At 56.3% G+C, this 115,343-nt stretch carries 96 protein-coding genes and 1 other RNA gene (2 of these 97 cut by a window edge); 46 read left to right on the forward strand and 51 right to left on the reverse strand.

Annotated elements, in window-relative coordinates:
- From ACN0RV_RS03120 to ACN0RV_RS03175, 12 genes are all read right to left on the reverse strand, one after another.
- Positions 1 to 753: the beginning of a TonB-dependent receptor gene (locus ACN0RV_RS03120; RefSeq protein ID WP_417345487.1), read on the reverse strand. It extends 1,866 nt beyond the left edge of the window; 753 of the gene's 2,619 nt are visible here — the first part of the coding sequence; the start codon lies at positions 751 to 753; its stop codon lies off the left edge, out of view.
- A gap of 620 nt (positions 754 to 1,373) precedes the next feature.
- Complete coding sequence (locus ACN0RV_RS03125; protein WP_417345489.1) at positions 1,374 to 3,881, reverse strand: TonB-dependent receptor plug domain-containing protein; 2,508 nt, start codon at positions 3,879 to 3,881, stop codon at positions 1,374 to 1,376.
- A gap of 354 nt (positions 3,882 to 4,235) precedes the next feature.
- Positions 4,236 to 6,053, reverse strand: coding sequence for a DUF885 domain-containing protein (locus ACN0RV_RS03130; protein ID WP_417345491.1), 1,818 nt, complete (start codon positions 6,051 to 6,053; stop codon positions 4,236 to 4,238).
- A gap of 311 nt (positions 6,054 to 6,364) precedes the next feature.
- Positions 6,365 to 7,612, reverse strand: coding sequence for a tetratricopeptide repeat protein (locus tag ACN0RV_RS03135; protein ID WP_417345493.1), 1,248 nt, complete (start codon positions 7,610 to 7,612; stop codon positions 6,365 to 6,367).
- An 18-nt stretch (positions 7,613 to 7,630) separates the two neighbouring features.
- Positions 7,631 to 8,251 carry an energy transducer TonB gene (locus ACN0RV_RS03140; RefSeq protein ID WP_417345495.1) on the reverse strand — a complete coding sequence of 207 codons (621 nt, stop codon included), beginning with the start codon at positions 8,249 to 8,251 and terminating at the stop codon, positions 7,631 to 7,633.
- A 2-nt stretch (positions 8,252 to 8,253) separates the two neighbouring features.
- The gene (locus ACN0RV_RS03145; RefSeq protein WP_136853703.1) at positions 8,254 to 8,658 is read right to left on the reverse strand and encodes an ExbD/TolR family protein; all 405 of its coding nucleotides are present in this window, start codon (positions 8,656 to 8,658) and stop codon (positions 8,254 to 8,256) included.
- Between the two features lie 10 nt (positions 8,659 to 8,668).
- Positions 8,669 to 9,193, reverse strand: a complete 525-nt coding sequence (locus tag ACN0RV_RS03150) for a MotA/TolQ/ExbB proton channel family protein (RefSeq protein WP_028110302.1) — start codon at positions 9,191 to 9,193, stop codon at positions 8,669 to 8,671.
- A 2-nt stretch (positions 9,194 to 9,195) separates the two neighbouring features.
- Positions 9,196 to 10,557 (reverse strand): MotA/TolQ/ExbB proton channel family protein, encoded by a 1,362-nt coding sequence (locus tag ACN0RV_RS03155; RefSeq protein WP_417345498.1) that lies wholly within the window; start codon positions 10,555 to 10,557, stop codon positions 9,196 to 9,198.
- On the reverse strand, positions 10,557 to 11,333 hold the full coding sequence (locus ACN0RV_RS03160) for a DUF3450 domain-containing protein (protein ID WP_417345500.1): 777 nt from the start codon (positions 11,331 to 11,333) through the stop codon (positions 10,557 to 10,559). The genes ACN0RV_RS03155 and ACN0RV_RS03160 overlap by 1 nt, the downstream gene beginning before the upstream one ends.
- A gap of 698 nt (positions 11,334 to 12,031) precedes the next feature.
- Complete coding sequence (locus ACN0RV_RS03165) at positions 12,032 to 14,890, reverse strand: TonB-dependent receptor domain-containing protein (protein WP_417345502.1); 2,859 nt, start codon at positions 14,888 to 14,890, stop codon at positions 12,032 to 12,034.
- A gap of 454 nt (positions 14,891 to 15,344) precedes the next feature.
- The gene (locus ACN0RV_RS03170; protein ID WP_417345504.1) at positions 15,345 to 16,373 is read right to left on the reverse strand and encodes a porin; all 1,029 of its coding nucleotides are present in this window, start codon (positions 16,371 to 16,373) and stop codon (positions 15,345 to 15,347) included.
- Positions 16,374 to 16,602: 229 nt separating this feature from the next.
- Positions 16,603 to 18,930 (reverse strand): DNA polymerase II, encoded by a 2,328-nt coding sequence (locus tag ACN0RV_RS03175; RefSeq protein ID WP_417345505.1) that lies wholly within the window; start codon positions 18,928 to 18,930, stop codon positions 16,603 to 16,605.
- Between the two features lie 62 nt (positions 18,931 to 18,992).
- Here ACN0RV_RS03175 and dinG point away from each other — a divergent pair, with 62 nt between their 5' ends.
- The 7 genes from dinG (at position 18,993) to ACN0RV_RS03210 (ending at position 25,206) form a co-directional block, all read left to right on the forward strand.
- Complete coding sequence (dinG, locus tag ACN0RV_RS03180; RefSeq protein ID WP_417345507.1) at positions 18,993 to 21,080, forward strand: ATP-dependent DNA helicase DinG; 2,088 nt, start codon at positions 18,993 to 18,995, stop codon at positions 21,078 to 21,080.
- A gap of 1 nt (position 21,081) precedes the next feature.
- Positions 21,082 to 21,858, forward strand: coding sequence for a TSUP family transporter (locus ACN0RV_RS03185; protein WP_417345509.1), 777 nt, complete (start codon positions 21,082 to 21,084; stop codon positions 21,856 to 21,858).
- Positions 21,855 to 22,496 carry a primosomal replication protein gene (locus ACN0RV_RS03190; RefSeq protein ID WP_417345511.1) on the forward strand — a complete coding sequence of 214 codons (642 nt, stop codon included), beginning with the start codon at positions 21,855 to 21,857 and terminating at the stop codon, positions 22,494 to 22,496. Before ACN0RV_RS03185 ends, ACN0RV_RS03190 begins: the two co-directional genes overlap by 4 nt.
- A gap of 10 nt (positions 22,497 to 22,506) precedes the next feature.
- A complete protein-coding gene (locus tag ACN0RV_RS03195; RefSeq protein WP_417345513.1) occupies positions 22,507 to 23,223 on the forward strand; it encodes a DUF2057 family protein in 717 nt (238 codons plus the stop codon).
- Between the two features lie 103 nt (positions 23,224 to 23,326).
- Positions 23,327 to 24,229 (forward strand): histone deacetylase, encoded by a 903-nt coding sequence (locus ACN0RV_RS03200; RefSeq protein WP_417345844.1) that lies wholly within the window; start codon positions 23,327 to 23,329, stop codon positions 24,227 to 24,229.
- A 13-nt stretch (positions 24,230 to 24,242) separates the two neighbouring features.
- On the forward strand, positions 24,243 to 24,506 hold the full coding sequence (locus ACN0RV_RS03205; protein WP_417345515.1) for a late competence development ComFB family protein: 264 nt from the start codon (positions 24,243 to 24,245) through the stop codon (positions 24,504 to 24,506).
- Positions 24,481 to 25,206, forward strand: a complete 726-nt coding sequence (locus ACN0RV_RS03210) for a hypothetical protein (RefSeq protein ID WP_417345516.1) — start codon at positions 24,481 to 24,483, stop codon at positions 25,204 to 25,206. The genes ACN0RV_RS03205 and ACN0RV_RS03210 overlap by 26 nt, the downstream gene beginning before the upstream one ends.
- Before the next feature lie 35 nt (positions 25,207 to 25,241).
- On the opposite strand, the gene ACN0RV_RS03215 is transcribed toward ACN0RV_RS03210, so the two are convergent.
- Complete coding sequence (locus ACN0RV_RS03215; protein WP_417345518.1) at positions 25,242 to 31,286, reverse strand: LamG-like jellyroll fold domain-containing protein; 6,045 nt, start codon at positions 31,284 to 31,286, stop codon at positions 25,242 to 25,244.
- Between the two features lie 432 nt (positions 31,287 to 31,718).
- Here ACN0RV_RS03215 and ACN0RV_RS03220 point away from each other — a divergent pair, with 432 nt between their 5' ends.
- Entirely contained in the window at positions 31,719 to 32,081 is a 363-nt protein-coding gene (locus ACN0RV_RS03220; RefSeq protein ID WP_417345520.1) for a group I truncated hemoglobin, read from the forward strand.
- An 833-nt stretch (positions 32,082 to 32,914) separates the two neighbouring features.
- Here ACN0RV_RS03220 and acnA read toward each other — a convergent pair.
- From acnA to ACN0RV_RS03265, 9 genes are all read right to left on the reverse strand, one after another.
- Positions 32,915 to 35,662, reverse strand: a complete 2,748-nt coding sequence (gene acnA, locus ACN0RV_RS03225; protein ID WP_417345522.1) for an aconitate hydratase AcnA — start codon at positions 35,660 to 35,662, stop codon at positions 32,915 to 32,917.
- On the reverse strand, positions 35,649 to 37,070 hold the full coding sequence (gene nhaA / locus ACN0RV_RS03230; RefSeq protein ID WP_417345523.1) for a Na+/H+ antiporter NhaA: 1,422 nt from the start codon (positions 37,068 to 37,070) through the stop codon (positions 35,649 to 35,651). Before nhaA ends, acnA begins: the two co-directional genes overlap by 14 nt.
- Positions 37,071 to 37,413: 343 nt before the next feature.
- Positions 37,414 to 37,662 carry a DUF6538 domain-containing protein gene (locus ACN0RV_RS03235; RefSeq protein ID WP_417345525.1) on the reverse strand — a complete coding sequence of 83 codons (249 nt, stop codon included), beginning with the start codon at positions 37,660 to 37,662 and terminating at the stop codon, positions 37,414 to 37,416.
- A gap of 973 nt (positions 37,663 to 38,635) precedes the next feature.
- Complete coding sequence (locus ACN0RV_RS03240; protein WP_417345526.1) at positions 38,636 to 38,941, reverse strand: DUF5676 family membrane protein; 306 nt, start codon at positions 38,939 to 38,941, stop codon at positions 38,636 to 38,638.
- Positions 38,942 to 38,971: 30 nt separating this feature from the next.
- Positions 38,972 to 39,412 (reverse strand): hypothetical protein, encoded by a 441-nt coding sequence (locus tag ACN0RV_RS03245; protein WP_417345527.1) that lies wholly within the window; start codon positions 39,410 to 39,412, stop codon positions 38,972 to 38,974.
- 10 nt (positions 39,413 to 39,422) lie between these two features.
- Positions 39,423 to 40,073 (reverse strand): methyltransferase family protein, encoded by a 651-nt coding sequence (locus ACN0RV_RS03250; protein ID WP_417345529.1) that lies wholly within the window; start codon positions 40,071 to 40,073, stop codon positions 39,423 to 39,425.
- Positions 40,063 to 40,398: a DUF2933 domain-containing protein gene (locus tag ACN0RV_RS03255; RefSeq protein WP_417345530.1), complete on the reverse strand. Its 336-nt coding sequence runs from the start codon at positions 40,396 to 40,398 to the stop codon at positions 40,063 to 40,065. The genes ACN0RV_RS03250 and ACN0RV_RS03255 overlap by 11 nt, the downstream gene beginning before the upstream one ends.
- A gap of 102 nt (positions 40,399 to 40,500) precedes the next feature.
- The gene (locus ACN0RV_RS03260; RefSeq protein ID WP_417345532.1) at positions 40,501 to 40,857 is read right to left on the reverse strand and encodes a cupredoxin domain-containing protein; all 357 of its coding nucleotides are present in this window, start codon (positions 40,855 to 40,857) and stop codon (positions 40,501 to 40,503) included.
- A 15-nt stretch (positions 40,858 to 40,872) separates the two neighbouring features.
- Complete coding sequence (locus ACN0RV_RS03265) at positions 40,873 to 43,152, reverse strand: heavy metal translocating P-type ATPase (protein ID WP_417345846.1); 2,280 nt, start codon at positions 43,150 to 43,152, stop codon at positions 40,873 to 40,875.
- Positions 43,153 to 43,476: 324 nt separating this feature from the next.
- On the opposite strand from ACN0RV_RS03265, the gene cueR reads away from it, so the two are divergent.
- The 4 genes from cueR (at position 43,477) to ACN0RV_RS03285 (ending at position 48,326) form a co-directional block, all read left to right on the forward strand.
- Positions 43,477 to 43,887: a Cu(I)-responsive transcriptional regulator gene (gene cueR / locus ACN0RV_RS03270; RefSeq protein WP_417345533.1), complete on the forward strand. Its 411-nt coding sequence runs from the start codon at positions 43,477 to 43,479 to the stop codon at positions 43,885 to 43,887.
- Positions 43,888 to 44,067: 180 nt separating this feature from the next.
- Positions 44,068 to 45,063, forward strand: a complete 996-nt coding sequence (locus ACN0RV_RS03275; RefSeq protein WP_417345535.1) for a DUF4382 domain-containing protein — start codon at positions 44,068 to 44,070, stop codon at positions 45,061 to 45,063.
- A gap of 1,032 nt (positions 45,064 to 46,095) precedes the next feature.
- Complete coding sequence (locus ACN0RV_RS03280) at positions 46,096 to 46,704, forward strand: CueP family metal-binding protein (RefSeq protein ID WP_417345537.1); 609 nt, start codon at positions 46,096 to 46,098, stop codon at positions 46,702 to 46,704.
- Positions 46,705 to 47,318: 614 nt separating this feature from the next.
- The gene (locus tag ACN0RV_RS03285; protein ID WP_417345539.1) at positions 47,319 to 48,326 is read left to right on the forward strand and encodes a DUF4382 domain-containing protein; all 1,008 of its coding nucleotides are present in this window, start codon (positions 47,319 to 47,321) and stop codon (positions 48,324 to 48,326) included.
- Between the two features lie 304 nt (positions 48,327 to 48,630).
- Here ACN0RV_RS03285 and ACN0RV_RS03290 read toward each other — a convergent pair whose 3' ends face one another.
- The 5 genes from ACN0RV_RS03290 to ACN0RV_RS03310 all read right to left on the reverse strand — a co-directional run bounded on the left by ACN0RV_RS03290 (position 48,631) and on the right by ACN0RV_RS03310 (position 54,823).
- Positions 48,631 to 49,278: a class I SAM-dependent methyltransferase gene (locus ACN0RV_RS03290; RefSeq protein ID WP_417345540.1), complete on the reverse strand. Its 648-nt coding sequence runs from the start codon at positions 49,276 to 49,278 to the stop codon at positions 48,631 to 48,633.
- 532 nt (positions 49,279 to 49,810) lie between these two features.
- On the reverse strand, positions 49,811 to 50,437 hold the full coding sequence (gene cas6f, locus ACN0RV_RS03295; protein WP_417345542.1) for a type I-F CRISPR-associated endoribonuclease Cas6/Csy4: 627 nt from the start codon (positions 50,435 to 50,437) through the stop codon (positions 49,811 to 49,813).
- Positions 50,438 to 51,478: a type I-F CRISPR-associated protein Csy3 gene (csy3, locus tag ACN0RV_RS03300; protein ID WP_417345544.1), complete on the reverse strand. Its 1,041-nt coding sequence runs from the start codon at positions 51,476 to 51,478 to the stop codon at positions 50,438 to 50,440.
- Entirely contained in the window at positions 51,456 to 53,582 is a 2,127-nt protein-coding gene (locus tag ACN0RV_RS03305; RefSeq protein ID WP_417345546.1) for a type I-F CRISPR-associated protein Csy2, read from the reverse strand. Before ACN0RV_RS03305 ends, csy3 begins: the two co-directional genes overlap by 23 nt.
- A gap of 5 nt (positions 53,583 to 53,587) precedes the next feature.
- On the reverse strand, positions 53,588 to 54,823 hold the full coding sequence (locus ACN0RV_RS03310) for a TniQ family protein (protein ID WP_417345548.1): 1,236 nt from the start codon (positions 54,821 to 54,823) through the stop codon (positions 53,588 to 53,590).
- A gap of 373 nt (positions 54,824 to 55,196) precedes the next feature.
- On the opposite strand from ACN0RV_RS03310, the gene ACN0RV_RS03315 reads away from it, so the two are divergent.
- Together ACN0RV_RS03315 and ACN0RV_RS03320 are read left to right on the forward strand one after the other, a co-directional pair.
- On the forward strand, positions 55,197 to 55,715 hold the full coding sequence (locus ACN0RV_RS03315) for a hypothetical protein (protein ID WP_417345549.1): 519 nt from the start codon (positions 55,197 to 55,199) through the stop codon (positions 55,713 to 55,715).
- A 92-nt stretch (positions 55,716 to 55,807) separates the two neighbouring features.
- Positions 55,808 to 56,446, forward strand: coding sequence for a hypothetical protein (locus ACN0RV_RS03320; RefSeq protein ID WP_417345551.1), 639 nt, complete (start codon positions 55,808 to 55,810; stop codon positions 56,444 to 56,446).
- A gap of 285 nt (positions 56,447 to 56,731) precedes the next feature.
- Here the strand turns inward: ACN0RV_RS03320 and ACN0RV_RS03325 are convergent, their stop codons facing one another.
- A complete protein-coding gene (locus ACN0RV_RS03325) occupies positions 56,732 to 56,950 on the reverse strand; it encodes a hypothetical protein (RefSeq protein ID WP_417345553.1) in 219 nt (72 codons plus the stop codon).
- 790 nt (positions 56,951 to 57,740) lie between these two features.
- Between ACN0RV_RS03325 and ACN0RV_RS03330 the strand changes: the two genes are divergently transcribed.
- From ACN0RV_RS03330 to ACN0RV_RS03340, 3 genes are all read left to right on the forward strand, one after another.
- A complete protein-coding gene (locus tag ACN0RV_RS03330) occupies positions 57,741 to 58,133 on the forward strand; it encodes a hypothetical protein (RefSeq protein WP_417345555.1) in 393 nt (130 codons plus the stop codon).
- Between the two features lie 11 nt (positions 58,134 to 58,144).
- Positions 58,145 to 58,345 carry a hypothetical protein gene (locus ACN0RV_RS03335; RefSeq protein ID WP_417345556.1) on the forward strand — a complete coding sequence of 67 codons (201 nt, stop codon included), beginning with the start codon at positions 58,145 to 58,147 and terminating at the stop codon, positions 58,343 to 58,345.
- Positions 58,346 to 59,036: 691 nt separating this feature from the next.
- Positions 59,037 to 59,858 (forward strand): hypothetical protein, encoded by an 822-nt coding sequence (locus tag ACN0RV_RS03340; RefSeq protein ID WP_417345558.1) that lies wholly within the window; start codon positions 59,037 to 59,039, stop codon positions 59,856 to 59,858.
- 99 nt (positions 59,859 to 59,957) lie between these two features.
- Here ACN0RV_RS03340 and ACN0RV_RS03345 read toward each other — a convergent pair whose 3' ends face one another.
- From ACN0RV_RS03345 to ACN0RV_RS03375, 7 genes are all read right to left on the reverse strand, one after another.
- Entirely contained in the window at positions 59,958 to 60,992 is a 1,035-nt protein-coding gene (locus tag ACN0RV_RS03345; protein WP_417345559.1) for an IS481 family transposase, read from the reverse strand.
- 323 nt (positions 60,993 to 61,315) lie between these two features.
- Complete coding sequence (locus ACN0RV_RS03350) at positions 61,316 to 61,621, reverse strand: helix-turn-helix domain-containing protein (RefSeq protein ID WP_417345561.1); 306 nt, start codon at positions 61,619 to 61,621, stop codon at positions 61,316 to 61,318.
- Positions 61,622 to 61,705: 84 nt separating this feature from the next.
- Positions 61,706 to 62,743, reverse strand: coding sequence for a TniB family NTP-binding protein (locus ACN0RV_RS03355; protein ID WP_417345563.1), 1,038 nt, complete (start codon positions 62,741 to 62,743; stop codon positions 61,706 to 61,708).
- A complete protein-coding gene (locus ACN0RV_RS03360; RefSeq protein ID WP_417345565.1) occupies positions 62,743 to 64,641 on the reverse strand; it encodes a Mu transposase C-terminal domain-containing protein in 1,899 nt (632 codons plus the stop codon). Before ACN0RV_RS03360 ends, ACN0RV_RS03355 begins: the two co-directional genes overlap by 1 nt.
- Position 64,642: 1 nt before the next feature.
- The gene (locus ACN0RV_RS03365; RefSeq protein WP_417345567.1) at positions 64,643 to 65,260 is read right to left on the reverse strand and encodes a TnsA endonuclease N-terminal domain-containing protein; all 618 of its coding nucleotides are present in this window, start codon (positions 65,258 to 65,260) and stop codon (positions 64,643 to 64,645) included.
- A gap of 135 nt (positions 65,261 to 65,395) precedes the next feature.
- Positions 65,396 to 65,492, reverse strand: an RNA gene (gene ffs / locus ACN0RV_RS03370) — signal recognition particle sRNA small type.
- A 131-nt stretch (positions 65,493 to 65,623) separates the two neighbouring features.
- On the reverse strand, positions 65,624 to 66,958 hold the full coding sequence (locus ACN0RV_RS03375; protein ID WP_417345847.1) for an SLC13 family permease: 1,335 nt from the start codon (positions 66,956 to 66,958) through the stop codon (positions 65,624 to 65,626).
- A 497-nt stretch (positions 66,959 to 67,455) separates the two neighbouring features.
- Between ACN0RV_RS03375 and ACN0RV_RS03380 the strand changes: the two genes are divergently transcribed.
- The 3 genes from ACN0RV_RS03380 (at position 67,456) to ACN0RV_RS03390 (ending at position 69,649) form a co-directional block, all read left to right on the forward strand.
- Positions 67,456 to 67,740 carry a ComEA family DNA-binding protein gene (locus ACN0RV_RS03380; protein ID WP_417345569.1) on the forward strand — a complete coding sequence of 95 codons (285 nt, stop codon included), beginning with the start codon at positions 67,456 to 67,458 and terminating at the stop codon, positions 67,738 to 67,740.
- Between the two features lie 189 nt (positions 67,741 to 67,929).
- Positions 67,930 to 68,835, forward strand: a complete 906-nt coding sequence (gene galU / locus ACN0RV_RS03385; RefSeq protein ID WP_417345578.1) for a UTP--glucose-1-phosphate uridylyltransferase GalU — start codon at positions 67,930 to 67,932, stop codon at positions 68,833 to 68,835.
- A 124-nt stretch (positions 68,836 to 68,959) separates the two neighbouring features.
- Complete coding sequence (locus ACN0RV_RS03390) at positions 68,960 to 69,649, forward strand: hypothetical protein (RefSeq protein ID WP_417345585.1); 690 nt, start codon at positions 68,960 to 68,962, stop codon at positions 69,647 to 69,649.
- Here ACN0RV_RS03390 and ACN0RV_RS03395 read toward each other — a convergent pair.
- From ACN0RV_RS03395 to ACN0RV_RS03405, 3 genes are all read right to left on the reverse strand, one after another.
- Positions 69,567 to 70,301 (reverse strand): ElyC/SanA/YdcF family protein, encoded by a 735-nt coding sequence (locus ACN0RV_RS03395; RefSeq protein WP_417345587.1) that lies wholly within the window; start codon positions 70,299 to 70,301, stop codon positions 69,567 to 69,569. The two genes, ACN0RV_RS03390 and ACN0RV_RS03395, sit on opposite strands and share 83 nt — an antisense overlap.
- Entirely contained in the window at positions 70,301 to 71,197 is an 897-nt protein-coding gene (gene mak, locus ACN0RV_RS03400; protein ID WP_417345589.1) for a fructokinase, read from the reverse strand. Before mak ends, ACN0RV_RS03395 begins: the two co-directional genes overlap by 1 nt.
- A gap of 72 nt (positions 71,198 to 71,269) precedes the next feature.
- Positions 71,270 to 71,431 (reverse strand): hypothetical protein, encoded by a 162-nt coding sequence (locus tag ACN0RV_RS03405; RefSeq protein WP_417345591.1) that lies wholly within the window; start codon positions 71,429 to 71,431, stop codon positions 71,270 to 71,272.
- A gap of 375 nt (positions 71,432 to 71,806) precedes the next feature.
- On the opposite strand from ACN0RV_RS03405, the gene aroG reads away from it, so the two are divergent.
- Positions 71,807 to 72,865: a 3-deoxy-7-phosphoheptulonate synthase AroG gene (gene aroG, locus ACN0RV_RS03410; RefSeq protein ID WP_417345593.1), complete on the forward strand. Its 1,059-nt coding sequence runs from the start codon at positions 71,807 to 71,809 to the stop codon at positions 72,863 to 72,865.
- 639 nt (positions 72,866 to 73,504) lie between these two features.
- On the opposite strand, the gene ACN0RV_RS03415 is transcribed toward aroG, so the two are convergent.
- The 6 genes from ACN0RV_RS03415 to cysD all read right to left on the reverse strand — a co-directional run bounded on the left by ACN0RV_RS03415 (position 73,505) and on the right by cysD (position 79,811).
- A complete protein-coding gene (locus ACN0RV_RS03415; protein ID WP_417345594.1) occupies positions 73,505 to 74,053 on the reverse strand; it encodes a hypothetical protein in 549 nt (182 codons plus the stop codon).
- A 300-nt stretch (positions 74,054 to 74,353) separates the two neighbouring features.
- Positions 74,354 to 75,085, reverse strand: coding sequence for a 3'(2'),5'-bisphosphate nucleotidase CysQ (cysQ, locus tag ACN0RV_RS03420; RefSeq protein ID WP_417345849.1), 732 nt, complete (start codon positions 75,083 to 75,085; stop codon positions 74,354 to 74,356).
- A gap of 47 nt (positions 75,086 to 75,132) precedes the next feature.
- Positions 75,133 to 75,732: an adenylyl-sulfate kinase gene (cysC, locus tag ACN0RV_RS03425; protein WP_417345595.1), complete on the reverse strand. Its 600-nt coding sequence runs from the start codon at positions 75,730 to 75,732 to the stop codon at positions 75,133 to 75,135.
- 7 nt (positions 75,733 to 75,739) lie between these two features.
- A complete protein-coding gene (locus ACN0RV_RS03430) occupies positions 75,740 to 77,458 on the reverse strand; it encodes an SLC13 family permease (RefSeq protein ID WP_417345597.1) in 1,719 nt (572 codons plus the stop codon).
- Positions 77,458 to 78,888 carry a sulfate adenylyltransferase subunit CysN gene (gene cysN, locus ACN0RV_RS03435; RefSeq protein WP_417345599.1) on the reverse strand — a complete coding sequence of 477 codons (1,431 nt, stop codon included), beginning with the start codon at positions 78,886 to 78,888 and terminating at the stop codon, positions 77,458 to 77,460. Before cysN ends, ACN0RV_RS03430 begins: the two co-directional genes overlap by 1 nt.
- A gap of 17 nt (positions 78,889 to 78,905) precedes the next feature.
- Positions 78,906 to 79,811 carry a sulfate adenylyltransferase subunit CysD gene (gene cysD, locus ACN0RV_RS03440; RefSeq protein ID WP_417345601.1) on the reverse strand — a complete coding sequence of 302 codons (906 nt, stop codon included), beginning with the start codon at positions 79,809 to 79,811 and terminating at the stop codon, positions 78,906 to 78,908.
- A 421-nt stretch (positions 79,812 to 80,232) separates the two neighbouring features.
- On the opposite strand from cysD, the gene ACN0RV_RS03445 reads away from it, so the two are divergent.
- The gene (locus tag ACN0RV_RS03445) at positions 80,233 to 83,445 is read left to right on the forward strand and encodes an SNF2-related protein (protein WP_417345603.1); all 3,213 of its coding nucleotides are present in this window, start codon (positions 80,233 to 80,235) and stop codon (positions 83,443 to 83,445) included.
- Between the two features lie 50 nt (positions 83,446 to 83,495).
- Here ACN0RV_RS03445 and sohB read toward each other — a convergent pair whose 3' ends face one another.
- Together sohB and ACN0RV_RS03455 are read right to left on the reverse strand one after the other, a co-directional pair.
- Complete coding sequence (gene sohB / locus ACN0RV_RS03450) at positions 83,496 to 84,530, reverse strand: protease SohB (RefSeq protein ID WP_417345605.1); 1,035 nt, start codon at positions 84,528 to 84,530, stop codon at positions 83,496 to 83,498.
- Between the two features lie 95 nt (positions 84,531 to 84,625).
- Entirely contained in the window at positions 84,626 to 87,034 is a 2,409-nt protein-coding gene (locus ACN0RV_RS03455; RefSeq protein ID WP_417345606.1) for a VolA/Pla-1 family phospholipase, read from the reverse strand.
- A 321-nt stretch (positions 87,035 to 87,355) separates the two neighbouring features.
- Here ACN0RV_RS03455 and ACN0RV_RS03460 point away from each other — a divergent pair, with 321 nt between their 5' ends.
- Positions 87,356 to 88,102 (forward strand): YciK family oxidoreductase, encoded by a 747-nt coding sequence (locus ACN0RV_RS03460; protein ID WP_417345608.1) that lies wholly within the window; start codon positions 87,356 to 87,358, stop codon positions 88,100 to 88,102.
- 271 nt (positions 88,103 to 88,373) lie between these two features.
- Positions 88,374 to 90,953 carry an EAL domain-containing protein gene (locus ACN0RV_RS03465; protein ID WP_417345609.1) on the forward strand — a complete coding sequence of 860 codons (2,580 nt, stop codon included), beginning with the start codon at positions 88,374 to 88,376 and terminating at the stop codon, positions 90,951 to 90,953.
- A gap of 56 nt (positions 90,954 to 91,009) precedes the next feature.
- On the opposite strand, the gene rluB is transcribed toward ACN0RV_RS03465, so the two are convergent.
- The 5 genes from rluB to rnm are packed head-to-tail and all read right to left on the reverse strand — an operon-like array spanning position 91,010 to position 94,778.
- Positions 91,010 to 91,873: a 23S rRNA pseudouridine(2605) synthase RluB gene (gene rluB, locus ACN0RV_RS03470; protein WP_417345611.1), complete on the reverse strand. Its 864-nt coding sequence runs from the start codon at positions 91,871 to 91,873 to the stop codon at positions 91,010 to 91,012.
- A 12-nt stretch (positions 91,874 to 91,885) separates the two neighbouring features.
- Positions 91,886 to 92,464, reverse strand: coding sequence for an SMC-Scp complex subunit ScpB (gene scpB, locus ACN0RV_RS03475; RefSeq protein ID WP_417345612.1), 579 nt, complete (start codon positions 92,462 to 92,464; stop codon positions 91,886 to 91,888).
- Positions 92,461 to 93,264: a segregation and condensation protein A gene (locus tag ACN0RV_RS03480; protein ID WP_417345614.1), complete on the reverse strand. Its 804-nt coding sequence runs from the start codon at positions 93,262 to 93,264 to the stop codon at positions 92,461 to 92,463. Before ACN0RV_RS03480 ends, scpB begins: the two co-directional genes overlap by 4 nt.
- Before the next feature lie 47 nt (positions 93,265 to 93,311).
- A complete protein-coding gene (locus ACN0RV_RS03485; protein WP_286339896.1) occupies positions 93,312 to 93,932 on the reverse strand; it encodes an L-threonylcarbamoyladenylate synthase in 621 nt (206 codons plus the stop codon).
- 18 nt (positions 93,933 to 93,950) lie between these two features.
- Positions 93,951 to 94,778 carry an RNase RNM gene (gene rnm / locus ACN0RV_RS03490; protein WP_417345617.1) on the reverse strand — a complete coding sequence of 276 codons (828 nt, stop codon included), beginning with the start codon at positions 94,776 to 94,778 and terminating at the stop codon, positions 93,951 to 93,953.
- A 411-nt stretch (positions 94,779 to 95,189) separates the two neighbouring features.
- On the opposite strand from rnm, the gene ACN0RV_RS03495 reads away from it, so the two are divergent.
- The 22 genes from ACN0RV_RS03495 to ACN0RV_RS03600 all read left to right on the forward strand — a co-directional run.
- Complete coding sequence (locus ACN0RV_RS03495; protein ID WP_286339898.1) at positions 95,190 to 96,206, forward strand: bifunctional 3-deoxy-7-phosphoheptulonate synthase/chorismate mutase; 1,017 nt, start codon at positions 95,190 to 95,192, stop codon at positions 96,204 to 96,206.
- Positions 96,203 to 97,759, forward strand: coding sequence for an anthranilate synthase component 1 (locus ACN0RV_RS03500; protein WP_417345619.1), 1,557 nt, complete (start codon positions 96,203 to 96,205; stop codon positions 97,757 to 97,759). The genes ACN0RV_RS03495 and ACN0RV_RS03500 overlap by 4 nt, the downstream gene beginning before the upstream one ends.
- Positions 97,756 to 98,352, forward strand: a complete 597-nt coding sequence (locus ACN0RV_RS03505) for an aminodeoxychorismate/anthranilate synthase component II (protein ID WP_417345621.1) — start codon at positions 97,756 to 97,758, stop codon at positions 98,350 to 98,352. Before ACN0RV_RS03500 ends, ACN0RV_RS03505 begins: the two co-directional genes overlap by 4 nt.
- Positions 98,346 to 99,374 carry an anthranilate phosphoribosyltransferase gene (gene trpD, locus ACN0RV_RS03510; protein WP_417345623.1) on the forward strand — a complete coding sequence of 343 codons (1,029 nt, stop codon included), beginning with the start codon at positions 98,346 to 98,348 and terminating at the stop codon, positions 99,372 to 99,374. The genes ACN0RV_RS03505 and trpD overlap by 7 nt, the downstream gene beginning before the upstream one ends.
- Entirely contained in the window at positions 99,375 to 100,727 is a 1,353-nt protein-coding gene (gene trpCF, locus ACN0RV_RS03515) for a bifunctional indole-3-glycerol-phosphate synthase TrpC/phosphoribosylanthranilate isomerase TrpF (protein ID WP_417345625.1), read from the forward strand.
- Positions 100,728 to 100,736: 9 nt separating this feature from the next.
- Complete coding sequence (gene trpB / locus ACN0RV_RS03520) at positions 100,737 to 101,924, forward strand: tryptophan synthase subunit beta (protein WP_417345627.1); 1,188 nt, start codon at positions 100,737 to 100,739, stop codon at positions 101,922 to 101,924.
- Complete coding sequence (gene trpA, locus ACN0RV_RS03525; RefSeq protein WP_417345629.1) at positions 101,921 to 102,733, forward strand: tryptophan synthase subunit alpha; 813 nt, start codon at positions 101,921 to 101,923, stop codon at positions 102,731 to 102,733. Before trpB ends, trpA begins: the two co-directional genes overlap by 4 nt.
- Before the next feature lie 96 nt (positions 102,734 to 102,829).
- On the forward strand, positions 102,830 to 103,381 hold the full coding sequence (locus ACN0RV_RS03530) for a septation protein A (RefSeq protein ID WP_417345631.1): 552 nt from the start codon (positions 102,830 to 102,832) through the stop codon (positions 103,379 to 103,381).
- Positions 103,382 to 103,638: 257 nt separating this feature from the next.
- Positions 103,639 to 104,412, forward strand: coding sequence for a helix-turn-helix transcriptional regulator (locus ACN0RV_RS03535; RefSeq protein WP_417345633.1), 774 nt, complete (start codon positions 103,639 to 103,641; stop codon positions 104,410 to 104,412).
- The gene (locus ACN0RV_RS03540) at positions 104,412 to 105,749 is read left to right on the forward strand and encodes a L,D-transpeptidase family protein (RefSeq protein WP_417345635.1); all 1,338 of its coding nucleotides are present in this window, start codon (positions 104,412 to 104,414) and stop codon (positions 105,747 to 105,749) included. The genes ACN0RV_RS03535 and ACN0RV_RS03540 overlap by 1 nt, the downstream gene beginning before the upstream one ends.
- A 219-nt stretch (positions 105,750 to 105,968) precedes the next feature.
- On the forward strand, positions 105,969 to 106,163 hold the full coding sequence (locus ACN0RV_RS03545; protein ID WP_417345637.1) for a Flp family type IVb pilin: 195 nt from the start codon (positions 105,969 to 105,971) through the stop codon (positions 106,161 to 106,163).
- Between the two features lie 63 nt (positions 106,164 to 106,226).
- Positions 106,227 to 106,763, forward strand: a complete 537-nt coding sequence (locus ACN0RV_RS03550; protein WP_417345639.1) for an A24 family peptidase — start codon at positions 106,227 to 106,229, stop codon at positions 106,761 to 106,763.
- 120 nt (positions 106,764 to 106,883) lie between these two features.
- Positions 106,884 to 107,075 carry a Flp family type IVb pilin gene (locus tag ACN0RV_RS03555; RefSeq protein ID WP_417345641.1) on the forward strand — a complete coding sequence of 64 codons (192 nt, stop codon included), beginning with the start codon at positions 106,884 to 106,886 and terminating at the stop codon, positions 107,073 to 107,075.
- Positions 107,076 to 107,254: 179 nt separating this feature from the next.
- A complete protein-coding gene (locus ACN0RV_RS03560) occupies positions 107,255 to 108,565 on the forward strand; it encodes an AAA family ATPase (RefSeq protein WP_417345643.1) in 1,311 nt (436 codons plus the stop codon).
- Positions 108,566 to 108,597: 32 nt separating this feature from the next.
- Positions 108,598 to 109,425, forward strand: a complete 828-nt coding sequence (cpaB, locus tag ACN0RV_RS03565) for a Flp pilus assembly protein CpaB (protein ID WP_417345645.1) — start codon at positions 108,598 to 108,600, stop codon at positions 109,423 to 109,425.
- Between the two features lie 30 nt (positions 109,426 to 109,455).
- On the forward strand, positions 109,456 to 110,895 hold the full coding sequence (locus tag ACN0RV_RS03570; protein ID WP_417345646.1) for a type II and III secretion system protein family protein: 1,440 nt from the start codon (positions 109,456 to 109,458) through the stop codon (positions 110,893 to 110,895).
- Positions 110,896 to 110,905: 10 nt separating this feature from the next.
- Complete coding sequence (locus ACN0RV_RS03575) at positions 110,906 to 111,181, forward strand: hypothetical protein (protein WP_417345648.1); 276 nt, start codon at positions 110,906 to 110,908, stop codon at positions 111,179 to 111,181.
- Positions 111,182 to 111,212: 31 nt separating this feature from the next.
- Positions 111,213 to 112,556: a TadE/TadG family type IV pilus assembly protein gene (locus ACN0RV_RS03580; RefSeq protein ID WP_417345650.1), complete on the forward strand. Its 1,344-nt coding sequence runs from the start codon at positions 111,213 to 111,215 to the stop codon at positions 112,554 to 112,556.
- Positions 112,556 to 113,026 carry a TadE/TadG family type IV pilus assembly protein gene (locus ACN0RV_RS03585; protein WP_417345652.1) on the forward strand — a complete coding sequence of 157 codons (471 nt, stop codon included), beginning with the start codon at positions 112,556 to 112,558 and terminating at the stop codon, positions 113,024 to 113,026. Before ACN0RV_RS03580 ends, ACN0RV_RS03585 begins: the two co-directional genes overlap by 1 nt.
- Positions 113,023 to 113,508: a TadE/TadG family type IV pilus assembly protein gene (locus ACN0RV_RS03590; RefSeq protein WP_417345654.1), complete on the forward strand. Its 486-nt coding sequence runs from the start codon at positions 113,023 to 113,025 to the stop codon at positions 113,506 to 113,508. The genes ACN0RV_RS03585 and ACN0RV_RS03590 overlap by 4 nt, the downstream gene beginning before the upstream one ends.
- A 23-nt stretch (positions 113,509 to 113,531) precedes the next feature.
- Complete coding sequence (locus ACN0RV_RS03595) at positions 113,532 to 114,788, forward strand: AAA family ATPase (protein WP_417345655.1); 1,257 nt, start codon at positions 113,532 to 113,534, stop codon at positions 114,786 to 114,788.
- A gap of 3 nt (positions 114,789 to 114,791) precedes the next feature.
- A protein-coding gene (locus ACN0RV_RS03600; RefSeq protein WP_417345657.1) for a CpaF family protein crosses the window boundary here: on the forward strand, positions 114,792 to 115,343 show its beginning. The gene runs 774 nt beyond the window's last position; 552 of the gene's 1,326 nt are visible here — the first part of the coding sequence; the start codon lies at positions 114,792 to 114,794; the stop codon falls past the right edge of the window.

Raw genomic sequence — 115,343 nt, forward strand, 5'->3', positions numbered from 1 at the left:
ACGGGCGTATACAGATACACCGGTGGTGTCATCGTAGTTGGGAGCCAGAACATTGGTGGACTTGGAGAACCAGCGATCACGCTGATAGATGATCTCACGGTTTAGGTGCTCAATAGAAAAGGTCACGCTACCGTTATCACCGGCAACACCACCTACCACATGGGCTTTCCACTCATCACCACCAGGCTGAGATGGATTACTGCCAGTTGCAGAGATCTCCAGACCTTCGTAGCCTTTCTTGAGAATGATGTTCACCACACCAGCTACAGCGTCAGAACCGTATACCGCGGAAGCACCATCAGTCAGGATCTCAATACGTTCAACAGCGGCAGTGGGAATGGTGTTCAGGTTAACTGCGGTACCGCCCATGGTGGGGGAACCGGGCATACGCTTACCGTTCAGCAGAACCAGAGTACGGTCTGCACCTGCACCACGCAGGTTAATGTTGGACTGACTCTGCCAAGTGCTGCCTGAAGACTCGGAGAAAGAACCGAAAGTATTCAGGTTGCTCTGACGCAGAACGTCTGCAACTGACATCTCACCAGTCTTACCAAACTCTTCAGCACCAATAATGGTCACTGGGGAAGAGCCTTCCATGTCGGTCCGCTTAATGCGGGAACCAGTCACTTCAATGCGTTCTACATCGCCATTTTCCTCGGCAGCGTAAGCGCCAAATCCGCCAAATGCGGTGGCACCAGCAGCCAACAGCATTACACGGCGAACAGACTTCGCAACTGTGGTATGGGTTCTCATTATAATTCTCCCTAAAGTGACGCAAACTTTACTGTTTACGCCATTTTATTCATTTTTGTTGATAACGAGTTTGCTACTCGACACTAATGCTGCACTTGATTACAACATTGTGTCAACTGGTTAAATGTAAGGGTCGAGTTGCCATTGTTAATGCATTGTTGCCACATGCTGTGCGATTTAAAACCAAATTTTATCTAGGTCTCAAATCGCGGCGATATAACTGAATAGCCACACGTTAACCATGTAAATTCCGATAACATTTACCCTACATAATTCATCCATAAATTTTTCGTATAATGACTCTAATCGCAGCGAATACTTATTCATCAACGGTTTGAACTCCGTTTATTCGCAGCGGATCCATGTCACACATTTGGGCCGTATCGAGACCATTAACTTTTTCATGTGTGCCATTTACGACGACTTCGTCAAACGAGACGCTCGCAGTGATCTCACCCTAGGGGAGCACTGTCCGCTGAGGCGAACGACCCATTAGGGGCAAGTGCGCGATATGCAGCGCTCAAAATGGAAGCACCGACAGCGCGGGAGGGAAAGTTAAGCATGGAGAAAACAAAAAAGGCAGCCCGAAGGCTGCCTTGCGATCACTTTAGGGAGAGTGATTAAAAGCGGATGGATACACCACCAAAATAGGTGCGGCCAATGGTCTCATACACCTCAGGTACGGTACCGGCATCATTGCCATAGGGAACCATCGGCGGCTCTTCGTCGGTCAGGTTTCGCACCCCCAGAGTGGCACTCACCATTTCGTTGATGTAGTAGGTACCAGACAGGTTGTGGTAGGTGATGGAGTCGATCTTCTCACCGGTGTTGATCTCATCCATGGAGCCGATGTATCGGGCCGAGTAAAGCAACGCAAAATCATCATGACGCGCAGTCACAGTGAAGTTATTCTTCACCTCGGCATAGCCTCCGAACATGCCACCTATGGTGCCGGTGTAATCGATGCCATCCTGATCAAACTCCAGCAGATAGGTCAGGTCGTTGTTGATCAGCCACTCCAGCCCGGCCGCCTCGAAACGATAATGGGCGTTGAAGTCGATGCCACTGGTGTCCTGGTAACCCACGTTGGTCAGCGGGCTGGTCAGGTTCTCCAGGTTGCCGTCCGCAGTGATGTTGAAGGTTTCACAAGCGCCGGCATCACCGCCATAACAGGCATCCAGTCCCGCCTGTACATCCATACGGGCGATGGCGTTATCAATCTTGAAGGACCAGTAATCCACGGTAAAGGAGAGGCCATCCGCGAAGGCGGGAGAATAAACCAAACCAAAGGTAAAGGAGTCAGACTCCTCCGCCTGGAGGTCCTCATCAGAGGTGTAGTTCACCAGAATCTGAGCATCCTGGGCATTGCCCCAGGGATCAATCAGGTAATCGTAGGAGCCGGTGTTACCACCGTAGAGCTCGGTCACATTGGGCGCGCGGAAACCGGTGGCCACCACGGAGCGGAACATCAACTCATCCGTGGGCTCCCAGGTCAGTCCCACTTTCCAGGTCGTCGCGCCCCCGAAGGTGTTGTACTCATCGTAGCGCAGGGCAAACTCGGCACTCAGGGTATCGGTGAACGGAATCGCCACCTCCTGATAGATGGAGAAGACGTTGTAGTCTCCATCTGTGGGGTCCTGTTGCGCCGCGGTGCCCTCCCCGGCCACAATCACCGGATCCGGATTGTAGAAACCGCTCTCGTAACGATACTCGGCACCCAGGGCAAAGGAGACCATACCTGCGTCCACCTCGAACAGATCACCACTGATGACACCGGCCAGAATATGCTGGTCATTACCGCCATCGTTGGTCTCCAGGTAGGAGATGTCATTGATGAAGGAGTCGATGTCTTCGGAGTTGCCGGAGAACCAGGCATCCTGGTTGGCGTAGATGGACTCCTCCATTTTCACCGCATTGATGGAGTTATGTACCCAGGTATCCGCCCGGTTGCGACCATAGGTATAGGACAGGTCCCAGTCCATTCCCTGGTTGATGTCGGCGTAGCCGCTGAACCCGGCAGAGAGTCTCAGGGTGTCGGTCTCCTGCTCATAGATGCGAGGACCGGCTTCCACCATACGACGACGGTAGTTGATGCGACCGGTCTCATCGGCGGAGATGCCCGCAGCCAACATGTCATCGGTCAGGGTGATGCAGCGGCTCGGGTCCACGCCAGGCTCGCCACAGACGTCCAGCATCACGTCAGCGGGCTGAGGCGCCATCTGCTGCTTGGACTCACGGCGGGTGTAGAGCACATCTGCGGTGAAATTCAGATCGTCGTTCAACATCTGAGTGGTGTTGGCAAACAGGCTGTACTTGGTGCTGGGAGTTTGCAGATAGCTGTCATCGGTATAGTCGTAACCGAAGTCGCGCTCCTTCCAACCATCCTCGGTGGGCACATAGCCGCCCAGGGAGCCACCTGGCACAAAGGAGCTGGCCCCGGCAGGCACCCAGTCGCGATCCGCCTGCATCACTTCACCGCGATCGGTGTAGGAGAAGCCGACGGTGTAGTTGGCGTTGTCAGTGGAAACACCATAGAGGGCGGAGATCTCAATGTTCTCACCATCACCCTCCTCGGTCATATCGCCGTTGATATCCAGCTGGAAACCTTCGAAGTCGGTCTTGGTGATGATGTTCACCACCCCAGCGATGGCATCGGATCCATAGACTGCCGAGGCGCCGTCTTTCAGCACTTCGATGCGCTGAATCATCGCCACCGGGATGGTGTTGAGATCCACCGCGCTGTCGGCGCCAGAGCCGGAGTTCACCATGCGGCGACCGTTAAGCAGCACCAGAGTGCGGTTAGCCCCCATGCCGCGCAGGTCCACCTGGGCCACACCGTCGGCACCATTGTTGGTGGTCGAGCCTACCGCAGCACCCGCCATGGAGGGCTGGGACTGCAGCACCTGGTCAACAGAGGTGTAACCTTCGGCCTTGATGGTCGCAGAGTCAATCACGGTGACCGGAGAGGCGGTCTCCATGTCCTGGCGCTGAATGCGGGAACCGGTGACCTGAATGCGCTCCACATCCTCCAACTGCTCCTGGGCCACGGCAGTACCTGTAACCGGCAACATGGCGCCGGCGATTACCCCAAAATGTACGGTTCTGGCCAGATAGGTTGGCTTATTCATCCCTTTCTCCCTTCTTATGATTGTCGTTGTTATGGGCCCCTCTTCTGGGGTTTCCCTGCCAGGATAGTGATGAATCACCAAATTAAGGTCAACGAAAGGAATGTCATGCTGTGGTAACCCCTTTGTTAAGGGGAAATCTCATATTGTGAGGGGAATCACGAGCGACTGAATATTTAGCTGAGATTATCTTTGAAAATAAGTGAATATCACTTTGCTAAAGTACCAAAGCCAGTGACAAAAACATCAGCAGGGGGTTTACAGAGTTAACTGGCCAGATCGCACTAATGTGATCCGGATCACGCAGGCGCAAAAAAAGGGGGACAGCCTGTCCCCCTTTATCACACTGAAATTGGATTAACTTCTCGCGGTCTCAACCCAGCGGCGAATCTTCTGCTCCAGCACCGCCATGGGCAGAGAACCCGAGGTCAGAACCTGGTTGTGAAATGCCTTGAGATCAAAGTTGTCACCCAACTCCTTCTCGGCATAGGCGCGCAATTCCAGAATCTTCAACTGGCCCACCTTATAGGAGAGCGCCTGGCCAGGAATCGCCATGTAACGCTCTACCTCGGCGATGACATCAGTCTCCGCCAGAGGGCTGTTGTCCAGCATGTACTGAATCGCCTGCTCACGGCTCCAACCCTTGGCGTGCAGGCCGGTGTCCACCACCAGCCTCATGGCACGCAGCATCTCATCGGAGAGCTTGCCGAAATACTGGTAAGGATCACTGAACAGCCCCATCTCGATACCCAGGTACTCGGCATACAAAGCCCAGCCCTCTTCGAAGGCGGTGTAGCCGCCAAAGCGCTGGAACTCAGGAACTCCGTCCAACTCTTGCTTAATGGCAATCTGGAAGTGGTGGCCCGGTGCCGCTTCATGAAGGGACAGGGTGGTCATCCCCCATTTGGGCTGAGCCTTGAGATTGAAGGTGTTGATGTAGAACACCCCGGGACGGCTACCATCTGGAGACGGCGCTTCGTAGGAGGCACCGGCAGCAGAACGTTCACGGAATGGCTCTACGGGCTTGACGATGTAATCCGCCTTGGGTGACACATCGAAATAGCCGGGAAGCACCGCATCGATGCGACTCTTCAGCCCCATATAGCCATCCACCAGATCCTGCTTGCTGGCAAAGAAGAACTTGGGATCGCTGCCCAGGTGTTCGAAGAAGGCTGCCAGGTCCCCCTCAAAACCCACCTGTTGGCGAACCCTATCCATCTCACTGAGGATGCGCGCCACCTCCTGAAGACCCAGTTCATGGATCTGGTTTACCGGCATCTGGGTGGTGGTGTTCTCATTGGCGAGGAACTGATACCAGTCTTTTCCATTGGGTAGCCCCCACCAGCCATGGGATCCACGGGAAGCGGGCAGATAGGTCTGGGTCAGATAGCCATCAAGTTTGGTCAGCGCCGGCATCAGCACCGTCATAATGGCCTCTTGATAGCGAGCCTTGAGCTTGGCCTTCTGTTCCTCATTCAGATCCGCTGGCAGCTGAGCCAATGGCTGGGCGAAAATGCTGTCGGCGGGATTCTCCACCAACTGCGCCTGAACCTGGGGAATCATCCGCTCCACCAGGACCCGGGGCAGTACCACCTTGGATTCAATGCCCTGGTCCATACGCACTATGGCGCTGTCCACCCACTGGGCAAAGCCCTGCATTCGGCCAATGAAGTTATCGAAATCCTGCTCTGTCTCGAAGGGTTGGGCAGATTCGCCACTGCCCAGCTGAACCAAGGTAAACACCTTAGAGTAGAACTGGTTGAGTGGCAGCCAACGAGAGGGGTAGGTCTCGGCTTTCAACGCAGTCTGAACGTTGTAGCGGATCACTTCGAAGCCAATCTGGTTCTGTTCCGACAGCTGAGCGGTATCAATCTTGTTGAGATCGTCCAGCATCTTGCTGTTCATATCATGGCGAGCCTTGAGGTACTCCTCAGTCAGCTCATTACCAAACAAGTGGTTATACTGGCTTCGACCGGCAAAGGTGGCACTGATGGGGTTGAGGGCCAACTGATCCTCAAAGTACTGGCCAACCAGCGCCAGGTATTGCTGTTCCATGCTCTGCTGAGCCTGTACCTGTGCCGCTTCGGTGTTCTGCTCCTTGGGCGTCTGGGCCGGTCCACAGGCTGCGGTGCCCAGCACCAGCGCCAGAGCCACAGCAAGTTTTGCCACTCTCATTCAGTACTCCTTGTTATTTTATTTTAGGGATTGTTGACCTTTGGTGGTGTTCTTTGGCCGAGGAGGACGACAACCAATCAAGGCGTTCGATTGAAGGCATAGTGGCCCTACGTCAAAATCGAACAACACAGAGTGGTTGGCGTTATTCCGGCCCCGCAGGGCGCAACATGATCACCAGTCCATAGCTGTTAGATTGAGTTCAAAACGCCTTAGTTACACGATGGCTGAATGCCGGCGCAAATTAAATCAGCAAAGAATAACAAACCCTATAGAGACAGTATGAAAAAAGCCCCGCAAGCGGGGCTTTTCAATTAGATGCGGACTTTCTTCCGCGCTGCGGTGTCCTTGATGTAAGAGAGCCAGCTCTTGGCAGCTTTGGCCGTCTTCTTATCTTTGGTTGCCGCTTCACAGGCTGCATAGGCCTGCTTATATTTGCCGTCGTAGAAGTAGGCCTGAGCCAGAACCATCTGCAGCTGACCTTTGTTCGTCAGGCCATCGGCCTTCAGAGCATTCTTGCCAGCAGCCTGGGCCGCCTTGTACTCCTGGGCTTCCAGCAGCAGCGCTGCCTGCTTGGAGTAGTGCTTGGCTTTATTGCTCAGCTTGGCTGCTTCACCGTAATACTTGGCCGCCGTCTTCACCTCTTTAGCCTGGTGATAGGTGTTGGCCAGCATGGACAGGGAAGTTTCGTCCTTCTCTACAATGCCTTTATTCAGGTACATCTCCTGAATTTTGGCAGACTGGTACGGTACCTCATTCTGAGCATACAGCTGCGCCAGCATCTTGTAGTGAGAGGGCTTCTCCAGCAGGTCCTGACGGTAGGCTACGTCCATGGTGTAGAGGGCTTTCTTGTAGTCTTCGCTGAGCAGATACATCTGCGCCAGCTGGACCCACAATTTGCTCTCTTCAGGGAACAGCTCAACCATGGTTTCAACAACCTTGGCCGCCTTGGGGTACTGCTTGGACTCGTAGTAGGAGCCCATCTTCAGTACGTAGGCGTTCTTGTTGGGCTTGCTCTCCAGGGCGATAGCCTTGTCAGCCAGAGGGATCACCTTGTTGTACTGCTTCAGCTCATACTGAGCCTGGCCCATACGCAGGTAGACGTTTTTGTCTTCCTTACAGGTGAACGCCATCCACTTTTCGTAATCAGCCAGTGCCGGCTTGTACTGCTTCTCCTGCATGCGCAGGTCAGCCAGCAGTCGCATCGCCTGGGAGTGGTCGGTGCCACCCAGTACGTCCGCGTCTACGGCCAGTTGCAGATACTTCAGAGCTTCGGAGGTTTTACCCTCGATGCCGGCGTAGATGTTACCGATAAAGCGGTTAACGTAAGCCTTGTCGAAAGCCTGCTTGGGATTGATCTCAAGCATGACTCGCAGGGCTTCATCCATCTGATCGGTCGAGTAGAACTCGAACGCTCGCTGAACCTTCTTACCCACCCGCTCGGACATCACCTTAGTCTGGCGTTTGTCGATTGGGCACTTCTCTTCCGCGGCCTGGGCCTGGGGCAGGGCTGCTACGCCCAGAGCCGCCACAACCAGAGCAGGCAGCAATTTGCTTTTCATGCGCATGATACCTCCCCTTTAGCCTTGGTCTTTGTTGAGTTTGAAGTCCAGACGAACGGTGATGCCAGGCTGTTTAACCGGCTTGCCATCAACGATCTTGGGCTTGTACTTCCACTTACGCAGTGCGCGCTTCGCTTCTTTGTCAAACAGGCGCTTAGGCTCCGCTTCGATGACAGTGATGTCTTCCGGCTGACCCAGTTCGTTGATGGTGAACTTCATCACCACGTACCCTTCTTTGCCCTCACGGAGAGCCTTCATGGGCCACTTGGGTTCCATCCGAACAATGGGGGTCGCGTCACCGTCGCGCATCATTGCGCCGCCGACATCACCCATACCGGAGTTGACACCACCGATATCCACGCTGGGCACATTGATGGATACAGCGTCGGAAACCTCATTGGTTTCAGGCTGCAGATCAATAGGCTCTGGCGGCTTCTCTGGCGGCTTCGGCGGCTTGGGCTTAGGACGGTCACGATTCTGTGCCTTCGCGTCCTGGCGATCCATCACGATCTCAATCGGCGGAAGATCAACGCTGTTGGCGGCGCGCTTGGCGCCACCGTCGATCAAAAACGCCATGAAAGAGAACAGAGCGAAGGTCACCGCTGCGCCAAGTACTAGGGCTAACAGTGATCTCAGCATAATTACTCTTCCTTCGCTGCTACGGAGATGGTGTTGATACCGGCAGCTTTCACCTGGTCCATCACCTTAACTACGATGCCATGCTTGGCTTCTTTGTCCGCCTGGATCATCACAGAGGCTTCAGGGGATTCAGCCAGCATACGTTCAACGTTAGCACGTACACGCTGGATATCCACTTCACGCTTCTCCATGTATACGATGCCGGACTCGTTGATGGCGATAAAGATGTTAGCCGAAGGCTTCTTGCTCGCCTGTTGTGCCTTAGGACGGTTCACATCGATACCGGACTCCTTCACGAACGAGGTCGTTACGATAAAGAAGATCAGCATGATGAAAACGATGTCCAGCATCGGAGTCATATCGACTTCCGCACCCTCTGCTGGGGTTGCATGCTTTTTGCGTGCCATAATTCTCTCTCTAGTGGTGCGACAGACTATCCTGGAGTTTCTCAGCAGACACCTTCAGGGACGCATTCAGACGGGTGCTGAAAAATACGCCGGAGAGGGCTGCCACCATGCCGGACATGGTCGGGATAGTTGCCATTGAGATACCACCTGCCATCAGACGGGGGTTACCAGTACCCTGTACTGCCATCACTTCGAATACTGCAATCATACCGGTTACGGTACCCAGCAGGCCCAACATGGGGCAGATGGCGACCAGAGCGTTGATAACACCCATACGGGCAGTCAACTGTTCCTTGGCCTGGGAAAGCCATGCTTCACGGATGCGGTGGGCATGCCAGGAGGTTTTGTCCTCGCGGGCCAGCCAGTTCTCTACTACCTTCTTGCGCACCTTGGGGAACACAAAGCTCAGGTAGAAGTAACGCTCCAGCATCATGGCCCACATCAGGAACAGGGCACCTGCTACAAGCCAGAGAACGTCACCGCCGGTTGCCATGAAGTCCCTGACAGACTCCCAGAGCTCTATCAGGTAAAGCATAATCACTTGCTCCTTGTTTCAGCGTGAGCAGCCACGATTCCAGCACTTTGCTCTTCGAGCACGTCCACTACGGCGCGGGCACGGCCAGCAACCAGAGCGTGAACCAGAATCAGGGGCAGAGCAGCGATCAGACCCAATACAGTTGTTACCAGAGCCATGGAGATACCACCGGCCATGATCTTCGGATCACCAGTACCGAACAGGGTGATGTTCTCGAAGGTCTTAATCATACCGGTTACGGTACCCAGCAGACCCAGCATAGGTGCGATAGCGGCCAGTACCTTAATCAGAGGTACGCCACGCTCGATGCTTGGGGTTTCTTTCAGAATCGCTTCGTCGATCTTCAGTTCCAGAGTCTCAACGTCAACGTCTTTGTTCTCCTGGTACACCTTCAGGATGCGGCCCAGAGGGTTGTTGCCAGGGTTGTCAACGTTCTTAATCTGAGAGCGGATCTTGGCGGAAGCCGCGGTCAGGGTCATTACCTTCCACAGAGCAATCAGCAGACCGAAGCCCAGCAGGCCGGCGATGATGTAGCCTACGGTGCCACCCTGATGGAACTTCTCTTCCAGAGAAGCTTTCTGGGTGTATACCTGCAGCAGCGCGCCCTTGGAGGGGTCAACGAAGGTTGCGGTGGTTTCACCGGCGCCAGCACCCAGGAACTTCTTAACGGAAGCCACTTTGTAACCCTCAGGCTGCTTGGGCAGCTCCAGGATGGTGCCAGTTTCGGCGTTGTAGCTCAGGTACTCGCCGTTGGCCAGCAGAGTAAAGGGACCAACACGGGTTACGCTCTGGTCGGCTACGTTACCGTTGGAGTCGGTTACAGGAGCGGTGAACTTAACAACCTTGCCAGATTCGGTCATTTCGGTCTGCAGGGAGATCCACAGCTCTTCCAGTTCCTTGATGGTCGGCAGCTCTTTGGCTTGAGCCAGCTTGAACATCAGGTCTTCACGACCAGGGTACTGAGCGCTGATCAGAGACGCGTCGATCAGGCCGGCGGTGTCGTTGGACACCTGACGTACCACACCGAACATCTCACCCAGGTCACCTTTGGCGGTTTCCAGGTCTTTGTTCAGCTGGTTGATGGTCTGGTCGTTATCGGAGAAGCGACGAACCAGGTCTTCACCGCGCTGCTTTTCAGCAGCCAGGGTGGCCTTGGCCTTCTTCAGCAGAGCAGCCTTGTCGGCACGCTCTGCATTGAACTCAGCTTCACGCTTCTTGTTCAGTTTGGCTTCAGATTGACGCTCGGTCTTCACCTGGTTCAGCAGCTGATCCAGAGAAACGGCTTTAGGCGCCTCGGAGGCCAGGGCTGCACCGCTGAAAGACAGGGCAGCGGCTACCATGGCGGTAGAGATCAACTTTTTCATTACTCAGCTCCCTCCGCGGTCTGAACAGGCAGTTTCAACAGGTCTGGGGCGGCCTGCTTACGGGCCATCTTGATGGCGTTCGCCACACTGCGCATGTTGTCGTCAGGCAGGGCCTTCCAAGTGCGGGCGCTGTTGTCCCATACCCAACCGTTCTTCTGATCCAGAGACTGAGCCAGGAATACCACGCGGCCCAGGTGGAAGAAGTCTACGGTCAGTTCTTTGCCGTCGATGTTCAGCTTACCTTCGTAGGCAGCCATCTTGTTACCGTACTCGTTCTCGATCTGGTAGGCATCCAGAACCAGACGGTACTTCTCTGCGGTGGATACGTTGGAGTCACCCATCACCTCTTTCAGGCGGGCAACGCGGCTGCGACGCTCGTCGATGGAGAAAGGCACGTCCAGTTCGATGAACTGCTCCATGGTATCGATCATCTTGAAGGTCAGAGGGATGATGCCCTGCTTGGTCTTCTCGATGCCACCGATCTGCTCTTGCAGGGAAGCGATGTTGGCTTCCTGGTCTGCAACCAGACCTGCGTAGTAGTCGTTGTAGGACTTCAGGGTCTCATACTCGTCAACCACCAGACGGTAGTCGTACAGCATGTCTTGAGCCTGGTCATACAGCTTATTGATCTTCTTTTGAGACTTTACGGCGTCTTTCTGAATCTGTTCGTCGGCTTTCTGAATGCCGGCCAGATCAGCGGCGGACGCAACGCCGGTACCTGCCATTGCCACAGCAAAGGCAGTTGCTAGTGCGGTTCTTTTACTAATCACGGACATAGTTCCCAACCAGTCTTGTTGTGAGTTTGCGGCTCCGGCGACATTATTATGGTGTGTACACCTATGCATTTTGTCGGAGCCAGTCCTACATTATTGGTCTATTTGTTATATATCCCTTGCTCTCTTTCCCTTTGCGAAGGTGAGCGCCCCCGCATCTTTCCACAGTTTGCCAAGGTGTGTCAACCGTGTTACCAATTGCTTCAGAGGGCAAAGAATGGATAAATCCGGGCGACGGGGTAAATTTTATTCAAACAGTGCTTTTTTCTGTATTTTCTTCATGTTTATTCACAGTATCGACCAGTATCTAACTCCACGCACAGACCAAAGGCGAGCTCAAGATTGCCATATCTTATAACCCAATAGTCATTTCAACTGGAAACATCCCCTTAACACAGCATCAGTCACCCACAGATCGACTTGCGGAAAAACCACAAGCTTTGCAGCGGAAATTGGAAACCAGAGCTTCCACTGTCTATTCAAGATGATTTTTCGAAAGGGAATAACAAGGCGGGTAGAAGCGACTGATTATGCAAATGGGTTGGCGTCGATAAAGACTCAGAAACTGAAGATGTTTCACCCGGGGTTGCGGGGCATGTGATACTGACCGGCAAAGCGCTGTGACGGAAAGGATCGCCTTAACAACAGGCATAAAAAATGCCGGCAGCGACGCTGCCGGCATTGATATGGTGCAAACTGCTTTAGAAGCTCATGCTGGCACGAGCGTAGTAGTAGCGACCAATTACGTCATAAGTAGACACGTCGGTGTTGGCGCCGAAGGCGGAGAACACGAACGGAGGCTGCTTGTCGAAGACGTTGTCCACACCCAGGGTGAAGGTCAGGTTCTCGGTAGCTGCCCAGTTGGTTTGGAAGTCCCACACGGTGTTGGAGGGCACTTCGCGGTCAAACGCGTCAGTCCACCAGCCAGACTCGGTTTCGGTTACACCAGAGATGTAGCGACCGGTTACCGCAGTGTCGAAGTCAGAGATGCTCCACAGCATGGTCAGGTTGGTCTTCCACTCGGCAAACATGCCGTCGTGACCCTCTTCGAAACGGCCAGTGTGGTCGATGATCTCACCACCGGCAATCTCCTTCTCGTAGCTCAGCAGGTAGGTACCATCCAGAGCAACGCGGAAATCACCCCAGTCGCCGGTCTCGAAGCCGTAGCTGAACTCGAAGTCGATACCGTCGGTGTCGATACCACCTACGTTTACCTGGTAGTCGTACACAAACAGGATGTTACCGGGAACGGCAGAGTCGGAGCCGAAGCGCTCGATGGTGCCACAGTACTCACCACGCTCGTAACAACCATCCAGACGGGCTTGGGTGCCCACGGTGGAGATGGCATCGGTCAGCTCGATGTTCCAGTAATCGATGGTGGCAGAGAAGCCATCCAGCCACTCGGGGTTGTACACCAGGCCAATGGTCATGATCTCAGCCTCTTCAGGCTTCAACTCGGTACCGTCGGTCCAGTTGTCAGCACCACCAATCTTGGTGGGGATCTGCTCAACACCGCCGGAATCGTAGCCATCGGCAGGTACACCGGTAGAGATACAGTTGGCGTTAACCGGACCAGCCTCACAGGGGTCGGTTGCTTCCGGGAAGCTGGTGCTGGCACCGCCGAACAGTTCGGTGGTGTTAGGTGCACGGAAAGCCTCGGCGTAGCTGGCACGCAGCAGCAGGTCGGTGGTGGGGCGCCACTCAAGGCCCGCACTGCCGGAGGTGTTGTCACCGAAGGTAGAGTAGTCGGAGTAACGTACCGCCAGGGTCAGGTCCAGGCTCTCAACCAGAGGCGCGTCCTTGACCAGAGGCAGGTAGAATTCAGCAAAGAATTCATCCACGTTGTAGGAACCTTCGGTACCTACAGCAGAACCTGCGGTGGTGATGCCCTGCAGAATCAGAGAATCAGGGGTGTAGGAGCCGCTCTCTTTACGATATTCGTAACCGGCAGCGAAGCCCACGTAACCGGCTGGCAATTCGAATGCATCACCAGAGATGATGGCCTGAATGCCTTCCTGACGGTTCTGACCCAGTTCGGTGGTGTTGTAGTTACCACTGATGTACTGCAGCATATCGGCAGTGATCGCGGTGTCGGTACCTGGCTGACCGAAGATGTTCAGAGGTACACAGCCATCGATGATGCCGCCCTCTTCGTTCAGACACACCAGAGACTGGCCGTTAGGCGCATCGACAATGGGGTTGCCGCTACCATCTACGATCAACTGGCCGTTCTCATCCAACCAACCGGTGGGACCCACGGCTTCCGCTACGCGATCCAGGTTGAAGTAACCTTCACCACGCTCAACGGAGTCGTTCTTGCCATAGTTGTAGGAGACTTCCCACGCCCAGCCGTTCTCCAGTTCGCCTTCGAAGCCCACTACGGTACGGAAGGTTTTGTAGTCACGGGTATTGGCACGACCACCGGTCTCAACCATACGGCGACGCCAATCGTTGATCACGAAGGAGTTGCCATCGGGATCCTTTGGACCCTGAGTACGGTTGTAGTAGTTGTTTGGCGAGTAAGGCGCCGGAGAACCGAAGAACACCAGAGGTGCCAGTGGCTCGGGCGCCAGCAGACGCTCACCATTGGTTTCTACGTAAGACACTTCACTGAAGGCGCGAACTTCGCCCAGGAAGCCTAACTGACCCAGCTCGTAGCTGCCGAATACGTTGGCGTAGCGACGAGTGCTCGGAGTCTGAAGGTAGTTAACCGGGTTGTAGTTATAGGAGTCGGTGGAGCCGTCATAGGCACGCCAGTCACCAAACTCTGGACCGCGGGTGACGTTGTCACCATCATAGCCATCCATGTTACCCCATGGTGGCGCGGAGGAGCCGCCTGGCTGGGTGGTGCCATCTGGGTAGGCACGCAGCTCAAATTCAGAGAAGCCGCGGTCACCCATCAGAGCCTGGCCCTGATCGGCGTAACCCAGAGCAACCACAACGTTACCCTTGTCACTGGCTGCACCGAAGGTTACGTCGATGGACTTCTTGTCAGCATCACCTTCCCCGGACTCACCATACTCCAGCTTCACATCGAAGCCTTCGAAATCGTTTTTGGTAATGATGTTAACTACACCGGCGATGGCGTCGGAGCCATAAACCGCAGACGCACCATCTTTCAGCACTTCAACGCGCTTGATGATGGCAGTGGGGATGGTGTTCAAGTCAACGGAGCCGTTGGCACCGCCACCACCGGCTACAACCCGGCGGCCGTTGATCAGAACCAGAGTACGCTCAGAACCGATACCCCGCAGGGAGAAACGAACGGAGGAGTCACCACCGTTGTTGGTCTGAGTGTTTACAGCTGCACCCGCGGAGGAGCTCAGGTTCTGCAACAGGTCACCCACGTTGGTGACACTCATCTTTTCAATGGAAGCTTGATCAATCACGGTAACCGGATTGGCACCTTCCATGTCGGTGCGCTTAATACGAGAACCGGTGACCTCGATACGTTCAACACCTTCCTCTTCCGCCCATACTGGGGCTGCGGTCATCGCGGCGGCAGAAGCACCGGCGATTAAGGACAGTCGAACAGCTTTTGAGACTGTGCTGCTTTGCATGTTTATCTCCCTAGACACATCAATGTGTTTATTGTTTTGTCCGTAGCGACTTGAATCCCAAATTAAGAACGCTTCGGTAGGGCAAGCCCTTTAGCAACACCGATATTAATCACAGGGGCAACAGCTATGCAACCTTTCTTTTACATGAGTTTTGTCAGCAAGCCACCAACAACTGCTCAACGAATAACCAAAATAAAGTTCGACCCACTTCAAATGGTGAGCAATATCCGCAGAACCCTCTCCAGAAAACGAATTTTAGTTTAAAACGCCATTGACAGAGGGTGTGACACAATTTTTACAACTGGAATTCCAACACGATCGAAGATCTAATTTTATTAACAATCCAGATACACGCAATCATTAACTGTGTAAATTCGTCAATTGCCCCCAAATTCATCAGGCATAAAAAAGGCCGCCCTGAAGGGGCGGCCCATTCTACAAATTTATGTGTGCATTACAGATAAATACGCAGACCGATGGCGAAAGCGTTGTCATCGAGATCATCGCCAGTACCGAAGCGGTACTCACCGTAGGTTTCAACGTTGCTGCTCAGCATTTTCGCTACACCCACCAGGATGTCGGACTCGTTGTACTTACGGCCCAGGGCTTCAACGTCATCTTTGGACTTGATAAAGCGGTGCATGGTGTAAACGGTGGTGTCATTGTCGAAACCGTAGCTCAGTACAGACTCCAGACCCTCGGACTCACCGGTGAAGCGATAGTCTTCCTGGTTGTCACCCTGCATGTAGGCAACAGCGGCGTACAGGCCTTTGCTCCAGGTACCGTAGCTGGCAGATACGATGGTGCCATCAACACTCTCACCATCTTCCAGAACCACACCGTTAGGGGTGGTGAAGGAACCATCTACGTCACCGCCGTAGTAACCGGCACCAACGCTTACCTGACCAACCTTGTAAACCAGGCTACCGCCCATACGATCGTCCAGACCGTTTTCAGCACCCTGCCACTGCAGACCCAGAGTCAGGTCACCGGCAGCGCCCAGGGAGAAGGTGTTGTGGTACTGCAGAGCCTGATCCGCACGGCCCATGCCGGTTTCACCGCCATCAACGCCGTAGGAGTATACACCCAGGTGGTCAGCCCAGAAGGCGTATGCATAGTCGGTAACAACAGCAACGTCGTAGTATACGGACCACTGCTTACCAACGGAGATGCGGCCGTAATCGTCGTGAGAGATGCCGATGTAGCCCAGACGGGTTTTGAAGGATTCGCCGCCGTTCACCATGTTGAACTGGCTTTCCATGCGGGAGTCGACTTTGAAGCCGTTACCCATGTCGCGATCAAAGCTGAAGTTGATACGCGGCATGTTATCATTAATCTTGGTGTCGCCGGATTTGTCATCCAGCTGGACAGTTAGGTGGCCACCCATGGTTACGGAGTTAACACCGTCGTTATACAACTCAACTGCCTGTGCTTGGGCAGCCAACAACGCCGGAACGGCAACTGCAAGAAGTGACTTTTTCATCTAACCTAACCTTTTCGTCTATCTGATTCTTAGTGTGTCTCCCAATCCATCGCGAGCAACATTCATCCGCTGAAGGGGACCGAGACTAGCAAGAAATGTTCAAATAACACGACGATCAACTTCACACTTTTGTTAGGCTAAATGCATTAAATTGCATCAGAAACGCATAAATTACTTTTTAATAACCACCTTCGACTCCATTTCATTACAGAGCATTAACAACCCCTCATTAAAATAAACCCATCTGACCAGTCATCAGTTTTTCCAGGGTCGTGGGCGACGCCAGATGGGCAAGCACCGGCTCCACCACAGGCTCAATCTGCTTGTCCAGATAATGCTCATAGTCCGGCACAGCGCCCCCCTCTTCCAGAGGAATGGGACCACTGCGGCTCATCACATAGGCTATCTGACTGCCGCGACGGTAGCGTTGTCTGCCCAGCAGCCGGTTTGCCCGCTCAGCCGCCACCACATGAGGGCCCTTGGAGCGATACTCCCCCAGCTCCTGTCTGAGTCGCTTGCGGTAGACCAGCAGCTCATCACATTCGCCCCGCATTAACGCTTCGATACGGTCCAGCACCAGGGGAATCACCGGCTTTTCCTCAAACCAGTGGCGATAGAGTTGCTGCTGGAGCTCTCGGGCCAGGGGGGTCCAGTCGCTGCGTACCGTCTCCATCCCCTTGAACACCAACTCCAGCTTGCCATCCTTTCGGGTTGCCCCGACATAGCGTTTCTTGGATCCGATTTCCGCACCGCGAATGGTCGGCATGAAGAAGTGTTCAAAGTGGGTTTCAAACTCCAGCTCCAGGACGCTGGTCAGCGCCAGCTCCTCTTGCAGTTTCTGCTGCCAGCGGCTGTTCACCAGTTGAACCAATTGTTGGCCTATCTCCCTGGCTTTGCCTGCGGTGAGGTGGTCGCCGACGTGGACAAAGGTGGAATCCGTATCCCCGTAGATCACCTCGTAGCCCTGCTCTTCAATCCAGGTCCGGGTGGTCTTCATGATCTCATGACCACGCAGGGTGATAGAGGACGCCAGTCTGGGGTCGTGGAACCGGCACCCTGCCGCCCCCAGTACGCCGTAGAAGGAGTTCATCAGGATCTTAATCGCCTGTGACAACGGGGCATCTTTACTGGCTTTGGCCAACTCCCTCTGTTGCCACAACCCCTCAATAATGGCGGGAAGACGGTGCAGCGTCCGGTGAAAGCGGGCGCCCCTGAACCCTTCCACGGACCCAGGGTCATCAACCTGTCCCGCCGCCACCATCCCCATGGGATCAATCAGGAAGGTGCGTATAATAGAGGGGTAGAGAGACTTGAAGTCCAGTACCAGCACATTGCGATAACGCCCCGGCCTGGAGTCCATCACGTAACCGCCCGGGCTGGGGGCGATGTCACTCTCGGTCAGATCCGGTGCCACAAAGCCAGCGCGGTGAAGTTCGGGCAGATAGAGGTTGGTAAAGGCCGCCACAGAGCCTCCCAGCCTGTCCATCTGCAGTCCGGTCAGCTGGGCCCTTCGGCAGGCAAAAGGCAGCAGATGCAGCTTGTCGAAAATACGCCGAACCAGCTCACAGTCCATCAGGTTGTAGTGAGCCAGGGCCAGTTTGTCATGATGAAAGTTGTGCTCAATCTCCTCCATGCGGTTACCGCTGTCCTGGCAGGCTTTCCCCACCCCGAGCAGTTCCTTGGCCACGTTATCCAGAGCAAAACTTTCAAACTGATAGAAGGCCGCCTTAAGCCAGTCGATGCCATCGAGGACCACCCGGCCGGCCATGCCATAGCCCCGGCCAGGCCCGGCCTGCTGTTGCCACACAGGCAGGGCGTCACCCCGCCCCAGGGTAAAGGGGATCTCATGTAGGTCAGCCCGCTTCTGCAGCAACCTCAGGTCAAAACCCACCACGTTCCAGCCAATGATGACGTCCGGATCGAACTGTCGGAACCAGGCGAGCAGAGTGGTGATCAGCGCCGCTTCGTCAAAGCACCACCTTATATAAGGAGGGGAATCCGGTTGAGGGTCACCCCGCATCAGCACACAGGCATCCATGTCACTGTGCAAACCGATGGAGTAGAGCTCTCCTTCCCGGCTGCACTCGATGTCCAGGGAGACCAGTGTCAGCTCCGGCAGTTTGCCTGAAGCACGAACCTGCAGCCCCTTGGGTCCTTCACGCCAAGAGAGTGCCGAGGTAATGCGACGCTCCATGAGAAAACGGTCACAGGCGCGGACATCGCTCTCCAACAGAGGGATGTCACGACTCTGGCAAAAGGACTGCAGCTCATACCACAGCTTATCCGAGCGGATGTAGACCACGAGTTGCGGCTGGTGATTGAAGTCCGTGGCCTGAACCGGTGTCAGCTGCCACTGACTGCGGGGCCAGGGGCTGAGCCACTGCCTGAGTGCCTGCTCCTGCGCTGCGGGAACAAACCCCTGATGTGCCTGACCGGGAATGGTGAGCCTGACCGGCCCCTTGTCGGTCGCCAGCCAGTATTCCAGGGTAATGCCCTGCTCATCGCCAAACTGGTTGCGGCTCAGCAACCAGCCGGTTTGGTGTGTGGGTTCGGTCATTAAGGCATTCTCACCTAAATACTGGTATTCTGTACAGCTACTTTCCCCAACCCACGCACAGCATGCTCAGCGATAAAACCAAGAAACTGACCCGCCAGGCCTACAACGGCATCGCCGAGGCGATCCCCAACTTCGTCCGGCGCAAAGAGCAAAACTACCTGATTGCCGAGATCGCCAAGACCCTGGCCGGTGAGTACTGCAAAGAGCGGCGCATCATGGTGGTCCAGGCGGGAACGGGCACGGGCAAATCCCTGGCTTACTGCCTCGGTGCCATCCCCCAGGCCCTGGCCAGCGGTCGCAAGGTGTGCATCGCCACCGCCACCGTCGCCCTGCAGGAGCAGCTGGTGAACAAGGACCTGCCCCTGGTGCAGAAGCACAGCGGCATGAACTTCCGCTTTGGCCTGGCCAAGGGGCGGCAGAGGTATGCCTGCCTCTCAAAGCTGGAGCTGCTTGCCGGCGAAGCCGGGGAGGGGGAAGCCGGTCAACAGGCGCTATGGGAGAGCAAACCCGCCAGTGCCGATGTCGCTCTGCTGAAACGCCTGCACCAGGCCTACCACGAAGGCAAGTGGAACGGCGAGGTGGACAGCGTCCCCGAGCCGGTACCCGATTATCTGTGGCAACAGATTGGCTCAGATAAGCACAGCTGCAACAAGCAACTGGCCGCGCACCGCGACTGCCCCTTTCATCGCAGCCGCGATGAGATGGACAGCTGGGACGTACTGATCGTCAATCACTCCCTGCTGCTGGCGGATCTGGAGCTCGGCGGTGGCAAAATCCTCCCCGACCCGGACTCCATGTACTACATCGTCGACGAGGCCCATCACCTGCCGCAGGTGACCCGGGACTTCTCTGCCGCCAGCGCCAACATGAAGAGCACAGTCGAGTGGTTGGGCAAGCTGGAAAAGTCCGCCCACAAGCTGGCCAGGGAACTGCGCTCCGACAAGGCGACCAACCTCTCCATGGAGCTCACCGAGGATCTGGAGGCCCTGGGCGACGGCCTGGGTCAGGTGGTCAGCTTCTGTGAAGCCAACCCGACCCTGTTCGACAACCCGGAACTGCGCCACCGTTTCGAAAACGGCGCCCTGCCGGAGGTGCTGGTCACCCTGGCCACCAATCTCAAGACCGCCTGCGGCCAGGGACTGAAAAAGCTCACCAAGCTGCAGACCATGCTGATGGAGTCGGTCAAGGAGGGGGAGATCAAGGGCTGGCAGGCCGAGCCCATGGTGGCCGAGGTAGGCATGCACCTGCAGAGGCTGGAGGGACTGACTCAACTGTGGCAGATGATGTCGCGGGAGATCCCGGAGAACAGCGCGCCACTGGCCCGCTGGATAGAAAAGGTGGAGTTTCAACAGCGCCATGACTTTCATGTGAGCACCTCCCCCATAGAGATCGGTTTTATGCTGGAGGAGATGCTGTGGAGCAAGGCTGCCGGCGTCGCCCTGCTCTCCGCCACCCTGATGGCTCTGGGCAGCTTCGATCACTACCGTCACCAGGTGGGACTGCGCAACGACGACGGCACCCGCTACACCGCCCTGCCCTCGCCGTTCGATTACCAGCAGAACGCCACCCTGTTCCTGCCCAAAGTCGCGGTGGAGCCCCAGGATGACCGCTTCGGCGACATGCTGGTAAAAACCATCCCGGACCTGTTGGAGGAGGAGACCGCCAGCCTGGTGCTCTTTACCTCCTACCGTCAGATGGAGGCGGTGGCTGACACCTTGAGGATGCACAAGAAGCTGCCAATCCTGGTGCAGGGCGAAGGCGCCCGCTCAGAGCTCATTGCCGAACACAAGGCCCGCATCGACCGGGGCGAGGTCTCCATCCTGTTTGGCACCAGCAGCTTTTCCGAAGGATTGGACCTGCCGGGAGACTACCTGACCAACCTGATCATCACCCGACTGCCCTTTGCGGTACCCACCTCTCCGGTGGAGCAGGCCCACGCCGAGTACATCAAGTCCAAAGGCGGCAACCCCTTTTTGCAGCTGGCGGTTCCCGATGCAGCCAAAAAGCTGGTACAGTCCTGCGGTCGCTTACTTCGCAACGAAACCGACTATGGCAGAATCACCGTGCTGGACCGACGCCTGGTAACCAAGCGCTACGGCAGCGCTCTGCTGGATTCCTTGCCCCCCTACCGCCGCCATATTGAATATTGAGATGATGGAACTGGGTCTCGACCTAAACCTGATAGTGCTGCTCTCCACCGTTGCCTTCGCCGCTGGCTTTATCGATGCCGTGGCTGGCGGCGGCGGACTGCTGACCATTCCTGCCCTGCTGACGGCCGGGCTGCCGCCGCACCTGGCTCTGGGCACCAACAAGCTGGCCGCCAGCTTTGGCTCCTTTACCGCCAGCTGGACCTTCTATCGCAAACAGCTGTTCAACCCACAGTTCTGGCGAGGGTCGGTGTTGGCCACCTTTATTGGCGCCGGCGCAGGCACCCTGGCAGTGGATCTGTTCTCCGCCGATCTGCTCAACCGCATCCTGCCCCTGGTGATCGTCATCATCGCCCTCTATACCCTGCTGGCCCCCTCCCCCTGTGACGAGCAGCGGGGCCTGCCGGTAAAAGACCGCAGGCTGCGCACCAAGCAATGGAGCCAGGGGCTGTCACTGGGGTTCTATGACGGCTTCGCCGGGCCGGGAACCGGTGCCTTCTGGACCGTCTCCTCCATGGTGCTCTACCGGATGAACATCCTGCTCTCCTCCGGCCTGGCCCGCAGCATGAATTTCGTCAGCAATGCCACCTCCCTGGGATTCTTCATCGCCCTGGGCCATGTCCATTTTGGCATCGGCCTGGCAATGGGGCTGTGCCTGATGGCCGGCGCCTGGATCGGCGCACACTCCGCCATCCGCTTTGGCAGCCGCTTTATCCGGCCGGTGTTCATCTCCGTGGTGCTGATCATCGCCGGCAAGCTGGCAGTGGAGGCCTGGCTATGAGTTTTCGTGCCCGCAGTGAACTTCTGCAGCTGCTCAGGCAGAGACTGGAGCAGCTCAAGAGTCAGGTCCAGCAACATGACCAGTCCCTGGCCAACAACACCACCCAGGCCCTGAATCATCAACAGAGATTTCACTCCGCCCTGTTTGACCATACCGGCGCCTCCCTGGCTCAGTGCCTGCAACGCCTGGAGCAGGATCTGCAGACCCTGAGCCGACTGAGTCAGGCCTCCGACTCCGGTGACACCTTTGAACTGGTGTGCCAACAGTTTTCCGACCGTTACCAGGCGGTGATGCAGGCGATGAGCGCCACCGGCTTGCAGGCTGCAGGCGCGCGCTTCTCCAGCCGCCGCAAGGGGTTACCCCGACAGGACAGCAAGTACCAGTGGATCGCCCGCTCGGTGATGCAGAACAGCCACAGCGCCTATGAGGAGCTGAGAAAGCACCAGAATTGGGCCAACCGTCTTCAACAAAAGATTCATGAATTGGAACAAAAACTTGATTTGCATCAGGGGACGGAAAAAATCACACTACAGAATGAGATTCTGGCAACGCAAAAGCGGCTTGGCCGTTGTCGTCAGGCTATGACCTATATTGAAGAACGTATCGCCCGCCTGGAGAAGGGTGGGCAGAAGCACTAAGGAGCACAGGATGAACAAAGCCTCACTGATGGCTGCACTAATCGCCGGAGGCATGAGCCTGAACACTCTGGCGGCCGAACTGAACATTCCACTGTCCATGGAGTTCATCGCCGTTAATGGCCAGGAGGTAAAGTCCAATTTCTTCAGCCACAAAGATGAGCTTGAGCTGGAGAAAGGCGAGCATACTGTGGCCCTGGTCTACAAGGATCTCATCGAAGAGCCCTATGGTGACGGCCACCAGCGGGTCAACTCCGACCCCTTCCTGCTGCACATCACCATCGACGCCGATGGCGAATATAAACTGCGCCCTGAAACCCCCATCCGCGATCTGAAGCAGGCCAAGGCCTTCGCCCAGGACCCTAAGGTCAAGGTAACACACTCCGGCGGCCAGCAGGTTCTGTACAGCATCGAGATGACCAGCATCCGCGAGGAGAGCATCATCGATACCCTGACCAAGGAGCTGACTCCAGAGCAGAAGCATAAGCAGGAAGTGATTGCCGCCACCGCCCCTGCGGGCAGCGCCGCCAGTGCTGCGGCCGCCACTACCGCGACTGTGGCAACCAGCGCCGTCGCCGCCACCGCGCCCAGCCAGAGCAAGCCAGCCAACCAGGCTCAGCTGCAGGGTGATGTTAAGCTGAACCCAGAAGCGATGCTCAAGTACTGGTGGCAGCAGGCCGACGAAAAGACTCGCAAAGAGTTTATGACCTGGGCCATCTCCAACATGTAAGGCCCCGGGGCCTGTTGCTTTCGGGCAAGGGTTCGGCGTCCGAATGACGCCGAGCCTTCCCACTCGGAGACAACCAGGCCCAGCGCCTCCCGCACTGTTGCCCATGCTGCACTGCGTCTATCACCCCATCTACTCTCAACTGGTGCTGCCGCCCAGCCACGGCTTCCCCATCACCAAGTATCGCCACCTGCGCGATCACCTGCTGGCCACGCTTCCCGGACAACATCTGCAATGGCACCAGCCCACGCCCCTCTCACCGACAGAGATTCAGCGTTGCCACAGTCCGGAGTACAGCCGGGCCTTCTTGGAAAACCGCCTGGATGCCAAAGCGATTCGCCGCATGGGCTTTCCCTGGAGCCAGACCCTGGTCGAGCGCACCCTGACTTCGGTGTCCGGTACCTGCCTGACTGCCCATCTGGCGTTGGAGCATGGGCTGGCTCTGCACCTGTCCGGGGGCTACCACCATGCCCATTTCGACTTTGGCAGTGGTTACTGTGTTTTTAACGATCTGGTGCTGGCTGCGGAGCAGGCACTGAGCCAACCCGGGGTCGAGCGGGTGCTTATCTTCGACCTGGATGTCCACCATGGTGACGGCACCGCGGCGCTCTGTGCCTCAAGGCCAGAGATCATCACCTGCTCCGTGCACTGCGAGTCCAACTTCCCCAGCCGCAAGCCCCCCTCAGACCTGGACTTTCCTCTTGAAAAAGGGGTGGGTGATCAGAGCTACCTTCAGACGGTGGATCAGGCCCTGACTCTGGCCCTGAGGCTGCACAGCCCGGATCTGGTTATCTTCGATGCGGGCGTCGATGTCCACAAGGGTGATCGCCTGGGCCACCTGGAGGTGAGCGATGAGGGATTACGTCAGCGAGAACAGCTGGTACTATCTAGATGTATGGACGGCGCCATCCCCCTGGCCTGTGTTATCGGCGGCGGCTACGACCGCGATCCCGACAGCCTGACCAGACGCCATGCGCAGCTGTTTCAAACCGCCTTTACTCTGGGATAGAGGACCCTGACACATGGACGCTGAAATCAGAAACTACTATGAGATCCTGCTGGATCAGACCGTCACTGAACGCAAGCTCAGGGAGAAGTTTGACGACGACCAGCTGGCGGATCTCTTCTGCCTTACCCTCAATCAACTTCCCTGCCGCTACATCCGTCATCGGGTGGATCTGAATGCCTACGCCTCCATGGATGAGCTTATCGCCATGCAAAAAAACGTGGACGAGGCCCTGAAACGGGCTCAGGAGTACATTGGAAATCACCCCCGTAAAGATTGAACTCTGGCTGCTGCTGGCGGCCAGCCTGCCAGCCGTGGCTCAGCCCCTGCCCACCGCCCCTTTTACCGCCTACTACCAGGCGAGCAGCCAGGGGGTGCCCTGCGGTCAGGGCACCCAGAGCCTGAAGCTGGAGGGACAACAGGCCCTCCTAGAAGGCAGTGGCGATTTCTGCCTGTTCGGCGATGCCAACAACCTCACCCGCATGAGCTGGTTTAACGAGCGCTGGAACACCGACAGCTTTGCCTCCCAGGTGAAGGGCTGGTTCCCGGTAGTGTACCGGGGCAAACCGGGCGCTCAGGGCACCATGGAGGTACTGGAGGATGGCGAACTCATCGAGTATCCGGACACCATGCCCCCAGCCATCCAGGGGGCCGCCACCATGTTGCAGAACCTTCCTCTGTTGGCCAAGCCGGGTCAAGACGTGGTCACCAGCTACACCTGGGGCGATGAGACCCGCCACTACCGCTTCGAGAATCTCGGCTTGACCACACTGCCACTGATGGACAGGAGCGTCACCACTTTGCACCTTCGCCAAACCCACCCAAGGAAGTCCAGGGTGGCCGATTTCTGGTTTGCACCGGAGTTGGGCAACCAGTTGGCACGCCTTGAGGTCCGCCGCCTGGGGATCCTGGTGCTCGAAGTTGAGATGACCCAGTTCCACTCCTCGCCCATGCCAATCGCCCGTCCACAGAATCACTAGCCCCGCGCACGGCGGGGCTGTGCTCAGGCAGAGCCTCAGGGCGCCAGCACCGCCAACGCCTGAATCTCATCGGCGGTCAGGGCACGATCATACAGGCGCACCTCATCCAGGGTGCCCCTCATGAACTCCGCGACGCCGCCCGCTCCACCAAACAGCAGATCTCCAGGCCCATCGGCGGACTGCGCCGCCCCTGTGCCCACCAAGGTACCATTGAGGTAGAAGCTGCGGCTGCCAGAGACACCATCCTGAATCAGGGTCAGCTGCTGCCAGCCACTTCGCGCCACCGGTCCTTTGATGTTGGAGGGCCCACCAAAGATCCAGCGGTCATAGGAGGCCACCCACAATCCGTACCAAGGAGCCTCGTCCCTGGACTTGGTCACCGCACCGGCCCAGCCTCCCTGATCCCCATCCAGGCTCACCCAGACAGACAGAGAGAAACTGGCTCCGGCGCTAAAGGCCAGTTGAGGGTCATGGGCCACCCGCACCAGATCGTCCACACCATCGAAGTAGAGGCCATTGGCGGACCAGCCTGGTACCCGGACGGCACCACTGATGTCACCCACCAGCCCGGAACCCGACGCATCCAGCACCTGACTTCCGCCGGTTTCATCCATGGGCCAGTAGCCCACCAGCCCGGCGCTGGGCAAGCCGTCCCCCGGCAGATCCAGATTGAACTGGGCAGAGCTGACGCTGCTACTGACCCCATCGAGGATGGCCACCGCCTGAAGGGTCAGGCTCTGACCAACCAGGATGGGCACCTGATACAGATCGGAACCGGCATCCGGCGTCGATCCATCCAGGGTGTAATGGATGGCCGCACCGGAGTCCGCACTCAGGGTCACGGTCACCTCCGAGGTGAAGTCTCCGCCATTGGGGTCGATCACAGGCGGGCTCACCACCGCCGGTTCACTCCAGGTCACGCTGACCTGATCCGAGGCTTCGGGGTTGGTGAGAGCCTGATGATTGGCATCCACCAGCCACACCCGCATCACATGAGTGCCTGCCGTGCCCTGGCCGAAGTCGTAACTGGTCAGCCCGGTATCGTGCAGGGGCACATAGGGCTGATCATCCAGCTGCACATGGATGTGATCGAAACCGCTCTGATCGCCGGAGGTCTGCCACTGAACCACCAGATTTCCGGTCAACTGAGCCCCCTCCTGCGGCGAAGTGATGGTTACCGTCGGCGGCACGTAGGGCACTATGCTCAGCTGCACCTGGGCGGTGTTACTCAGGTTGCCCTGAAGATCCGCCACCCGGTAACTGAAGCTGTCGGTGGTGGTGGCACTGCCATCATGCTGATAGCTGGCCACGCCGGTAACCCCATCAATCTGCAGATCGCCGTAGGCGGGCGCACTCATCAGCTCCACCGAACTGCCGTCCAGCCCCAGTGTCGCGCTGTCGTTGGCCAGCAGATCGATGCTGGTACCCTCGCCCTGTGCCACAGAGGCAGTGTCGTCCAATGCCACCACACTGGCCGCACCCGGCTCCAGGTTATACAGGCCAGTCACCTCCCCGGCATCCAGGGCACGACTGTAGAGGCGAACCTCATCCAGCACACCACTGAAGTGTTCACTGACGCCCAGGGTGCCGCCAAAGATCAGATCGCCGCCGCCATTGGCCTGCTGGGCACTGCCCTCGGCATTGAAGGCCCCGTCCAGGTAGAGATAACGATTGCCCGCGCTCTGAACCAGCACCAGATGGTGCCAGCCTGCGCTGATCTTACTGCCACTGATGTTTTGTGGCCCACCTGAGGTCCAGCGGCGGTTGCTCGCCACCCAGATGCCGTACCAGGGCTCCTGATCTCTGGACTTGGTCACCACGCCAGACCAGCCGGACTGGCTGCCAATGCCCTGGGCCCAAAACGCCAGGGTAAAATCATCGCCACTGCCAAAGGCAAAGGCACTGCTGTGAGGCACCTGAACCAGATCATCCACTCCGTCGAAACTCAGCCCCTGACCAAAGCGGCCGGTGACCACCTGGGCGCCCAGAATCACCCCGTCGTTCTGGTTGCCCGAGCTGTCGACGGCGGTCTGGGCTGAGCCGGAGTCCATGGCCCAGTAGCCCACCAGAGTCGGATCACCGCCACTGTGGTCCAGCACGGTCACCGTCACCGAATCGCTGGCCTCGGGATTGGCCAGAGGCTGATGATCCGGAGTCACCAGCCAGACGTCGACAGTGTGCTCGCCAGGGTCGACCTGGCCGAAGTCGTAACTGGTGAGGCCGGTGTCGTGCAGGGTGACGTGGGGATTGTCATCCAGGCGCACATGGATATGGTCATACAGGGTTCCGTCCCCGGACAGTTGCCATTGAACCAGCAGATTGCCGCTCACCTGGGCGCCATCCTGGGGCGAGGTAATGGTTACCGTCGGCGGCAGGTAGGCCTCGACGGCGATGGACACCGCCGTAGCGGCCGACCAGGCGCCGGTGGTGTCCTGCACCCGATAACTGAAGCCGTCATCCAGGGAGCCGCCGTTGTGGCTGTAACTGATCACCCCGGTGCTGCTGTTGATGGCGGTGATGTTGCCCTGATCCGGAGAGGTCAGCACCTCGACCGTGGAGGGATCCAGCCCGGCGATGGCCGAATCGTTGGCCAGCACATCGATCTCCACACTGGCGCCGCTGGAGATCTGCACCCAGTCCGGCGCAGTGACAGGTCCGGCTGCCGGCGGGGCGGTAGCCGCCAGTACCTCAACCTCCTGGAGGGTGAGCGCCCGATCATAGATACGAATCTCGTCCAGCACCCCATCGAAGAACTCGGTCACACCGGCAGCACCGCCAAACCAGAGTTCACCGCTGCCTTCCCCAAACTGGGCATCCAGAGTGCCGGCCAGTACGCCGTCCACATAGAGCCAGCGGCTGTCGACCAGGGCATCCTGCACCAGGGCCAGATGATGCCAACCGCCGCTGATGGGGCCATCAAATATGGCGTTGGGACCGCCGGCGGCCCAGGCATCCCAGGAGGTGATCCATAAGCCATACCAGGGGGCACTCTCTCTGGACTTGGTCACCAGACCCGCCCAGCCTCCCTGGCCGCCATCGGGCTGGACCCAGGCACTGAGAGAGAAACTCTGGAACAGGGTGAACGCCAGCTGGCTGCTGTGGGGAACCACGACACGGTCATCCACGCCATCGAAGCGCAGGCCACCACCGTCCCAGCCAGAGACCCAGGAGGCCCCGTTGAGCTGGCCATCATGGCCATTGCCGGACGCATCCCCGATGAAGGTCCCCCCCGCCTCGTTCAGGGGCCAATACCCCACCAGGCCATTGATGGGGAAACCATTATCGGGCGGCGACAGCTGATAGGTCTGGGACGCCACCTGTGATGGCACGTAACCGTCCCGGTAGCCCCACACCTTGAGGGTGGCACTCTCCTCCAGAGTCAGGTTGCCACCACTGGTCGGTGAACTCAGATCCGGGTCACTGCCGTCTAAGGTGTAATGGAAGGTGACCCCGGATGTTGAGGAGCTGAGGGTCACCGCCAGTGGCGCGGTATAGTCCCCGCCTGAAGGCGAGATCACCGGCGTCGCCACAACCGGGGTGCCACCCTCCAGGGTAATGGTGATCGCCACAGTAGCCGGCTCAGAAACAAAGCCGTCAACATCGGCGACCCGGTACTGGAAGCTGACGCTGCCCGAGGTGGTAATCGAGGGTTGATACTGCACCCGTCCGGTGCCAGGAAGCAGGGTCACCAAGCCACTGGCCGGCTGACTGAGCAGAGTCAGAGAGTTCACATTGATGCCGGTGTCGTCGGTGTCATTGGCCAGAAGGTCCACCTCTACGGTGCCTCCCACCGCCACCGTGGCGCTGTCATCATTGGCATCGGGTGGCGACACACTGTCGCAATCCGGATAAAGGGTGGACACCGCCGTAGTCGACAGGCCGTGATCATCGGTGACCGTCAGGCTGATGCGGTAGAAATAGGTCTCGCCGTCACACCCCGCCGGGGCGATCTGCACCTGACTGGCGCAGTCAGTATCCACCGGGTCTTCATGGGTGTGATTGTTGTGATGCAGCACCGTCTGCCAGGCGCAACTCAGTTCACTGCTGCCATGTTCGTTGTCACTGATCTGGGCAGTGAGGTCATAGAGGGTGTCACTGCCAAGGGGATACAGGGTGCCATCGGCGGGAGAGGTGATGCTCACCTGAGGTGGTGTGTTGTTCAGGCTGACCAGCACGGTATCGGTGTCGCTCTGAGCCGGCGAGCCATCATCCGTGGCCGTCAGAGTGGCAATGAAACTGATAGGGTTGTCATTTGGGGCGTTGTACTGGTGGCTGGGAGAAGCGCCGCTGCCGTTGTCCCCATCACCAAACTGCCAGGCAAAGCTCAGGTTGTCGTTATCAGGATCAGAGGAACCTGCGGATGAGAACTGCACCGTCAGAGGACTGGGACCATACCTTGGTGTGGCTGAGGCCACCGCCGTGGGCACCCGATTGCCCCCAGGGGCATAGCTGATCCGGTAGATAAAGGTGGCCCAGCTGATGTAATAGAGACGACCATCGGCGGGGTGGGTGGCGATAAACACCACGCCACCGGCGTCTGAGGCGAAGGGGCGCACTTGGGTGACCCGGTCATTGTCATCCATCACGAAATTACGCAGCCACTGGCCACCGAAGTCTCCGTGAAAATAGGTGTTGTGGTAGATCTCAGGGAACTCACCACTGAGATACCACGCCCCTCCGGTGGAGGCATTTCCGGCAAAAGGCGTCCCCTGGGTCAATACCTCCGTGGTTCCGGGCACAGGCTCACCGACACCGACGGCCACCGGTGCGCCGCTGCCGTCAAACGCGGGGTAGCGGGTCTGGGGTTCATCATGGAACCAGTCCAGACTGGGGCGTCGATGCTCGAACACCGGCACCGAGGTGATCTGGCCGCTACCACAAGGGTTGGGGAAACTGGGTGTGCTCAGGGTCTCCTGAACAATCAGGTCGGTAAATTTTACATCGCACCCCAAGGCCTCAGAGGCCTGGGCGCTGTTGGGGGACGCGTAGTAGTACCCGCTCTGGATGGTCATCCCTTCGTAGGCGGGCCAGCCGAAGTTGATGTTGGGGCCCTCCACCACCAGAAACTCCTCCCAGCGGCTCAGTCCCACATCGCCAACATAAAGCACCCCCGGATTGCCATCATCCGGGTTGTGACTGCCGGTTCCGGGCTTCAATGACATGCGGTAAGGGTTGCGCAGCCCCAGGGCCCACATTCTGGAGGCGGGAGAGCGAGGTGCGGCACCATCAAAGTAGGGGTTGCTGGCCACCCCGTCACCGCTGGCGGGATCGATGCGCAAGATCTTACCGTTGTGGGAATTTACCATCTGGGCCCGGTAGGCCCCGACGTTTTCGTCAGGCCGCAATATCCCTTCGGCCAGGGCGTCCAGATAAGCACTCTCTTCGGCGCTGCCGACATCGGTGGAGGCATAACTGGCCCCATCCCCGAAGGCCACCAGCAGGGTACCATCGGTACCAAACACCAGTTGGCCGATGCCATGGGTCTGGTGGGTCATCGGCATCCCCGTGGTGGGAGACTCACCAATCAGCACCTTGCGACTGGCGTAATCCACAGCGGTGGCCCCGGAAAAATCGCTGGCACCCTGGGGTTTGATGGCGGTATATCGCACCACTCGCCCTATGGTGGCCTGAGTGACCTGGATAGTCAGGTTGGGGTCATAACCGGAATCACAGATGGGCTCCCCGACCCCGGAGGCGGGCTCAACACAATGCAACAGGTGGTGTCTGTCGACGATGTAGCCGATGTAGACGTAACCGTTTTCTTCATACTGAGGATCCAGTGCAAACCCCAACAGGCCATGGTCCCGCCAGGCCAGCACCTCATCCGCGATGTCCAGAAATGGGCTGAAGACCGGATTGGATTCATCGATGATCCACACCCTTCCATCACGCTCCCAGGCGTAGATGCGATCGCCGGCTTCCGAAAAAGCCAGCCCCACTACCCCTGACCACCCCTGGCCATCCGGCCTGGCAAGTGTCTCTTCCGTGAAATCTTGGTCATCCAGCAATGCCGACCAGGCCGGCATTGTCCAGCCCCCAACCGCCAGGAGCAACAGAAAAGACGCTAACCAGTTGCGCATAGCCTTCACCCGTTGTCATTTCAGGTCCAAAGTCCCGGCTTATCCACATAGAATTTATGGTCTTACCGAGCTGAATTGAATTGAGTGTAGTCGAGGCCACTAGGGCAACAGCTGAAAAAGTGTCATGGCTTTTAAGGCTTTCCAATAAACACAAATGGTGAATTCTGGATAACTGTTTGAAGCATTGGGACAAGTGTGGACAACCCATCGCTGACGGGGCCAGGGAAAAAATCTCACACAGGGACAACAGTCGGGGAGCTAAAAAGAAACTACCCCAAGGAGGCGGTGCCTGGAGTCCAACTTCTGGTTTAAAGGACGGAACGGGCGGCGACTTGAAGTTTCCCTGGTGCACTTCTAACCTGAGCTGTTATCCGTGCCTCAGCCCGCTCTGCCAGGCTGAGCCTATCAAACAGATAACGCTTGGAGGAACCCATGTCTTCCACCCTGTACGAACTTCTCGGCGGAGAAGCCGGCATCACCCGGATCGTGGAGGATGCGGTCAATGCCCACCTGAACAACCCGGTCGTTCAAAGCCGCTTCCAGCACACCGCCAATATTGAGCGGGCAAAGAAGATGTCTGTGGAGTTTTTCTGCGCCGGGTCAGGAGGGCCCCAATCCTACACAGGACGGGATATGGTGGCCGCCCACCAGGGGATGAACATCTCCGAACAGGAATTTATGGCGGTGGTGGATGACGTACTGCAAGCGCTGGACAAAAACGCCATAGGCCCAGAAGCACGCCAGCAGGTGCTGAGCATCCTCTATGGTTTGAAGGGTCAGATAATCCGTATCTAAATTAATGGTCCGGCCATCCCGGCCGGATCATCGTTCCCAGGGTATCTAAGGGTTAGCCACCCATGGGAGTGCCGATCATCCCCACTGAGGCGATGGCAACAAACAGCACTACAAGTACAGATAACTCTTTAATTACTGATTTCATCCATCTCCTCCTTACGCCCGGTTTGGGCTCTCTTCGGCTCACTAAACTTAACCCCATTATGACTTGAAAAAAAATTTAATCAAATCATGGCGGTGTATACCATTATAATTGCATTTACCTTACCCAGCCTGAATGCGCACCAAAATAGGTCATAAACCAACATTTTTAGGCGCCACAGCCCAATATGGACAGAAGCCAACACCAACTTTCAGCTTAGTTTGGTAATCATACAACAACCCACAACCCACACCAGCTCTGACATCAGAGACCTCCACCCTTGCCCAGACAGCAAAAACTACGATATTTCGAGGATAGAAAAGCTCTAAAATCATAAACCCACAAAAGCATAAAAATACCTGAATTTTCCGACTGAAATTCAACGAAAATCAGGCTCCATAGGCGCCGGTTAAAAACCAAACAATTCGCTTTTTAATCAATGAATTACATAATGAACAAGGCGACTGTTCCGGGGGGAACTTCACTCTGTAGTAGTCAACTAAATCCGGACACCTATGTTCGCCGATGTTGAAATAGCGCAGCGAAGCTTGGGTCTGCTTGCCCTACAAGATCGCACCATTCTCCTGCCGCTCATCGCTCTGCTGCGGTGCAATGCCTGCCGCACCTTCAGGACCAGCAGCGAAACGAGGCTGAGAGCAAAGTCGGCCAGCGACGTGCTTGTTGCGCTTTCTCATCCCCTGTCCCGCTTGGGCGAACAGAATTGATCGGCCACATAGGGCAAAATCCCACCGGCGAAGAAATACGCCAGCTCGCGCTCATTTTCGACCGCCAGCGTCACCGGAATCGTTTGCGCAGCCGCCGGTTCATGTGGCGAGGGCGATGGATGGGCAGCCGTGATCTTCAGGAATAGGACCTGCCGTGGCACCAGCGCTTCAAACCCATTGGCCGATGGCGCAGTAATGCTGATCAGCTCATCGCCCCTAAGTTGCAGTGCATTTGATTCGAGATCGGCCGGTAACAACAGAGGCATGATCCCCATTCCCACCAGATTACTGCGATGAATGCGTTCAAAGGAGCGTGCGATCACCGCCTTGATATTCAATAACAGGCAGCCTTTCGCTGCCCAGTCGCGGCTTGAGCCGGTGCCGTACTCCTTACCGGCAAAGATCACCAGCGGCACATGATGAGCGAGATAGTGTTGACTGGCCTGATAGATCGAGACTGGCGCTGTCTGCGCCGCCGGCTTACCATCCAGCCGGACCGATCCGCTCGGCGAAATCCAAGTGCGGGTGAAGCCCCCTTCCATCGGATCCACCAAACGGTTCTTGAGCCGCCGGTTGGCAAAAGTGCCTCGCACCATCACTTCATGATTACCACGGCGCGCGCCGTAGCTGTTAAAGGCCTCAGTCACAACCCCCTGCCTGAGCAGATATTCGCCCGCCGGCGTCAGCGGATCGATCTGACCCGCTGGCGAGATATGGTCCGTGGTAATGGAGTCACCGAAGATCGCCAGGATCCGACCGTCCACCATCGGGTTGGGAGCCGTGGTGCAAGCTACAAACGGGGCCTTACGGATGTAGGTGGACTCCTTTTGCCACGGATAGCACACCGCGTTTTCGACCTTGAGTCCCTGCCAAGTCTCGTCACCCTTGGTCATGTTTTCATAAGACTGGCCATACAGCGCTCGGTTGATCTGCGCCAGCACCGTCGCAACCTCGGCGCTATCGGGCCACAAGTCGCGCAGGAACACCGCATTGCCATCGCGATCCGTGCCCAGCGACTCGGTGTCTAAATCGATACGGGTATGCCCCACCAGGGCAAACGCCACCACCAGCGGAGGCGATGCCAGCCAGTTCAAACTCACAGAGGGATGTATGCGACCTTCAAAATTGCGGTTACCAGACAACACCCCACAGACTTGCAGCTTGCCTTGCGCGATCACCGCTTCAAGATCCTCCTTGAGTGGCCCGGAATTGCCGATGCAGGTGGTGCAGCCAAACCCCACCCGCTGAAAACCTAACTGGTCCAAATACCCCTGAAGGCCAGACTGATCCAGATAGCGCGCCACCACCTGAGAGCCGGGGGCCAGCGAGGTTTTGACATGGGGTTTGACCGTCATGCCTTTCTCTACCGCTGCCTTGGCCAGTAATCCCGCCAGCACCATCACCTGCGGATTGGAGGTGTTGGTGCAGGAGGTGATGGCAGCGATCACCAGATCGCCGTCGCTCAGAGTCCCTGCGCCGTCCACGCCTTGGCGCGAGTGCTCACCCGCCAAGGCGATTTCATCTAGGGTCTTCTGCTTGATCGCCGCTAACGGCAACCGATCTTGTGGCCGCTTAGGACCGGCCACACAGGGAACGATCTCGCCGAGGTCGACCGTTAGGTTCTCGCTGTAAATCACCGGACTGGCAAGTTCACCCGGCTGATAGAACAAGCCCTGGGCATGGGCATAATCGCGCACCCGCTTCACCAGAACGGCGGGGCGGTTGGTCAAGGTGAGATAGTCGATGACCTGATCATCGATGGGAAACAGCGCACAGGTCGCGCCATACTCAGGCGCCATATTGGCGATGGTGGCACGGTCTGCCACACTCAGATTGGCCAGCCCCGCGCCGTAAAACTCAACGTACTTGCCCACCACACCGTGGTTTCTCAGCAACTCGGTCAGGGTTAACACCAAGTCGGTTGCGGTCAGGCCCGGGGACAGCGCCCCCAGCAAATTCACCCCAACCACGGTGGGTGCATTGAGGCTCAAGGGTTCGCCGAGCATAACTGCCTCGGCCTCAATGCCGCCAACGCCCCAACCGAGCACCCCTAAGCCGTTGATCATGGTCGTGTGGCTGTCAGTGCCCACCAGCGTATCCGGAGACAGGACACCATCCACCTGGCGCACTACCTGAGCCAAATACTCGAGATTAACCTGATGGCAGATCCCCCTGCCCGGCGGCACGACAGTCAGGTTGTCAAAAGCGCCCTGAGCCCACTTTAAGAACTGGTAGCGCTCACGATTGCGTTCCATCTCCCGCTGCCGGTTGAAAGACAACGCATCGGAGGTTCCGGCCTTATCAACGATCACCGAGTGATCGATCACCAAATCGACCGGACACAGCGGATTGATCCGCTTAGCATCGCCGCCTTTGGCGTGCACCGCATCGCGCATCGCCGCCAGGTCGACAATCGCCGGTACGCCGGTATAGTCCTGCATCAGCACCCGGCTGGGGAAAAACGAAAACTCAAACGCCTGCGACGGGTTGCTCGCGCCGAGCTGTTGGATGATATTGGCTTGGTCGTCATCCCCCAGGCTGTGTCTCATGACGTTTTCCAAAAACAGCCGCACGATAAGCGGTTGCGCCTCGAGTGAGAAATGGTGATCCTGCGCCAGTTTGGGTAGCGACCAATAACGCCACGTTTCGCCGTCGCTGACGTGCTCGGTCAAATAGCGTTGGCGCCATTGCTTTGCTTGGTTAGATCTCATCATCATTGGCCTCAGTGGGTCGACGATCGAGCAGCCCCTGTGGCATTCCCGTTGGGGGTGCAGGTCGCTCAACCGCAGACGGAGTGAAGAAACGCAACAAAATCAGGCCGAATAGAGCAGACGCAACCGACGCAAGCAAAATGGCCAATTTCACTGACTGTATTTGCGCTGGGCTATACGCCAGCTCGGCAATAAAAAAGGCCATGGTGAAGCCAATGCCGGCTAACGCGCCGCCACCGAGGATCAATCGCCAACTGAGATCCCGGGGCAAAACCGCAATACGCAACTTTACGGCCAGCCAGCTAAACAAGAGAATTCCGACCGGCTTGCCGAACACCAACCCCAGAAATACCGCCATCACCAATGAAGACGTAAACGTCGTATCAGACAGTTGCACCCCCGCATTGGCCAGGGCAAACAAAGGCATCACCACAAAGCCGACCCAGGGGTGCAGCAGCATTTCCAACCGCTCGACCGGAGAAAGCGCTTCACGCGCCGCCGCTTCCGCAGTTTTTAACACCCGGCGGCCGGGCGTATCCCCACTCCAATGGTCGCCCGGTGGATAAGCCACCACACAGTCCATGATGGTGTGCAGTCGGTCATCGGTGACCCATTTATTGGTGGGGGCCATCAAACCGAGCGCCACGCCCGTGACGGTCGGGTGAATTCCGGATGCATCGACCGCCAGCCAGACTAATCCGCCGCTCAGAAAAAACAGTGGCATACTGCGCACCCCAAGAAGCCCGATGAGCCGGATCAACAACAAACCCAGCACAGCCAGTCCGATAGGGAGCCAATGGGTCTCTGAGCCGTAGCCAATGGCAACCACCATAATGGCCCCAATGTCATCGACGACAGCGAGCGACAGCATGAATATCCGTAAACTTCTGGGAATGCGCGGACCCAGCAATGCCAAGCAGCCGATCACGAACGCCGTATCCGTTGCCATCACGGTGCCCCAGCCATGCTGACCGGGCTCGCCAAACTGCAACAGCAGATAGACGAGAGCGGGAAACAGCATGCCTCCCAGCGCGGCGCTGATCGACAACATGGCCAAGCGCGGCTGACGCAACTCACCGAGCACCAGCTCACGCTTGAGCTCCAACGCGATTAAGAAGAAAAACAGGGTCATCGCGGCATCGTTCACCCACGAATGCAATGACCGTTCAAAAACAAAGGCGCCTATGTTGATCCCGACTGAGGTATGCCACACGGCGGCGAATGATTCACTCCAGGCAGAGTTGGCGAGCGCCAAAGCCAGCAGCGTCGAAAACAACAGAACCAAACCTGCGGAGGCTTCGAGCTTAACGAAACGCGTGATCGGATAAGTGACCCAATCGATGTGCGCTTTCGGCAGTTGAGTTGGATGGCCCCGTTTCACCCAGGATGATTTATTACCGCCAGCCTTCATAATGATCGCCGGCCCGGACCCGGTGAGCACCTGGCATAACCACCCCCCCCTCCAAAGACGCAGCACATACCATCGAACGGAAACACACGGTCACCATTGACCCTCTGCATAAATCACCTCAGTGAAGAGCTTAAATCCCACTCACTCAGTCTAGTCCCTTAGCCGCATCGTCCCTGTTCTAATTAAATCAGCCACAATTCAATAAATGCCTGTAGAGCTAACTTTTCATGGCTTATTTGGCTGTGGGGTGTCGATGGAAGTGGTGGCTATTCAGTTGGATAGATTCAGGCTGCTGAGGCTCAACAGAAGCCTGTGGTTGGCTCTGAGGCGCTATTGATGGCAGCTAGTTAACCGTCAGTTCCTTACCTCTGGCTTTGGCTGTGAGGGTGTCGAGGACTTGCCAAGAGCGTTGGATAGCCTCTCGTCTGCAACGAGTACGAAGGGATTGCTTGAGGTCTCTCTGGCCTACCTGAGAACGGAGGTCTTTAGGAACGACGACGCGGGCATACCAGATGCCATGCCTGGACTGGAAGAGATAGGGCGCCGACTGGGGGTGTTTCTTAGCCTGAACTGATGCCTGTTTTGCACGCAAAATGTACCACCAAGTGTATCACCTGAGGGTCAAATTCAGCTAAGTTATTGATTATAATGTCGCTTGATCCATAAGCCTGCATAACCAGACATTCAAAATCAATGACTTAGCCAATCTTCTGAAGCATAAGGTCACATAAAAATAAAGTAAAAAGCCGCATAGGGTTACAAAAGACTCAACTTGACTGACGGAAACTTACAACATTCCACGAGTAGTTCATTGACATATCAAAAAACTCGCAATCGCGGGCTTTCATTTTTCTAAATTACAACCCCTGCGTTTTCCGCCAGCCACCGGATCTCGCCCCCTGTAAAATTACGCTCTTGCGAAAGGTGGGCCCGAAGCATCTCAACGCCAAAATCGACACGCACATTTGGGTTTGTTATATCTGGGGCTACTGACAATGCTCCTGCCCAATCTCCGTACTGTAGGTGGAATTTAACTGTCTGAAACACAATCTCACTCGGAAGGCTATCAAACCACTTAATGTACTGTTCCGAGGCTGACTGGCCACCTCTCATTCTCTCCCTGTCCGCATTTACTGCCGCCAGCACCCGACCATAAAATCCTTGGTCACCCCGCAAGATGGCCACCTCTGCCAGGAGGCCCAATGCCTCACGCTTATTTTCGGTGTCGTAAAAACTGTCCAAACGCAAGTTGCGGATCGAAGCGGCTAAGATTGTTGCGAGATCCCGGCCGTCGCCTTGCTTCTCCAATTCACTGACCAATCTCGCCACCCTGTGAAAAATGAGGTGGAATCATGTGTCTCAGCTAATAGGGACCAGCAAAATCTCTGCAGCACTAAAGAGGTGAACCAGAACATCCACAGATCCGACCATTCCTTAAGTGAAAGTTCGGCTTATCTAAGCGGTTCTAAGGGCGAACAGTGACAATTTACGGGACCTAAAAAGGCCCCGTTTTTCGTTTCTTCACCCATAACTTATTGATTTTAAATTGAGCAGTTAAACAGTCGTTACAACACTTTGTTATATATAGTTGCCAATAACCACCCGCAAATTCCCGCCACTACAGACCAGCCAATTAAGCCAATGAATACACCACCAATGGATAGGCGCCATCCCATCTGTGACCAATCACCATGGGTCATATGCCCTGTCATGTCCATCATCATGGACGGCAACAGCCAAACCAGCAGACTACATATAATCCAAAAAATAGCGAAGGCGGTGGCAGATGCCAGACCAAATTTTGTCGCATTTAATGTCATATTACACCTCACTGTTTTACCCATTAATAAATCAGGTGTCTGGGAAATCATGGGGTAATTAAATCAGCACCTATATCAGCACTATTGGCTTTCCTGATGGTGGTACTGTTTCTTCTCCTGTGCGCTGTGATCCACCATCTGCCCCATCATCATCTGCATCATTTTCATATGCTTCTCCATCATGCCGACCCGTTCCTCCATCGTCATTGGCATGCTCTTATCCTTCCCATGCTGCATCTTGTCTCCGGCACCACAACCCATCATCTGCATGCCCTGTTGCATCTTCTCCATATGACTCTGCATCAAGGCCTGCCATTTTTGATGATCCTGCTCCTGCCCGATCTGATCCATCAGCGCACTCATCTCCTGCATGTGCTGATGCATAGCCATCATCTGCTCATGGCCCATCATTCCCATCATCGCGCATTTATCTTTCATGCCGCCGTGCTGGTGTTCTTCCCCAGCATAAGCAAAAGAAGATAGCGCTATGGCCAACGCAATCGTTTTAATTAAGGTTTTCATAAAGTTCTCCTCACGGATCTTCGGACGTCTTTTTAAACAACCTGGGAAACCAAGCGGGTGTCTGCCTTACATAGGCGCGGTACTGGTCACCAAACTGCAACAACGCCTGCTGCTCCTCTCGCTTCGCCAAGCGCACGTAAACGACAACCAGTATAGGAAACATCACCACCGTAGGGATCGTAGGCCATTGCAGCAGGAAACCAAACATGATGACAATAAACGCAAGGTACTGGGGGTGGCGACAGCGGGCATACCAGCCCGTGGTAGCAACATTTCCAGCTTGTTGCGCCAGGTGCAATTGATTCCAGGCAGAGGCCATCAAAATGAAGCCAAAGACAATGAATACCATGCTGGCAATGTGTAATGGGTCAAAATGAGCATTCCCCTCGAAGCCAAGCAAGGTATGCAACAAGTGACCCTTTTCGTGTGAATAAAAGTTAATACCAGGGTAACGCTCTGTCAGCCAGCCCGACAGCAGGTATATCGTTAGAGGAAATCCGTACATCTCTGTAAACAGGGCAACAATAAATGCACTGAAGGCACCAAGGCTTCGCCAGTCGATTGAGGTTTTCGGTTTGATAAAACTGAACGCAAAAAAAATGAAGATTGCAGAATGAAGAATCACTATCGTCCACAGGCCATAGTCCGATTCACCGTTCATTGTTCTCCTCCCCTTTTCCCCGCGCCTCTCTTCCCGATTTCAAGCCTTCAATGAATCCATCTCGATACGCTTCGCTCTCCTTGCTCGACTCCTCATAAGGCTTATCAAGTCCTGCTTCACTTCGGTGCTCAGTAATATGATCGTGTCCATGTCTGCCATGCATAAAGATGTGCATGAATGGGCAGGCCAACAGAATCAGAAATGGCAAAAACTCAAACAGGTGCTGGCGGTGTTCAACCAGAAGAAAATAGCTTACTGCCGCTATCAAGCCGATGGCTGCCCACCCCTGTGGCGTTGACCAAAATGAACGTTGTCGTTTAGCCATGTCTCACCTCGTAATGATGTTACTCGATGCACCTTAATGACTAACTCTTCCTGCACCCTCTCAAAGCGACCATGACCGTGGTAGAGGTAAATAAAGACGCCATTAGCCAACAACCAGCTTGCCTCGATACATTTGCATCTGACAGTGAAAATCGTACTCGCCCGCTTGCAATGCCGGTATTTCAACACTCGTACTCTTATCGACGGCCAAAGATTTAGCCAATTCAAGAGCTGGAAACTGAACCACTTCCGCACATGGAGACTCATCTTTGCGCAGGAAGCGAAGAGTTATCGCCTTTCCTGCCGGTAACTGAATCTGCGCCGGCTGGTACACACCATTGTCTACAACGATGGTTATCGGTTCATCGCCACCCGCCTTAACCTGTTTGGGCTTATACAGCCAGAACCACCACACGATCAGGGCGATTAATGCAACACCAACAAGGTTAATCAGTACCACCCGCTCACCCCTTCTCTAGTGCTCCTGAGCCTTAAACCAGCGCAATCGATTGGCGTTGGTGACCACCGTAACCGATGAAAACGCCATGGCGGCACCAGCAATCACGGGATTCAGCAGAACCCCAAAAAACGGAAACAATACACCGGCAGCAATGGGCACCCCGGCAACGTTATAGATAAAGGCGCCAAACAAATTCTGCTTGATGTTTTGGAGGGTCGCCCGACTGACTGCTATGGCGTCCGCGAGGCCATGTAGCGAACCACGCATCAAGGTGACGTCCGAACTTTCTATCGCCACGTCGGTACCGGTTCCAATGGCAAAGCCAACATTCGCCAGGGCCAGTGCGGGCGCGTCGTTAATGCCATCTCCCACCATGCCAACCACTTCTCCGGCGGATTGCAGCTCCTGTACTTTTTTTGCCTTGTCATCCGGAAGTACTTCGGAAAAATACTCAGTGATTCCCACTTTCCCAGCCACCGCCCTGGCGGTATCCCGGTTATCTCCTGTGAGCATCACCACTCTAATCCCGCTCTGCTGCATGCGCTCAATGGCCTTAATAGAATCCTCCTTGATTGGATCGGCAACGGCAATAATCGCCACCAACCTACCATTTACAGCAAAGTACATCGGCGTCTTGGCGTCAGCCGCCAGAGACTGGGCCTGCTCGACATACTCCTCCACATCAACGTTACGCTGGCTCATCAACTTTTCATTGCCAAACAACAGCGCCTGTCCATTGGCTTTGGCTTCAACCCCTTGACCAGCGACCGCATTAAACGCTTCGACTTTGCCCGGCTTTATTCCCCGCTCCAGGGCGGATTCAACAATGGCCATAGCCAGTGGATGCTCAGAGCCGGATTCAAGAGTGGCCGCCAGCTGCATCACCTCAAGTTCGTTGCTGCCATTAGCGACGATCACATCGGTAACTTTGGGAGTACCCAGGGTAATAGTGCCGGTTTTATCCAAAATCATGGCGCTGATCTTAGAAGCCGTTTGCAAAGCCTCGCCATTACGAATCAACACCCCCGCTTCTGCGGCCTTGCCTACCCCAACAATCACCGAGATAGGTGTCGCTAGCCCCAACGCGCACGGGCAGGCAATGATCAGCACCGTAGTCGCCGATACAACGGCAAAGGCGACGGCAGGCTCTGGTCCCAAATTCAGCCATACCAGAGCGCTGACCACAGCGATGATCATAATTACCGGAACAAAAACCCCAGAAATCACATCGGCCAATCGGCCAATCGGCGGCTTGGAGTTTTGTGCTCGCTTCACCATGTTGATAATCTGCGCCAACGCGGTGTCCGCCCCGACCCGGTTGGCTTGAAAAAGGATGGTACCGGTTTTATTGAGGGTTCCTGCCACCACCTCGTCGCCCTCGCTCTTTTCAACAGGCATGGGCTCACCGGTCAGCATGGACTCATCGATCGAGGTATGGCCATCAGTTACGATGCCGTCAACCGGCAGTTTCTCGCCCGGACGTACGCGAACGGTATCGCCCACTAAAACCTGCTCAATCAGTACATCCAGTTCCTGACCCTCTCGAATCACCCGAGCAGTTTTTGCTTGCAAACCGATCAGCCGCTTGATCGCTTCGGAGGTGCGTCCACGCGCTTTCACCTCCAGTGCCAGCCCAAGATTAATCAAGCCAATGATCATCGCCGTTGCCTCAAAATACACATGCCTTGCCATTGCCGGCAACAGATCAGGCACCGCCACTACAACCACGGAATAAAACCAAGCCGTGCCCGTACCCAGCGCAATCAGGGTATCCATAGTTGCCGAATGATTTTTGAACGACTGCCAGGCACCAACATAGAAATGTTTGCCGGAAAAGACCATAACGGCCAGGGTCAAGATGCCAATTAGCGACCAGACCAGACGCTCGGAAGCAGTCTCTACGGTCATCTCCCCGCCCAAAACGCCGTAAAGCATCAGAGGAACCCCAAGGGAGAGAGCCATAACCATCTCTCTCATCAGGCGTTTGTAGTAGGCTCTGTCAGCTTGTTCCCGCTCATCCATCGCATCGATATTCCCTCCCTTTGAGAAGGGCTTGGCGCTGTAACCCGCCTGCTCGACAGCTTTTATGAGGGCATCAGTAGGAGCATTCCCGCTGACGGTCACCGTGCGCATGGCGAAATTCATTGCAGCTTGGTTTACTCCAGGAACATTGACCAGCGCAGCTTCGATCTTATCCACGCAGCTGGCACAACTGACGCCATCGACAATGAGTTCAACCGGCTCGGCTCTACTTGCGCCAGGACGTGATTTATCGAGTGACTCCTGCCTTGGCATTACCTTCATAGTAAGAATTCTCCCGGATAGTGCCCTTATCAGTACCAAAATGTTGCGTATAGGGGAGACAATGCCTCCGGTTACACTCATTCCACCGCCCCCTCCCGGAACCCGATACCTTTTGGAGAGAACCACAGCAAACATGGGTACCTTGTTATCACTGCTTCAGTAGAGGTAGTACCAACTAGCCAAATCAGTACGCCCGCAACAATAAAGTCAGGCTGCTGGGTGATGTTGATCATGTTTCGCACCCTTTGGCTTGTTCTATCCTCACCATAGACCTTACCCTTACAGGAAGGTCAAGGTTGGCTCTGGAGACGGTGAATGAAAATATCAGCCATAGCAAAAGCAGCCGGATTGACGGTCAAAACCATTCGTTACTACGAGAGTGTAGGATTGATCTCGCCGCCACAGCGCAGTGACAACGGTTACCGAAGTTATGATGAGACCCAAATCCCTGGCCTAAGACTGATCCGCAGAGCTCGAACTGCCGGATTCTCAGTGGCAGAGTGCAAGGAATTACTAGGACTGTTCAACAACCAAAGTAGGCATAGTCACGATGTGTACGAAACCGTGAACTCAAAAATTTTGCAGATAGATCAAAAGGTTAAGGAGTTAATTCAGATTCGCACCGCACTTGCTGGCCTGGCAGGGACCTGCGCTAACGACAAAACGCCAGATTGTGCCATTTTGGATTCCTTGGCGGCCCCAGACGATGAACTTCCAATCGACTGACAGATTCCGGCCCCTTGCGCCCTTCGGACTTTCTAGTGTGCTTAGAGCAGATAGAGACTTTAAATTACGTTAGATGAAAGGCTTAAAAAATGACGGGCGCACCTGTTGATCCGAATCAATTGCTTTTCCTCGGCCACACCTAAACTTTAAGGGTCAACTTGCTCAAGGGGAGAAGGGAAGATGACTCTTTTTAAAGGCGCTGCAGTAGTAACATCGACGGTGCTGATGGTGGCGTGTGGTGGTGGCGATAGCGGGTCGGGCAACACGCCATCCCCTCCTCAAGAAACCGGTCTGTTGACGGTGGCAATCTCCGATGCCCCAATGGACGATGTCGAGATGGTTTGGCTGAGTCTAAACGAGTTGGTTATGACAGATGAGCATGGCCTACAACACCGTTACGCCGTCCATAACCCTAATTTCGATCTGCTTAATTTCCAAGGTATGAATAGCCACACTCTTATGTCCGGCTTAGAACTGCCCAAAGGGCACTATCATAATGTTCATTTCACCGTCCATGCCGGAACGGGGAACCAGGGCAGCGCAGTGGAAAATGCACAAGGGCGCCATGGTCTACGGGTCGAATCCGGATACTTGCCAATGGCGGACTTCACCGTTGAAGCTGAGCAGCATCATACCCATACGCTGGATGTGGACCTTTACCGGGGCATGTTCCAAAACTCCGAGGAGTTTGAGATACGGCACATCGGAATCAACTCCGTTGACAACCGCCACATGGGTCATGTTATCGGCGAAATGGACCCGCAATGGCTAGCCGACTGCGAAACAGAGTTTGCTTCCAAAAGCTTACCTGGTGGCCTCTTTACGCATTTAGCCTACTTTTACCCAGACAGTGTTACCGACATTGCTCAAATGGCGGACTCAAGTGTCTCTCGCGACGACCAGAGAGTGCTACCTATCGCGGTTACCCCGATCTTTATTGATGAACATGGTGACTGGCATTTTGTGATGGGATACCTCCCAGAGGGCAACTATCGCGTCGGCTACAGTTGCCTAGGTCATTTGGATGATCCACAAACTGACGACATCAATAACGGCGAGTTTGTCATGTACCGCGATGGTGGAGCTCTGACGGTAGACAGCGGTGAAAATGGTGGCCATCAAAACGTTCATCAATGTGGTAACGGCCATGTCGGCGGCGGCCATGGTGGCCACTAACCTAACTAAATAAGTAAAGTGCTACTGTGGAGGCCGGGTTGCGTCAGTCGTTAGCTTGTATTCAGCCCAGCATTCATGTAACCACCAAAACCCTGTTGCCTGAAACACCGGTTGAGGCTGTAGCTTCTGTTCGGTGCCGGTATGCGTGGTTTTCTGAGACATAGACTGTTGACCCTCCCCCTGGGGGAAGGTTTATGCTGCGCGTCGAAAGTCAGATTAAACGCTTCGCCACCACAGTTGTATTGAGCGAGATTTTCGAAACCTCCTGAAGTGTTAATCAGACCAAGCTATCAAGATAAGACGTTAGTTAAACTGACGCCTCATCATTCATCAGTTACAGGCGAATAATGTGCGAACAATCAGTTTTTTCCTTCTGATCTTCGCCCTGACCTTTCAGGGGGCATTAGTTGGTGCCCAAACACCCGTAACGGTATCGTTCTATGACTCTGAAGCAGTGGTGGAATCATCTACTGACTGCCATGGCGGTACTGACTTTGCCTTGACCGCTGCAGATCATGATTGCTGCCAAGCTATCAACGCCGCGATGGTCTGCTGTATGGATACAGGAGCCCCCTCCTGTAACGATACCTGCTCGCAGTGCCAGGTACAGGGCTCCGCCGCACCTGGCCTCCCTAGTGCTTTGCCCCGAGTTTCCTTCAAGCTATCGGACAATCCACAGTTACAACCCGTCTTTTTCTATACTTTGACCGTCTCCGAGCTAACCCCTCCTCCAATAGCCTAGGCCCACGTTTGGGCAGCGCTACATCGAACCGATTAAGTCCAATTGATGACCTGAGCAGGATTTCCCCCCCCTTTTGGTCTCAAAAATTTGGCATACCAACTTTTTGAAGTCGGAATCGATAATAACAGCCGCCCAACCCCTCAAATTAAGTATTTAGTTCAAAAGTACTGAGCGATGGCAGTGCGACCTACAGGTAATAACCTAGGGTTCTGCCGTTGGTGAATTGGACAATCTGCCGACGCTTAGGCAAGTCCCACACACATCTAATGCCCATACATTAGGAACACATTATGTTTAAAAAGTTAGTAATCACCAGCCTGATGGTTTTTGGATTGAATGCCTGCAGTCAAGGTTCAAATATTGAGGAGCAGGCGGCATCGTTCAGCCAGCTGAATCATAAACAGGCCTTGCTTCAGGCTCATCAATGGTACAAAAACGAACAAGATATCCTGGTGCGCGTTTATCCAGATAAAGTAGCCGCCACCTTTGCAGACGGTACCGAAAGCCATGTAGCCATCCCGGAAGATCAGTTTCTGCTCTCCATCGCGCCATGGGTCAACTTTAGCCATCCTTGTGGAAACCACGTTCCAACAAGTTGCACGGGCGAGCTGATCAACCAGAAGATGCACATGTCAGCAATAGACATTGAGACCGGTGAAAAGATATTGAATCAGATGGTCACCACGCAGCACGATGGCTTTATCGACTTCTGGGTGCCGCGCAACCGTCAATTGAAGTTCACCTTCCATTACAGCGACGCCAATGGTGTGCACCACGAAGCACAAGAGCTGTTAACCACCTTTGACGACAGCCGCACCTGCATTACCACAATGCAGCTAGTTGCCATGAACACCAGCGATACGCAGATGAATGTTCATAACCAACACCAACACCATTGATTAAAAACCCTTGACCCTCCCCTCAGGGGAGGGTCTACCCTGAGCGAAAATGCCATTAACTTTTTTATAGCCAGATTAACTCAATGTCCTTGATACGCACGCAACAATACTCTCAACGCACTGCAGCATTGCTGCTGGTGCCGGCGGTTTACTATTTGTGGTGTCAACGTGAGATATCAATACGGAATCAACAGATTTCAAATCGCTGACGACTGATTAAAGAATGAATTTATCGCCTGTTAGGAATGTATTAAACCATCACATTATTACGCTCCCGTAATGAGTAACAGGCGATAGAGCATTAGTATTAACAATAGAATAATGGCTTCAATTAACAAACCCTAGACCATCCCCCTAATGGGAGGGTTTATCCCAACAAACTTAATAAGGACCTCAATTAACAAACCCTAGACCCTCCCCCTAACGGGAGGGTTTACCCCAATAAATTCTATGGTGTCAGCCACTTAATTTCACAAGGAGCCTCAAACTAATGAAAAAGGCGTTCCAACAAGCAACTTAGATTCACCTCGTCGGCTATATTGTGAGCCAAACCCTAGATCGCATATAGTCAAAATAGTACATTATCAATCCATTATATAAAAAGGATGTCGATTATGAAAAGGTACTGCCTTGTATTATTTCCGCTACTAGTGGCTTGTGGCAGCGACAACGATTCCGCTCCTGCTCCCACACCACCTGACGCTGAAGGCACGGTATCCATCGCCATCTCTGATGCCCCGGTGGATAATGTCAGTAGCGTAGTGTTGCAACTGGACTCCATTGATCTGACCCTTCAGCACCAAGGGATCAATGGTGACATAATCTCCCTGGATCTATCTGATCAAAACGTTGATTTGCTTGAATACCAAGGAGAACAGGCCGCTTGGTTGATTGAGGGGCAGGGCGTACCCGCCGGCCAGTATATGGCTCACCTAAATGTGGTCGAAGGCAGTGGCGACGCCGGTTCTTACGTCGAAGACGGCGCCGGCAAACACCCCCTGGATATCGTCCAGCCCCATCTGCCGCTAGGATCGATCACCGTGATTGAGAACGAGGCCTTATCGTTTACCCTAGAGGTAGACCTGCGCTACGCACTGCTACTTGATGATGAGGGTAATTACACCCTGGATATTCATGGAATGCGGTGGGTTGATAACCGCTACATGGGCCACCTCAACGGCGTGGTGGACGAAGCCCTAATCAATGACTGCGAGGCAGACCATCCTGGACTTGCGAATCAAGATGGTTCCTTTATTCACGTGGCTTACCTTTACCCCCAAAGTACAGCCATTGAAGCCATGGATGACATTGCATTAACAGCCGAAACAGGCAAAGTGTTACCAACCACCACAGCGCCAATCTATCAAATGCACGATGGAAACTGGCACTTCCAGGTCGGCTACCTGGCAGAAGGCGAGTATCAGCTAGGCTACACCTGCCTTGGCCACCTAGATCAACCCAGCAGCAATGAAGGTGCCGACAGCGACTTCAACATCTATGATGACGGTGGTGCCATCACCATCAATAGTGGTCCTAACGGCGGCTACAACAATAACTGCCAGATGGGGCAAGGCGGTTACAGTGGCGGTGGCCATGGTCACGGCGGCGGAGGTCGCGGTTAAGCTACTCAAAAGCGCAGCCTTTAAGCTGCGCTTTTGAGTCTTGACGATCTGAACGTTCGTAAACCTAACCAGTAAAGTAAACTTTTCCGAGAAAACTAAACTACCAATATCCTATTAGGAGCCTACTATAGCAAAACATAATTGGTGCACCTTTTTGTCAGGTCGGTCGACAAGCAGGCCATTTGACATTTCCACTCTAACAAACCGTTTCCGCCCCTCACCGCGGTTCATCAAACATAATGGTATTTATGGAAGTAGGGCTATTCAATTCATGACGATTGTTCGGTCGAAGAATATGACTTCGCTAAGATTTTGAGCCAGACAATATGTACATTAGCCCGCCGTATACTTCTTCGATACTGGTATCTTGAAACTGACATCTAACTTGCTGGCATGTATCGTTTCTGAAATAGTCCTCCGTCAACCCGAATGGGCTAGACAGCCAAACAAACAGCCTAAATAGCCAAGTCGGCCAGTGACTTGGATACTTCCCATCAACTACAGAAATCCTACCACCTGGTGCGATAGAGCTCGCCATCTTCTCGATAATGAACTTTCGATCCTCCAGATACCCAAAAACTCCTGTCGCAATAATTCCATCCATGCCTGCTGGAAAGTCAAATTTCGATATGTCAGAATGAACTAACTGGACATTTTCCCAGCCTGATTGGTTAACTCTCTCCTGGGCACAAGACAACATTTCCGAGCTAAAATCAACCCCAACCAAGTGTCCTTCGCGCCCAATTTTTCTCATAAGAAGATCAAAATTCAAACCCGTGCCACAACCTAGTTCAAGAACACAATCTCCCTTTTTTAGTTCTAGTAAGTCAACGGCTTTTTCTCGATAACGTTCAATATCAAGACCGATCAACCGATAGAGTCTTACTGCCAAATCGTATTTTCTAGCGTATTTTTGATACGCAGATTCTACAATTTCCTTCGAGACCGCCATATTCACCTCCCTTCACCTAACTATAGAAGAAGTCCACTGTTATTGTATTGGGAAAAGATAACGAATCGCTTCGACTTCCTGTGACGACTTTATAGCTGACATTTTGAAGGTTACAACCGCATGTTGGCTCGACTAACATTCGGTGCACTGATTGCGTGCAAGAAGTGATTATGGTCAATGCCTTTTCGCACTTGGTAGCGATGAAACATGGGCTGGTACTGATGGGAAAACCGGCCTTTTACAGCGGACTCAGCCGGTAATCGAATTCGGACAGTCTTGGCGTTACCGTGTGAGTAACGATCGATTTCTGAAAGGAAAAAGCCCCCGGCGGTTGCCGGGGGCTAAGATGGTTCACTGCCTGTACGGCAGAATCAGGTACTGTTGTGGTAGCTTGCTTTCAGGCCTATTCTCGGCTGCCTATGCGGCAGTTCATCTACCAGCGATGCCGGGATATGATCGTGATTGTTTCTCAGCTACCTATGCGGCAGTTCACAATCAAGCATAGCTCAGCCTATTGCGCACCGAAGGCCACTTATTCCTGCTTTGAAAAGAAGGTGCTCAAACAGGGTAACGCGGGCACTGTGCCGCGATGATGGCGGTTCGTAGCCAAACCATAACCGCCAAAGCCTTCACAAACTTGAGAAACCTCACCTTCTCTTTGAATATGAAGCAAGTATTGCTGACCGGTACTCTTGCTCTCCATCAGGGCACTGTTAAACGGTATGATCTCTCGCCCGTGAATTTCTGCCACTGGTCGGAACGGCTCCCCCCTGGATGCGGCCCGCCTCCTGGCTCGAGCCAAACGGCGCCGCTTCTCCCCGGCAAAACATTTGGCTACCCCCTGATTGCGCGTAAATCGGACCTCGGGGCACGCTTCTGGCACTTCCGCCACCTCGGTTACTTCAAACAACGAGTCAGTCGCCATCATCGTGAAGTATGGCTGGCTCCTGAGTTGTTTAAGGATTAACTGCTCGGAGCCGATAAAGGCGATGCTGGCACCAACTGTGTTCTCACTCCAATCGGGGAAGCTAACCCCAATCCCCGTAGCGGAGTGCCTCTTCAGGAAACCGTGCAAAATCGATAGGCAACGCCCGGCCAACAGCGTGTAATCAGCATTTCTGGCGAGATAACGAATGGCAAAGAAGTACCTTGGCGTCACCTAGGCTCTCCCTTGTTGAAACAAGCCGCCCTTGAGCAGTACCGACATTAAGTAGTGGACCTCAGCCGGTATATCACTCCCGTCGGCCTGGCAGCAATGCCTCATCTGGCGAATGTAGAAAGCGGTCCGTTTCAGGTGCTGATAAAAATCGCGACCGGTTACCGGGTGACGCAGTGCAACCAAGGCATTCCGGTTGGCTCCATATTCATGCACCCGCAATGGGATATCGGCCTCCTCCTCCCACCAGTCATCGATCATCTGCAGCGCAGCCCCAACCTTCTCAGCATGAAAGCTGGCCGCTTTACTGCCATCGGCACACTCCACCGTCGCCAGTTGCCGTGTCGGCAACCCACTATCAACGTTTTCAACGAATTGCTGACTGGGATGGATCTCCTGGCAAAACGCAGTTTTCAACCTAGCGGTCACAGTCGAGAACCAAAACTGCCTCGGGTTACTCAATGCTTCAGCCATCTCTTGGGATAATCCCTGTAAAGCACTCTCAGCCTCCAGTGGCCAAGGTTCGTACCAATCAAGCCCCCGGGCATCGTCAATCTCAAACCGAGACCCAGCAGAGGTTAATACTTCAATCGCCGTTCCCATCGTCTGCCGATTTCGCCACAGCCAGCGCCCCATAAGGATGTTCTTGGCATAGCGGCGCGCCAACTCCTGGTATCCGCCATGGTCGCGGTAGGCTTGAGCCAACCTCATCAGCCATCGATTAACCCTAGGCTCATCGTAGCGGTCCGGTGCCAACGAGTTCGCCTCCACCCGCAACGAAAAGCGGCAGCACAGCTCATCGACCATTGGCGGAACATAACAGGCCTCTATGGTATGGGGATTTCCATAGGCCAACTCCTTGGTTTCACTTTGCTTAGCTTTGAACTGATTGTCATAGCCCCCAGTAAAGGAGCTTTTTTGACCATTAATTTTGTTCACCTCTACGGTCAAGGGAACAAAGTCACGCCCCTCCCGCTGATAGAAAAACACCGCCTTGCCCGGGGACAGTGAGCGGGAATAGCTAAGGTGCTTGCCTGGTTTCATAGAAGGGCTCCAGCAGAGGGGCTTTCTTGACAAGCATAGCCCGTCCATCCACCTCCATATGCCAGAACGCATTGGCCAGAAAGGCTTTCATCCCGGCAAGTCGCACTTCGATCGGACCTACGCAATCTGCCAGCCCTATCGCCGGCTCAGCGTAACAATGCTCGGTCTCTAGGCTGCCTTCTCTTTCCCGGCCATCCTCCAGAGCCACATAGCCAACAGTCACGGGTCGATAACTTGGCTTGGCTTGCATCGCCTCGAGTAACTCATCGACGCTGCTGACCTGCTCGGTCATGGGATAGATCCAACAGCCACCTCGAGGCAACCGCGATAGCGGTTCAAACAGCTCCTGGGCCGACGAATAGAGCGAGCACCAGTGGGCTTTTTCGTACAAGCAGGGGGGCTGCAGCGTGCCACCAGCGAAACGGGAGGGAAAGGCGGCCTGGATAGACGGGATATCAGCGTCAGATAGAGGGTCGTCGTTTTCATGGGTAACCAATTTAAGCACCATATTCATGGTCAAATCGCACAACCTAGTGTCAATGATGCCAGGCCGTTTGATGTCCGAGCCCTGCTTTAACGTCCGAAGAATACTCGGCTCTGGCAACTTCTTACCGCTGACCGAACTGTACTGTCCGATGTGCCAAGCCATACTGACGACGCGAACCGACCGCCCTAGCAGCTGCGCCAAGCGTCGCTCAAAATGATGCCCCAGCCCCCACAATGCCGACAAAGAGGGAATCCCGGCCACATAGGGTGAACTCAAGGCTTGCGCATCGAAAACACGAAGGTTAGAGAGGTGCAGATAGCTTAATCGGTTTGACTGCGGCTCACCCGGTTCGTCATCCTCCTTTCCCAGTTGCTCCAACAACCACTTTATCTGGTTTCGAAGCGGCGCAAACAACTCCGGATGGTAGGCAAAAGCCCGAGTCTTAGCTGATTGCTGCAATTCTTCCTGAAGATGAGCTGACAGCTGTGCCAAGAGCCCTGGTAACAACCTTGGCGGCGTTTCCAACAACTCCTTTTCGATTCCCTCCCCCAGGCCCGATTCTCCCCTCCCCTGGGACTCGACATCATCACGCCACTCCATCAGTGGCGCCAGCCATTGAGCCAAAGCGTTTCTGACGACTCGAAGCGCTCGCACTCGGCTTCTGCGTCTCTCCCTAAGCGTCTGGTACCGGCAACTTCCCCCCAATTGTGACAACGAATATATAAACTGCCGACTCCTCAAAGCCCGCTTATCAAATACACTACCACCTTGACGAATCTTGTTTCGCCTGGCACTGGATAACCCCTGGTGCATACTGGTATAAACAGGAGGCGGATAGCTCATCACTCGTACCCTCCCTCCCAGGCTAGCCGCCAAATCCCCTACCGAAGACGGGTGTGCAAGTTCAGTCACAGCCGCTCTAATTCTTCGCTTAATCGCCAGGTGTTGGATTTGGCTTTGCAGGCTGTGGCTTACCACCGGCGTGACGGCCCTGTAAACCCGTCCATCAAAAATCCTGACTTGTTTAGAATAGGGGCTTATTTCATCGGGTACAGAGATCTCTGGAAGGCTTTCAATCAATCTCTCAACCAAGTGCTTTCGACTGGCTGCCGGCAACCCCCTTTGTGCCAGCCGGGTTAACCACCTCGACGAGTTCTGGATAATCTGCTGAGCCAAGCAGGTCACTACTCCATCCATCATAAATGCCGAGCAAAACAACTTGGCCCGGTTGCATTCCGTGCTGTTGTGAGACCAACCGAGCAATCTAGGCACATCACTGGATGTGACCACACCAGGTACTCGTTTAGGTGGTGGAAGCAGCAAACGTTGATGACTGACTCTAGTATCGGGATACTTGACGTTATGGGTGTGATACCACGTCACCTCATTCAAGCAGCGTTCGAAGTGTCTCGGGTCGGACAAGGCTTGTTTTGCCGTGGCGATAGCCAACACATCGTCCACGTCGGCGCGTTTGAGCGTGAGATTACACAAGATAGTCAGCGCCTGAAGCTCACAGCCCGAGATCTCAACCAACTCTGTTGCTGGTGAGAAGGCACGACGTAATTGCCGCTCCCTTTCCTCATGCTCAGCAATTGCTAGCAGTTCTCTCAGGTGCATCAGTATCACCACGCAGGCAGATAGCGGTCGGCGCCATCATTCTGTGACTGCATACGAGCCAGCCTCAGTTCCATGACATCTCGCAGGCGAAAAGCCGGCGTTTGGGCTTCCAGTTTCGATCTCCCCTTGGTCCGTATCGCCAACACCAGGAACCCTTCTTGATAAAGGCGATAAACCACTTCGAGATTCGTCGACAAAACAGCTGCCGCTTCAGCCATGCTAAGCAAGACATCCGCTATGTTCGATTGCTTTGACTTAGGATGTTGGTGCACGAGTTCACACAGATAATCAACGATCGCTCGAAGTACGAAATTTCGGCCCAGATCTCGCATTGGCAGTCTGCGTGCGTCCACCAACAAATCACCAAATACTTCGCGAAAGTGGCTGCGGTTGTACCCACGGCTCAATCGTAACTCGAAGTCCCTCCTCCGCAGTTCCAATTCCTCGAACAAGCACTCGGGCCAGCGGTCAAAGTACTCCATTGCGGATAACAACTCACTGGTTTCGCCCTCTGCACCTCTGCCATCTAACCGGTTAAATTTCAGTGACCATAGCAATGCGCCAAGGCGCACAGGCAGATTCTTCGTCATTGCCAACGGATCATCACCCTCTACAGGCTCTCCAACCACTAAGCGGCTGAGTCTCAAACAAGCTGGAGAGGCTACTTCAGAAGTGGCGTAGCGTAGGTTGTAGCTGCAGCGGCAATGAATGATCTGTTCGCGTGCTTGGTAGTCCAGCACCTCACCACAACCAGGGCAATTGGCCACTAACTGCAAGCAGTGCTTGTGACAAGCAACATAGGGCGTGAAATGCCAACACTGACGAACATAAGGCTCTTCCGCCAAGCACTGAGGGCAGATAGGGATTCCGTCCTTACGAATGAAGCTGCGGGGAATGTCCACACCATCACGGAACACAGCAGTTCTTCGATTGCCAAAAGTTGCCGACGAGTGCATCACAGCCAATTTCAGCAAAGGCAAGCTCTCACTCTTCCCCAACTGCTCAAATAACTGCAGCGCTCGAATGCGCAACCCACTACTGCGATTGGCATGAAAAACATTTACGAGTGCCAGGCTTCTCGGAAAGGCACCGGCCGCCCCAAGATCCTGCTCCAACAACCACTCATAGACCAACGTGCTCAGCACCCTGTATGACTCGAAGCCATTCTCGACCGAAAGACGTAGCAAGTAGCTCTCTAGCGATTCATCAGCAAATGGCTTCTGCCTAATTAACAGTTCCATAGCAACCAAAACTAAGTAATCCTTAGTTTAAGGCTAGCACTTTCTCTGACACATGCATGATGAAAGTACCTTCCCATGTTCATTGGCCTTCCAGTCGACACAGGAACACTTGGCGTCAAAATCGTGAATGACCGCGTTGGCGCCAATTGCGGTCATTCACCTCGACTGCAGGGGGCCTTACACCCTGCAGCATCGAGTCGCCTTTCATGCTCATGAGCAAGCAGCAAATGGCTTTGAGCCAAACCTAATCTACTGATATATTTGGTAAAGTGTGTGCGGTTGTTCACTGATACGTTGTGCAAAGACTAAGCACGGATGACCCGAGTAAAAGGTGGCGATTTGCCGCATAAAAGCAGCTGTTAAGGAGATTGGTGTGGAGGACGAAGTAATGACGCTAATCGGTATTCAGCAAACAATCCTTGATGAATGTTTACGTGCATTATTATATGCAAGGAAATACCATAGCCTCGACAAAACAGATTTTAATAAAACTTGTGGCTCTTGTTTTACTAAAACACTAATAATCCAATGGTGTCAGATATTTGGAAGCAGAAACGAAGATATTCACTGGTCTAAATTACAACTTCCAGATGGCTACCCTATTTTTGACCGAAACGTAATTGTCGATGCTTGTGATCTAACTATTCCAGAATGGGTTAGTTATCATGAAGAAATGAAAACTGTTAGAGATAAGTTCATTGCACATTTTGATTTGGACCAATTACGTGGTCATATCCCAAAATTTGAGCCTGCGTTGAGTGTATTGCTCGCATATCGTCAATACTTAATAGATGTCATTGAACATGCTAATGCTAATGGTCAAATAATTCTTAGGAACTTCTTGGACAACGATGCTCTGATAGAAAAAATTGGGGAGGAGCTAGCATGGTAAATCCCCTTAAGAAGAGTAATCAGTCTGTTCGTTTCACTCACCGGACTGGCCTTCGGCCGGCCCGCTTTTACTGGCGTTAAATTAGGAAGAACATGGACGCACTTACACTAGTATCCAACTCCATTGAACATTTGGCATGGCCAATAGCTGCAGTCGTCCTGGCTTTAATTTTGAAGGAGCCGTTAAAAGAACTTCTTCAAAGACTTACCAAGGCTAATGTTAAAGGAAGTGAGTTTAACTTTGCTACTCCTGGGCAACAGCGAATAGAAAGCCCTGAGAGCAATTCGGCTATTGCTGACTCTGTACCAGCTGACCCGTTGGGTTTACAAACGGAGTTAGAGAAACGTATATATGCTGATTTGGAAAGTCGTAAACTAGAAGCACCAGAGGACAAAGTGACCGTACTGGTAAAGCATCATGCTGCACTTCAATTGAAGAATAGCTATATCATAGTTTATAACCAGATTTTCGGAAGCCAAATTTCGGCCCTACAATCGCTAAATATACAAACAGAGCCGGTGGGAGCCGACATTCTTAGTTTTTTCTATGCGGCAGCGTATGAAAAATCGCCAGACGTATACAAAAATTACAGCTTTCAACAGTATCTTGATTACCTGACAGGCTCAGGCCTCGTCGGTCTGGATGAGCGTGGGTACTTCATAACCAACTATGGTCGTGGCTTTCTTATGTTCTTGTCGGAAACTGGGCTTACAACGAATAGAGCCTTTTAAAATAACAAGTACAGTCAGAGGGAACTGAAGCTGCCCCGTTCTAGTGAACACCAACGACTGCTTTGTGGCGTGCGCTGCCTGCTAACCAGGCAGCGACTTTGGTCCTAGGGCCATGATTCTGTGTCAGCTCGCTTCAGCGCCAAAATCGGCCTTTAATGATATGGCTTCTAGCTTCGCTAGTTATCATTCAGATGAGGCCGACAAGATACAGCCGCAGATTAAGCGCCTTTGTAGTACTTCCTAAACATTGGCCTCACCTTGGTAGCGGCCTCTGCCGATGTATACTCAGTGATGATGCAGATCTGCATCAATGTCTTTGTCGGTGAAGGATTCTGGCGCATCAAAGCGCCATTTCACCAACCAGAGCCAAACCATCACGGCTGCCAGTGCAAACGTCAACGTCAGGATTAAGTGAACTAATGCGGTGACTGCAGTTGAAAAGGTAGACATAAATACCTCTCTTTCGTCCACGGGGCTCGGAAGAAAGTCCAGTACTTCAATCATGTTGGTGCTTTCTAAATCAATAAAAGCAACCTGTATGTTCCATAGCAACAGCTTCTGCTTGGCCCTGAATAAACAAGCTGTTTACCTACTTAGCTCTTAACATATTTAGACTTTAGGTCATTTAATTAGGCAATTCTGCCTAAAATATTGTTCATGAATAGAGCGTGCCACGCGCGTATGTGCAACAGTTTCTGAGGTAATCACGATTGCTCCATTGTTAACGCTTTCTCCAGCACCTAGCACCACTAAAGGAGACAGTACGGGTTATTAGTGTCTACTTTAAGAAAGCATCAAAGGGCATAAAGGATCCTTCATTGTGGTTTCTGCTGACCCAATCTGCCTTTTGTGATGATGACTAAGAAATTTAGATTGTTGAGATAGCCATATTCTGCTGATAAGTTGGGTTAATGTTGGTATTAGCTCCTACTTTGACGTGCAGATATGATGCAAGGTGGTTAGGGCGAAAGGCGGAAATAGAGAGCTAATTAGACTGGTTTAGAGAAGAGAGATTCAGGCTCCCTAATCCAAATCACTGGAGTCTGAATGTTGTTCCCGGTTGTTTACTGATTGGAAGATGTTGTTTCGGGTGCAGTACCGCGGCATGCGACTTGTTTCGTACATGATGAATGGCCTCTTTATCGGTTGATTTAGCAGAGCCATTGGCCTGAGTGTGCTGCTGAAAGAGGGTTATTTGAGTTCCTGCTCTGCTTCGGCACCAGAGTCTTTCAAGACCTCACCGGCGTCAGTGCGCAGCCACTGTAAAAGCTATTCAGATTGAGGAAGCGAGTAGATGGACCTGGTTGCGTTTGAGGCATTGATAGCGGTCGGTATCGACGGGGCTGCGGCTGTTTTGCTCTTAGAGTCAGGGGCGGGCGCTGCTGAGAGCAGGGTAATGCGTGACTTCCAAAGACTTGGGACAGAAGGTTGGGTGAAGAAGCTTTGTCATGAATCAACTCAAGTTAAAGAGGAGGTGTCCAGGCCAGGATTCTATAAAGTGGTGGGGCAGGCCACGCCTGATGATGACAGCTTGAACTACGTTTATTTACGTATAGTGAAACAAGATAGAAATGAGGTCGGCAGGCAGATTAAAGGACATCGGATATATCAAGCTGATGACCAAGCTCAGTTTGGTGAGGAGTTTGGCATTTGGGTTGATGAGCGGCTTACAACAGCCATTGAATAAGGGATATCAGGATGAAGTGGTCCATGGATATTTTAGCAGTTGGAGGAGGTGGAGCGGAGCCTGACGGGCTGAGAGCAGACGGGGGCAGCGTGGTCCAGTCGGCCTACGATGCCATGCCGGGCCAGATTTTTGAGTTCTTCACTAGTCATCCGATGCTGGTGGTGATGATATTGCTCACCCTGGTGGTCGGCGGTTCATCGTGGCGACGATGATTCGTCATTGGTTTTTGTTGATCATTACAACTAACCTTTCAGGTTTCTGATTTTACTCGAATCACATGATGAGCTATACCTAATGTTAGGTAGGGCGGTTTGGTACTTGAATGGAGTCAAGTTGCCGTCTATCAGCAAGCGAGGGAACGCTTATGCTTATCTTTGCAGGGCTTTTTTCCACCATTTTCCACATCACGGTAATCTACGGTGCAGTGTCAGATAGCCACTCTAAACTTGGGATACCAACTGAGAGTCTGGTTGTTTTGATGGTGATACAACTGTTATCGCTGACGGCGGTTATCTGGTATGTCCTCAGGTCTTCTTGATTAACGTCTGGGTACCCATCTTGAGTCGCCCCCACTTCCATTGACACAACCAAGCGTTCCAATGACCGCAATGTGGCGTCAGGAGTCTTTGGCATTCTCCCTGGTAGTTAAGACGAACCAGGTTACCAGTTGATGCCAGCTCTGGCGCCAAAGCCGGTCATTGTGCCTATACGCAAACTTCAGTAAGTACGAACTCTCAGCTTCACTACAAGAACAGTACCAAAGTTGACTTAAGTAATTGATTTGCAGGGAGTAGCTTGCTAACTTGTTCTCACTTTATCCGGTGTTAATACGAATTCTCACTTTCACTCCGTTATACGGAATTCCCATTAATACCCTGTTAGGGCAATCACAAGGAATCAACAATGAGTGATGAAATCGAAGGTGTAGAAGAAAGCAAAATCCCAGAAAGCGGAAAAGTATCAAAAGTAAGTCGTGGTGCTTTAACGGCCGTGGGTGGTGCAGTCCCTTTCGCCGGTGGCATTTTTTCGGCTATTGTTGGTGCTTGGTCCGAGCACGAACAAGGTAAGGTCAATCGCTTTTTCGAGCAATGGGTTCGTATGCTTGAAGATGAGTTGAAAGAGAAAGAAGAAACGATCATCGAGATCATGGGAAGACTCGATCTTCAAGATCAAGCGATTTCTGAGCGAGTTGAAAGTCGCTCCTACCGGTCTCTTATAAAGAAGACGTTCAGGGAGTGGTCCTGCGCTGAAAGCGAAGATAAACGTGAATATATACGGAACATTTTGGCAAACGCAGCAAATTGTCAAGTTTCCAGTGATGACGTGTTGAGAATGTTTATCGATTGGATTGATATTTATTCGGAAATGCACTTTCAAGTTATAGGTGCAATCTATAACAGCGACGGGATTACTAGAGGACAGATCTGGAGGAAGATTGGTAAGGGGCGGGTCCGTGAAGACTCGGCAGATGCGGACCTATATAAACTCCTATTTAGAGACCTCAGTACTGGGGGTATCATTCGTCAGCACAAAGACAGAGACTACTTTGGAAATGTGATACCTCAAAAGACACAAAGACGCCCAAAAGGCAGTGGTCCAAAGCCACCAGTATCTGCATTTGATGATAATGAAGGTTATGAACTCACTGCTCTGGGTCGGCAGTTCGTACATTACGCAATGACTGATCTGCCAATGAGAATTGAATTCAACGCGTCGTCAAAGTAAAGCCCTAACAAGGCGCTACAGGCGGATCGCAATAGTTGTAGTAATCCAGACTTCACCTGACAGTTACCGGCTTTTCTCGACGTGACTGTCAGGTCGAAATCAGCTCAGTGACTTCTCTTCCCAAGCCGATTTTCCATCAAGCAAAGTGGCCATTGGCGTCCTGCCACAGCACATTTTGCCCTGATGGGTTCGTTCAGTGTTGTAGTGTTCGAGCCATTTATCCAGTTCAGACTGAAGCGCCTCCAGGGAGTCGTATATCCGCTTTCTGAAGGTGATCTGGTAGAACTCCTGCAATATCGTTTTATGGAACCGCTCACAGATGCCATTGGTCTGCGGCGAACGAGCCTTGGTCTTGGTATGTTCGATGTCATTGATGGCCAGGTACAACTGGTAATCGTGTTGCTCAGCCTTGCCGCAGTACTCAGTACCCCGGTCGGTCAAAATCCGCAGCATCGGCAGGCCATGTTCGGCAAACAGAGGTAACACCTTATCATTGAGCAGGTCTGCCGCTGTGATGGGCGTCTTGGTGGTGTACAGCTTGGCGCAGGCCACCTTGGAATAGGTATCAACGAAGGTTTGTTGGTAAACCCGGCCAACACCCTTGAGCGTGCCGACGTAGAACGTATCCTGCGACCCCAGATAACCTGGATGGTGGGTTTCTATCTCACCACAGGCTTCATCATCGTGCTGCTTGCGCTCAAGTGCTGTCACCTGAGCTTCAGTGAGGATAATGCCCTCCTCAGCCACCTTGGCCTCGAGTGCTTTTAAGCGCAGCTTGAAGTTCTCTAACTGGTGCCTGAGCCAAATGCTCCTGATGCCACTGGCTGAGACAAATACACCCCGTTTTCTAAGTTCGTTACTGACCCGAACTTGCCCATGTGCTGGCTGCTCAACGGCGTACTCCACCACAGCCCGTTCAACGGCTTCATCCACTCGGTTCTTGACGTTTGGCCTGCGGCGAGACTTATCGATGAGGGCATCTACGCCACCGTTGTCCATAGCTGACTTGTAGCGATAGAAGGTGTCTCTAGACAGGCCCATCACCTTGCAGGCCTTAGAAACGTTACCCAGCTCTTCTGCCAAATTCAGCAAACCGAGCTTGTGTTTGATGATACGTTGGTTACTCTGAATCATGAGGGTTACCTTTTGCTTTGTTGAATGTTTGGTCACAATCAATCAAAGTCGGTAACCCTCAGTTTTTCAAACCAAGTGTCAGGTAAAATCTGAACTAACCCACAATAGTTTGGTTGGCTATTACTCGTTCCTATCTGATTTTAGCCAATCCACCTGCTCCCGCTGAGTGGAGCGTTACTGATGACCGCTTGTGGCGGGAGCAGCCCTTGGATATTTCAATGGTTAGTTGCTTATTAACTATGATGACGGACGGTTGAAACATCACCGGCGCAGCCTCTAAGAATAGAGGCTTCAGATGACCTGTTTGTCTACATGCTAGCTAATTAGGCCTTGATATTACTCAAGGACTTGAACAGGCATTCCTGCTTCTCTTTCGGCAACTGAGCAACCGCACAAAGGATCTTTGCCAGAAGTTCCTCTTCGCAATAAAAATACGCAACTGGCACCCCCAACTCGGCGGCGATACGTTGCATCGTCAGGTAGTCAGGGATGTGCTTCCCCTTCTCGTACTGATTCATCCTGGCACTGGCGGTGTTAGGGTCCATACCCAAGCGCATCCCCAGCTGCTGCTGGGTGAGGCCCGTCGCTTTCCGGGCACTCTTTAACCTGAGCGAGATCGGTGTTTCCATTTATCTTCAACTACCTGGATTGGTTCAGATAGCTAAGATTTTCTTAGTTGGTCAGCAGCAAGTGTACTAAGGATATCTTAGTTTTTAGCTTCTATGAGGCTTTCTTAGTGAAGTACTCATGCTGAGTAGTTGAGAAATGGGAAGCTGAGCAGCAAACTTTGTATCAATGATGGGGTTAGCGTCCTTTGGAGCACTGAACTCATAACGTGAATAGGCCTCCACTTCACATGCTTGGATCTCATCGACAGGTAGCTCAAAGGGATTCAGTTTCTCCTGAGACAGCATGCCGAAGGATTGCGCCAGATGTTCATTTCGGAGAGTTTGAGCCCGAAGTCTTAGCGCCAGGGCAACTGCCTCATACAGCAGTTCCTTCAAGGTTCTTAAACATCCTCTGCTTGCTGAAAACAAGGCGTAAGTGGTATGGCGCTTTTCCAGTTTCGGTGGCGTCTCAAATGGCATCCGCATGGCGAGGCCCTTCAAGAACCGGGTGAAGCACATGTAGTCCTCAGACAATTTGAAGTACGGGATGAAGCGCCGGTTGATAAGGCGGCTGCCCCACTGTGGTTCCTCAGCGATCTTTGCTGCCCAGGGCATACCCACCAATACAATGGGGATCGCAGCTTGTTCACTGATAAACTTCAACCGATTAGCGATATCGGCACGCACACTTCCAGCTTGAAACTCAAGCAATTCATGGAACTCATCGATGATTATTAACTCGGTACCACAACGATTAAGGAGTCTGATCAGTGACTCCGTCAGTGACTGGTCATTGCTCTTCCCCCGCCTTATTGTGCTAAAAGGCTGGCCGAGATCTTTGTGGAGCTCAATAATGGTCGATTCCAGGGTTGCTTTACTGGGAATCCGACTGAGAAGTACTGGGCGGTGAGCATAGCCACCATGCTTATCTTGAGGAACTCGTTGCAGGTAATACTTAGTAAGCTCCGTTTTTCCAACCCCAGTATCCCCCGTTACCAACATGCACTGCTGACCACCGCCTAATCGATGGTTGAACCGTAAGCGATCAAAATCAGCAAAGATCTGGGTTACTAGCGTCTGCTCCACAAAACAGTTTTTGAATGCCGCAAGTGCTTTTAGGCTTTCTTCACTGATCTCATTCATCAGTACGGCTCTAGCCCAGAGACGATGTCATCCCAGTCCTCTTCACTAGGAATTGGTGTGCTTTGTCCCTTTTGCTCTATGCTCTCTGATTTCACTGCCGGTTGCGCCTCAGGTACGATGCTTCCGGTGGTCGAACTTGATACATTTTGGTGTCTCGCGACCTTAGCAACCTGCTTGATCTTTTTACGGCCCTTGCCTCTTTTAATCTCCTCAACCTCCTGCTCAATCAACTGGTGGAGTGACATTCGCACTTGAGCCAAGCTATCGAGGTCTAGCTGGCCCTTGATGAACTCTCTATGTAAGCGGCAATTTACCTTGTGCTGCTGCAACGAAAGTCCTTTGGTGTAGTCTACTGGATCCACACAGGGGATCTTCAGGTAGCCCTCTAAGCGCTCAACATAAACGTGGATACAGGAAAGATCATCGGGATTGGTTTTGACAAGCAGCGATGGCTGCTTCCCTCGCCCTCGGTTAACTACGTGGTATTTTCGTAAAGCTGCGAGTTCATCGCTATCGTAGCGAAGATTGTGAATATGGATCCCACCACGGCGATGCTGACGATAGTCACTTAACGCCAAGACAACCTCTAGCTTCTTCTGGTCTTCTTCCGACAATGGCAGGGGCGGCAACGTCGCAACGGCTTCATGCCAAGCCACGTAAGGCGGAGGCCTGGTAAACCGTGTATCCGTGTCCTGATGGTAGGAATCAATCACCCAGCGGTGGAAGACCTCGTTGAAAGTGCCAAACCGGATTACTGCATCCTTGGACGGATTGTAATCCTCCCTCTCAAGAATGCTCGCGAAGGTCTTACCCGGCATTGAAGTCAATACTTCGCAGTTAATCGTCCGGAACATACGTTCCACCAACGGTTTCAGCCATGGACGCTTAACCGGATTAAACTGAATGTTGCTGACCACTTCCAAGCACGACTGTTCCAGACTTTTACTCCAGAACTCTGCCCCATTGTCCACAACTAATGTTTCGATCTTGCCATGGCAGGGCCAATCATGTTGAAGCTTGGGGAATTGCCGGCATATCTCATCCTTCGGTTTCATTGCATTGGATAACGCCATCTTCACCGAATAGTAGCTCGGCTCTTTGTAACCAATATGAAACCCCACGATACAACGACTGTAGCTATCAATTAGTAATGTAAGGAAAGCGCGACCTAGCGGGATTCTCAGCTCATCATCGAGCAAGATGACATCAAGCGGCGTGTGGTCAATTTCCACCCGTTCAAGTACGCGAACCGCAGGTGTATGGGCACCAATTGAATTGAACTCAACATCTGCCTTGTACTTACCATGGCGGGCTTTCATTACTTCATAAGGGGGCAAGCGGTTTATACGATCTAAAAACGCTCTGTAGGATATAGGAGCGATGTGATCACCGAGTAAACTAGCGTTTTCAGCCCGTATCGAGGCAGTGTAATACTGATGATAGACAGCCGATACAGAAGGGCGCTCTGGGACTAAATAGCGCTTTACTGCCTCATCAAAGAACCGCTGTTCGCCAGAGGAGGTCCGAGATTTAGAATTCCCCTTATTCGCATGCCTAGGAACCAACGAGCGTATCGAACCTCCTGATGTTTTGTAAGCCCGCCACCATTCAGCAAGCGTTCGCCAACTTGGCGCCGGTTTTCCAATATCCCTCTCCGCAACAGCTATCAGAGGCTCAATGTTCTTCTGTGTCCATCCTCCTTCCAGGTGATCCCGGAACCAGAGAACATACTCCACTCTGCGGAACGTCTCCTCTTGAACAGAGGGGGGATAGCTGGCTATATCCCGTTCGATCAGCTCTGGCTCACCGTCTGAGCAACTCTCTTCGGATACCGGTAACTCTGGGACATATTCATCCTCAAAGCTCAGAAACGCCGCTTTAGAGGGCTTAGAAGTCATGTTAACTCCAAACCCTGGTGTCTAGCCCTAATTCAGCCCCCACTAGGTCTGTCGTCAGTTGGCCTTTAGCAACAAGCGCAAGAGTCGTTGCCAGCACTAAACCTGGTTCCTCTCCACACTCGCTGACCAGATCGACTACTGAAATTATCCCTAGATATTTCACGAGTTTCAGTAGAATCAGGTGTAAGGGCGTCGCAGACTGAAAGCCGGAGTAACGGTGCAGCAGCTTAAGATTATTGAGTATGGGGTTAACGCGGATCTGCCTGTCCGTTACCAAGACCAATGAGATCCCTAAGGCTTTGGCTTGTATCTGCTTGGCATGGAAGCGACTACGGAATTCACTACGAAGAGCTTTTCGCTGGGGTTTCACCTCGATAAAACGGCGCATCCCGCGCTCAACCACTGCAAAATCTGGGGTGTAGGGGCAACTTCGACCGTTGAACGAGTAGTAAAAACCTTCGGGTTGAACTTCAAAATGCTCAATTTCAGGAGAGTATTCGAAGTGAAAGCAGGCGTCGAACTCAAGTGAGGATTCAAGCGTCAATACCCGGCCCATTTTAGGACTGGCAAAACGAAAGAGGTTTTTGACCCGAGAGTAGCCTAGCTTGCGCCGATACATCCGCTGACGCCTTCAATGTAGGATTTCTACATCAAAACATAGACTATGCAGGCTTTAACTGCCAGTTATGCAGCTTATTGCTTCCGCTATGCAGACTTATGGGTAAAGCGACAAGGATAGCTGTAAAATTGGTGACGCCCCCAGCCACATCCCGGCACATGCGTCACCCGCCTTGGCTGCTCCCTTCCGGGCCTGACCAGGTAAACGAATTAGCATTGCGAGAGGACCGGGGGCGTCATAGACATGAGCCCTTAAAGGCAGGCGCATTATTACTGATGCGCCGGAGTGTTGCAAGAAGAAAGGGGCGAACTTGAGCCGTCGCGCATCTGTTTGCGCAAGCATTGCACAGTCCGCCCCCAGGGATTACCAGAGAATCAGTGACAGGCCGTAGATAACCGCAATGGCGATGATGTTGATCATCACTCCGGCCCGAATCATCTCGGTCTGGCGAATGTAACCGGCTCCAAACACAATGGCATTGGGCGGCGTTGCCACCGGCAGCATGAAGGCACAGGAGGCGGAGAAGGCAATCACCATAGACAGCATTACCGAGGAGATTCCCAGAGCCTCGGCGATGGAGGCAAACACCGGCACCAGCAGGGCCGCACTGGCTGTATTACTGGCAAACTCGGTCAGCAACACCACGAACACCGTGGTCGCCAGAATGAACAGGGCCAGGTGGGAGGATCCGAACAGGTTGGTGACCTGCTCCGCCATAAAGACACTGGTTCCTGTGGTTTTCAGCACACCGCTCAGAGTCAGGCCGCCACCAAACAGCAACAGCACACCCCAGTCGGTGGTATTCTCAATCTGCTTCCATTTCACCAGTCGCAGAATACCCAGGGCACCTACCGCGCTGAGCGCCACGAAGGTATCGAACTTGGCGATGCCTCCCAGGGCCTGGCTCAGGGGTTTGGAGAAGATCCAGGCAGCCACGGTCAGTGCAAACACCGCCAGGGTGCACTTGGCATGGCCCGTCAGGCGCCCTTCGCTGGCACGGAAGTTAAAGCTCTGGTTGAGGTTAGGCTTAACGAAGAAGTACAGGGCACCAATGGCCAGGGGCCACAGCAGCAGTACCACAGGGATACCATACTCCAGCCACTCGAAGAAGCTCAGACCCACTTCGGCGGCAGCAATGGCGTTTGGCGGGCTGCCCACCAAGGTGCCGATACCACCGATGTTAGCGCTGTACGCCACACCCAGCAGCACAAACACATAGGTTCTGTGGTTCTCCTCTCTGTCCAGTTGAGACAGCATCCCTAGGGCCAGAGGCAGCATCATCGCCGCAGTGGCCGTGTTGCTGATCCACATGGACAGCAACGCCGTCACAGAGAACAGCATCAGGGTAGCCACCGCCAGCTTGCCCTTGGCCATGTTGATCACCTTGCTGGCGATCATCTTGTCGATCCCCTGGGCGTTCAGGGCTGCGGCCATCACAAAACCGCCGAAGAACAGGAAAATAATCGGATTGGAGAAGTTGGCCATCGCCTTGGGCATGGTAAAGATCCCCAAGGCCACCGCCAGCACCGGCACCAACAAAGCGGTAATGCTGATGTGAATCGCCTCTGTCAGCCACAGGATCGCAATGCATACCAGCATCGCCAACCCTTTGTTGATCTCAGGGTCAAATGGCAACCAGGCGATCAGAGCTGCAAACAGCGCCACATCGCACAACAGGATAATCATCTTCTTGTCCATCAGCGAGCTCAGGTACCCCTGCTCAGTCGCTCCCTGGGACTGTGTGATTTCGGACATAAATTTCCCTTTAACCAAGTGTGTTTTTTCTTAGGTTACGGGGGAAAAATGAGAAGGCACAAGCGGCCAATTTCAGTAATTTGATACCGAATGCCGCTCAGCACACCGTCCAAAACTACCAAACTGAAACTTATCGGCGGTCCAACTCTTTGCTAAAACAACCGCCCCATCGGGCAAGGTTAGACCAAAGGCGAATGAAGCAAAGTTTCATCCCAGGCGCCATGGTCGATTTTTGTTTTTTACCCCAAAAACAATATTCGTGACCACGGCCTCACGGCGCAAAAGACGCTTCGTGATCGCAGTCACAACCATTAATGCCTGTGATGGAAAAGATGACCTGCGACAATCACAAGAAATCACATTGACGCCAACCCCCTTAAGCTAACGTCATAGGTGTGCCCCAGCTGGGGTAAAACTGGTGAAACCAAGGAGAGAACACCATGATAAAACACCTGATTCTGTGCTCAGCTTTGATGTCCGCCCCTCTGTTCACCTTTGCTGAGGAGCCCACTCAGGCCGCCGAACAGCAGATGCAGATCAACATCAATACCGCTGATGCCGAGCAGATAGCGGCTCAAATGAAGGGCGTGGGTTTGAGTAAGGCCAAGGCGATCGTTGCCTACCGCGAGCAAAACGGACCCTTTACCGACCTGGCCCAACTGACCGAGGTGAAAGGGATAGGCGAAAAAACCCTGGAGCAAAACAGCGGACGACTTCAGCTCTGACCCCGACAAGGGCTGTTCCGATTCCGGGCCAGCCCTCCCCCACGAGTTGGCAATTGCCCTCAAATGGGGCGCCATGCCACTTGAATGATGCCCGGACATCTTGACCCCTTATCGGCAGATAAACGGGCACCCACTGGCAACTTGCCCTAATATGCGGCCCAATGGACCAAAAAAGCAGGGGCCAATCTCATGCACAATCAGAGCGTCAAAAAAGCCGTCATCCCCGTCGCCGGGCTGGGTACACGAATGCTGCCGGCGACCAAGGCCATTCCAAAGGAGATGTTACCTGTAGTGGATAAGCCCCTGATCCAGTATGTAGTCAATGAAGCGATCGACGCAGGCATCACCGAAATCGTACTGGTGACCCATGCGAGTAAAAACTCCATCGAAAATCATTTTGATACCAGCTTCGAGCTCGAGGCGACTCTCGAGAAACGGGTAAAGCGCCAGCTTCTGGATGAGGTTCAGGCGATCTGTCCCAAGGGAGTCACCATCATGCACGTCAGACAAGGGGAAGCGAAGGGGTTGGGTCACGCCATTCTCTGTGCCCGCCCCCTGGTAGGCGACAACCCCTTCGCCATCATATTGCCCGATGTGTTGATCGACGACAGTGCCGCCGATCCGAAGCGGGACAACCTGGCGCAGATGGTCCATCGCTTCGAACAAAGCCACTCCAGCCAGATCATGGTGGAATCCGTACCCGAAGCCGAGGTCTCCAGCTACGGCATTGTGGATCTTGGAGGGGCTGAGCTGCTGCACGGCGACACTGCTCCCATTAAGAAGATGGTGGAAAAGCCCGAGCCGGAGGATGCGCCCTCCAATCTGGCGGTGGTGGGTCGCTACGTGTTGTCCGCCAACATCTGGCCTCTGCTGGGCAAGACTCCGCCGGGGGCTGGCGATGAGATTCAGCTGACCGACGCCATCGACATGCTGCTGGACCAGGAGCCTGTCTGTGCCTATGCCATGAAGGGGAGAAGCCATGACTGCGGCAGCAAACTGGGCTATCTCAAGGCCAACGTCGAGTACGGCATGCGCCATCCTCAGCTTAAAGAGGAGTTCCTAACCTACCTAAAACACCTCGGCAAGAGTCTCTGAATAGCAGACGAAAAACAGCGCCCAATGGCGCTGTTATTTTTTCCATCCCTGACTATTCTTAGTGTGTCATTGAATTCAACTCGTGCTGATTTTCAGCTGATACGAGTGGAACAAGGGGCTATGAATGGATGTACTCACATACTCACCCAGGAGTCGGCATTATGGCCAACCCCTGTTCCTGGGAGCCTTGATCAGTCTGCTGACTGCCCTGGGCTTCGCCGTCAACTTCGGCAGCCTCTATCCTCTCACCATCGGTTGGGTGCTGGTCTCGGCAGTGGCTCTGGCCGTCGCCATGGGACACATCCGGCAGGGGCGACACAGCCTCATTGCCGACGACCGCGGCGTACTGCTGCTCATTGATCAAACCGTCGTCCCCATCCGCTGGGACCAGATCCAACGCATCGACTTCGTCAGCGAGCTCCAGCTCCTCGGCATCCGTCTGAAAAGCGACGCCCGAGTTTGGCAACAACTGAGCCCAAGACAACTAAGACGTTGGTGCCGACTCAGCCAGCAACAGCTGAAACAGTTTGGCGTCCCCGCGGTCACCGATGGCCTGCTGGCGCAACCGGATCTGCTGCACCAGCAACAGTATCTGAGCGATCAATTGGCCCAGAAAAGCGGTTTCCACATTCTGCTTTCGGAAAGTGAATTCGCCACTGGCGTGGACATCATCAGCGCGGAATTAAGGCTAGCGCACCAAAGATCCATGGTGCGCCGCGCTCGCCGGGAAGCTACTGTGACGCCAATCGACGCCAGAGTAAACCAAGATACTCATGAAGCGCCCGCTCTGAGGTCTGGAGATTCGAGGCACTGAACTTCCACCAAGGGGCACCACGGCCAATAAAGTCCGTGGGCGCCGCCACTGCTTTTACCCCTCTGCTGAGAAACAGCGCCATCACCCTGGGCATATGGGTGGCAGAGCTGACCAGAATCACCTCCTTCTCCCCAAATCGCTCCCTGAACAGGCGCGCCTCCATGGCGGTGTCCAGGGCGGTGGGAAAGGTCACTATCTGCGTTGCTGGAACCCCCATCGCCTCGGCCGCAGATTCGGCAACCACAGCATGAGGCAGGGGATCCTCCCCGCCCCAGCCACTGAGCACCAGGATGCTGTCCGGGTTGAGCCGCTGCAGCCTCACCCCTTCGGTCAGGCGGGCCAGGGCGGTATCAGACAGTTGCTGGTGAGCCATGGGACTGATGGAAGAGTCATGGCCTGAGCCCAGCACCATGATCACCTCGGCCCTCTGGCCGGTCCAAACCGGATACTGCTGCTCCAGGGGACGAGCCAGCCACTGACTGCCAAAGCTGGAGCTGAGAAACAGCAGCAGCGCGGGCCCCGCCAGCACAAACGCTCTCCCCAGGTGAGGACGACGCCGGGACAGCCACAATCCAAACAGGATTGACAGGACAGCCAGGGGTATGGGAAGCAGCAGTGCCGAGATCCCTTTCTTAACCCAGAAACCCAGCATCAGCGTCCCCAGAGCCAGGCAGCACCGCGCACCCCGGATGAATCCCCGTGGCGGTTGGCCACCACCTGAGTGACGCACTCTCGGCCCAGGACATCGGCAGCCAAGCGGCGGTTCAGCTCTGGATAAAGCTCGTCGATGTTGGACATCCCCCCGCCCAGCACAATGATCTCCGGATCCAGCAGGTTAACCACATGGGCCAGGGCACGACTCAATTGATCACAGTAGAGTTCAAACACCTGGCTGGCGGCAGGCTCCCCCTGACGCATGCGGTGGATAATCTGGTCGCCAGGAAGGTTGTGGGAGGTCAGCTGACTGTACTGGCGGCTAAAGCCCGTCCCGGAGACAAAGGTCTCGATGCAGCCACGGCGTCCGCAGAAACACGGAGATCCCGGGTACTCCTGTGGGGTCATCCAGGGCAGCGGATTGTGGCCCCACTCTCCGGACAGGCCATTGGCTCCCACCAGGGGTCGCTCATTGACGGCGATTCCTGCTCCGCATCCCGTCCCCAGAATGATACCGAACACCAGGCTCTTACCCTGCCCGGCTCCGTCCACCGCCTCGGACACGGCAAAACAGTTGGCGTCATTGGCCAGGCGCACTTCCCGATTCAGGAGTTGGGAGAGGTCCTGATCCAAAGCCTGACCGTTAAGACACTGGGTGTTGGCATTCTTCACTTTGCCGGTTTGAGGAGAGAGCACCCCGGGGATTCCGACTCCGACACTGCCGGTCAGGGTCAGGTTGGCTTCCGCTCTTTGCACCAGGCCGGCAATGGCCTGGAGAATTCCCTGATAGTCTCCCTGGGGGGTGGCAACTCTCTCGCGCCACAACTCCTGTCCCTGATCGCTGAGGGCGATCCCTTCGATTTTGGTTCCGCCCAGATCAATTCCGATTCGCATAACCGTTAATGGCCAGTCTATTGTTCCAATTTAGGTATCAAAATCATAACAGAGTTTGTGCGGCGCCCCATCCTAGAACAACTTGGTCAACAGTCCGAGGACGCCAGTTGCGAAAAGCAGAACCACCACTATGGGGAAAAACAATCTGTCGGGAGGGGCAAAGCGGTTACGCCGCCACAGGGCCAGATCAGACCATTTGCCTTTATGAACCTTATCGGAGTGGAGATTGGGCATGTCGGCCTCCTTAGAGGTGGGTTGCCGGATGGGGTCGAGCAGATGTCATTCCCTAGACCAAGTATATCAGCACTCTGTTGACACTATGATGACACCCTGGGCCGAGCCTCCGTGAAACGGACAAAAAAAAGCCACCCCAGTTTGGCGTGGCTGTACTAAGAATTCTGTAGCAAAGGAGATGATGATGAAAACAGGCATACCTAAATGCGTTTACTGTTGATTCAGAGTCCCTGGATCGCAAAAAGTTCATGGATTTTTGAAAAAAGTTGCAGAGTCTCCCTTGCCTCTTAGACCGCCCCTCATTTAGAGTCGGAGTGGGACCCCCAACCGGATTAGGTATCTTTCTAATTAAAAACATATTTCTGGAGTCGCATTATGTACTACCAAACCGATGATGTTCGCATCGACAAGATCAAAGAACTGCTGCCCCCCATTGCGATTCTGGAACGATTTCCCCTGGACGACCGCGCCGCCGAGACCGTCTATCAGGCCCGCCAGTCCATTCACAACATCCTGAACCGTCAGGATGACCGCATGCTGGTGATCATCGGCCCCTGCTCCATTCACGATCCAGAGGCTGCCCTGGAGTATGGCCGGAAGCTGGCCAAGCTGCGGGAGGAGCTTAAGGATGATCTGGAGATCGTCATGCGGGTCTACTTTGAAAAGCCCCGCACCACGGTAGGCTGGAAAGGCCTCATCAACGATCCCATGATGGACAACAGCTTCCGCCTCAACGATGGCCTGCGCACCGCCCGCAAATTGCTGCTCGACCTCAACCAGATGGGGCTGCCGACCGCCGGCGAGTTCCTGGATATGATCACCCCCCAATACGTCGCAGATCTGATGTGCTGGGGAGCCATTGGTGCTCGTACCACCGAATCTCAGGTACACCGGGAACTGGCGTCCGGCCTGTCCTGTCCGGTCGGTTTTAAGAACGGTACCGACGGCACCATCAAGATCGCCATCGACGCCATCAACTCCGCCAGTGCCCCACACCATTTCCTGTCGGTCACCAAGTACGGTCACTCCGCCATCGTGGCCACCACCGGCAATCAGGACTGCCACATCATCCTGCGCGGCGGCAAACAACCCAACTACAGCGCCGACGATGTGGCCGCCATCACCGAGCAGCTGCATAAGGCCGCCCTGCCCGCCAACATCATGGTGGACTTCAGCCACGCCAACAGCCGCAAGGAGTTCAAGAGGCAGTTGGAGGTCTGTGAGGATGTCTGTGCCCAGGTGGCGGGAGGCGATCTCAATCTGTTTGGCGCCATGGTGGAAAGCCACCTGGTAGAGGGTCGTCAGGATCTCAGCCTGACCGAGCCCCTGACCTATGGTCAAAGCATCACCGACGCCTGCATCGGCTGGGATGACAGCGCCAAGGTGCTGAAGAACTTGGCAAAAGCCGTTAAGAAGCGCCGCAGCGCCAACTGATCCCAACAGCGGGGCCTTTCGAGGCCCCCAAAAAAAACGCCACCTCAAGGAGGTGGCGAAAAGAATTTAGGGAGATGATGAAACCAAATTCGTTACACCTATATAGAGCGTTCCCACTCCGCTTAGTTCCCGCTTTCCCCAACTTTTTTCAACGTTTCTTACCTATCTAGCACGCTCCCTAAAAAAAACGCCACCTCAAGGAGGCGGCGCAAAGTAATTCAGGGAGATGAAGATGAAATCAAATTCGTTACAGAGTAATAGAGTCCTCACCTTCCAGATAGTTCCGACACTTTGCGATTTTCTCCCATTCTGATGCTGCAGCCGGTTGTGCCCGGCTCACACCACCAAAAAAACGCCATCTCAAGGAGATGGCGCAAAGTAATTCAGGGAGATGAAGATGAAACAAAATTCGTTACAGAGATATAGAGTCACTCTCTGCGACTTAGTTCCCTCCTCTCTCCGTTTTTTTCTGGCTCGCCCAGGGCTTGGCAGATAAACAAAAAAAACGCCACCTCATTGAGGCGGCGCGAAAGAATTTAGGGAGATGATGAAACCAAATTCGTTACACCTATATAGAGTCACGACCGGTGACAAAGTTCACCCTGAACCAAAAAAATCTTCAGCCCCTGTGCACAACGCCTATTTCTGAGGCTGAATCACCACGAAGCCACCCTGCTCCAGGGAGGCAAACCAGATCCCCTGATGCACCCAGTAGAGGCGGCCGCTGACCCGGACCTGGCTCTTAGGTTCAGGCAGCTGAGACACCGTCTGGCCCGGTTTGTATCCAGGCTGGTGCTTTTCCCTGGCACCCAACACCCGGTAACTGCCCGCCCGGGGGGGAGACTCCAGTCGGTAGTTGTCTCCCTGGCGCCGATAGTACTGTCCATTAATCAGTTCATAGGCGATGCCATCGACGATGATGGTCCGGGCAGCCCTGGGCTTCTTCGGGCGGTCATCATAGTAGTGTCGCCGGTAATGAGGGCCATGGTAGTAGGAACGAGGGTAGAAGGGGGAGTAGCGATAGTGGTGGCGCCTGTAGTCATAATAGTGACGCGGATAGCCCGAGCCGTACCCGACCACTACGGAGATGCCGCTCACGGCCGCGGCGCCGTAGTCCCTGGCCTCGGCCGTGCCAGCGAACGCAAACACCAGAGTGGGAATGATCCACAGAACAGCGGCAGCCCTCACTGTCCACCTCCTTCAGTAGCGGGCGCGATGACTTAAGTATACAAACGGCGGGCCAAAGATGCGCGCCCACTGAGTTCGGGGCCAGAAAGGGCCTGGAGGAAAGAAAATCGCCTAGGAGAAAATTCGTTTAAAACAGCAACTTCAAAAAAAGGAGGAAAAAAAATCAATTTTTTTACCCCTTTCTTTGAACTTTCTCAGGAATGGCGACTCTGACCCTATGTAACAAATTGAACTCAGATTTGTTTCATCATCATCTCCATATTTTTCTGCCACCTCGATTTGGGGTGGTTTTTTTTGTCCTCAATCCGCCCCTTTGGCCAGAAAATGGGGGTTGAGCAGCGAGGGCTTGGCGTTGTAAAGCAGCTCCCCGCCCTCCATCAGCGACAGATCACCGCCGGCCCCCAACAACACCGCATGGGCGGCGGCGATATCCCACTCACTGGTGGGCCCCAGCCTGGGGTAGAGATCGGCCTCCCCCTGTGCCAGCAAGCACAGCTTGAGAGAGCTGCCCACCGACACCCTTTCCACCTCACCCAACGCCTTGAGCCAGCTGGCCAACTCGGGGGAAGGGTGGGAGCGGCTGCACACCACCCGGGGAACCGCCCTTTGAGGCTTCGCAGTGATAGCGGTCCTCCGCCCGCCTTCAACCAGCCAGGCCCCCAGCCCGGGACCGCCGCTGTAGCTTCTGGCCAATGCCGGTGCCACCACCACACCCAAGACCGGACGGCCATGCTCAATAAGCGCGATATTAACGGTAAATTCGCCGTTCTCGGCAATAAACTCCTTGGTGCCATCGATGGGGTCCAGCAGCCAGTAACGGCGCCACTGACGCCTCTGCTCCCAGTCAGGCACACCTGACTCCTCCGAGAGAATCGGCAGCCCCGGAGTCAGGCCACTGAGCCCCTTGACCAATACCCTGTGGCTGGCCAGATCCGCCTCGGTCAGCGGAGTACTGTCCCCCTTATAACGGGTCTGTGGATTGCCGTAGTGAACCATGGCCGCCTCGCCAGCCTCTAGGGCAATGACTTCCATGGCTTCGAGGAGGGAGAGGCGCTGAGTTCGGGTTAAGCTGTCCAGATTCAAGGGGTAAGCACTCCGTGGCGTTTTAGGTAATCCACTATCTTGTCCACCGCCTGCTCGGTGTCAAGCCGGTCGGTCTGAATGTGGATCTCCGGGCTCTGGGGCGGCTGATAGTCTGAGTCGATGCCGGTGAAGTTGCGAATCTCTCCCGCCCTGGCTCGGCGATACAAGCCCTTGGGATCCCGCTGCTCACACACCTCCAGGGGGGCATCGACAAACACCTCGATAAACTGGCCCGGAGCCAGGGCGTCCCGGACTCGCTGCCTGTCCTCGCGGAAGGGAGAGATAAATGCGCTCAGGCACAGGGTACCGGAGGCCACAAACAGTTTGCCCACCTCGCCGATACGCCGAATGTTCTCCACCCTGTCCTGGTCACTGAAGCCCAGGTCACCGTTGAGGCCGAGACGGACATTGTCGCCATCGAGCAGATAGCTGTGCACCTTTTGGGTCACCAACCTCTGCTCAAGGGCGTTGGCCAGGGTGGACTTGCCGGAGCCGCTAAGCCCGGTGAACCACAGCAGTGCACTGCCATGCCCCTTGAGCCGGCGGCGCTGCTCCGGGCTGACCGTATGGCTGTGCCAGGTTAGATTCTCTGTCATTGTTACCTCAAAACGGAAAGAAACGGGGGATCAGGTAGAGCACCACCAGGCTGTACAGCAACGACAGGGGCACCCCTAGCGTCAGGTAGTCCTTGAACCGGTACTGCCCCAGGCTCATCACCATCAGGTTGGTCTGATAACTGAAAGGGCTGATAAAGCTGGCGCTGGCGCCATAGGCCACCGCCATCACAAAGGGCATGGCACTGCTGCCAAAGGCCTCCGCCAGCCCCAGGGCCAGAGGCAGGCTCAGGGCCGCCGCGGCGTTGTTGGTCATCACCTCGGTCAGCAGCAGGGCCACCAGGTAGACGCCGACAAAGGCCACCACCACCCCCTGGCCATTGAACAGCAGGTGAAGCTGCTCCGAGGCGATCAGCGCCAGCCCGGACTGGGCCACACTGTCTGCCATCGCCAGGGCACCGGTGATGATCAGCCAGATCTCGAAGGGAAAGCGGGTCCGAACCTCCTGGGCCGACAGGATCCCACCGGAGAGCATCACCAGCAGCAGCAGGGCCAGTGCCGCCACCAGCTCTACCAGGCCAAGGGCACTCAGGGTCAGGGCGGTAACGAAACCGCCAATGGCCAGCCACTCCTGAAACAGGGTCAGTTGGGTCTGCAGCTGGGTGTCCCCCACCACGAAGAAGTGACGGGGTGAGGGCACAAAATCCGCCCCGGTGGACAACACCAGCACATCTCCGGCTTCGATGGGGATCTGCCCCAGTTTGCCAGACAGGCGGGCACCGCGGCGTCGCATCGCCACCACGGCGGCATCGAAGCGTCCGCGGAACTCCGCTGACTTGAGCGTCTGGCCGATGATGCTGGAGGTGGGGCTGACAATCACCTCGGTCAGCTGTCTGTCCAGGGGGGCCTGTCCCTCGGCAAACAGGGTCAAACCTCGAAACTGGGAAAGCAGGGTCACCCGGCTGACATCTCCACAGAACACCAGCTTATCCCCCTCCTCCAGCCTGGTGTCTGGCGACACCGGCGAGATCACCTGGTGCTGGCGCACCACCTCAGCCAGATAGAACCGCTCCAGTGCCCGCAATCCGTTCTCCTGAACCGTGCGTCCCGCCAGGGGGCTGCCCGGTTGCAGCTTGGCCTCGATAAAGTAGGGGTCCTCCTCCTCGGTATGGCTGGCGTTATGGGGCAGCAGCGGCGACAACAGCAGTATCAACCCCAACCCGGCAACGGCCGCCCCCAGACCCACGGGCAGAAAATCGAACATCGCCAGTCCGGGCTTGCCCGCCTCCAGCAGAAAGCTGTTAACAATCAGGTTGGTGGAGGTGCCCACCAGGGTCAGCGTCCCCCCAAGGATGGCGGCGTAGGAGAGGGGCAGCAGCAGACGCGAAGGCAGATGATCGGCATTTGCCTTCACCCGCCCCATCAAGGCCGCTACCACCGCCGTGTTGTTGAGAAACGCCGACGCAGCCATGGTGCCACTGCCCATCCTCAGCAGGGTACTGCGGTAGGAGCTGCGGAACAGCCGGCCACTGAGCCAGCTCAGCAGCCGGGTCTTCTCCACACCGGCCGACGCCAGGATCAGCAGCAGCAGGCTGATCACCCCCGGGTTCGCCGCCAGGTTCAGCAGCCTGTCCATCTGCAACTGCCCCAGCATCACCAGGGCGATGGCGCCGCCGGAAAACAGCAGCACCGGTCTCAGGCGGGTAAACACCAGCCCGAGAAACAGTGAGGCCGCCAGGGCCAGGAGTTGGCCGTGAACCGCGGTCATCAGTTGGACCCGCCTCCGGTCAACTTGCTGAGATCCCTGGCATCCCAGTGGGGGAAGTGCTTACGGATCAGCGCATTGAGCTCAAGCTCAAACTGAGAGTAATCCTGCCTTGACGCAGCACCGGTCTCGGCGGCTTCCTGGACCATGCCCGCCGCGACGGTGCCATTGGTCACCGGATCGATCAGGATAAAGGCGCCGGTGTCCCGCAGTTGTGCGTAGCTGTCCACGGGCAGAGGCCTGTCCGTCTGCAGAACCACCTGGCCAATGTCATTGAGCCCCAGGGTCTCGCTCTGAAGGGCTTCCCAACTGCGGATGTCGATGCGATGTTCCACCTTGCTGACCCGGGCACGGGCCGAACTGGTGGCCAGTTTGATGCGGTACTCTCTGCCCGGCTCCAGGGGCGTATCGGCCATCCACACCAGTTTGGAGCGCAAGCCCTGACTCAGGGCAACAGACTCGTCGTCCGCCACCAGCCAGTCGCCGCGGCTGACATCAATCTCTCTGTCCAGGGTCACGGTAACCGCCTGTCCGGCCACCGCAGAGCTCAGCTCTTTGCCAAACTGATGAATGCCCGCCACCTTGGCCGGGGTGCCGGAGGGCAGCACTTTCACCCCCTGCCCCACACTCAGGGAGCCCGAGGCCAGGGTGCCGGCAAAACCACGAAAATCCAGGTTGGGCCTGACCACCAGTTGCACCGGCAGGCGCAAAGCCTGGTCGGCGGCGCGATCCGCACCTGGTGCCTGCTCCAACAGGTCCAACAGGCTGGGTCCCTGATACCAGGGCATCTGCGGGGAGAGCTGGGCGACGTTGTCCCCCTCCAGGGCGGAGATGGGCAGATAGTGAATGGTCTCCAGGTTCAGCTCCTGGGCCATCTGGGCATACTGGGTCTGAATCGACTCAAACACCGACTGGTCATAATCCTTGAGATCCATCTTGTTGATGGCCACCACCACCTGGCGAATCCCCAGCAGGGAGACCAGGAAACTGTGGCGACGGGTCTGCTCCAGCACCCCATAACGGGCGTCAACCAGGATAATGGCCAGATCGGCGGTGGAAGCGCCGGTGGCCATGTTGCGGGTGTACTGCTCATGGCCCGGGGTGTCGGCGATGATGAACTTGCGCTTGTCGGTAGAAAAGTAGCGGTAGGCCACATCGATGGTGATCCCCTGCTCTCGTTCCGCCTGAAGGCCATCCACCAGCAGGGCCAGATCCGGCCGCTCTCCCGTGGTGCCCTGGGTACGGCTCTGCTCATTGACCGCTTCCAACTGGTCGTCATACAGCGCCTTAGTATCGTGCAGCAGACGACCGATGAGGGTGCTCTTACCGTCGTCCACGCTGCCGCAGGTAATAAAACGCAGCAGCGCCTTGCTTTCGTGCTGTTTGAGGTACTGCTCCACTCGGAGCGCCACCGGGGTTGGGTTGTTGGTCATGGTGCTCTCCTTTGGACCTAGAAATAACCTTCGATCTTCTTCTTCTCCATCGACCCGGCGGAATCCCGGTCGATCACCCGGCCCTGGCGCTCCGAGGTGGTGGCCAGCAGCATCTCTTCAATGATCCCCGGCAGGGTGTCGGCCTCAGATTCGATGGCGCCGGTCAGGGGATAGCACCCCAGGGTGCGGAAGCGAACGCTGCGCATCTGCGGCGCTTCACCGGGCTCCAGAGGCATGCGCTCGTCATCCACCATGATCAGGCTGCCGTCGCGCTCCACCACAGGACGCGGCTGCGCCAGGTAGAGGGGAACAATCTCTATCTGTTCGCGGTAGATGTACTGCCAGATATCCAACTCGGTCCAGTTGGAGAGCGGGAACACCCGAATGCTCTCCCCTGGGTGCACCCGGGCGTTGTAGAGGTTCCACAGCTCGGGGCGTTGATTCTTGGGATCCCAGCGATGGTTGCTGTCACGGAAGGAGTAGACCCGCTCCTTGGCCCTGGAGGCCTCCTCATCGCGGCGGGCGCCACCAAAGGCCGCATCAAACCCGTAGTGATCCAGGGCCTGGCGCAGACCCTGGGTTTTCATGATGTCGGTATGCAGGGCACTGCCATGAACAAAGGGGCTGATCCCCATGGCCAGGCCCTCCGGGTTCTTATGCACCAGCAGCTCAAAATCGTGCTCCCTGGCCATGCGATCGCGAAACTCGATCATCTCCCTGAACTTCCAGGTGGTGTCCACATGCAACAGGGGGAAGGGGATCTTGCCCGGATAGAACGCCTTTCGCGCCAGGTGGAGCAGTACCGAGGAATCCTTACCGACGGAGTAGAGCATTACCGGCTTCTCAAACTCCGCCGCCACCTCGCGGAAGATGTGGATGCTCTCTGCCTCGAGGCGATCCAGATGGGTCAGGGTAGGGGACATCCTGTGATCCTAAGTCAGTCTAAGTCAGCGTCTAAGTGAACGTCAGATCAGCGTTAACAACAATTCAACTTGGCACTTTCATATAACCCAAAGGAATCAATTTTGATTTTTTGTGATCATTTGGAAATATGAGACGACGACATCAGTAAGGAGGTGACCTCTCATTTCATCGAGATGGAGCCGATGGCTGCCTCACCATGACAGCCGCACCACCGCGGAGCAAAAATCCTGGTCAGCTCAGTTCTACCAGAAGGCGCTCAACCACAAGAAACCTGGGGTAAACCAGACTGAAACTGAACAAACCGCCTGATCCCTGAGCGGTTATTCCTATTCGGCCGAAAACAGGGATTGAAGGCTATTAACCCTCTGTGGGGTCGATGGTAAGATGGTTGATTCACTCTGTGACCCGGCTTGATTATTGATGCTTTTATTTCGTCTCGCGGATGTAGAGAAAAACTTCGACGAAGCCACCTTCGCCAGGGGCAAGCGCTACTTCGAAGAGGAGATGGTGCTCCAGGCGGAGCTGGGGCCCGGCGGCGGCACGGTGCATGGCACCACCCTTGGCCGACGGGACAACCAGTACGACACCAGCATCGAGGTGCGCAAAAACGGCAGCAAGGCCTCTCTGGAGAGCTTCTGCAACTGTCCGGTCGGACAGCAGTGCAAACACGCCGTCGCCCTGCTGCTGACCCTTCTGGACCAGCACCATGGTCACCAGGACAGGTATCAGGCCTGGCTGGAGAAATTCAACCAGATTCACCCCCCTAAGACGGTAGAGCCACAGGGCGATTCCGCCCTGGAAGGGCTGTTTCGCATCGCCCCCACGGTGGCCCGCGACGCCAGTGCCAGCGAATCCCTCACCGTGGAGGTTGGCAACTGCCGTCGACTGAAGCGAGGCGGCTTCAGCAAGTTCACCGTCAAGCAACTGTTTAACGTGGCCACCCATCAGGGTGACGGCTGGGCCAGCGACGAGGTGGTCACCTACAGTCGTCTGCTCCTGGCCACCCGGGGCAATCTCTGGTACCGGTACGCTCACCTGGAGAGTGAACTGGATCGCTACGCCTTTGAAAAACTGCTGGAGCAGGGGTTAGCCTTCTGGGAGGAGCCCGTCAACATCCTGACTCTGGGCCCCCGTCGCCAGCTGCGGTTCCACTGGGAGCAGGACAATCAATACCAACTGCACTCCAGCCTGGACAACGGTGAACCCTGGGTGCTGGTGCCCTTTTCCCCGCCCTGGTATATCAACCTCAAGGATTTCAGTGCCGGCCCACTGGAGACCGAGCTCTCCACCGAGGTGCTGCATCAGCTCAAGCGCCTGCCAGCCCTACCCCGGGAGCAGGCGGTACACTTTGGTGATCAGATAGCCCAGCAGTTTGATCAGGCCACCCTGCCCCATCCGATCCAGACCGACTACCGGACCATAGAGGCCCCCTTTGCCCCGGTACTCAAGCTGCTCCCCAGCGATGAGGGTATCGTCAGTTTCTTCTGGTTCGAGTATGGCGACCTGATCCTCAGCCCCAGCGTGCTGGAGCGGCCTCAGCAGACCCGCTTCTCCGATGACCGCGGCCACTGGCAGGTGAGCCGGGAGAGTGACAGGGAACACCGGGCTCTGGAGTTGTATCGTCAGTTGCAGCTGTCCGAGTTCGAACACCCGGGCCTGGACGCCCCCCAGCAGTCCCTGGCCGCCTATCTAAAATTGGCTACCGCCTCCACGGATCTGGCGTTCTGGCAGCGGCTGCTGAGCCAACACCAGGCCGCCATCGACGGTCAGGGCTGGCGACTGGAGATTGACCCCAGCCTGCCGCTGCTGCCCCATGAGATCCCCGCCTTCGACCTCAGCATCGAGGAGGGGGACAACTGGTTCAGCCTGGGCATGTCGGTGGAGATCGATCAGAAGCAGGTGGAACTGCTGCCGCTGCTGCTCACCTGGCTGGAGCAGAACTCCGACTGGCGGGGCAACGAAGACCCCATCCTGCTCCACCGCGAAGGGGCCATGCCCCTGCGCATCGCCAACCGGGCCATCCGTCCGGTACTGGCGGTCCTGGAGGAGCTCTCCACCGCCGATGGCGACAAGGTGCGCCTGCCCACCCATCAGGCCGCCGTGCTGGAGCACCTGCCCGGCAAAGCCCGCTGGGTAGGGGGAGAACGGATTCGGACCCTGGCCCACAAGCTGAACCACTTTGCCGGCATCGAAGAGATTGAACCGCCCGCCGGACTGCAGGCCCAGCTTCGTCCCTATCAGCAACAGGGGCTGAACTGGCTGGCCTTCCTGCATCAATTCGGTTTCGGCGGCATCCTGGCGGACGACATGGGTCTGGGTAAAACCCTGCAGACCCTGGCACACCTGCTGACCCTGAAGCAGCGCGGTCAACTGACCGCTCCGGCCCTGCTGGTGTGCCCCACCAGCCTGATCAGCAACTGGCGCAGCGAGTCTGCCCGGTTCTGCCCCCAGCTCAAGGTGCAGATACTCCATGGCCAGGACCGACACCCTCTGTTTGACACCCTGGGTGAATACGACCTGGTGATCACCACCTACGGCTTGGTAGGACGAGACATCGACCAGTTCCGCTCCCTGAGCTTCTCCCTGGCCATTCTGGATGAGGCCCAGGCGATCAAGAGCACCAGCGCCAAGATCACCCGGGCGGTGAAGCAGCTGGCCGCCGGTCAGCGCCTGTGCCTGACCGGTACTCCCATGGAGAACCACCTGGGGGAGCTGTGGTCCCTGTTCGACTTCGTGATGCCCGGATTCCTCGGCAGAGAAAGTCAGTTTGCCCAGCAGTACCGCAAGCCCATCGAAAAGGAGGGCAACGGCGAGCTCAAGGGCGAACTGATGGCCCGGCTGGCTCCCTTCCTGCTGCGCCGTACCAAGAGCCAGGTGGCTCAGGAGCTGCCCGCCAAGACCGAGATGGTGCAAACCATACCCCTCCCCGCGCCCCAGCGCATGCTCTACGAGGGCGTTCGCGCCGCCATGGAGTCCAGGGTACGGGAGCTGCTACAAAGCAAGGGGATGGCCAAAAGCCAGATCGAGTTCCTCGATGCCCTGCTGAAGCTGAGGCAGATCTGTTGTGACCCGCAGCTGGTCAAGCTGGAGCAGGCCCAGGGGGTGCAGGAGTCCGCCAAGCTGGACTTCCTGATGGAGATGCTCCCCTCCATGCTGGAGGATGGCCGCCGCATCCTGATCTTCTCCCAGTTCACCCAGATGCTGGCCCTGATTGAGCAGCGCATGGTGGAGGCCGGCATCCCCTACAGCAAGCTCACCGGCCAGACCCGCAAGCGGGAGGAGGCGATCAACCGTTTCCAGGACGGCGAGGTGCCGGTGTTCCTCATCTCCCTGAAAGCCGGTGGCGTGGGCCTCAACCTGACCCAGGCGGATACGGTGATTCATTACGACCCCTGGTGGAATCCGGCCGCTGAGAATCAGGCCACCGACCGGGCCTACCGCATCGGTCAGGACAAGCCGGTGTTCGTCTACAAGCTGATCTGCGAGCAGACCATCGAAGAGCGGGTGATGGAGCTGCAGCAGCAGAAGCAGGCTCTGGCGGATGCCATCTACGACAAAGAAAACCAGAGTCTGGCCACCGGCCTCACCGGCGACCAGCTGCTGAGCCTGTTTGACGCCCCCCTCGAGGAGTAATCAAACAGAAAAGGCGCCCGATGGGCGCCTTTTTTATCCTCAGGACCCACTTAGTAGCGGCTCTTCTGATTCAGTTCAGTCACCTTGGACAGCACACTCTCCAACGCCTCTGATACGCCCCGGCCGAAACGGTTGGCCAGGTTCTTCTTGATCACATAGGCCAGCTTCAGCACCTCTTTGTCCTTGGCTTTCTCCATCAGCCAGTGATCCGAGGTCGCCAGCTCATCCACCAGACCAAGCTCCAGCGCCTGGGTGGCAAACCAGTGTTCGCCTGTGGCCACCTTCTCGAGATCCAGCTCTGGGCGGTACTTGGTGATGAAGGACTTGAACAGGCCATGGGTCTCTTCCAGCTCCTCCTTGAACTTCTCCCTGGCCTCGTCGGTATTCTCACCGAAGACGGTCAGGGTGCGCTTAAACTGGCCGGCGGTGTGCTGCTCGTAATCGATGTGGCTGCGCTTCAGCAGGCGGTTGAAGTTGGGCAACTGGGCAATCACACCGATAGAGCCGATGATGGAGAAGGGCGCCGCCACGATGCGGTCCGCCACACAGGCCATCATGTAACCGCCACTGGCGGCCACCTTATCCACGGCGATGGTCAGGGGGATGCCGGCGTCACGGACGCGAGCCAGCTGGCTGGAGGCCAGACCGTAACCGTGGACCACGCCACCGCCGCTCTCCAGGCGAACCAGCACCTCATCCTGTTTGTCCGCCACAGTCAGCAGGGCGGTGATCTCCTCCCTCAGGCTGGCCACCTCGTTGGCCTCGATGCCCCCCTTGAAGTCCAGGACAAACACCCTGCCCTCTCTGGGCTCATCCACCTTGGACTTGGCCTCCTTGGCCTTGGCCTTCTCCTCCTTCTTATGAGCCTTCTCTTTGGCCTTGAGCTGCTCCTTGCTCAGCAGCATCTCCTCCAGGTGATGCTCATAATCCTCCAGCTGATGGCTGATGTTGGTCAGCTGCAGCTCCCCCTTCTGGGGTCGCTGCTGTCGTCCCATCACCGCGGCCACCACAATCAGCGCGGCGATAGCGCCCACCAGGGTCACCGCCTTGGCCAGGAACAGGCCGTACTCGTATAAAAACTCCAAAATCAAACTCCTAGAGAGGTTTGCGCCCATTCTATACCGAAAAGCAAAAAAAGACCCAGCCTGAGGCTGGGTCTTAGAGTGTCAACAACTGTGTCCTAGGAGCAGGGCTGAACCAGGTCGGCGTTGGTCACCGGCAGCATCATGCCTGCTGACGCGGAGAACGCGGCTACCTGGGACTGCATCTCTACGGTCGCCGCGGCAGCGCTGCCATCGGTTACGCCAGGGATCTCATTGGGCGACAACAGTGAGCTGTGGTGGCCCTTGAGGAAGCGCACCGCACCGGAGACGCTCTCGCCCTGGGTGGTGGTGTCGATGCAGCCCAGCCCCATGGCAGTAATCAGCGGCTCACCACCGGACAGAGGCGCGCCTTCAATGGTCGGAGGCAGGGTCTGGTCGGGCAGGTTGCCCGCACCGTCACCCACCACCTCAATCACCAGCACATTACTGCCGGTGGCCGCCAGGGCGGCGCCGTGGTTGATGGGGTCCACCGCCTCGATCTGGGTCTGGATGGAGAACATCAGCGGTGGAACCAGCTCCTCCTCAGCCTGCTTGGCCAGGGCCTCATACTCCGGAGTGCCAGGCTCAGGCTTGGGAATGCCCGCCTCTTCCGCTATCACACCCACCAGGGTGTCGATCAGCGCCGGCTTGAACGCCGGGCTGCCGGCGAAAGTGCCGGCCAGGCCGCCGGCCGGAGCGGTCAGAGAGCTGGCCTGCAGGGTAAAGGGGTTCATCTCAACGGGCACCCCGGCGATGGGGGTGTTGGCGTAGGTGGTCACCTTGCTGCCGGTGATGGCGCCCTGGCTCAGTCCCTGAAGGGTTACCTTGGTCAGGTCAAACAGCGGAGGCAGCTCATTGGCCACCTGCTCCATCACCAGACCGGTCACTGCCGCGCGCAGGGCCAGGTTGTCGATCACCGCCTGACGATAGTTATCCCTGGTGGTCAAACCGCTGCCAATGTTGACGAACACCAAACCACTGCCGTTGGCAAAGGGCGCGCCCAGGCTGGGATCGGTGGCGCTGATCTCATAGACGCCGTCGCCATTGAAATCGAAACCACGGGCACCGTGCAGCGGCAAGTCAATGGCGATGGTCGCCAGGCCGGCGGCGGTCATGCTGCCTACATTCGCCAGGGTGGTCTCCTTGGTACCGGCAAGGCCGTGCAGCGCCATGCTCAGGGGCCAACCGGTGGCGGGCACGGAGACATCAATACCCAGTGCCGCCAGCTTGGCAGAGTTGGGGATGGTGATCTGTACCGGCACCGTCTGGCGGCTCTTCGGCGCAGGCACCGGATTGAAGCGGGTCAGGTGACGGGTAGGGTCCGATGGCGAGCCGTCGTCCAGATTGATGGTACAACCGACAATCTCTGAGGGGTCGTCCACAGCGGCCACAGGATCGCGACCACAGGCCACCATCTGCTCGGAAAACTTCTCCAGAGTCAGGGTGCCCGCCTGCAGGGCCTGAAGCACCGCAATCGGGCTGTCACCCAGGGCATTCCAGGTGCTGGTGATGGTGGGGTTGGCCGGAGTCGGAGCGGTCAGGTAGTAGGGCAGCTCAATTTCTGCGGTCCATACATCGGTGGCATCGGCCAGCAGGTAGGGCACACCCAGGGCCGGGTCCAGTCCCAGTATCTGCGCGGCGGTCAGGCCGGTGGGCGTCGGCGGCTGGGTCCAGCTTGGCTCAAACGGCGCATGTTCAGGCGCAGGGGACGCCACCAGTTGCTTGGTGGTTTCCAGAACGTCAAATACCGACTGGGTGCTGAACACCCCGGTGTAATTGACCGTGTCCGGATCGATACCATGGCCGCTGGCCAGGGCACCCAGATAGTTGTTGGTCAGGGCTTGCAAATCTCGGCTGCTGCCCTCAGGCAGAGGCTTGGTGTTGATGTCCAGCTTCAGCTGCTTGTAGGTCTCAGATGCTTCGATGACGCGACCGTCGGAGTCCAGCAGTTGGTCGGTCACCACATAGAGGTAACCACTGGTGGCCGGCAGAGGCTTCAGCGGCTGGGCAATCACAGTGCTGCCACTGACCGTGGTGATAAAGTCCACGCCCCAGGTCAGCTCATCGCCCATCTTACAGATGGAGAGCGAAGGCGCTGCGCTGCACTCCGCATCCGGGGAGAGCGCGCCCCCCAGGGTCACGGCAAACAGACGCACCGCGCCTGCCTGGGAGGCACTGGCGGTGTCGATGGTGACATCATCCAGCAGCTCAATATTCAGTTGAATGGGCTGAGTCGTGCCCCAACCGTCCAGGGCCCCCAGGGCCGCTTCAGGGTCGGTGTATGGCGCACCTTCCAATTCCGCAGGAATCTGCAGGGTACCATCCGGAGTACCGAGGAAAAGCAGATCATTGGGCAGGGGGACCACACCATTGGCGGGATCAAAACTGACCCGGGCATAACGTTTGACAGGGTCGGCCTTGTTGCTGTCCTCCTGGTAGCTGTCTCCGCTACAACCGGACAATGCCAGGGCCGACAGGACGGCGGTACTTAACAGCAGTCGTCTCATTTTCTCTCCCCAATCCTTGTTGTTTGCTCGCGACCGCCCCCAAGGGATTAAGGGCTTCAGACGGGAAAATGGCCGCCAGCATTAGTTTTGTCTTCCGTAGTGAAATTCGTCACAATAGGCGCGTTTCTGGTTGAAATGCCGCTCTATATGCCCATTGCGACTTCACCCAAAGTAACGCAAAAACCATATGTTAGCTACATTTTTGCAACCGACGCCCCATTTCGTGGTACCCAGAATGCAATCGCTTGTTTAAAACGGCTGTTTTTGAGTACCGCAAACTCCCGAAAAAAGCGCACTGCAACATAAGGAAGGCGTGAAAGGATGTTGGAATACAGCCCCAAAAAAGATCTTCTCAAGGACAAGGTCATTCTGGTTACCGGCGCCGGGGCCGGCATTGGTCGACAGGCCGCGTTAAGCTTTGCCAGCCATGGCGCCACTGTGATTCTGCTCGGCCGCAGTGTGAAAAAGCTCGAGGCCGTTTACGACGAAATTGAAGCCCTGGGCGCCCCTCAGCCCGCCATTATCCCTCTGGATATGCAAGGCGCGACTGAGGAGCACTACCGGGACATGACCGACACCATCGAGGGCCAGTTCGGCCGCCTGGATGGTGTGCTGCACAACGCCGGTCAACTGGGCAGCCTCACCCCCATGGACCAGGTGCCCCTGGAGATGTTTGAAGAGGTGATGAAGGTCAACGTGACCGCCCAGTTCATGATGACCAAGGCCCTGCTGGCCCTGCTGAAGAAGCAGGACAAGGCCTCGGTGGTCTTCACCTCCTCCGGAGTGGGCCGCAAGGGCCGGGCGTTCTGGGGGCCCTATGCCATCTCCAAGTTTGCCACCGAGGGGATGATGCAGGTGCTGGCCGACGAGCTGGACGGCAGCGGCATTCGGGTAAACTGCATCAACCCTGGCGCCACCCGCACCAGGATGCGTGCCCTGGCCTACCCGGCCGAGAACCCGCAAACCCTCAAGACCCCGGAAGAGATCATGCCCCTCTATCTCTACCTGATGGGCGATGACAGCCTTGAGGTTCACGGTCAGAGCCTGGACGCCCAGCCGAAAAAGTAAAACTCTTCAAGGAAAAAGTGCGGTTTCCCCTTTGGGTGAACCGCACTTTTCTATGAAGATCACAGAACCGTTCCCCTTAACCTGCCTCAGAAAAACTCTCGGGTGCATTTATTGTAATGCAATGATAATTTTGTACTTTCTTGACTAAAGTTGAGATAAAACCCAGACGCGTTTTGTACAAAAGCCCATACAGAGATCAGTCAAACCCATGAAATGGACCTTGTCGGTTGACCGACCTGCCTCGCCGGAACAATCGGCTTCAGGGCGAACCATGAAGATCAGGCGCTACAGCATGCTGATGGCGGCTTTGGTGTTTCTCTTTACCCTCGGCCTGACCCTGAGCGCCACCCAGACCATCGACAACTACGAAGCCGATAAGCGCCGCGCCAAGGTGTACGACTTTCTCAGCAGTGCCGAAGAGCGAATGGTCTCTGAAGTGGCCAAGATCCACTCGGCCATCTATCTGGCCGCCTCCTCCATCCAGCGTAACCACCAAGCCGAGCCCGAAGTGCTGAAACAGCGGTTTCACCGGCTGGCCTACCTGATTCTGCAGAACAACCCCTCGGTGAAAGGGCTGGATCTGGCCCCGGGCGGCCACATCTGGGCGGTCTATCCCGTTCAGCCCCACCCCGGTCTGGGGGAGGACATCAGCGAGCAACACTCGACACGGGAAGCCATTCGGCTGCGGCGAGCAGTGATGGGGGGCCCCTTCCCTCTCTACACCGGCGGCATAGGCCTGGTATTGAGCCAGCCCATCTTCGTCAATGACGAAAGCCAGCAGAGCACCACGCCATCCGACGGCACCCGGTTCTGGGGGTTCATCAATGCGGTGATGCGCTTTGGCGACAGCAAGCTTCTCGATGGTCTCAACCTGTTGGCCGGCGACAGCATCAACTACAGCCTCTACTGCGGCAACCTGATCTCCGAGCATGTCTACAACAACACCGGCAAGCCGGTGGAAACTGGCCAGAGCCGCAGCTTTCTGGTCAATGGCCTGCAATGCCAACTGAGGGCGGAAAGCCTGGAGGAGGTCAACCACCCCATCTCCTTCCTGTTTATCCTGGTCTGTGGCCTGGTGACCTCCTCGCTGATCAGCCTGTGGATTCTGCAACAGGGCAACAGCAAATACCGCCTGGAGCAGCAGGTCGCCCAGAAGACCCAGGCACTGCTGGAGTCTGAGCTGCAGTTTCGGGAGCTCTCCGAGCGCTCCCTCACCGGCATCTTCATCATCACTCATGGACGCTTCACCTATGTGAACCCCAGGGCCGCCGACATGATTGGCTACACCCCGGGCGAACTGCTGGCCCTCAGGGATCTCTCCGAGCTGATCCACTACCAGGACTTCCTGCTGATCAAAGACTGGCTCGAAGCGCCCAAGGCGATCTCCGAAGAGGCGGGACTGGGCCCTCACCTGCATCGCCGCATCCGCTGTTTCGCCAAGACCGGCCAGACCAAGCACCTGGAGTTCTACTGCGTCACCACCGAGTACAAGGGCGAGACCGCCATCTTCGGCTCCATGCTGGATGTGACCACTCAGGTGGCCGCCGAAAAGAAGATCACCTATCAGGCCTACTACGACCAGCTTACCGGGCTGCCCAACCGCGCCTCCTTCCAGCAGCGGCTGCGCCAGAGCATCAGTGGCGAACAAAACGGCCGCATGGCGTTGATGTTTATCGATCTCGACAAGTTCAAAACCATCAACGACAGCCTGGGCCATGACTCCGGCGACCAACTGCTGAAACTGGCAGCCAGCCGGCTGCGCCGCACCCTGAGGAGCCGAGACTTCGTCGCCCGGGTCGGTGGGGATGAGTTTGCCATTCTGCTGGAGCAGTATGAGGACAAGACTCAGATTGAGCAGATTGCCCAGCGCGCCATCGAGTCTTTCAAGGAGCCCTTCACCCTCAAGGACAAGAACTTCTACATCGGCCTGAGCATCGGCATCTGCCTCTACCCCAGTGACGGTGGCGACGCCGAAACCCTGCTGAAGAACGCCGACATCTCCATGTACCTGGCCAAGGGCAATGGCGGCAGCGCCTACAAGTTCTTCGATGAAAGCGAGTCCCACCTGTTCTACAGCAAGCTGGACCTGGAGAATGAGCTGCGCAAGGCGCTGAACCAGGGGGGACTGCACCTGGAGTTCCAGCCCCAGAACTCCCTGGTCAATGGCGACATCGTCGGCACTGAGGCGCTGGTGCGCTGGTACCACCCCATCAAGGGACGCATCCCTCCGGTGGAGTTTATTCCCGTGGCCGAGGAGAGCAGCCTGATTCTGGAGCTGGACCGCTATGTGCTGGAGCGTGGCTGCCGCCAACTGGCCCGCTGGCACAGAGAGGGGCTGGATGCCAGGCTGGCCATCAACATCTCCTCCGCCCAGTTGGAGAAGGGAGACCTGCTGGGTCTGGTGCGCCGCTGTCTGCAGCAGCACGAGATCATCCCCAATCGCCTGGAGCTGGAGATCACCGAGAACTCGCTGATCCGCAATCCACAAGAGGCCGCCGCCACCCTCAAGGGGCTGCAGGAGCTTGGGGTGAACATCGCCATCGACGACTTCGGTACCGGCTACTCCTCCTTCGCCCTGCTCAAGGACTTGCCCATCAACAAGATCAAGCTGGACCGGACCTTCATCGACGCCATCGAGACCGATGAAAAGGACAGGAAGATCATCAACACCATTGGCGAACTGGCCCGCTCCCTGCAGTTACAGCTGATCGCCGAAGGGGTAGAGACCGAAACCCAGGTAATGAGGCTGCTGGAATGCGGATGCTACCAGGGCCAGGGCTTCCTGTTCAGCCGCCCGCTGAGTGCTGTCGACTACGAGCAGCTGCTCAGAGAAAGTCGACTGATTGTCTGACCCGGAGACAAAAAAACCAGCCCGATGGCTGGTTTTTTATTGGGGAAGCGCCGGATTTAACGCTTGGGACCGCGGCCGCGGCTGTGCTTGTTCACCGCCCGGCGGATCTTGCCGGTCTTGATCTTGGCCTTACGGCGGGCAGCTTGCTTGTCCTTATCCATCAGGGAGCGGCTTTCCGGATCCAGCTCCACCAGGGTACGCAGGTAGTTCACCTGCTCCAGTGGCAGCTCGGTCCAGCCGCCGCGAGGCAGACCCTTGGGCAGGGTGATGTCACCGTAGCGGATTCGCATCAGACGGGACACCTGCAGGCCCTGACTCTCCCACAAACGGCGCACTTCGCGGTTACGCCCTTCACTCAGCACCGCATGGTACCAATGGTTCAGGCCCTCACCGCCGGCGGCGATCAGACGCTTGAAGCTGGCTGGACCATCATCCAGCTCAACACCGCTGCGCAGTGCCCGCAGGTTCTCCTCAGACACCTCGCCAAACACCCGTACCGCGTACTCACGCTCCACTTCCCGGGAGGGGTGCATCAGTCGGTTGGCCAGTTCACCGTCGGTGGTGAACAGCAGCAGACCTGAGGTGTTGATGTCCAGTCGGCCCACCGCCACCCAGCGGCTGCCCTTCACCTGAGGCAGGCGGTCAAACACCGTGGGGCGACCCTGAGGGTCGGTGCGGGTGCACAGCTCCCCCTCCGGCTTGTAGTAGGCCAGAACCCGGCAGATGACGTCGTCTTCCGCCTGGATGGACACCAGGTGACCGTCGATGCGCACCTGCAGGTCAACACCGGTTTCAACCCGGTCACCCAGCTTGGCCACACTGCCGTTCACACTGACTCGCCCAGCCTCGATAACGGCTTCCATCTCACGACGGGAACCGTGGCCAGCACGAGCTAACACCTTCTGTAGCTTTTCGCTCATGAAATCTCTTCTTTAATGTACGGGGTCCTGGACCACGCCGCCGCTGAGCAGGGCCTCGATGGCTCCCTCATCGCTCAATGGTGGCAGATCACTCAGACTGCCCAGGCAAAAATAATGCAGAAATGCATCCGTGGTGGCATAGAGGGCGGGCCGTCCCGGCACCTCCTTATGACCTACCACTTTTACCCAATCTCTCTCCATCAGGGTGCGGATGATATTGGAACTCACCGCCACCCCACGTATCTTCTCAATCTGTCCCCGGGTCACCGGTTGACGATAGGCAATCAGCGCCAGGGTCTCCAACAGTGCCCGGGAGTATCTGGGCGCCCTCTCATGCCACAGGGCAGAGAGGTGGTCACTGAGGTCGGTGTTGCTCTGGAAGCGGTAGCCACCGGCCACCTGCACCAGGTTGACGCCCCGTCCGGCATAATCGGACTCCAGCTCATCCAGCACCTCATTGATGCGTCCCAGGGTCACCTGAAACGCCGCCAGCACCCCCTGGCGCAGCCCCTTGGCACTCATGGGAGCGTCTGCCACAAACAGGGCGGCTTCAATCAGCTGTTTAAGCTGGGCATCGTTAATTCTGCTCACGCCCTGGCCCTCACATGGATCTGACTCATGGGTTCCACCTGCTGAATCTCCACCAGACTCTCCTTGGAGAGTTCCAGAATGGCCAGGAAGGTCACCACCACACCGGCGCGCCCCTCTTGGGGTTCGAACAGGCTGATAAAGGGCGTAAACCGATCAGCACTGAGCAGGCCCATCACCTGACTCATCCGCTCCCGGGTGGAGAGGGCTTCCCGCTCCACCTGGTGCTGTTCAAACAGTTCCGCCTTGGACAACACCCCGCGCAAGGCGTCCAGCAATTCGTCCAGGCTCACCTCTGGCGGCACCACACGAGGCACCAGATTGGCGGCCCGTCCGGCGTGCGCCACCCAGGTATCCCGCTCCACCCTGGGTAGGGTATCCATCTGCTCGGCGGCGGTCTTGATCACCTCATAGGCCTGCAGTTGGCGGATCAGCACCATGCGCGGATCCTCCTCGTCGCCCTCCTCCGTTTCCGGCTTGGGCAGCAGCATCCGCGACTTAATCTCCGCCAGGGTCGCCGCCATCACCAGATACTCACCCGCCAGCTCCATCTGAAGATGGTCCATCAGGGCGATGTAATCCATATATTGGCGGGTAATGTCGAACACCGGCAGATCCACAATATCCAGCTTGTGGCGCCGAATAAGGTAGAGCAGCAGATCCAGAGGCCCCTCAAACGCCTCCAGGATCACCTCCAGGGCATCTGGCGGAATATAGAGGTCCGCCGGCAGCTCCTCCAGGGGCTTGCCTCGGACCACCGCCAGAGGCAGGGGCGGCTGGACTGTCAGTGGAGCTTGGCTCATATCAGGCGGCGCTATTATAGGCGTTCAAGGGTAAAAAGCTAACCATACTATAAAAAGGGTGTGGGGTCGCCCGCGCCTTCCCGAACCACCTGCACATCATCGTCACTGCAATCCACCACTGTGGTGGGACTCTCACTCAGGTAGCCGCCATGGATGATGAGGTCCACCTGATGCTCCAGACGATCCCGCACCTCCTCAGGATCCGACTCGGCAAACTCCTTGCCAGGCAGAATCAGAGTGCTGGACATCATCGGCTCCCCCAGTGCTTCCAGCAGCGCCAAGGCGATGGCGTTATCAGGAATGCGGATGCCGATGGTCTTACGCTTCTCATTCAGCAGGCGGCGTGGCACCTCCTTGGTGCCCTTAAAGATAAAGGTGTAAGGACCGGGGGTGTTGTTGCGCAGCAGCCTGAACGCCAGGTTGTCCACCTTGGCGTAGAGAGACAGCTCGGACAGGTCCCGGCACATCAGGGTAAAGTTGTGGTCACTGTCGATCTGGCGGATACGGCAGATCTGGTCCAGGGCCTTCTTATTCCCCAGGGCGCAGCCAATGGCGTATCCGGAGTCGGTAGGGTAGATCACCACCCCGCCACCACGGACGATGGCCACCGCCTGGTTGATCAGGCGCGTCTGGGGCGTCTCAGGGTGCACATAGAAAAACTGGCTCATTGCTCCTCCAAATACTTTTTATTCTTGGTATAGCTTCTGCCAGACGCCGGGCAGATCCGGCAACTGCAGATGCCGGCCCAACTCGACCCAGCGGCCCGGCTGATGAAAGTCACTGCCAACCGAAGCCAGCAATTGATGCTCCTGGCACAACTGGGCCAGGAAACGGCGTTCGTTCTGGGGTTGCTGACACAGCACCACCTCCATGGCATCCCCGCCCACCTCACTGAACAGGGTCAGCAGCTTGCGCAGCCACTTGTTGGAGAGCTGGTAGCGCCCGGGGTGAGCCAGCACCGCCAGCCCACCGGCCCCCTGAATGATGGACACCGCCGTGGCGATGTCGCACCAGTCATTGGGCACATAGCCGGGCTTGCCCCGGCCAAGGTATTTGTCGAAAGCCTGCTGCTGAGTGGTCACCAAACCTCGCTCCAGCAATACCCGGGAGAAGTGGCCCCGGCCCACGGTGGCGCCGTTGGCCTTACGCACCGCCTCCTCCCAGACACCGGCGATCCCCTTCTTGGCCAGACGGTTGCCCATCTCCTTGGCACGCAGGTCCCGGCGGTTGCGCTGTTCGGTCAACAGTTGCTGCAGCTCGACGTCCTCCTCATCGAACCCCAACCCCACAATATGGATGTCAAAACTGTGCCACCTGGTGGAGATCTCCACGCCGCTGACCAGAGTCAGTGCGCTGTCCCGGGCCGCCTCACGGGCTTCCGCCAGCCCGGCGGTGGTGTCGTGGTCGGTGATGGCCAGCACATCCACCTGCTGGTTCAGGGCCCGCCCCACCAACTCAGACGGAGTCAGGGTGCCATCGGATGCGGTGGTGTGGGAGTGAAAATCAAACTTCATGGGCAGTTGGGTGTTCTCTTGGGTGACTACTGCAGGAATTGCATAAAACAGTCTGTGCAGACAATACGATAGCTATATTGTACTTCACTTTTACATTGAGTTGGGTGCCAATCTGCCCCCGGGCCTGTCTGACGGTCCCCGGCGAGGGCAATCGCCGGATAAATCCAGGGTTGACACCATAAGCCGCCTCGGGTTACTGTCCGTGTAAACCTTTCGCGTAAACTTGAAATTACGGAATCTCTAACGTGACTCAGGCAACTCTGTTTAACATTCAGTGGTGGTGGCACATCCCAAGCAAGCGGGAAGTGCGCTGGACTGTGCCTGAGTAACAGAGAACAGAAACCAGACAACGAAAACCCGCTTTGTAACCAAGGCGGGTTTTTTTATATCTATTTGACGGAACAACTAGCCATGATCATCATCCTCAAGCCACATGCCAGTAAAGAAGATGCCCAGCAGTTGCTGAGCCAAATTGAAGCCAAAGGGCTCAAGCCCCTTTACATGCCAGGTGTGGAGCGCACCGTTCTCGGCGCCCTGGGTGACGAGCGTGTACTGCAATCTTTACACCTGGAAAGCCACCCCCTGGTGGACGAGGTCAAACCCATCCTCTCCTCCTACAAGCTGGTGAGCCGCGAACTCTACCCCATCGATACCCGGGTCAAGATTGGCCGCCATGCCGTAGGCGGGGAAGGCTTCACCGTGATTGCCGGCCCCTGCGCCGTCGAGAGCCAGGAGCAGATGGATGGCATTGCCGATTACCTGACCCATCACCCTGTTGCCGCCATCCGCGGCGGCGCCTACAAGCCGCGCACCAGCCCCTACAGCTTCCAGGGCCTGGGCGAGGAGGGGCTGAAGATCCTCAAGGCCACCAGCGAGCGCAGCGGCCTGCCCACGGTTTCTGAGGTGGTGGACGCCGCAGACGCCGAACTGATGGCCCAGTACGTGGACTGCCTGCAGATTGGCGCCCGCAACATGCAGAACTTCCGCCTGCTGGAAGCGGTGGGCAAGCTGGACACCCCGGTGCTGCTCAAGCGTGGCATGAGCGCCACCATCGAAGAGCTGCTGCTGGCCGCCGAATACATTGTCAACGCCGGCAACCCCAATGTGATCCTGTGTGAACGGGGCATCCGCACCTACGAGACCGCCACCCGCAACACCCTGGATCTGAACGCCGTTGCCTACCTCAAGCGCAAGACCCACCTGCCGGTACTGGTGGACCCCAGCCACGGCACCGGCATCCGTGAACTGGTTATCCCCCTGGCCCGTGCCGCCGCGGCCGTGGGTGCCGACGGCATCATCGTCGAAACCCACACCAACCCGGCCCAGGCCCTTTCCGATGGACATCAAAACCTGGATCCTCAACAATTTGATGACCTAATGTCCTCTTTGAAGCCCTTTGTGGAAGCCGCGGGAAGGAGCCTGAAGTGATCGCATCGTTAAAGCCGGGTCAGAGCCACACCCTGACCCTCAGTTGCAAGTATCAGCACCAGCCGGCGGACCTGTTTCAGGTGCTCGCCAACGCGTTGCCCAACACCATGCTGCTGGAGTCCGCCGAAGTGGACACCAAGGCGGACACCCAGAGCCTGCTGATGCTGGCTGCCGCCCTGCGCATCGAGTGTAACGGCCACAGCATCAACTGCCGCGCCCTGAGCGCCAATGGCGAGAGTCTGCTGCCTCATCTTCAGGCCAGCCTAACGGAGTTCTCGCCGCGACTCGACGGCGACACCCTGCAACTGACCGTACCCAAGCAGCCCCAGGCTCTGGATGAGGACAGCCGTCTCAAGGCGCCCTCCCCGCTGTCAGTATTACGCGGCATCCTGGCCTGTGTGGATCACGACGACGCCTGCGCCCAGTCGCTGATGCTGGCCGGTTGCTTCGCCTTCGATCTGGTGGCCACGGTAGAGCCACTTCCAGAAGTGAGCGACAGCCCCAACAACTGCCCGGACTACCTCTTCTATCTGGCGGAGCAGACCCTGGTGCTGGACCACCGCCGCCGCTCCGCCCGCCTTATCGGCACCCTGTTTGGCGGTGCCCACGCCGAGATGAGCCAACACCACCTGAGCCAGTCCCTGGCAGAGCTGGCCCAGCGCATCGACGGCTTCACCGGTGGCCAGGCGGTGTCCGTGGCGGAACCGGTCACCGTTCAACTGAGCCAGGATGACGCCCAGTTCCGTAACAAGGTGGAAAACCTGAAAGAGCATATCCGTGCCGGCGACATCTTCCAGGTGGTGCCGGGACGGCGCTTCTCCCTGCCCTGCCCCAACCCCATCGAGGCTTATCGCCGGCTGCGCCGGGATAACCCCAGCCCCTACATGTTCGTGATGCAGGATGAAACCTTCACCCTGTTCGGTGCCTCCCCGGAGAGCGCCCTCAAGTATGGCGCCGACTCCAACCAGGTGGAGATCTACCCCATTGCCGGCACCCGCCGCCGGGGCCGCCGCGCCGACGGCAGCCTGGATTACGATCTGGATGCCCGCATCGAACTGGGCCTGCGCCAGGATAAGAAAGAGACCGCCGAGCACATGATGCTGGTGGATCTGGCCCGCAACGACATCGCCCGCATCAGTCAGCCCGGCAGCCGTCGCATCCCAGAGCTGCTCAAGGTGGACAGATACAGCCACGTGATGCACCTGGTCAGCCGGGTTACCGGCCAGCTCCGTGAGGATCTGGACGCCCTGCACGCCTATCAGGCCTGCATGAACATGGGCACACTCACCGGCGCCCCTAAGGTCCGTGCCGCCCAGTTGCTGCGAGAAGCGGAAGGGGAGCGGCGAGGCAGCTACGGCGGCGCCGTCGGCTACCTCAACGGCCGTGGTGACATGGACACCTGCATCGTCATCCGCTCCGCCCTGGTCAACGGCGGCACCGCCTATGTGCAGGCCGGCGCCGGCGTAGTGTATGACTCCGACCCTCAGTCGGAAGCCGATGAAACCCGCAACAAGGCGATGGCGGTGATCCGCGCCATGGGAGGTGAGCTGTGAACCCCATCATCCTACTGGACAACTTCGACTCCTTTACCTGGAACCTGGTGGACCAGTTCCGCAGCCTGGGCCATCCGGTGACCGTCTATCGCAACGACATCGACGCCGAACAACTGGCGGACAAACTGCTCAAGGAGCATAAGGACGCGGTACTGGTGCTCAGCCCGGGCCCGGGCGCCCCCGCCGAAGCGGGCTGCATGATGCGGCTCATCGACCTGGTGGCCGGCAAGCTGCCGATCCTGGGGATCTGCCTGGGTCATCAGGCCCTGGTGGAACACTATGGCGGCAAGGTCGGCTTCGCCGGCGAGGTGGTGCACGGTAAGGCCAGCCCCATGACCCACGACGGCGGTCCCCTGTTCAGCGGCATGGCCAACCCCCTGCCGGTGGCGCGCTACCACAGCCTGGTGGCCCATACTGTGCCTGATTGCCTGAAAGTGCCCGCCAAGGTGGACGAGATGGCGATGGCCATCGTCCACCCGCAGCACAGGGCGGTGGGCTTTCAGTTCCACCCCGAATCCATTTTGACCCTGGAGGGCAGCGGTTTGCTGACCCGCACCCTGACCCTGCTGACCGAGGACACGCCCCTATGCTGACCCCAGTACAAAAGATGATGACCCAGCTGTTTGACGGCAACGCCCTCTCCCGGGAGCAGGCCAAGACCCTGTTCAGCTATGTGGTCCATGGCGAAGTGAGTGAGGTGGAGCTGGCCTGTGTGCTCACCGCCCTCAAGCTGCGTGGCGAACGCATCGACGAGATCACCGGCGCCGCCGAAGCCCTGCGCCAGGCAGCCCGCCCCTTCCCCCGGCCACAGGGCGATCTCATCGACATCGTCGGCACCGGGGGCGATGGCGCCAACACCATCAACATCTCCACCACCGCCACCTTTGTCGCCGCCGCCGCCGGTGCCCGGGTGGCCAAGCACGGCAGCCGCAGCGTCTCCTCCCGCTCCGGCGCCTCCGACCTGCTCAACCAGTTCGGCGTCAACCTGACCATGTGCCCGGACCACTCCGCCCGGTGCCTGGACCAGCTGGGGGTCACCTTCCTGTTTGCCCCTCACTACCACGCCGGCATGCGCCACGCCGCGCCGGTTCGTCAGGTGATGAAGACCCGCACCCTGTTCAATATTCTGGGGCCGCTGATCAACCCTGCCCGCCCCAACCAGATGCTGCTCGGGGTCTACGCCCCGGAGCTGATTCGCCCCATCGCCGAGGTGATTCGCTCTCTGGGCGTGGAACGGGCCATGGTGGTCCACGGCAGTGGCCTGGATGAACTGGCCATTCACGGCGACAGCCAGGCGCTGGAGCTTGTCGACGGTGAACTGATAGAGCGCCACTTCTCCCCCGCCGATCTGGGGGTCAAGCAGTACGACCTGGCCGCCATCCGTGGCGGTGAGCCGGAAGAGAACCGCGCCATCTCCGAGCAGCTGCTTGGCGGCAATGGCACCGACGCCCAACGGGCGGCGGTGGCGGTCAACGCCGGTGCCGCCCTCTACCTCGCGGGTCAGGCAGACAGCATGAAGGCCGGCACCGAACTGGCCCTGGCCACCATGGACGCCGCCAAGCCCCTGCAGCTGATCCGCGACTTCGCCCAGCTCAGCCAACAGGAGGCGGTGTAAGTGAGTACCATCTTGGACAAGATTGTCGACACCAAGGCCGGACACATCGACCAGCTTGAGCAGCGCTATGGCGAACTGCTGCACACCCGCGCCGCCCCCAGCGACCGCTCCCTGTATGACGCCCTCAAAGGCGGCAACGCCGGTTTCATCCTGGAGTGCAAAAAGGCCAGCCCCTCCAAAGGGCTGATCCGCCCCGATTTCGACCCTGTGGCCATCGCCACCCTCTACGACAAATACGCCGCCGGCATCTCGGTGCTCACCGACGAACAGTTTTTCCAGGGCGATTTTGAGTACCTGAAAGCGGTGCGGGCCGCGGTCAGCGCTCCGGTGCTGTGCAAAGATTTTGTGGTGGATCCCCGCCAGCTGCGCCTGGCCCGCCACATGGGCGCCGACGCCGCCCTGTTGATGCTGTCGGTACTGGATGATGAGCAGTACTTGGCACTGGCGGAAGAGGCCAATGCCCTGGGGCTGGATATCCTCACCGAAGTCAGCAACGACGAAGAGGTTGAGCGCGCCATCGCCCTGGGCGCCCGCATCATCGGCATCAACAACCGGGATCTGCGCGATCTGTCCGTCGATCTGGCCACCACCGAGCGCCTGGCCCCCAAGATCCCCGACGACCGGGTGGTGATCAGTGAGTCCGGCATCGCCACCCATCAGGACGTCCGCCGACTGGCCCCGCTGGCAGACGGTTTCCTGGTGGGCAGCCAGCTGACCGCCCAGGCCAACATCGACCAGGCCTGCCGCCAGCTGATTTTCGGCGAGAACAAGGTGTGTGGCCTCACCCGCGAAACCGACGTGAAGGCGGTGGCCGAGGCCGGTGCCCTCTATGGCGGCCTGATCTTCGCCGCAAAATCTCCCCGCTGCGTCACCCCGGAGCAGGCCGCCAGCCTGCGCCAGGCCGCCGATCTGCGCTTCGTCGGCGTGTTCGTCAACGAGTCCATCGATACCGTGGCCAAACTGGCCAACGACCTGGCGCTGCACGCGGTGCAGCTGCACGGCGGCGAAGATGAGGCCTACATCGACGCCCTGCGCCCCCAACTGCGACACACCCAGATCTGGAAGGCGGTCAAGCCCGACGGCAGCAACCGGGTCAGCAACGCCGACCGGCTGCTGTTCGACAGCGCCAAGGCGGGTCAGTTTGGTGGCACCGGCACCACCTTCGACTGGTCCCTGGTGGGCGATGACCGCCCCAGCGCCATGCTGGCCGGTGGTCTCTCCCCCGACAATGTCCAGGAGGCCGCCGCCGCCGGCTTCCTGGGACTGGATCTCAACTCAGGCCTGGAGTCCGCCCCCGGCCTGAAACAGCAAGATAAAATAGCGCAGGCCTTTGCCGGCCTGCGCCAATACTGAGGAAGCCCCATGACCATCCTAAACCCCTACTTCGGTGAATATGGCGGCATGTATGTGCCCCAAATCCTGATGCCGGCCCTCAAGCAGCTGGAGAAGGCGTTTGTCGACGCCCAGCAGGACCCCGAGTTTCAGAAGGAGTTTACCGAGCTGCTGAAAGAGTACGCCGGTCGCCCCACCGCCCTGACCCTGACCCGCAACTTCAGCCCCAACCCCAAGGTGAAGATCTACCTCAAGCGGGAAGATCTGCTCCACGGCGGCGCCCACAAGACCAATCAGGTCCTGGGTCAGGCGCTGCTGGCCAAGCGCATGGGCAAGAAAGAGATCATCGCCGAAACCGGCGCCGGCCAGCACGGCGTGGCCACCGCCCTGGCCTGTGCCCTGCTGGGCCTCAAGTGCCGGGTCTACATGGGGGCCAAGGACGTGGAGCGTCAGAGCCCCAACGTGTTCCGCATGCGACTGATGGGGGCCGAAGTGATCCCGGTGCATGCCGGCTCCGCCACCCTCAAAGACGCCTGCAACGAGGCGATGCGCGACTGGTCCGCCAACTACGACCACGCCCACTACCTGCTGGGTACCGCCGCCGGCCCGCACCCCTTCCCCACCATAGTGCGCGAATTCCAGCGGATGATCGGCGAGGAAGCCAAGGCGCAGATCCTGGCCAAAGAGGGACGCCTGCCTGACGCGGTCATCGCCTGTGTCGGTGGCGGCTCCAACGCCATTGGCCTGTTCGCCGACTTCATCGAAGAGACCGATGTGGCCCTGATCGGCGTGGAGCCTGCCGGTCACGGCATCGACTCCGGCGAGCACGGCGCCCCCCTGGCTCACGGCAGCACCGGCATCTTCTTCGGCATGAAATCCCCCATGATGCAGGACGATCACGGCCAGATTCAGGAGTCCTACTCGGTTTCCGCCGGCCTGGACTTCCCGTCAGTCGGCCCTCAGCATGCCCACCTGGCCGCCACCGGCCGGGCGCAATACCCCTCCATCACCGACGACGAGGCCCTGACCGCCTTCCAGCGCCTGTGCGCCTGCGAAGGGATCATCCCCGCCCTGGAATCCTCCCACGCCCTGGCTCACGCCTACAAGATGGCCGAGGCTGCCACAGAGGAGACCCTTCTGCTGGTCAACCTTTCCGGTCGGGGAGACAAGGACATCTTTACCGTACACAACATCCTGGAGCAGGAGGGCAAACTGTGAGCCGTTACCAGAACCTGTTTGACGCCTTGAGCGAAAAGGGCGAAGGCGCCTTTGTCCCCTTTGTCACCCTGGGTGACCCCCATCCGGACCAGACCCTGGCGGTGATCGACGCCCTGGTGGCCGGCGGTGCCGATGCCCTGGAGCTGGGGATCCCCTTCTCCGATCCCCTGGCGGACGGCCCCACCATCCAGAACGCCACGGTACGTGCCCTGAATGCAGGCACCACTCCGGCCCGCTGCTTCGAACTGCTGGCCCAGGTGCGTGAGCGCTACCCCCAGCTGCCCATCGGCCTGCTGGTGTACGCCAACCTGGTGTTCTCCCCCGGGGTCGACACCTTCTATCGGCGCTGCCGGGACACCGGCATCGACTCGGTACTGGTGGCCGACGTCCCTGTGGAGGAGAGCAAGGAGTTTGCCGAGGCCGCACGGCGTCACGAAGTGGCCCCGATCTTTATCGCCCCGCCCAACGGCGATGAGCAGACCCTGAAGGCGGTCTCCGAGCAGGGGGAGGGCTACACCTACCTGCTCTCCCGTGCCGGTGTTACCGGCACAGAGACCAAGGCGGGGATGCCCGTTGGCCCTCTGCTGGAAAGCCTCAAGGCCTTTAACGCTCCGCCGGCGATCCTGGGCTTCGGCATCTCCGAGCCACAGCAGGTGCGTGATGCGGTCGAAGCGGGGGCCGCCGGCGCCATCTCCGGCAGTGCCACGGTGAAGATCATCGAGAAATATCATGGCGATACTGAGCGTATGACCGAGGAGTTAACCCGGTTTACCCGAGCCATGAAGGATGCCACCCGCAAAGTTGGTTAAAACCCACTCCAAAAGGCGGAGCCCCATACGCTCCGCCTTTCCAGCACTTGTGCTATTGGTTAGACTGTCCGCCTGCCCCTGGATGACAGAGACACAATGAAACAGATCCTCGACTTCCTGCCCCTGCTGGTATTTTTCGCCGTCTACAAGTTTTACGACATCTTCCTCGCCAGCGGTGCCCTGGTGGCAGCCTCGGCGGTGCAGATCGCCCTTATCTATCTGCTCTACAAGCGGGTGGAGAAGCAGCACCTGATCACCTTCGCCCTGGTGGCGGTATTTGGCACCCTGACCATGGTGCTCAGGGACGACACCTTCATCAAGTGGAAGGTCACCATAGTCCAGTTCCTGTTTGCCGGAGCCCTGCTGATCGCAGAACTGATGAACAAGTCCCTGCTCAAGGCGATGCTGGGCAAGGAGATGCCCCTGCCGAACAACGTCTGGCGACGGGCGGCCCTGGCGTGGGTGGTATTTTTCGTGGCCAGCGGCGTACTCAATCTGTACATCGCCTTCAACCTGTCCCAGGAGGCCTGGGTGAACTTCAAGGTATTCGGTCTGATGGGGATGACTCTGGTGTACACCCTGCTGACCATCCTCTACCTCTACCGCCACCTGCCCAAGGACTTCAAACCCGAGGACAAGGCGGACTAGTTCCCTCCAGGTCCGAGTTCGCCCCATTGGGCTAGTGCCTGCCATAAAGCGATGGAACCGGTAAACTGGCTCCATCAATGCCCCTCAAAGCCCGCTGCCATGCGGGCTTTATTGTTGCTCCCGTTTCCGACTATGCAGACATAAACCTCGCTAATAGAGTGATTTCTTTGCGTTAACGCCCCACATGTACTAGCTCTTTATAGTGAGCCGTGCCAGCAGAAACATGGCCACTGACAATGAAGACAATGGGGTAAACTATGTTAACAATGGATGTGCCAAGGGTGGTTTTAACCCACTTCGCTGAGCAGCCCTTGGGGCGTGTATGCCATCAACTGGCCGACGCACTCAAGGTAGAGACACAAGCATTCAGCCAACTGAAACGAGAAGGTTGCCCCTGTCTGGTGGAGTTCGATAATCAGAGCGCTGCGGAGCTCAGCCGCGCCCGGGAACTCAGGCAGCAACAGCCGGAACGAAAAATCATCTGGCTGGTGCCCAGACTCAATATTCCCGTTCTGAAGCTTGCCCTGTCACTGCAGGTTACCCAGGTGTTTGCGCTGCCCCTCTCCCCCGCGGATGCGGTGGAGCTCAAGCTGCTGCTCAACGATGGCTTTCAGGCCCCGGGACACAGCCTGCGCCCCACCCACGAGAAGCTGCGCAGTGTTCTGGAAAACATTGAACAAAGGTTCGAGCAATCCCTCTCCCTGCAGAAACTGGCCCAGGAAGCGGGGATCAGTGACAGCCGGCTGTGTCACCTGTTTCGACAGCACCTGGGGCTCAAGTTCAGCCTCTACCTGGTCTGCCGACGCCTGGAAGCCGCCCCCGAAGCGCTGCAGGACGAAGGGCTGAATATTGCCTCCGTGGCGTACAAACTGGGGTTTTCCACCCCTTCCCATTTCTGCCGGGCCTTCAAGGCCCATTACGGCATCACGCCCACCGAGTTTAAGCAGGGCAGCAGCCAGGGCAAGCACAGTCATGCGTTTCACCGTTACCTGCAGTGTCGTAACCCCGACTACCTGCCCTTGGAAAGCTGATGCGCAGCCTGTTCCTGCTTCTGCTCACCCTCTCCCTGCCGCTTCAGGGACAGACGCTCTGGCCAGCGCCGGGCAGTACCCCCTGGGCGGATCATTGGTACCGGATACTGGTGGATCTGGAGTTCAGCCCTGCACTGCCGCAAGATGCAACCCAGGCCTTCAGGGCTAGCGAGCGGCTGGTCCGTTTTCAGGCATCCCTGAGGGGAGTCTCTCCGGATCCCGTTCTGGAAGAACTGGCCCAAGCCAGTTCCCCCGCCGAGCTACAGGCCTGGATAAGCGGCATTGCCCCAAGCTATCAGGCTTTTGAGCGGCTCAGAGCCGCCCTTCATGAAGAGCAGAAGCTGGCAGATCTGCCCAGACCGGATTTCACCGAAATCCGCACCTTCTCACTGGGGCAATCTCATCCGGAGCTTGTTCCTTTGCGTCGTCTGCTGGCGGCCAGGCTTGGAGACACTCTGCCCCCCCACCTGATTAACCGGGACGTGTGGGACCCTCCCCTTATCGATGCCCTGCGCCGCTTCCAGCGGGAGAGCCAGTTGCCAGCCTCCGGTCGGCTGACCGCAGACACCATTGATGCGCTCTCCCTGGATAATAAGGAGAGGCTGGCCGCCATCAGGTTTAGCCTTCGCCAGTGGCTGCAACTGCCCCCGCAGCTGTCAGGGGACGCCATACTGGTGAACCTGCCCCATTATCAGTTGATGGCCCTTGAAGGCAAGCGGGTCCACATGGTCCTGCCGGTCATCATCGGGGCGCCAGACACGCCCACCCCAAGGTTTAACAGCCGTTTCAGTTCGGTGACCCTCAACCCGAGCTGGACCCCTCCCTGGAGCATCATCAAGGGAGAGCTGTTGCCGGCCTATCGGCGCGACAGCAACAGCCTTAAGCGCCAGGGTTTCGAGCTTATCGACCCCAAATCGCCCAACTCCCCTCTCCCCTGGAAAAGTGTCGCGCCAGGCCAGCTTCCAAACCTGTTGTCTCAGTACCAGCTTAAACAGAGGCCGGGAAGCAACAATGCTCTGGGCAGCGCCAGATTAAATCTGGTAAACAGCAACGCCATATTTCTTCACGATACCCCAAACCAGAAACTGTTTCTTCGTTCCCAGAGAGCGCTTAGTCATGGATGTATCAGAATCCAGAACATCGATCGGCTGCTCGCTTATCTGGAGAGAAATATCCCTTTACCCGAACGTCAAAAATTGCAATATGCAAAAAAAGGCAGGGACAGCTTTACCCAAAGCCTGGGCAATACTGCCAAGGTGTATATTGTCTATATGCCTGCCTGGCCAAAAGGGGACAATGGCGCCTCCATAGCCACAGATATATACGATTTAATCTAACTGGCAGATATATATGATTTTTATAAAAAAAGCCAAAATCAGCAACCAACGCCAGGATTATTGACATCATTTTAATGACAGCTTTCGCAAATTCAGGCTAGGCAGAGCTCAACTTTCTCGACTAAGTTTACAACAGTGTCGAGCAACCTCTTACCCTATCGCTCACACACGACCCTGAATCATTGAACAGGATATATTAACTGCGCGGAGATTATTGTTATGTTCAAGAAAGCACTCGTTGAGTTTTGGAATGATGAGAGCGGCTTGTCCGCGGTAGAGTATGCCATTGCCGGTAGCCTGGTTGTAGGTGGAATGGTTATCGCGTTTGGTCAACTAGGCACTGAGGCCACTGAAGAAATTGAACTACTGTGTAAGTCAGTCAATGGCAATCAAGAATGCACAACAGCACAATAGTAGACTGGCGAAAGTAATCCAAGCACTGCTTTCTGCAGTGCTTTCTTTTTCTTGGGAAACACCATGACACTGACGCTGCTGCAATGCCAATACCTACTGACCTCTTTGGTCTTTCTAGTCGCCGTAGTTACCGATCTTAGAACCGAGCGTATCCCCAATGGCCTGGTGATCTTCAGCCTGGTATCAGGCATCCTGCTCAACCTGCTCTTTGAAGGCTGGAACGGCGCACTCTCATCACTTGCCGGCGCCCTGGTTGCTGGCGCTATCCTGATTCTGTTTTACGCCAAAAAGGTGCTCGGCGCCGGTGACGTCAAACTGATGATCGGAATAGGCGCCATTCTCGGCCCCTACATGGTGTTCTGGAATCTCTGCTTCGGCATCATCGCAGGCGGGTTCACCACCATGGGCTTCGCCCTGTTTCGCGTCGGCTGGTACGGCGTGCTGGCCAGCCTCAAGCGTTACTACCAATGCCTGATAACCCGCACCTACTTCAAGCCCAGCCCCTACGAAGCTGCTGGACTAAGGGTGCCTTATGCTCCTGCCCTGGCTATAGGCTGGCTGGTTATCATGTTGACCCCCACTAATTTACCCGGTCTGTAAATTTTCGATCGCAGACTGGTGTCAGCCTACGCAATTAGGAGAAAGGCCAATTTCATTGCTGTTGTCTAGGCTTGAGTTAGTGCGCAATTTAATGCAACGGAATAGACAGGGGTTAGGGGAATGCAAGAGTCAGGGATTAGCGCGTTCTTAAAGGATGAAAATGGACTTTCCACCGTGGAGTACGCCATTGCAGGCAGTTTGGTTGCCGCAGGAATGGTTGTCGCGTTTGGCGAACTCGGAATTGAAACTGCTGGAAGAATATCCGAAATATGCAGCAACTTAGACGCTGCCGGAGATTGTGACGGCCAGTAATCCGAAGACTCCCCCTCAGCTCAGATTCCCAAGCCAACTTAATTGTTGGCGGAACTGTCTCGGCTTAAAAAAGCAGATACTCAGGAACGGGTTTCAATAAATTTCAGACAAAGGCGGACATTACGATTTCTAAGTAACAGGGCAAGTCAAATACAGGGTATAAATCAAGGACAACTGAAATGAACCAGGCATTAGATTCATTCGCATTACCCTCGTTCCAGACCGGTGTAAACAAGCCAGTTTCACTGAGGGATGTCGGTATCTCCTATCCAATACTCCAAAGCTTGGCTATCAAGCACCTCAGTGATGGTGATGTGCTTACCCTCAATGAGTTGGCAGACCGGCTTTCCCTCCCCGGCAATCTGGTGCAGCAGCTGCTGGACAAGTGCAAACAGGAAAGCCTGGTCGAAAACAAGCAAACCTCCAGCGACGGCCAGATGCGCTACGCCCTGAGTCACACCGGCCGTGCCCATGCCGAAACCGCATTTTTGAAAAGCGGTTACCTGGGCCCGGTGCCCGTGCCCCTGGATCAGTACTGGCAAGTGTGCCGGGCTCAATCCAGCCGAAACATTGCCATTACCCGTAACCTGATTGAAGCCGCCATGGAGAACCTCGTCCTTCCAGACCGTTTGATGGAAGAGATAGGTCCAGCACTTAACTCGAAGCGCCCCGTGCTGATCTACGGCCCTCCAGGTACGGGAAAGAGTTACCTCTGCAGACACTTCAATCTGGTGCTTGGGGATAACGTCTTTATTCCCCACGCTATCTGCATTGGCCAGGCAATTATTCAGGTATTCGATCCCCAGATTCATGAGCTGCATGAATCAACCGAAAATGATAACAGCAGCCCTCTGCTTCTTAATGAAGGCCATGATGCCAGGTGGCACAGGTGTCGACGCCCCCTTTTAGTAGTTGGCGGAGAGCTCACCCGGGATATGCTTAATGTCCACTATGATCCCAACAGCAAAACCTATCACTCCCCTATTGGGCTTAAAGCCAATAACGGCATCCTGCTGATTGACGATTTGGGGAGGCAACAAATAACCCCCAAAGAGATCTTCAATCGCTGGATTGTGCCAATGGAGGAGCGCCGCGACTTTCTCTCCCTGCCCAGCGGTGAGCACTTCGATGTGCCCTTTGAGCAGATACTGCTTTTCTCGACTAACCTTGATCCAAACGAACTTGTGGATGACGCCTTCTTAAGGCGTCTTGGTTACAAAATAGAGTTTTCCGCCATCAACAAAGATCAATACATAGATATATGGCGCCAGAACTGTGAGGAACTGAATTTAAATTTCGACCCTAGTGTTTGTGAGTGGCTAATAAACACTCACTACGCCAGGTCAGGGAAGCCCTTATTACCCTGTCACCCAAGAGATCTGCTCTCCATTGTGGCGGACCAGATCAGTTACAACCAGCTACCCGCGGCAGTGACTCAGCAGCTAATTGAGCGGGCATGGTCGATCTACTTTGTCAGCTCGGCGCGTTAGGCGTCTGACAGCGGCTAAGGTCAGGAGGAGAGATGAATACCAGGTCAATGTTTTTCGTTCTGTTGTCTCTGCTGTTTGGTGTCGGTGCAGTTCTGCTAGCCCAAAGCTGGCTGAAACAACGGCAACCCACAGAGAGCAACTCCAATCAATCCATCGTGGTCACCATGGCGGTGAATGTCCCAGCTGGGACCGTACTGGAAACCCGCCACTTGAGCATACAAAACATACCCAACGCGCTGGTACCCGATGACGCCATCACCTCCACTTCAGACGCAGTAGAGATGGTGGCCAAGTTTCCCATGCTTCGGGGAGACATTCTACATCCGGACAAGCTGGCCCAAAGAGGTGAAGGCAGCGTGCTGGCCAGCCTGATTGAACCCAACAAGCGGGCGGTAACCATCCGAGTCAACGACGTGGTGGGCGTAGCCGGCTTCCTGCTGCCAGGGAACAGGGTGGATGTTCTGGTCACCTACAAGGTCGGCAACGCTCGCAGCCCAGCTGCGGAATCGGTCACCGATGTGGTACTGAGTAACCTCAAGGTATTGGCCGTAGACCAGAAGGTCGACCAGGAGACCAACCAACCGCTGGTGGTCCGGGCGGTCACCCTGGAGGTTTCCCTTGAAGAAGCGGAAACACTGATGAGCGCCCGCAGCCGCGGCAACATTCAGCTGGCGCTGCGCAACCCCACCGACGAAAGTGAGGCTGAGCTGGCCCAACTCACCCCTGAGTCGGAAGAACCCAAGGTGGAAGCCAAGCCTAAGGAGCCTACTCCTATAGTTCCAAGGCCTGCCCAATCTTCCAAGAGAAAAATTGAAGTGATTCGCGGTACTTCACAGCAAACCGTCAGTGTTGAAAGCTGACAGTTCACAGCGAAGAAGGAAAGAGACGCTATGGCAAGATCCCACACATCGCTTCTCCATCACCTGTTCAGCCTGGGATTCGTGCTGGCAATGGTGATGATGGTAACACCGGTTCAGGCAGGAGGCCCAACCTCACTGCAACAGCAGAGCTTCCCGGTGCCCATCTACAAGTCCCGTACCCTGCCCATTAAGCATGAGGCAGCACGGGTGTCTGTCGGAAACCCAGAGATCGCCGACATCCTGATCATGCAACCGACGGAGCTGTATATCCTCGGAAAGCAGCTGGGCAGCACCAATATCCTGGTATGGGATGAAGAAGATCGCCTGGTCGACATCATCGACATCGAGATCACCCATGACCTCAATGGCCTGAAGGAGAAGCTGTATCGTTTCCTGCCAGAAGAACTGATTGAGGTGCACAGCTCTCAGGGTCAACTGGTGATCGGCGGACAGGTGTCCAACACCGAGAGGATGACCATGGCCATGAATCTGGCTCAGGGATACGCGGTGGCGGCGGACACCAAAGGCAACCCCAGCTCCGTACTGAACATCATGTCTGTTGGCGGCGGCCATCAGGTGATGCTGGAAGTGACGGTCACCGAAGTACAGCGCGAGCTTGCCCGCCAACTGGACTCCGATTTCCAGATTATCTCCGAGGGCAGCGACTTCATCGGCGGCATCATCGGTGGTGACGGCATCATCAACGATAAGGGCTTCTTTGGCAGCTACGTCAGTGGCGACTTCCTGTTCAACTTTGCCCTGGACGCCGCGAAGCAGCAGGGTCTTGCCAGGGTGCTGGCTGAGCCCAACCTGACCGCCCTCAGTGGCCAGATGGCCGAATTCCTCTCCGGCGGCGAATTTCCGGTTCCAGTGCCCAGCCGTGAAGGCACCTCCATTGAATACAAGAGCTTCGGTGTCGGCGTGAAATTCGTGCCCACCGTACTCGACTCAGGACGGATCAACCTCAACCTGAATGTACTGGTGAGTGAACTGAGCAACGCCAACTCCGTGGGTGTGATTCCACAAGGGTCCACTACGGCACTGGTCACCCCGTCCATCATCAAGCGCAGCGCCGCATCAACGGTGGAGCTTGGTGACGGCCAGACCATCGCCATTGCTGGCCTGCTCAGCAACACGGTGCGCGAAAGCATCGACGAACTGCCCGGCCTGGGTGAGATCCCCGTGTTAGGCCAGCTGTTCAGCAGCCAGGAGTACCGCAATGGTGAAACCGAGTTGGTGATTCTGGTTACCCCGCGCCTGGTGCGCCCCATCATCCGTGATGACCTGGTGCTGCCTACCGATGGGTTCGTCTCCCCTTCCGACGTCGGCTTCTACCTGTTGGGTGAGCTGTCTCAGAGACAGGAGACTGTTCAACCGGACACCAATCCCAACCCGACAGCTGAGGTGCAGGAGCCTGTGCCCACCACAGACACGGGCGGCACCCAGAACAAATATGGCCACTCACTCTAAGGAGCGCGTTATGAAAACCATGGTTCTCGCAGTTTCCGCAACGCTGCTACTAAGTGGCTGCGCAACAAGCGTCATGACCCAGTTTGACCTGGGGGACACCACCAGGAGCATCAAGCAGCAAGAGATTCTGGACCCTGACGCGGTGGCAAGGAACGCCGGCCGAGTAAGCAGCCTGGATGGCCAATACGGTGTGGCGGTAATGGAAAACTACCGCACCTCCACCTACCGACCAGAGACCGCCCGCAGTGAGTTTAAACAGGCGAATCTGGGAGGTAGTAGCAACTGAGCCAATCACCAGCGTTACTTAGGAGACCACAATGTTGAGAGCATTTATCCAGCCATCGAGGCAATCGCAGCGTAAGCAGCGGGGCTCGATCCTGGTACTGGTCACGGTTGCACTGCTGACAATACTGATCATGGCAGCCATGGCCCTTGAGAGCGGACACCTGCTGCTCAGCAAAACCCGCCTGCAGAACGCCGTGGACTCCGCGGCGCTCAGTGCGGCGATCTCCGTGGTCAAAGAGGGCAACGACCACACCACCGCCAGGCAGGATGGCATCGCCACTCTGCTCGCGGTGCTGGGCAACGCCGACTTCAGCCAGCTTCAGGGGGATATCGACACCACCAACCTGACCTACACCCAGAACCAGGTCGCCCCTCAGGTAGCGGTGGAGTTCTCCCTCCAGCCAGACCCCTTCATCGTGACCACGGACACCAATGCCGAGTATGTGCGGGTTCGGGTTGAGGATGTGCAACTGGCCACCTACCTGGGTCAGGTGATCAACTTAAATAAGTTAACCAGCGCTTCTGCGGTAGCCGGCCCCAGCCTACCCCTAGTGAACTGCGCCGAGAACGTGCTGCCGATGATGGTGTGTGAAGGGGACGCGCCAGGCGAGCCCTTTGGCTACCCCCAGGGCAGCATCATGTCAATGAAGATCTCCAGCCAGCAGGACTCCGCCATTGGCGCAGGTAACTTCCAGCTGATTCGCCTTGGGGACAACTCAGGTGCCGCCGACATCCGCGCCGCCATGGCGGGAGAAAACTCAGATACGAACTACTGCTTCGGTGCCACCGAAGGTATATCCACCGAACCCGGCAATAACGTCGGTCCCGTGGCCACCGGCATGAACACTCGTCTGGGCATCTACCATGGTGGAACGGTGAACTCCACCGATCACCCCAGAGATAAGGATATCTGTGTCGGCGAGGAGCTGGACATCAACGACGATGACGAGATCGTATACGCCGACGGCGGTGAAGTGGTGGACATTACAGCCGGCACCCCAACGCTTTACCGCTACTCTGACTACGCCGACAACTATGTCGACAACACAGTAGATGGCGGCTCCCGTTTTCATGACAGCTGCGCCGCCACCGGCGACAGCTGGGACAGCAATGGCGGTGCCAAACGCCGTGAGTTTGCCGTCGTCGTAGGGGACTGTGACGGACTGGCCAATGGCCAGAACAATGACATCGAATTCAAAGGCTTTGCCTGCTTCTACTTCATGCAGGAGGTGATCCAAAAGGGGAACCTGGCCTACGTCATCGGCGAATTCGTTGAAGACTGCACCGGCACAGGTAACCCCACTCAGGACACCGCAATCACCGACGGTCCCTTCACCATTGTCCTGTATCGGGACCCGGACAATAAGGATTCATGATGCTGGCACTGACTCGAGCAACGCGCAGCAAACAGCGGGGGGTGGCGGCCATAGAAGCTATGGTCACCCTCCCCTTGCTGTTTCTGCTCTTTTTCGGCGTAGGTGAACTGGGCAGACTGATGTATCAATACAATCAGCTCAACTCGGTGGTGCGAGATGCCTGCCGCTACCTGGCCTCCCAGGCCTATACCGACTCCAATGGTGCCAGCGACCTAACGTTACAGGCTACCACCCAGAATATCGCCAAAGCGTTGGCGCTATACGGCAAAAGCAGTGGTACCACACCGCTGCTGTCCGGGCTGACAGCCGATGACATCAGCATTGCCATAAGCGGCGGGGATCTCATTACGGTCACCGCCACCTACAACTGGGCCCCCATCTTCAGTGGCGACTTGGCAGGGAACTATGGCGAGCCCCTGGACTACAACTTCCCCCTGACCGCCACCATCTCCATGAGGGCGATTCCATGAAAAAGATGCTACGTCGCCAACTCAAGAAACAGAAAGGGGTGTATGCAGTGGAGTTCGCCATCGTCGCCACCGTAGTGTTCATCGCCCTCTTTGCCTGTCTGGAGGTATCCCGGCTGATGTTCTCCTATAACGTGCTGACCGAAGCGTCCCGTCGCGCCGCCAGACTGGCCACGGTCTGCTCACCTGACCTCAGCGCATCGCCCACGGCTCCGGCAGCATTGCAGACCCTGGCCCTGTTCGATGGCACCAACATTGGCCCCAATATCTCTACCGCAAATCTCACTATCGAGTACCTGCAGTTGGATGGCACCACGGCAACCAGCTTTGACAAGATTGATCTGGTCAGAGCCTCTATAACCAATTACCAGCATACCTTCGTGGTACCGGGGCTGACGTTTCAGATCAACTCCCCGGATTTCGTCACCACCCTGCCGAGAGAAAGCCTGGGAAGAACCCGCTTCGGCGTCACGGTATGCACATGATTGAGGGAAAGGAGTAACCACAGATGGATAAATCAAACACTCCGCTTTGCGAGGAGCAATGGAGCGAACAGGAGGGCGGTCAGGGTATTCAGGCCCAGCCCTCTAAAGGCCCCAAGGCGTTGCCGGTTCCGGTCAGCGCACTCCTGGTTGCCGCCAACCTGACCGATCAGATGTCCCTGGTTGAGGTGCTGCGTTCGACCCCCAACCTGAACCTGGACTCCTTTCCCATCAACCAGATCAACCGGGAGATGCTGGACAGTACCCAATTGCTGATCCTGCTGGTGCCCAATAATGACCGTCAGGCGATCACCCTGATTCAGAACTTCGCCGGCCGCTGCACCAATATGCTGATTCTGGGCAAGGAGGCCTCTCCTGAGGTACTGCGCACCGCCATGCAATCCGGTGCCAATGACTTCATCCCCCTGGAGTCCGACCCGGAAGAGCTGACCAACGCCATCTACAAGGTGGCTGCCCGCATGGCGGAAAACATGGAGCTGGCCCCCACCATCGCCGTGGTCAACGCCAAAGGGGGAGCTGGAGCCAGCTTCCTGGCCTCTTCCATTGCCGATGAACTCTCCCGGCGCGAAAACCAGAAAACCGTCGCCCTGCTTGATGGAGACCACCTCCACGGCAGTCAGATGCTGCTGCTGGACAGCAAACCCCAGTACTACTTTCACGATGCTTTGTCTCAGGTGGAAGAACTGGATGACACCGCCATCACCGGCCTAATGAGTCAACTGGGCAACATCCACCTGCTGCCGGCACTGCCCTTCAGTCAGTTGGACAGCAACTGTTTCCAGTTCCAGAATCTGCCAACTCTGCTGTTCAAGATTCGGACCCACTACAGTTCAGTCACCGTTGACCTGTCCCGGGGGCCGGATCACTGGTCCCTGCCCATCCTCACCGATGCTCAGCATATCCTGCTGGTGATCCAGGACAGCATCGCCTGCCTGAGGGACGCCGCGGCGGCCATCCGCTTCTTCACCGTGCAGTTGGGCATACCCAAGGAGCAAATTCACATCGTATTCAACCGCTATGTCGCCTCGAAGAGTCAGCTCACTATCGCCGATGTGAAAGAGACCGTGGGCATCAACTCCGTCTACACCGTACGCAACGACTTCAAGCGGGTCAGCGTCTGCGTGGATGAGGGCAAGCGCCTCTCGGAGTTTGCCGCCAAAGAGGCGATCACCAAGGACATCAAGGCGATCTGCGACGACCTTCTGCCCGCCAAGGAAGACGACACCAAGGGCAGCCTGTGGGACAAGATCTGGAGACGATAAGCTATGGACGCTACTCAAAACGATAATGACATCAGCAAAAAGTTGCTGACGGAGCAGGAAAACATCATCAAGAAGGAGCTGCATGACCGACTGATGCAGCTGTTGGATGTCTCCCGACTGGAAGCCGTGTCCGAAATAGAGGCCAGGCAGCAGATTGCCAAGATCTGCAACGAGATCCTCTATGAGAATCCCCGCCCCATCAATCTCAGCTCCAGAGAGAAGATCATCAAGCAGATCAACGATGAGGTTATGGGACTGGGGCCACTGGAAACCCTGTTGGAAGACCCCACCATCTCCGACATCCTGATCAACAACTTCAACCACATCTTCGTCGAGCGCTTCGGTAAACTAGAGCAGGTGCCCATGCAGTTCAACGACGACCAGCACCTGCTTAACACCATCGACAAGATCGTTTCGGGCGTGGGTCGCCGGGTGGACGAATCCAGCCCCATGGTGGATGCCCGTCTTAAAGATGGCAGCCGGGTGAATGCCATCATTCCCCCCCTGGCCTTGGACGGCCCCAGCATGTCCATCCGCCGCTTCACCGTTGACAAG

It is taken from the genome of Ferrimonas sp., from assembly GCF_048263965.1.
GTDB lineage: Bacteria > Pseudomonadota > Gammaproteobacteria > Enterobacterales > Shewanellaceae > Ferrimonas.

Bases quoted from the DNA above. Each gene is read 5' to 3' on its own strand.
- cpaB (WP_417345645.1), top strand. From the start codon at position 108,598: ATGAATACCAGGTCAATGTTTTTCGTTCTGTTGTCTCTGCTGTTTGGT.
- ACN0RV_RS03445 (WP_417345603.1), top strand. From the start codon at position 80,233: ATGCTTTTATTTCGTCTCGCGGATGTAGAGAAAAACTTCGACGAAGCC.
- ACN0RV_RS03570 (WP_417345646.1), top strand. From the start codon at position 109,456: ATGGCAAGATCCCACACATCGCTTCTCCATCACCTGTTCAGCCTGGGA.
- ACN0RV_RS03275 (WP_417345535.1), top strand. From the start codon at position 44,068: ATGACTCTTTTTAAAGGCGCTGCAGTAGTAACATCGACGGTGCTGATG.
- ACN0RV_RS03150 (WP_028110302.1), bottom strand. From the start codon at position 9,193: ATGCTTTACCTGATAGAGCTCTGGGAGTCTGTCAGGGACTTCATGGCA.
- ACN0RV_RS03575 (WP_417345648.1), top strand. From the start codon at position 110,906: ATGAAAACCATGGTTCTCGCAGTTTCCGCAACGCTGCTACTAAGTGGC.
- ACN0RV_RS03240 (WP_417345526.1), bottom strand. From the start codon at position 38,941: ATGATTTCCCAGACACCTGATTTATTAATGGGTAAAACAGTGAGGTGT.
- nhaA (WP_417345523.1), bottom strand. From the start codon at position 37,070: ATGAAGGCTGGCGGTAATAAATCATCCTGGGTGAAACGGGGCCATCCA.
- ACN0RV_RS03250 (WP_417345529.1), bottom strand. From the start codon at position 40,073: ATGAACGGTGAATCGGACTATGGCCTGTGGACGATAGTGATTCTTCAT.
- ACN0RV_RS03290 (WP_417345540.1), bottom strand. From the start codon at position 49,278: ATGGCGGTCTCGAAGGAAATTGTAGAATCTGCGTATCAAAAATACGCT.
- cysN (WP_417345599.1), bottom strand. From the start codon at position 78,888: ATGACCAACAACCCAACCCCGGTGGCGCTCCGAGTGGAGCAGTACCTC.
- ACN0RV_RS03185 (WP_417345509.1), top strand. From the start codon at position 21,082: ATGATGGAACTGGGTCTCGACCTAAACCTGATAGTGCTGCTCTCCACC.
- ACN0RV_RS03330 (WP_417345555.1), top strand. From the start codon at position 57,741: ATGGACCTGGTTGCGTTTGAGGCATTGATAGCGGTCGGTATCGACGGG.
- cysC (WP_417345595.1), bottom strand. From the start codon at position 75,732: ATGACAGAGAATCTAACCTGGCACAGCCATACGGTCAGCCCGGAGCAG.
- ACN0RV_RS03215 (WP_417345518.1), bottom strand. From the start codon at position 31,286: ATGCGCAACTGGTTAGCGTCTTTTCTGTTGCTCCTGGCGGTTGGGGGC.
- ACN0RV_RS03135 (WP_417345493.1), bottom strand. From the start codon at position 7,612: ATGAAAAGCAAATTGCTGCCTGCTCTGGTTGTGGCGGCTCTGGGCGTA.
- ACN0RV_RS03280 (WP_417345537.1), top strand. From the start codon at position 46,096: ATGTTTAAAAAGTTAGTAATCACCAGCCTGATGGTTTTTGGATTGAAT.
- ACN0RV_RS03205 (WP_417345515.1), top strand. From the start codon at position 24,243: ATGGACGCTGAAATCAGAAACTACTATGAGATCCTGCTGGATCAGACC.
- cueR (WP_417345533.1), top strand. From the start codon at position 43,477: ATGAAAATATCAGCCATAGCAAAAGCAGCCGGATTGACGGTCAAAACC.
- ACN0RV_RS03580 (WP_417345650.1), top strand. From the start codon at position 111,213: ATGTTGAGAGCATTTATCCAGCCATCGAGGCAATCGCAGCGTAAGCAG.
- ACN0RV_RS03165 (WP_417345502.1), bottom strand. From the start codon at position 14,890: ATGCAAAGCAGCACAGTCTCAAAAGCTGTTCGACTGTCCTTAATCGCC.
- trpB (WP_417345627.1), top strand. From the start codon at position 100,737: ATGACCATCCTAAACCCCTACTTCGGTGAATATGGCGGCATGTATGTG.
- ACN0RV_RS03365 (WP_417345567.1), bottom strand. From the start codon at position 65,260: ATGTATCGGCGCAAGCTAGGCTACTCTCGGGTCAAAAACCTCTTTCGT.
- ACN0RV_RS03335 (WP_417345556.1), top strand. From the start codon at position 58,145: ATGAAGTGGTCCATGGATATTTTAGCAGTTGGAGGAGGTGGAGCGGAG.
- ACN0RV_RS03265 (WP_417345846.1), bottom strand. From the start codon at position 43,152: ATGCCAAGGCAGGAGTCACTCGATAAATCACGTCCTGGCGCAAGTAGA.
- ACN0RV_RS03125 (WP_417345489.1), bottom strand. From the start codon at position 3,881: ATGAATAAGCCAACCTATCTGGCCAGAACCGTACATTTTGGGGTAATC.
- ACN0RV_RS03430 (WP_417345597.1), bottom strand. From the start codon at position 77,458: ATGACCGCGGTTCACGGCCAACTCCTGGCCCTGGCGGCCTCACTGTTT.
- ACN0RV_RS03360 (WP_417345565.1), bottom strand. From the start codon at position 64,641: ATGACTTCTAAGCCCTCTAAAGCGGCGTTTCTGAGCTTTGAGGATGAA.
- ACN0RV_RS03455 (WP_417345606.1), bottom strand. From the start codon at position 87,034: ATGAGACGACTGCTGTTAAGTACCGCCGTCCTGTCGGCCCTGGCATTG.
- ACN0RV_RS03200 (WP_417345844.1), top strand. From the start codon at position 23,327: ATGCTGCACTGCGTCTATCACCCCATCTACTCTCAACTGGTGCTGCCG.
- ACN0RV_RS03160 (WP_417345500.1), bottom strand. From the start codon at position 11,333: ATGTCCGTGATTAGTAAAAGAACCGCACTAGCAACTGCCTTTGCTGTG.
- ACN0RV_RS03405 (WP_417345591.1), bottom strand. From the start codon at position 71,431: ATGCCCAATCTCCACTCCGATAAGGTTCATAAAGGCAAATGGTCTGAT.
- ACN0RV_RS03535 (WP_417345633.1), top strand. From the start codon at position 103,639: ATGTTAACAATGGATGTGCCAAGGGTGGTTTTAACCCACTTCGCTGAG.
- ACN0RV_RS03560 (WP_417345643.1), top strand. From the start codon at position 107,255: ATGAACCAGGCATTAGATTCATTCGCATTACCCTCGTTCCAGACCGGT.
- ACN0RV_RS03480 (WP_417345614.1), bottom strand. From the start codon at position 93,264: ATGAGCCAAGCTCCACTGACAGTCCAGCCGCCCCTGCCTCTGGCGGTG.
- ACN0RV_RS03340 (WP_417345558.1), top strand. From the start codon at position 59,037: ATGAGTGATGAAATCGAAGGTGTAGAAGAAAGCAAAATCCCAGAAAGC.
- ACN0RV_RS03195 (WP_417345513.1), top strand. From the start codon at position 22,507: ATGAACAAAGCCTCACTGATGGCTGCACTAATCGCCGGAGGCATGAGC.
- acnA (WP_417345522.1), bottom strand. From the start codon at position 35,662: ATGATGAGATCTAACCAAGCAAAGCAATGGCGCCAACGCTATTTGACC.
- ACN0RV_RS03345 (WP_417345559.1), bottom strand. From the start codon at position 60,992: ATGATTCAGAGTAACCAACGTATCATCAAACACAAGCTCGGTTTGCTG.
- ACN0RV_RS03550 (WP_417345639.1), top strand. From the start codon at position 106,227: ATGACACTGACGCTGCTGCAATGCCAATACCTACTGACCTCTTTGGTC.
- cysD (WP_417345601.1), bottom strand. From the start codon at position 79,811: ATGTCCCCTACCCTGACCCATCTGGATCGCCTCGAGGCAGAGAGCATC.
- ACN0RV_RS03310 (WP_417345548.1), bottom strand. From the start codon at position 54,823: ATGGAACTGTTAATTAGGCAGAAGCCATTTGCTGATGAATCGCTAGAG.
- rnm (WP_417345617.1), bottom strand. From the start codon at position 94,778: ATGAAGTTTGATTTTCACTCCCACACCACCGCATCCGATGGCACCCTG.
- ACN0RV_RS03325 (WP_417345553.1), bottom strand. From the start codon at position 56,950: ATGATTGAAGTACTGGACTTTCTTCCGAGCCCCGTGGACGAAAGAGAG.
- ACN0RV_RS03140 (WP_417345495.1), bottom strand. From the start codon at position 8,251: ATGCTGAGATCACTGTTAGCCCTAGTACTTGGCGCAGCGGTGACCTTC.
- ACN0RV_RS03395 (WP_417345587.1), bottom strand. From the start codon at position 70,301: ATGCTGGGTTTCTGGGTTAAGAAAGGGATCTCGGCACTGCTGCTTCCC.
- ACN0RV_RS03155 (WP_417345498.1), bottom strand. From the start codon at position 10,557: ATGAAAAAGTTGATCTCTACCGCCATGGTAGCCGCTGCCCTGTCTTTC.
- ACN0RV_RS03485 (WP_286339896.1), bottom strand. From the start codon at position 93,932: ATGAGCCAGTTTTTCTATGTGCACCCTGAGACGCCCCAGACGCGCCTG.
- ACN0RV_RS03585 (WP_417345652.1), top strand. From the start codon at position 112,556: ATGCTGGCACTGACTCGAGCAACGCGCAGCAAACAGCGGGGGGTGGCG.
- aroG (WP_417345593.1), top strand. From the start codon at position 71,807: ATGTACTACCAAACCGATGATGTTCGCATCGACAAGATCAAAGAACTG.
- ACN0RV_RS03130 (WP_417345491.1), bottom strand. From the start codon at position 6,053: ATGAGAGTGGCAAAACTTGCTGTGGCTCTGGCGCTGGTGCTGGGCACC.
- csy3 (WP_417345544.1), bottom strand. From the start codon at position 51,478: ATGAAACCAGGCAAGCACCTTAGCTATTCCCGCTCACTGTCCCCGGGC.
- ACN0RV_RS03220 (WP_417345520.1), top strand. From the start codon at position 31,719: ATGTCTTCCACCCTGTACGAACTTCTCGGCGGAGAAGCCGGCATCACC.
- ACN0RV_RS03285 (WP_417345539.1), top strand. From the start codon at position 47,319: ATGAAAAGGTACTGCCTTGTATTATTTCCGCTACTAGTGGCTTGTGGC.
- ACN0RV_RS03390 (WP_417345585.1), top strand. From the start codon at position 68,960: ATGGATGTACTCACATACTCACCCAGGAGTCGGCATTATGGCCAACCC.
- galU (WP_417345578.1), top strand. From the start codon at position 67,930: ATGCACAATCAGAGCGTCAAAAAAGCCGTCATCCCCGTCGCCGGGCTG.
- ACN0RV_RS03555 (WP_417345641.1), top strand. From the start codon at position 106,884: ATGCAAGAGTCAGGGATTAGCGCGTTCTTAAAGGATGAAAATGGACTT.
- rluB (WP_417345611.1), bottom strand. From the start codon at position 91,873: ATGAGCGAAAAGCTACAGAAGGTGTTAGCTCGTGCTGGCCACGGTTCC.
- ACN0RV_RS03305 (WP_417345546.1), bottom strand. From the start codon at position 53,582: ATGCACCTGAGAGAACTGCTAGCAATTGCTGAGCATGAGGAAAGGGAG.
- dinG (WP_417345507.1), top strand. From the start codon at position 18,993: ATGCTCAGCGATAAAACCAAGAAACTGACCCGCCAGGCCTACAACGGC.
- ACN0RV_RS03530 (WP_417345631.1), top strand. From the start codon at position 102,830: ATGAAACAGATCCTCGACTTCCTGCCCCTGCTGGTATTTTTCGCCGTC.
- ACN0RV_RS03460 (WP_417345608.1), top strand. From the start codon at position 87,356: ATGTTGGAATACAGCCCCAAAAAAGATCTTCTCAAGGACAAGGTCATT.
- ACN0RV_RS03380 (WP_417345569.1), top strand. From the start codon at position 67,456: ATGATAAAACACCTGATTCTGTGCTCAGCTTTGATGTCCGCCCCTCTG.
- ACN0RV_RS03190 (WP_417345511.1), top strand. From the start codon at position 21,855: ATGAGTTTTCGTGCCCGCAGTGAACTTCTGCAGCTGCTCAGGCAGAGA.
- ACN0RV_RS03540 (WP_417345635.1), top strand. From the start codon at position 104,412: ATGCGCAGCCTGTTCCTGCTTCTGCTCACCCTCTCCCTGCCGCTTCAG.
- ACN0RV_RS03245 (WP_417345527.1), bottom strand. From the start codon at position 39,412: ATGAAAACCTTAATTAAAACGATTGCGTTGGCCATAGCGCTATCTTCT.
- ACN0RV_RS03375 (WP_417345847.1), bottom strand. From the start codon at position 66,958: ATGGACAAGAAGATGATTATCCTGTTGTGCGATGTGGCGCTGTTTGCA.
- ACN0RV_RS03590 (WP_417345654.1), top strand. From the start codon at position 113,023: ATGAAAAAGATGCTACGTCGCCAACTCAAGAAACAGAAAGGGGTGTAT.
- ACN0RV_RS03255 (WP_417345530.1), bottom strand. From the start codon at position 40,398: ATGGCTAAACGACAACGTTCATTTTGGTCAACGCCACAGGGGTGGGCA.
- mak (WP_417345589.1), bottom strand. From the start codon at position 71,197: ATGCGAATCGGAATTGATCTGGGCGGAACCAAAATCGAAGGGATCGCC.
- ACN0RV_RS03545 (WP_417345637.1), top strand. From the start codon at position 105,969: ATGTTCAAGAAAGCACTCGTTGAGTTTTGGAATGATGAGAGCGGCTTG.
- cysQ (WP_417345849.1), bottom strand. From the start codon at position 75,085: ATGGAAGTCATTGCCCTAGAGGCTGGCGAGGCGGCCATGGTTCACTAC.
- ACN0RV_RS03320 (WP_417345551.1), top strand. From the start codon at position 55,808: ATGGACGCACTTACACTAGTATCCAACTCCATTGAACATTTGGCATGG.
- ACN0RV_RS03175 (WP_417345505.1), bottom strand. From the start codon at position 18,930: ATGACCGAACCCACACACCAAACCGGCTGGTTGCTGAGCCGCAACCAG.
- ACN0RV_RS03595 (WP_417345655.1), top strand. From the start codon at position 113,532: ATGGATAAATCAAACACTCCGCTTTGCGAGGAGCAATGGAGCGAACAG.
- ACN0RV_RS03170 (WP_417345504.1), bottom strand. From the start codon at position 16,373: ATGAAAAAGTCACTTCTTGCAGTTGCCGTTCCGGCGTTGTTGGCTGCC.
- ACN0RV_RS03355 (WP_417345563.1), bottom strand. From the start codon at position 62,743: ATGAATGAGATCAGTGAAGAAAGCCTAAAAGCACTTGCGGCATTCAAA.
- trpD (WP_417345623.1), top strand. From the start codon at position 98,346: ATGCTGACCCCAGTACAAAAGATGATGACCCAGCTGTTTGACGGCAAC.
- ACN0RV_RS03145 (WP_136853703.1), bottom strand. From the start codon at position 8,658: ATGGCACGCAAAAAGCATGCAACCCCAGCAGAGGGTGCGGAAGTCGAT.
- ACN0RV_RS03350 (WP_417345561.1), bottom strand. From the start codon at position 61,621: ATGGAAACACCGATCTCGCTCAGGTTAAAGAGTGCCCGGAAAGCGACG.
- ACN0RV_RS03495 (WP_286339898.1), top strand. From the start codon at position 95,190: ATGATCATCATCCTCAAGCCACATGCCAGTAAAGAAGATGCCCAGCAG.
- ACN0RV_RS03465 (WP_417345609.1), top strand. From the start codon at position 88,374: ATGAAGATCAGGCGCTACAGCATGCTGATGGCGGCTTTGGTGTTTCTC.